Source organism: Amycolatopsis albidoflavus (assembly GCF_039525725.1).
In the GTDB taxonomy this organism is placed as follows: domain Bacteria; phylum Actinomycetota; class Actinomycetes; order Mycobacteriales; family Pseudonocardiaceae; genus Amycolatopsis; species Amycolatopsis albidoflava.
This window is the reverse complement of record NZ_BAAAHV010000031.1, coordinates 167,256-279,151: the sequence shown is the minus strand read 5'-3', so window position 1 is coordinate 279,151 and position 111,896 is coordinate 167,256. Positions and strand designations below refer to the sequence as shown.

Annotated in this window: 115 protein-coding genes, 3 tRNA genes and 1 pseudogene (2 of these 119 cut by a window edge); 51 read left to right on the top strand and 68 right to left on the bottom strand. The window is 69.1% G+C overall.

Annotation, left to right across the window (positions count from 1 at the left end):
• The 3 genes in view from ABD156_RS45855 to ABD156_RS45845 are tightly spaced (at most 58 nt apart) and all read right to left on the bottom strand, a layout consistent with a single transcriptional unit that may run on beyond the window.
• A protein-coding gene (locus ABD156_RS45855; RefSeq protein ID WP_344288191.1) for a molybdopterin-dependent oxidoreductase crosses the window boundary here: on the bottom strand, positions 1–692 show its beginning. 865 nt of this gene lie to the left of the window's left edge; the window shows 692 of its 1,557 coding nt (coding positions 1–692); it begins with the start codon at positions 690–692; its stop codon lies beyond the left edge, outside the window.
• Positions 693–750: 58 nt separating this feature from the next.
• On the bottom strand, positions 751–966 hold the full coding sequence (locus ABD156_RS45850; protein ID WP_344288312.1) for a glutaredoxin family protein: 216 nt from the start codon (positions 964–966) through the stop codon (positions 751–753).
• 31 nt (positions 967–997) lie between these two features.
• Positions 998–2,503, bottom strand: coding sequence for an AMP-binding protein (locus ABD156_RS45845; RefSeq protein ID WP_344288188.1), 1,506 nt, complete (start codon positions 2,501–2,503; stop codon positions 998–1,000).
• Positions 2,504–2,784: 281 nt separating this feature from the next.
• On the opposite strand from ABD156_RS45845, the gene ABD156_RS45840 reads away from it, so the two are divergent.
• From ABD156_RS45840 to ABD156_RS45830, 3 genes are all read left to right on the top strand, one after another.
• Entirely contained in the window at positions 2,785–3,495 is a 711-nt protein-coding gene (locus ABD156_RS45840) for a sigma-70 family RNA polymerase sigma factor (RefSeq protein ID WP_344288187.1), read from the top strand.
• A 97-nt stretch (positions 3,496–3,592) separates the two neighbouring features.
• A complete protein-coding gene (locus tag ABD156_RS45835; protein ID WP_344288185.1) occupies positions 3,593–4,681 on the top strand; it encodes a DUF5667 domain-containing protein in 1,089 nt (362 codons plus the stop codon).
• Positions 4,682–4,900: 219 nt separating this feature from the next.
• On the top strand, positions 4,901–5,809 hold the full coding sequence (locus ABD156_RS45830; protein ID WP_344288310.1) for an HAD family hydrolase: 909 nt from the start codon (positions 4,901–4,903) through the stop codon (positions 5,807–5,809).
• 7 nt (positions 5,810–5,816) lie between these two features.
• On the opposite strand, the gene ABD156_RS45825 is transcribed toward ABD156_RS45830, so the two are convergent.
• Positions 5,817–6,224, bottom strand: coding sequence for a RidA family protein (locus ABD156_RS45825; protein ID WP_344288183.1), 408 nt, complete (start codon positions 6,222–6,224; stop codon positions 5,817–5,819).
• Between the two features lie 70 nt (positions 6,225–6,294).
• Between ABD156_RS45825 and ABD156_RS45820 the strand changes: the two genes are divergently transcribed.
• A complete protein-coding gene (locus ABD156_RS45820) occupies positions 6,295–6,906 on the top strand; it encodes a TetR/AcrR family transcriptional regulator (RefSeq protein ID WP_344288181.1) in 612 nt (203 codons plus the stop codon).
• A gap of 3 nt (positions 6,907–6,909) precedes the next feature.
• Here the strand turns inward: ABD156_RS45820 and ABD156_RS45815 are convergent, their stop codons facing one another.
• From ABD156_RS45815 to ABD156_RS45760, 12 genes are all read right to left on the bottom strand, one after another.
• Positions 6,910–7,938, bottom strand: coding sequence for a lysophospholipid acyltransferase family protein (locus tag ABD156_RS45815; protein ID WP_344288179.1), 1,029 nt, complete (start codon positions 7,936–7,938; stop codon positions 6,910–6,912).
• Complete coding sequence (locus tag ABD156_RS45810) at positions 7,935–8,981, bottom strand: NAD-dependent epimerase/dehydratase family protein (protein WP_344288177.1); 1,047 nt, start codon at positions 8,979–8,981, stop codon at positions 7,935–7,937. Before ABD156_RS45810 ends, ABD156_RS45815 begins: the two co-directional genes overlap by 4 nt.
• Positions 8,982–9,242: 261 nt before the next feature.
• Positions 9,243–9,344 (bottom strand): 30S ribosomal protein bS22, encoded by a 102-nt coding sequence (locus tag ABD156_RS45805; protein ID WP_007030867.1) that lies wholly within the window; start codon positions 9,342–9,344, stop codon positions 9,243–9,245.
• 142 nt (positions 9,345–9,486) lie between these two features.
• A complete protein-coding gene (locus ABD156_RS45800) occupies positions 9,487–9,702 on the bottom strand; it encodes a helix-turn-helix domain-containing protein (protein ID WP_033291067.1) in 216 nt (71 codons plus the stop codon).
• 390 nt (positions 9,703–10,092) lie between these two features.
• A complete protein-coding gene (gene proC / locus ABD156_RS45795) occupies positions 10,093–10,905 on the bottom strand; it encodes a pyrroline-5-carboxylate reductase (RefSeq protein ID WP_344288171.1) in 813 nt (270 codons plus the stop codon).
• 23 nt (positions 10,906–10,928) lie between these two features.
• Entirely contained in the window at positions 10,929–11,759 is an 831-nt protein-coding gene (locus ABD156_RS45790) for a thioesterase family protein (RefSeq protein WP_344288169.1), read from the bottom strand.
• A gap of 212 nt (positions 11,760–11,971) precedes the next feature.
• Positions 11,972–12,775: a sugar phosphate isomerase/epimerase family protein gene (locus ABD156_RS45785; protein WP_344288166.1), complete on the bottom strand. Its 804-nt coding sequence runs from the start codon at positions 12,773–12,775 to the stop codon at positions 11,972–11,974.
• A gap of 34 nt (positions 12,776–12,809) precedes the next feature.
• Positions 12,810–14,543 (bottom strand): hypothetical protein, encoded by a 1,734-nt coding sequence (locus ABD156_RS45780; RefSeq protein ID WP_344288164.1) that lies wholly within the window; start codon positions 14,541–14,543, stop codon positions 12,810–12,812.
• A gap of 148 nt (positions 14,544–14,691) precedes the next feature.
• Positions 14,692–15,675: a Ppx/GppA family phosphatase gene (locus ABD156_RS45775; RefSeq protein ID WP_344288162.1), complete on the bottom strand. Its 984-nt coding sequence runs from the start codon at positions 15,673–15,675 to the stop codon at positions 14,692–14,694.
• A 187-nt stretch (positions 15,676–15,862) separates the two neighbouring features.
• A complete protein-coding gene (locus ABD156_RS45770) occupies positions 15,863–16,552 on the bottom strand; it encodes a response regulator (protein ID WP_344288160.1) in 690 nt (229 codons plus the stop codon).
• Complete coding sequence (locus ABD156_RS45765; RefSeq protein WP_344288158.1) at positions 16,549–17,787, bottom strand: sensor histidine kinase; 1,239 nt, start codon at positions 17,785–17,787, stop codon at positions 16,549–16,551. Before ABD156_RS45765 ends, ABD156_RS45770 begins: the two co-directional genes overlap by 4 nt.
• A gap of 151 nt (positions 17,788–17,938) precedes the next feature.
• Complete coding sequence (locus tag ABD156_RS45760; protein ID WP_344288156.1) at positions 17,939–18,817, bottom strand: oxidoreductase; 879 nt, start codon at positions 18,815–18,817, stop codon at positions 17,939–17,941.
• A 74-nt stretch (positions 18,818–18,891) separates the two neighbouring features.
• Between ABD156_RS45760 and ABD156_RS45755 the strand changes: the two genes are divergently transcribed.
• Together ABD156_RS45755 and ABD156_RS45750 are read left to right on the top strand one after the other, a co-directional pair.
• On the top strand, positions 18,892–19,518 hold the full coding sequence (locus ABD156_RS45755) for a DNA-binding response regulator (RefSeq protein ID WP_344288154.1): 627 nt from the start codon (positions 18,892–18,894) through the stop codon (positions 19,516–19,518).
• Positions 19,515–20,429 (top strand): hypothetical protein, encoded by a 915-nt coding sequence (locus tag ABD156_RS45750; RefSeq protein ID WP_344288152.1) that lies wholly within the window; start codon positions 19,515–19,517, stop codon positions 20,427–20,429. Before ABD156_RS45755 ends, ABD156_RS45750 begins: the two co-directional genes overlap by 4 nt.
• A 145-nt stretch (positions 20,430–20,574) precedes the next feature.
• Here ABD156_RS45750 and ABD156_RS45745 read toward each other — a convergent pair whose 3' ends face one another.
• From ABD156_RS45745 to ABD156_RS45715, 7 genes are all read right to left on the bottom strand, one after another.
• Positions 20,575–21,324, bottom strand: a complete 750-nt coding sequence (locus ABD156_RS45745) for a phosphoglyceromutase (RefSeq protein ID WP_344288150.1) — start codon at positions 21,322–21,324, stop codon at positions 20,575–20,577.
• A gap of 420 nt (positions 21,325–21,744) precedes the next feature.
• Positions 21,745–22,569 (bottom strand): DUF4349 domain-containing protein, encoded by an 825-nt coding sequence (locus ABD156_RS45740; RefSeq protein WP_344288148.1) that lies wholly within the window; start codon positions 22,567–22,569, stop codon positions 21,745–21,747.
• Positions 22,570–22,634: 65 nt separating this feature from the next.
• A complete protein-coding gene (locus ABD156_RS45735) occupies positions 22,635–23,147 on the bottom strand; it encodes a type III secretion system chaperone family protein (RefSeq protein ID WP_344288147.1) in 513 nt (170 codons plus the stop codon).
• Positions 23,144–24,442, bottom strand: coding sequence for a D-inositol-3-phosphate glycosyltransferase (gene mshA / locus ABD156_RS45730; protein WP_344288145.1), 1,299 nt, complete (start codon positions 24,440–24,442; stop codon positions 23,144–23,146). The genes ABD156_RS45735 and mshA overlap by 4 nt, the downstream gene beginning before the upstream one ends.
• 13 nt (positions 24,443–24,455) lie before the next feature.
• A complete protein-coding gene (locus ABD156_RS45725) occupies positions 24,456–25,277 on the bottom strand; it encodes an alpha/beta fold hydrolase (RefSeq protein WP_344288143.1) in 822 nt (273 codons plus the stop codon).
• Positions 25,278–25,305: 28 nt separating this feature from the next.
• Positions 25,306–26,493, bottom strand: coding sequence for a L,D-transpeptidase (locus ABD156_RS45720; protein WP_344288141.1), 1,188 nt, complete (start codon positions 26,491–26,493; stop codon positions 25,306–25,308).
• A 175-nt stretch (positions 26,494–26,668) separates the two neighbouring features.
• The gene (locus ABD156_RS45715; protein WP_344288139.1) at positions 26,669–27,724 is read right to left on the bottom strand and encodes a UDP-N-acetylmuramate dehydrogenase; all 1,056 of its coding nucleotides are present in this window, start codon (positions 27,722–27,724) and stop codon (positions 26,669–26,671) included.
• A gap of 341 nt (positions 27,725–28,065) precedes the next feature.
• Here ABD156_RS45715 and ABD156_RS45710 point away from each other — a divergent pair, with 341 nt between their 5' ends.
• The 5 genes and pseudogenes from ABD156_RS45710 to purU all read left to right on the top strand — a co-directional run bounded on the left by ABD156_RS45710 (position 28,066) and on the right by purU (position 31,629).
• Positions 28,066–28,578, top strand: coding sequence for a DUF2505 domain-containing protein (locus ABD156_RS45710; protein ID WP_344288137.1), 513 nt, complete (start codon positions 28,066–28,068; stop codon positions 28,576–28,578).
• Positions 28,557–29,357: a class I SAM-dependent methyltransferase gene (locus ABD156_RS45705; RefSeq protein ID WP_344288135.1), complete on the top strand. Its 801-nt coding sequence runs from the start codon at positions 28,557–28,559 to the stop codon at positions 29,355–29,357. Before ABD156_RS45710 ends, ABD156_RS45705 begins: the two co-directional genes overlap by 22 nt.
• Before the next feature lie 69 nt (positions 29,358–29,426).
• Complete coding sequence (locus ABD156_RS45700; RefSeq protein WP_344288133.1) at positions 29,427–30,224, top strand: DedA family protein; 798 nt, start codon at positions 29,427–29,429, stop codon at positions 30,222–30,224.
• Positions 30,121–30,732: pseudogene (locus tag ABD156_RS45695) on the top strand (maleylpyruvate isomerase family mycothiol-dependent enzyme); the annotation flags it as partial. The gene ABD156_RS45700 and the pseudogene ABD156_RS45695, both read left to right, overlap by 104 nt.
• A 45-nt stretch (positions 30,733–30,777) precedes the next feature.
• Positions 30,778–31,629, top strand: a complete 852-nt coding sequence (purU, locus tag ABD156_RS45690) for a formyltetrahydrofolate deformylase (RefSeq protein WP_344288308.1) — start codon at positions 30,778–30,780, stop codon at positions 31,627–31,629.
• A 106-nt stretch (positions 31,630–31,735) separates the two neighbouring features.
• Here purU and ABD156_RS45685 read toward each other — a convergent pair whose 3' ends face one another.
• Positions 31,736–32,782 carry an NAD(P)-dependent alcohol dehydrogenase gene (locus tag ABD156_RS45685; protein WP_344288131.1) on the bottom strand — a complete coding sequence of 349 codons (1,047 nt, stop codon included), beginning with the start codon at positions 32,780–32,782 and terminating at the stop codon, positions 31,736–31,738.
• A 120-nt stretch (positions 32,783–32,902) separates the two neighbouring features.
• Here ABD156_RS45685 and ABD156_RS45680 point away from each other — a divergent pair, with 120 nt between their 5' ends.
• Entirely contained in the window at positions 32,903–33,520 is a 618-nt protein-coding gene (locus ABD156_RS45680) for a TetR/AcrR family transcriptional regulator (RefSeq protein WP_344288130.1), read from the top strand.
• On the opposite strand, the gene ABD156_RS45675 is transcribed toward ABD156_RS45680, so the two are convergent.
• Positions 33,501–34,445: a helix-turn-helix transcriptional regulator gene (locus ABD156_RS45675; protein ID WP_344288128.1), complete on the bottom strand. Its 945-nt coding sequence runs from the start codon at positions 34,443–34,445 to the stop codon at positions 33,501–33,503. The two genes, ABD156_RS45680 and ABD156_RS45675, sit on opposite strands and share 20 nt — an antisense overlap.
• A 61-nt stretch (positions 34,446–34,506) precedes the next feature.
• Between ABD156_RS45675 and ABD156_RS45670 the strand changes: the two genes are divergently transcribed.
• Genes ABD156_RS45670 through ABD156_RS45660 form a run of 3 tightly spaced genes read left to right on the top strand, consistent with a single transcriptional unit; the run spans position 34,507 to position 36,014 of the window.
• Complete coding sequence (locus ABD156_RS45670; protein ID WP_344288126.1) at positions 34,507–34,899, top strand: RidA family protein; 393 nt, start codon at positions 34,507–34,509, stop codon at positions 34,897–34,899.
• On the top strand, positions 34,896–35,300 hold the full coding sequence (locus ABD156_RS45665) for an SRPBCC domain-containing protein (RefSeq protein WP_344288124.1): 405 nt from the start codon (positions 34,896–34,898) through the stop codon (positions 35,298–35,300). The genes ABD156_RS45670 and ABD156_RS45665 overlap by 4 nt, the downstream gene beginning before the upstream one ends.
• A gap of 54 nt (positions 35,301–35,354) precedes the next feature.
• The gene (locus tag ABD156_RS45660) at positions 35,355–36,014 is read left to right on the top strand and encodes a haloacid dehalogenase type II (RefSeq protein ID WP_344288122.1); all 660 of its coding nucleotides are present in this window, start codon (positions 35,355–35,357) and stop codon (positions 36,012–36,014) included.
• On the opposite strand, the gene ABD156_RS45655 is transcribed toward ABD156_RS45660, so the two are convergent.
• From ABD156_RS45655 to ABD156_RS45645, 3 genes are all read right to left on the bottom strand, one after another.
• The gene (locus ABD156_RS45655) at positions 36,004–37,017 is read right to left on the bottom strand and encodes an NADP-dependent oxidoreductase (protein ID WP_344288120.1); all 1,014 of its coding nucleotides are present in this window, start codon (positions 37,015–37,017) and stop codon (positions 36,004–36,006) included. The genes ABD156_RS45660 and ABD156_RS45655 overlap by 11 nt on opposite strands.
• Positions 37,018–37,130: 113 nt before the next feature.
• Positions 37,131–37,565, bottom strand: coding sequence for an SRPBCC family protein (locus tag ABD156_RS45650; protein WP_344288118.1), 435 nt, complete (start codon positions 37,563–37,565; stop codon positions 37,131–37,133).
• Positions 37,566–37,664: 99 nt separating this feature from the next.
• Complete coding sequence (locus ABD156_RS45645; protein ID WP_344288116.1) at positions 37,665–38,582, bottom strand: ABC transporter substrate-binding protein; 918 nt, start codon at positions 38,580–38,582, stop codon at positions 37,665–37,667.
• 140 nt (positions 38,583–38,722) lie between these two features.
• Between ABD156_RS45645 and ABD156_RS45640 the strand changes: the two genes are divergently transcribed.
• Both ABD156_RS45640 and ABD156_RS45635 read left to right on the top strand, forming a co-directional pair.
• Positions 38,723–39,415: an ABC transporter permease gene (locus tag ABD156_RS45640; protein WP_344288114.1), complete on the top strand. Its 693-nt coding sequence runs from the start codon at positions 38,723–38,725 to the stop codon at positions 39,413–39,415.
• On the top strand, positions 39,412–40,125 hold the full coding sequence (locus ABD156_RS45635; protein WP_344288112.1) for an ABC transporter permease: 714 nt from the start codon (positions 39,412–39,414) through the stop codon (positions 40,123–40,125). Before ABD156_RS45640 ends, ABD156_RS45635 begins: the two co-directional genes overlap by 4 nt.
• A 4-nt stretch (positions 40,126–40,129) precedes the next feature.
• On the opposite strand, the gene ABD156_RS45630 is transcribed toward ABD156_RS45635, so the two are convergent.
• From ABD156_RS45630 to ABD156_RS45610, 5 genes are all read right to left on the bottom strand, one after another.
• Complete coding sequence (locus ABD156_RS45630) at positions 40,130–41,509, bottom strand: aromatic amino acid lyase (protein ID WP_344288109.1); 1,380 nt, start codon at positions 41,507–41,509, stop codon at positions 40,130–40,132.
• A 10-nt stretch (positions 41,510–41,519) separates the two neighbouring features.
• A complete protein-coding gene (locus ABD156_RS45625) occupies positions 41,520–42,065 on the bottom strand; it encodes a YbaK/EbsC family protein (protein WP_344288107.1) in 546 nt (181 codons plus the stop codon).
• A gap of 31 nt (positions 42,066–42,096) precedes the next feature.
• Positions 42,097–42,390, bottom strand: coding sequence for a DUF2516 family protein (locus tag ABD156_RS45620; protein WP_344288105.1), 294 nt, complete (start codon positions 42,388–42,390; stop codon positions 42,097–42,099).
• A 672-nt stretch (positions 42,391–43,062) separates the two neighbouring features.
• Complete coding sequence (locus ABD156_RS45615) at positions 43,063–43,746, bottom strand: hypothetical protein (RefSeq protein ID WP_344288102.1); 684 nt, start codon at positions 43,744–43,746, stop codon at positions 43,063–43,065.
• Positions 43,743–44,156: a helix-turn-helix domain-containing protein gene (locus ABD156_RS45610; protein WP_344288306.1), complete on the bottom strand. Its 414-nt coding sequence runs from the start codon at positions 44,154–44,156 to the stop codon at positions 43,743–43,745. The genes ABD156_RS45615 and ABD156_RS45610 overlap by 4 nt, the downstream gene beginning before the upstream one ends.
• Positions 44,157–44,296: 140 nt before the next feature.
• On the opposite strand from ABD156_RS45610, the gene ABD156_RS45605 reads away from it, so the two are divergent.
• Positions 44,297–45,466 carry a methyltransferase domain-containing protein gene (locus tag ABD156_RS45605; RefSeq protein ID WP_344288100.1) on the top strand — a complete coding sequence of 390 codons (1,170 nt, stop codon included), beginning with the start codon at positions 44,297–44,299 and terminating at the stop codon, positions 45,464–45,466.
• A gap of 181 nt (positions 45,467–45,647) precedes the next feature.
• Entirely contained in the window at positions 45,648–46,229 is a 582-nt protein-coding gene (locus ABD156_RS45600; protein WP_344288098.1) for a hypothetical protein, read from the top strand.
• A 177-nt stretch (positions 46,230–46,406) separates the two neighbouring features.
• Here ABD156_RS45600 and ABD156_RS45595 read toward each other — a convergent pair whose 3' ends face one another.
• Positions 46,407–47,240, bottom strand: coding sequence for an enoyl-CoA hydratase/isomerase family protein (locus ABD156_RS45595; RefSeq protein ID WP_344288096.1), 834 nt, complete (start codon positions 47,238–47,240; stop codon positions 46,407–46,409).
• Between the two features lie 122 nt (positions 47,241–47,362).
• Between ABD156_RS45595 and ABD156_RS45590 the strand changes: the two genes are divergently transcribed.
• Entirely contained in the window at positions 47,363–47,743 is a 381-nt protein-coding gene (locus ABD156_RS45590; protein ID WP_344288094.1) for a winged helix-turn-helix transcriptional regulator, read from the top strand.
• Between the two features lie 33 nt (positions 47,744–47,776).
• On the opposite strand, the gene ABD156_RS45585 is transcribed toward ABD156_RS45590, so the two are convergent.
• From ABD156_RS45585 to ABD156_RS45575, 3 genes are read right to left on the bottom strand one after another with little or no spacing between them, the layout of a single operon-like run.
• On the bottom strand, positions 47,777–48,418 hold the full coding sequence (locus tag ABD156_RS45585) for an AAA family ATPase (protein WP_344288092.1): 642 nt from the start codon (positions 48,416–48,418) through the stop codon (positions 47,777–47,779).
• A 1-nt stretch (position 48,419) separates the two neighbouring features.
• Positions 48,420–48,785: a TFIIB-type zinc ribbon-containing protein gene (locus tag ABD156_RS45580; RefSeq protein WP_344288090.1), complete on the bottom strand. Its 366-nt coding sequence runs from the start codon at positions 48,783–48,785 to the stop codon at positions 48,420–48,422.
• Between the two features lie 33 nt (positions 48,786–48,818).
• Positions 48,819–49,187, bottom strand: coding sequence for a VOC family protein (locus ABD156_RS45575; RefSeq protein WP_344288088.1), 369 nt, complete (start codon positions 49,185–49,187; stop codon positions 48,819–48,821).
• A 94-nt stretch (positions 49,188–49,281) separates the two neighbouring features.
• Here ABD156_RS45575 and ABD156_RS45570 point away from each other — a divergent pair, with 94 nt between their 5' ends.
• Positions 49,282–49,749, top strand: coding sequence for a CGNR zinc finger domain-containing protein (locus ABD156_RS45570; RefSeq protein WP_344288086.1), 468 nt, complete (start codon positions 49,282–49,284; stop codon positions 49,747–49,749).
• A gap of 722 nt (positions 49,750–50,471) precedes the next feature.
• Here the strand turns inward: ABD156_RS45570 and ABD156_RS45565 are convergent.
• Entirely contained in the window at positions 50,472–51,770 is a 1,299-nt protein-coding gene (locus tag ABD156_RS45565; RefSeq protein ID WP_344288084.1) for a DUF445 domain-containing protein, read from the bottom strand.
• A gap of 29 nt (positions 51,771–51,799) precedes the next feature.
• On the opposite strand from ABD156_RS45565, the gene ABD156_RS45560 reads away from it, so the two are divergent.
• A complete protein-coding gene (locus ABD156_RS45560) occupies positions 51,800–52,966 on the top strand; it encodes a pyridoxal phosphate-dependent aminotransferase (RefSeq protein ID WP_344288081.1) in 1,167 nt (388 codons plus the stop codon).
• A gap of 356 nt (positions 52,967–53,322) precedes the next feature.
• Entirely contained in the window at positions 53,323–54,963 is a 1,641-nt protein-coding gene (locus ABD156_RS45555; protein WP_377928331.1) for a hypothetical protein, read from the top strand.
• 436 nt (positions 54,964–55,399) lie between these two features.
• Here ABD156_RS45555 and yczR read toward each other — a convergent pair whose 3' ends face one another.
• Positions 55,400–56,839 carry a MocR-like transcription factor YczR gene (gene yczR / locus ABD156_RS45550; RefSeq protein ID WP_344288079.1) on the bottom strand — a complete coding sequence of 480 codons (1,440 nt, stop codon included), beginning with the start codon at positions 56,837–56,839 and terminating at the stop codon, positions 55,400–55,402.
• A 61-nt stretch (positions 56,840–56,900) separates the two neighbouring features.
• Between yczR and yczE the strand changes: the two genes are divergently transcribed.
• A complete protein-coding gene (gene yczE / locus ABD156_RS45545; protein ID WP_344288077.1) occupies positions 56,901–57,542 on the top strand; it encodes a membrane protein YczE in 642 nt (213 codons plus the stop codon).
• Here yczE and ABD156_RS45540 read toward each other — a convergent pair.
• Positions 57,539–58,072, bottom strand: a complete 534-nt coding sequence (locus tag ABD156_RS45540; RefSeq protein WP_344288076.1) for a Clp protease N-terminal domain-containing protein — start codon at positions 58,070–58,072, stop codon at positions 57,539–57,541. The two genes, yczE and ABD156_RS45540, sit on opposite strands and share 4 nt — an antisense overlap.
• The gene (locus ABD156_RS45535) at positions 58,072–58,281 is read right to left on the bottom strand and encodes an RNA polymerase sigma factor sigma-70 region 4 domain-containing protein (protein WP_020662999.1); all 210 of its coding nucleotides are present in this window, start codon (positions 58,279–58,281) and stop codon (positions 58,072–58,074) included. The genes ABD156_RS45540 and ABD156_RS45535 overlap by 1 nt, the downstream gene beginning before the upstream one ends.
• Before the next feature lie 515 nt (positions 58,282–58,796).
• Here ABD156_RS45535 and ABD156_RS45530 point away from each other — a divergent pair.
• The gene (locus ABD156_RS45530) at positions 58,797–59,561 is read left to right on the top strand and encodes a hypothetical protein (protein ID WP_344288073.1); all 765 of its coding nucleotides are present in this window, start codon (positions 58,797–58,799) and stop codon (positions 59,559–59,561) included.
• Positions 59,562–59,620: 59 nt separating this feature from the next.
• Positions 59,621–60,304, top strand: coding sequence for a DUF998 domain-containing protein (locus ABD156_RS45525; RefSeq protein WP_344288071.1), 684 nt, complete (start codon positions 59,621–59,623; stop codon positions 60,302–60,304).
• Here the strand turns inward: ABD156_RS45525 and ABD156_RS45520 are convergent.
• Together ABD156_RS45520 and ABD156_RS45515 are read right to left on the bottom strand one after the other, a co-directional pair.
• On the bottom strand, positions 60,282–61,310 hold the full coding sequence (locus ABD156_RS45520) for a D-cysteine desulfhydrase family protein (RefSeq protein ID WP_344288069.1): 1,029 nt from the start codon (positions 61,308–61,310) through the stop codon (positions 60,282–60,284). The genes ABD156_RS45525 and ABD156_RS45520 overlap by 23 nt on opposite strands.
• Before the next feature lie 51 nt (positions 61,311–61,361).
• On the bottom strand, positions 61,362–61,952 hold the full coding sequence (locus tag ABD156_RS45515) for a DinB family protein (protein WP_344288068.1): 591 nt from the start codon (positions 61,950–61,952) through the stop codon (positions 61,362–61,364).
• A gap of 104 nt (positions 61,953–62,056) precedes the next feature.
• Here ABD156_RS45515 and ABD156_RS45510 point away from each other — a divergent pair, with 104 nt between their 5' ends.
• Genes ABD156_RS45510 through ABD156_RS45500 form a run of 3 tightly spaced genes read left to right on the top strand, consistent with a single transcriptional unit; the run spans position 62,057 to position 64,831 of the window.
• A complete protein-coding gene (locus ABD156_RS45510) occupies positions 62,057–63,433 on the top strand; it encodes an amidase (RefSeq protein ID WP_344288067.1) in 1,377 nt (458 codons plus the stop codon).
• Positions 63,400–63,978 carry a TetR/AcrR family transcriptional regulator gene (locus ABD156_RS45505; protein WP_344288066.1) on the top strand — a complete coding sequence of 193 codons (579 nt, stop codon included), beginning with the start codon at positions 63,400–63,402 and terminating at the stop codon, positions 63,976–63,978. Before ABD156_RS45510 ends, ABD156_RS45505 begins: the two co-directional genes overlap by 34 nt.
• A gap of 1 nt (position 63,979) precedes the next feature.
• Positions 63,980–64,831: an oxygenase MpaB family protein gene (locus ABD156_RS45500; RefSeq protein ID WP_344288064.1), complete on the top strand. Its 852-nt coding sequence runs from the start codon at positions 63,980–63,982 to the stop codon at positions 64,829–64,831.
• On the opposite strand, the gene ABD156_RS45495 is transcribed toward ABD156_RS45500, so the two are convergent.
• Positions 64,807–65,343 (bottom strand): CGNR zinc finger domain-containing protein, encoded by a 537-nt coding sequence (locus ABD156_RS45495; protein WP_344288303.1) that lies wholly within the window; start codon positions 65,341–65,343, stop codon positions 64,807–64,809. The genes ABD156_RS45500 and ABD156_RS45495 overlap by 25 nt on opposite strands.
• A gap of 54 nt (positions 65,344–65,397) precedes the next feature.
• On the opposite strand from ABD156_RS45495, the gene ABD156_RS45490 reads away from it, so the two are divergent.
• On the top strand, positions 65,398–66,255 hold the full coding sequence (locus ABD156_RS45490; protein ID WP_344288062.1) for an alpha/beta fold hydrolase: 858 nt from the start codon (positions 65,398–65,400) through the stop codon (positions 66,253–66,255).
• Here the strand turns inward: ABD156_RS45490 and ABD156_RS45485 are convergent.
• Positions 66,214–67,653, bottom strand: coding sequence for an amidase (locus ABD156_RS45485; RefSeq protein WP_344288060.1), 1,440 nt, complete (start codon positions 67,651–67,653; stop codon positions 66,214–66,216). The genes ABD156_RS45490 and ABD156_RS45485 overlap by 42 nt on opposite strands.
• 160 nt (positions 67,654–67,813) lie before the next feature.
• Positions 67,814–68,074 (bottom strand): DUF397 domain-containing protein, encoded by a 261-nt coding sequence (locus ABD156_RS45480; protein ID WP_037712143.1) that lies wholly within the window; start codon positions 68,072–68,074, stop codon positions 67,814–67,816.
• 484 nt (positions 68,075–68,558) lie between these two features.
• Here ABD156_RS45480 and ABD156_RS45475 point away from each other — a divergent pair, with 484 nt between their 5' ends.
• A complete protein-coding gene (locus ABD156_RS45475; RefSeq protein WP_344288058.1) occupies positions 68,559–68,795 on the top strand; it encodes a hypothetical protein in 237 nt (78 codons plus the stop codon).
• A gap of 137 nt (positions 68,796–68,932) precedes the next feature.
• Here ABD156_RS45475 and ABD156_RS45470 read toward each other — a convergent pair whose 3' ends face one another.
• Positions 68,933–69,523, bottom strand: a complete 591-nt coding sequence (locus ABD156_RS45470; RefSeq protein ID WP_344288056.1) for a TetR/AcrR family transcriptional regulator — start codon at positions 69,521–69,523, stop codon at positions 68,933–68,935.
• Between the two features lie 91 nt (positions 69,524–69,614).
• Between ABD156_RS45470 and ABD156_RS45465 the strand changes: the two genes are divergently transcribed.
• Complete coding sequence (locus ABD156_RS45465; protein WP_344288054.1) at positions 69,615–70,808, top strand: MFS transporter; 1,194 nt, start codon at positions 69,615–69,617, stop codon at positions 70,806–70,808.
• A 19-nt stretch (positions 70,809–70,827) separates the two neighbouring features.
• On the top strand, positions 70,828–71,211 hold the full coding sequence (locus ABD156_RS45460; protein WP_344288052.1) for a nuclear transport factor 2 family protein: 384 nt from the start codon (positions 70,828–70,830) through the stop codon (positions 71,209–71,211).
• Positions 71,212–71,244: 33 nt separating this feature from the next.
• On the opposite strand, the gene ABD156_RS45455 is transcribed toward ABD156_RS45460, so the two are convergent.
• Positions 71,245–72,093, bottom strand: coding sequence for an SAM-dependent methyltransferase (locus ABD156_RS45455; protein WP_344288050.1), 849 nt, complete (start codon positions 72,091–72,093; stop codon positions 71,245–71,247).
• Between the two features lie 120 nt (positions 72,094–72,213).
• On the opposite strand from ABD156_RS45455, the gene ABD156_RS45450 reads away from it, so the two are divergent.
• The gene (locus tag ABD156_RS45450; protein ID WP_344288048.1) at positions 72,214–73,368 is read left to right on the top strand and encodes a glycosyltransferase; all 1,155 of its coding nucleotides are present in this window, start codon (positions 72,214–72,216) and stop codon (positions 73,366–73,368) included.
• Here ABD156_RS45450 and ABD156_RS45445 read toward each other — a convergent pair.
• Entirely contained in the window at positions 73,328–74,182 is an 855-nt protein-coding gene (locus ABD156_RS45445; RefSeq protein ID WP_093571970.1) for a helix-turn-helix domain-containing protein, read from the bottom strand. The genes ABD156_RS45450 and ABD156_RS45445 overlap by 41 nt on opposite strands.
• A 282-nt stretch (positions 74,183–74,464) precedes the next feature.
• Here ABD156_RS45445 and ABD156_RS45440 point away from each other — a divergent pair, with 282 nt between their 5' ends.
• Positions 74,465–75,382, top strand: a complete 918-nt coding sequence (locus ABD156_RS45440; RefSeq protein WP_344288045.1) for an MBL fold metallo-hydrolase — start codon at positions 74,465–74,467, stop codon at positions 75,380–75,382.
• Between the two features lie 56 nt (positions 75,383–75,438).
• The gene (gndA, locus tag ABD156_RS45435; protein ID WP_344288043.1) at positions 75,439–76,875 is read left to right on the top strand and encodes an NADP-dependent phosphogluconate dehydrogenase; all 1,437 of its coding nucleotides are present in this window, start codon (positions 75,439–75,441) and stop codon (positions 76,873–76,875) included.
• Between the two features lie 94 nt (positions 76,876–76,969).
• On the opposite strand, the gene ABD156_RS45430 is transcribed toward gndA, so the two are convergent.
• From ABD156_RS45430 to ABD156_RS45415, 4 genes are all read right to left on the bottom strand, one after another.
• The gene (locus tag ABD156_RS45430) at positions 76,970–77,692 is read right to left on the bottom strand and encodes a Clp protease N-terminal domain-containing protein (protein ID WP_344288041.1); all 723 of its coding nucleotides are present in this window, start codon (positions 77,690–77,692) and stop codon (positions 76,970–76,972) included.
• Positions 77,693–77,753: 61 nt separating this feature from the next.
• Positions 77,754–78,926, bottom strand: a complete 1,173-nt coding sequence (locus ABD156_RS45425) for a 4-hydroxybenzoate 3-monooxygenase (RefSeq protein ID WP_344288039.1) — start codon at positions 78,924–78,926, stop codon at positions 77,754–77,756.
• 12 nt (positions 78,927–78,938) lie between these two features.
• Positions 78,939–80,162 (bottom strand): NAD(P)/FAD-dependent oxidoreductase, encoded by a 1,224-nt coding sequence (locus ABD156_RS45420; protein ID WP_344288037.1) that lies wholly within the window; start codon positions 80,160–80,162, stop codon positions 78,939–78,941.
• Positions 80,163–80,229: 67 nt separating this feature from the next.
• Complete coding sequence (locus ABD156_RS45415) at positions 80,230–81,309, bottom strand: erythromycin esterase family protein (protein WP_344288035.1); 1,080 nt, start codon at positions 81,307–81,309, stop codon at positions 80,230–80,232.
• Positions 81,310–81,397: 88 nt separating this feature from the next.
• On the opposite strand from ABD156_RS45415, the gene ABD156_RS45410 reads away from it, so the two are divergent.
• On the top strand, positions 81,398–82,069 hold the full coding sequence (locus tag ABD156_RS45410; RefSeq protein ID WP_344288033.1) for a MerR family transcriptional regulator: 672 nt from the start codon (positions 81,398–81,400) through the stop codon (positions 82,067–82,069).
• Here the strand turns inward: ABD156_RS45410 and ABD156_RS45405 are convergent, their stop codons facing one another.
• A complete protein-coding gene (locus ABD156_RS45405) occupies positions 82,070–82,393 on the bottom strand; it encodes an NIPSNAP family protein (RefSeq protein WP_344288031.1) in 324 nt (107 codons plus the stop codon).
• Positions 82,390–83,511 (bottom strand): 5-methyltetrahydropteroyltriglutamate--homocysteine S-methyltransferase, encoded by a 1,122-nt coding sequence (locus ABD156_RS45400; protein ID WP_344288029.1) that lies wholly within the window; start codon positions 83,509–83,511, stop codon positions 82,390–82,392. Before ABD156_RS45400 ends, ABD156_RS45405 begins: the two co-directional genes overlap by 4 nt.
• A 75-nt stretch (positions 83,512–83,586) precedes the next feature.
• On the opposite strand from ABD156_RS45400, the gene ABD156_RS45395 reads away from it, so the two are divergent.
• Positions 83,587–84,927: a nucleobase:cation symporter-2 family protein gene (locus ABD156_RS45395; protein WP_344288027.1), complete on the top strand. Its 1,341-nt coding sequence runs from the start codon at positions 83,587–83,589 to the stop codon at positions 84,925–84,927.
• Here ABD156_RS45395 and ABD156_RS45390 read toward each other — a convergent pair.
• Positions 84,884–85,453, bottom strand: coding sequence for a TetR-like C-terminal domain-containing protein (locus ABD156_RS45390; protein ID WP_344288025.1), 570 nt, complete (start codon positions 85,451–85,453; stop codon positions 84,884–84,886). The two genes, ABD156_RS45395 and ABD156_RS45390, sit on opposite strands and share 44 nt — an antisense overlap.
• An 88-nt stretch (positions 85,454–85,541) precedes the next feature.
• Here ABD156_RS45390 and ABD156_RS45385 point away from each other — a divergent pair, with 88 nt between their 5' ends.
• Entirely contained in the window at positions 85,542–85,982 is a 441-nt protein-coding gene (locus ABD156_RS45385; RefSeq protein ID WP_344288023.1) for a pyridoxamine 5'-phosphate oxidase family protein, read from the top strand.
• Between the two features lie 265 nt (positions 85,983–86,247).
• A complete protein-coding gene (locus tag ABD156_RS45380) occupies positions 86,248–87,666 on the top strand; it encodes a pyridoxal phosphate-dependent decarboxylase family protein (protein ID WP_344288021.1) in 1,419 nt (472 codons plus the stop codon).
• Between the two features lie 534 nt (positions 87,667–88,200).
• Here ABD156_RS45380 and ABD156_RS45375 read toward each other — a convergent pair.
• Positions 88,201–90,135 (bottom strand): APC family permease, encoded by a 1,935-nt coding sequence (locus ABD156_RS45375; RefSeq protein ID WP_344288019.1) that lies wholly within the window; start codon positions 90,133–90,135, stop codon positions 88,201–88,203.
• 66 nt (positions 90,136–90,201) lie between these two features.
• On the bottom strand, positions 90,202–90,732 hold the full coding sequence (locus ABD156_RS45370; RefSeq protein WP_344288017.1) for a hypothetical protein: 531 nt from the start codon (positions 90,730–90,732) through the stop codon (positions 90,202–90,204).
• A gap of 148 nt (positions 90,733–90,880) precedes the next feature.
• On the opposite strand from ABD156_RS45370, the gene ABD156_RS45365 reads away from it, so the two are divergent.
• The 4 genes from ABD156_RS45365 (at position 90,881) to ABD156_RS45345 (ending at position 96,098) form a co-directional block, all read left to right on the top strand.
• A complete protein-coding gene (locus ABD156_RS45365; protein WP_344288015.1) occupies positions 90,881–91,852 on the top strand; it encodes a rhomboid-like protein in 972 nt (323 codons plus the stop codon).
• 116 nt (positions 91,853–91,968) lie between these two features.
• Positions 91,969–94,674, top strand: a complete 2,706-nt coding sequence (locus ABD156_RS45360) for a sensor domain-containing protein (RefSeq protein ID WP_344288013.1) — start codon at positions 91,969–91,971, stop codon at positions 94,672–94,674.
• A 434-nt stretch (positions 94,675–95,108) separates the two neighbouring features.
• Positions 95,109–95,942 carry a serine protease gene (locus ABD156_RS45350; RefSeq protein WP_344288011.1) on the top strand — a complete coding sequence of 278 codons (834 nt, stop codon included), beginning with the start codon at positions 95,109–95,111 and terminating at the stop codon, positions 95,940–95,942.
• A gap of 33 nt (positions 95,943–95,975) precedes the next feature.
• The gene (locus ABD156_RS45345; RefSeq protein ID WP_344288009.1) at positions 95,976–96,098 is read left to right on the top strand and encodes a hypothetical protein; all 123 of its coding nucleotides are present in this window, start codon (positions 95,976–95,978) and stop codon (positions 96,096–96,098) included.
• Between the two features lie 326 nt (positions 96,099–96,424).
• Here ABD156_RS45345 and ABD156_RS45340 read toward each other — a convergent pair whose 3' ends face one another.
• From ABD156_RS45340 to ABD156_RS45320, 5 genes are all read right to left on the bottom strand, one after another.
• Entirely contained in the window at positions 96,425–98,236 is a 1,812-nt protein-coding gene (locus ABD156_RS45340) for a glycoside hydrolase family 9 protein (protein ID WP_344288007.1), read from the bottom strand.
• Positions 98,237–98,565: 329 nt separating this feature from the next.
• Positions 98,566–98,639: transfer RNA gene (locus ABD156_RS45335), tRNA-Phe, on the bottom strand.
• A gap of 31 nt (positions 98,640–98,670) precedes the next feature.
• Positions 98,671–98,744 (bottom strand) — tRNA-Asp (locus tag ABD156_RS45330).
• Between the two features lie 14 nt (positions 98,745–98,758).
• A tRNA-Glu gene (locus ABD156_RS45325) sits at positions 98,759–98,831 on the bottom strand.
• Between the two features lie 349 nt (positions 98,832–99,180).
• Entirely contained in the window at positions 99,181–99,432 is a 252-nt protein-coding gene (locus tag ABD156_RS45320; RefSeq protein WP_344288005.1) for a hypothetical protein, read from the bottom strand.
• Between the two features lie 451 nt (positions 99,433–99,883).
• On the opposite strand from ABD156_RS45320, the gene ABD156_RS45315 reads away from it, so the two are divergent.
• Complete coding sequence (locus ABD156_RS45315) at positions 99,884–100,303, top strand: hypothetical protein (RefSeq protein WP_344288003.1); 420 nt, start codon at positions 99,884–99,886, stop codon at positions 100,301–100,303.
• Positions 100,304–101,631: 1,328 nt separating this feature from the next.
• Here ABD156_RS45315 and ABD156_RS45310 read toward each other — a convergent pair.
• Positions 101,632–101,835: a cold-shock protein gene (locus ABD156_RS45310; protein WP_003097368.1), complete on the bottom strand. Its 204-nt coding sequence runs from the start codon at positions 101,833–101,835 to the stop codon at positions 101,632–101,634.
• A 224-nt stretch (positions 101,836–102,059) separates the two neighbouring features.
• Between ABD156_RS45310 and ABD156_RS45305 the strand changes: the two genes are divergently transcribed.
• From ABD156_RS45305 to ABD156_RS45285, 5 genes are all read left to right on the top strand, one after another.
• The gene (locus ABD156_RS45305; RefSeq protein ID WP_344287975.1) at positions 102,060–102,188 is read left to right on the top strand and encodes a hypothetical protein; all 129 of its coding nucleotides are present in this window, start codon (positions 102,060–102,062) and stop codon (positions 102,186–102,188) included.
• A gap of 106 nt (positions 102,189–102,294) precedes the next feature.
• The gene (locus ABD156_RS45300; RefSeq protein WP_344287973.1) at positions 102,295–103,503 is read left to right on the top strand and encodes a L,D-transpeptidase; all 1,209 of its coding nucleotides are present in this window, start codon (positions 102,295–102,297) and stop codon (positions 103,501–103,503) included.
• A gap of 165 nt (positions 103,504–103,668) precedes the next feature.
• The gene (locus ABD156_RS45295) at positions 103,669–103,983 is read left to right on the top strand and encodes a hypothetical protein (protein WP_344287971.1); all 315 of its coding nucleotides are present in this window, start codon (positions 103,669–103,671) and stop codon (positions 103,981–103,983) included.
• 7 nt (positions 103,984–103,990) lie between these two features.
• Entirely contained in the window at positions 103,991–104,536 is a 546-nt protein-coding gene (locus tag ABD156_RS45290; RefSeq protein WP_344287969.1) for a SigE family RNA polymerase sigma factor, read from the top strand.
• A gap of 5 nt (positions 104,537–104,541) precedes the next feature.
• Positions 104,542–105,042, top strand: coding sequence for a hypothetical protein (locus ABD156_RS45285; protein WP_344287967.1), 501 nt, complete (start codon positions 104,542–104,544; stop codon positions 105,040–105,042).
• A 352-nt stretch (positions 105,043–105,394) separates the two neighbouring features.
• On the opposite strand, the gene ABD156_RS45280 is transcribed toward ABD156_RS45285, so the two are convergent.
• Positions 105,395–106,753, bottom strand: coding sequence for an MFS transporter (locus ABD156_RS45280; RefSeq protein WP_344287965.1), 1,359 nt, complete (start codon positions 106,751–106,753; stop codon positions 105,395–105,397).
• Positions 106,754–106,957: 204 nt separating this feature from the next.
• Between ABD156_RS45280 and ABD156_RS45275 the strand changes: the two genes are divergently transcribed.
• Positions 106,958–107,536 carry a PaaI family thioesterase gene (locus tag ABD156_RS45275; protein WP_344287963.1) on the top strand — a complete coding sequence of 193 codons (579 nt, stop codon included), beginning with the start codon at positions 106,958–106,960 and terminating at the stop codon, positions 107,534–107,536.
• A 58-nt stretch (positions 107,537–107,594) separates the two neighbouring features.
• Here ABD156_RS45275 and ABD156_RS45270 read toward each other — a convergent pair whose 3' ends face one another.
• The 3 genes from ABD156_RS45270 to ABD156_RS45260 all read right to left on the bottom strand — a co-directional run.
• On the bottom strand, positions 107,595–110,054 hold the full coding sequence (locus ABD156_RS45270) for a tetratricopeptide repeat protein (protein WP_344288301.1): 2,460 nt from the start codon (positions 110,052–110,054) through the stop codon (positions 107,595–107,597).
• 739 nt (positions 110,055–110,793) lie between these two features.
• On the bottom strand, positions 110,794–111,726 hold the full coding sequence (locus ABD156_RS45265) for a glutamate ABC transporter substrate-binding protein (RefSeq protein WP_344288300.1): 933 nt from the start codon (positions 111,724–111,726) through the stop codon (positions 110,794–110,796).
• 29 nt (positions 111,727–111,755) lie between these two features.
• A protein-coding gene (locus ABD156_RS45260; protein ID WP_344287961.1) for a hypothetical protein crosses the window boundary here: on the bottom strand, positions 111,756–111,896 show its final stretch. Its footprint extends 1,248 nt past the window's final position; only the last 141 of its 1,389 coding nucleotides appear in the window; its start codon lies off the right edge, out of view; its stop codon occupies positions 111,756–111,758.

The following is a 111,896-nucleotide window of genomic DNA, read 5'->3' as shown; positions in this document are numbered from 1 at the left end:
GTGATGAACGGCGGCGACCCGAGCTTGTGGAAATCCGCATCCGGCGGCAGCGGCGGAGCTTTCCGGGCGGCGACCAGCGGCCCGATCGAAGCCCGCGAGCCAGCCGCGCTGCCGGTGGTCGACACGACCTCGCCGACGATCGCCGCCACGCCGGCGCCGGCCGCGATCCCCGCGCCGCGCCGCAACACCTGTCGACGGCTAAGTCCTTGTCGCAGTTCGGTTTCCGGCGGCAGCGCACGCTTGTGCAGCCAGCTGAACACCAGCAGCGAAGCACCCAGCGCCAGCACCGGAGCCAGCAACGCGAGCTGTCCGACGTCCGTGCGCTCGAACACCGCGAAGATCCCGAACGCACCGATCACGACCACCAACAGCTGGCCCGGCAGCGGACGGCTGCGCGAAAGCTGTCCGGCAAGCACCGCGAATCCCACCAGCACCACAGCCAGACCGATCTTGAGCACGGTCTTGTCGGCGGTCCCGATCGTCTGCTCAGCCCACACCACGACGGCGTGCGGGCTGTGCGCGATCACGAAGTCCGCGACCGCGACGAACGGCGACGCGTTGTACCCGACAAATCCGGCGACCAGGTGCCCCACGCCCAGCGCGACGGCCAGCGAGACCAGGCCGATGAACGTCGCGATGCCCAGCGACAGGCGCGGCCGGGCGGCCGGCGGAGCTTCTTTCAACGCACTCACCCCACCATCTTCGGCGGGTCCGGCCCCGTCAGGCCCGTTGAAAGCGCTTACAGGTTGCTTACCGCAGCGCCGTGCGAAGCCGTTCTTCCTCGACGCGCCAGTACCCGTGCTCGACCCCGTCGATCAGGATCACCGGCACCTGGTCGCCGTATTCGGCCTGCCATTCCGGGTCGCTGTCGACGTCCGCGGTCTCCCACGGCACGCCCAGCTCACCGCAGATCCGCGCGACGTCCGCCTCGGCCACGTCGCACAGGTGGCACCCTTCGCGGCTCATCACGGTCACTTTGTGCACAGAGCCAGCCTAATCAGCGCAGCTTCAGCCGGCGCAGCTTCCCGGTCGCCGAATGCGGCAGCGTCTCGGCGAATTCGACGGTGTGCGGCACCTTGTATCCGGCGAGATGCGCCGTGCACTGGTCCACCACCTGCTGCTCCGACAACGCCGCGCCTTCGGCAGGCACCACGACCGCCTTCACCGCTTCGCCGCTTCGCTCGTCGACCACGCCGACGACAGCGGCCTCGGCCACGCCAGGCAGCCGCGAGATCACTTCCTCGACCTCGTGCGGGAAGACGTTGAAGCCGTTGACGATGATCAAGTCGTTGGCCCGGTCGACCAGGTGCAGGTCGCCGTCGGAATCGAGATAACCGACGTCGCCGGTCCGGAACCAGCCCTCGGCGTCCGGGCCGTGCGCGCCGTCCGGCCAGTACCCGGAGAACAGGTTCGCCCCGCGCACCGACACCAGCCCGGTGCTGCCGCCTGCCTCGAAGACGTCGTCCGGCTCCTCCGGGTCGAGCGGCAAATCGTCCGCGGATCCGTCGGACTCCACCAGCCGCAGCTCGATCCCGGGCAGCGGCCGTCCGACCGAGCCAGGCTTCGGATAGCCGGTGACCAGCGTGGACGTCACCACCGGCGCGCATTCGGTGAGCCCGTAGCCCTCGTACACGTCGAGCCCGGTGGCCTCGCGGATCGCCGCGAGCACCTTCGGATGCAACGGCGCGGCCCCGGACGTCAGCCGCTTCACCGTCGCCAGCCCGCGGCTCAGTTCTTCAGTGTCGAGCGAGGCGAATTCGTTGTACATCGCGGGCACGCCGGTGATCGCCGTGACGCGATGTTCGGCGCAGTCTTGCAGCGTCCGCCGGGCTTCGAAGCGTTCGGACAGCACCAGCGTCGCCCCGACCGCCGTCGCCATGAGCAGCCCCGGGCCGAGGCCGTAGACGTGGAAGAGCGGGATCGACACCAGCACGCGGTCGTCGTGCTCGGTCACACCGTCCACTTGGGACAGTTGAGTGAGGTTCGCCAGCAACGCGCGGTGCGACAACAGCACTCCGCGCGGCGGACCGGTCGTGCCGGAGGTGTACGAAATGACCGCGATGTCCTCGCCGGAACGACCGAGGTCGACCGGGTCGCCCGCCTCGTCGCCGCGCGGCGGCAGGCCGGCAACGCCTTCGGGCAACTCGGCGTCGTCGCGCTGCACCACGCGTTTCGCGCCGCAGTGCTCCAGCAGCCGCTCCAACTCGGGTGCGGGGGCTTGCGGCGACAACGGCACGGCGATTCCGCCCGCGCGCAGCACCGCGAACAGGGCGACCGCGAAGTCAGCCGACGTCGGGAGCCGCAGCACCACCGGGTCGCCCGGCGCGACGCCGGAGGAGACCAGGCTGCGCGCCTGCGCGTGCGCGGCTTCGTCCAGCTGTCGCCAGGTCAGCGTGCTGCCCGTGCCCGTCTCGGTGATCGCCGTGCGCTCCGGCCAGCGGCTGGCCGCATCGGCGAGCAGGCCGGCGACACCGTGGGCGGTGCTGATCCGGTCCACCCCCACCCCTCTCGTTCCGTTGCGGATTCGTCATCTTGTCACCCGTAATGGGGATGCCGCGCGATCGTCGCACCTCTGCCTGACCGGGACACTACCTACTTCGCGGTAACAACACGTATGCTGCACTGCGTCGCCGGGTGGCGTTGATCACTACCGGGTGACCCGAGCAAGGGAGTCGTCGTGCCGAAGCTGCCGGTCCACGAGGAAGTGGGACATGCGCCGCGGCACGCCTTCGCGCCCTCGGGACCGCGCCCGGCAGCACCAGGGACAGCCGGAGGTGCCGCTCGATGACCCGTCCGATCACTCTGTCCGCCACCGCGCACCGCGGGCCGGTCGCGATGTTCGCCGACCGCGTGTTCGGCTCGGCCGCGGCCGCCGTGCCGCTGCCGAAGGCGGACGCCGAACCGGATCCCGCCGAGGTCGCCAAGGCCGAGGCGTGGGACCTGGTGCGGTCCGCGCAGGCGGGCGACTCCTCCGCGTTCGGCCAGCTGTACGACCGGTACGTCGACGTCGTCTACCGCTACGCGCTCTTCCGCCTCGGCGACCGCGACCTGGCCGAGGACGTCACCAGCGAGACCTTCCTGCGCGCGCTGCGCCGGATCACGTCGGTGAGCTACCAGGGCCGCGACGTCGGCGCGTGGTTCGTGACCATCGCCCGCAACCTGATCCTCGACCACGTGAAGTCCAGCCGGTTCCGGCTCGAGGTCGTCACCGACGAGGTCGCCGAACCGGGCGGCGTGCCCGGCGGCCCGGTCGGTCCGGTCGCGCAGGCCGGGCCCGAACAGCAGGCGATCGCGGGCGCGACCCGCGCCGAACTGCTGCGCTGTGTCGCGGAACTCGGCGACGACCAGCGCGAATGCATCGTGCTGCGGTTCCTGCAGGGGCTCTCGGTCGCCGAGACCGCCCAGATCATGGACCGCAACGAGGGCGCGGTGAAGGCGCTGCAGCACCGCGCGGTCCGGCGGCTCGCGCAGCTGCTGCCCACCGGCCTGCGTTGATCGTTCAACGATCGGCCGTAACTTTTTCGGCTTCTTAATCGTTTCTCACGCAGACCGGCGGTCAGGGCCGGGCGTTGGGTGGAGACGGAGCAGCACCGTGGGCGTGCCCGGGTGGTTTTCGCGTGGTCGGACCGAGAGCGAGCGGTTCGACGACGCGATCAATGCTTCCCCCGGGCAGCGGCCGGACGAGTTCGCCGAAGAGCTGGCCCTCGTCGGCACCCTGCGCGAACTGGGCCAAGCGGGCGATCCCGACCCAGCCACCCGAGCCCGGATCCGCGCCGAAATCGAAGGCCGCATCGGCGAGCCGCTTCCCCGCCGACGGTGGCGTCCGCGAATGGCCGACCTCGCCGCCGCGGGCATCGCACTGATCCTCGGTCTTGGCGGGCTCACGCTGCTGCTTTCGCGAGACGCCCTGCCCGGAGACGCGCTGTACAGCGTGAAGCGAGCGGGCGAAGTCACGTCGCTCGGCCTGACCTTCGGCGACGAAGCCAAGGCCGAGAAGCATCTGAAGTTCGCCGCGAACCGCGTCACCGAACTGGGCCGGATGGACGACGCCAGCCCAGCGGCGTACCAAACGGCCCTGCACGATTTCAGCAGCGACGTCCGCGCGGGCGTGGCCGAACTCACCGAACTGGCGACCACGAGCGGCAACCGCACGCGGCTGACGTCGCTGGAGTCCTGGGCGCAGAGCCAGTCGCGGCAATTGGAGTCGGAACAGGCCGACGTCCCGGCGTCCGCTCGCTCGGATTTCCAGCAAGCGCGTTTCCTGCTCGACCGGGTACAGCAACGGACGTCCGCGCTGGGCTCGCGGCTGAGCTGCTACCAGATCACCACCGGCACCACCGACGAACTAGGACTCCTCCCGGCGCGGGGCGCGTGCACCCAGCAACCGCTGTCTCCCGGCGGCTCGACGCCGAGCAGCCCGCCGCCCACTGCCGGATCGAGCGTCCCGCCGACGGACTCCCCGCTGCCGGTGCGCTCGGTGTCCTCGCCGACGCTGAGCAGCCCGAACCAGCCGACCCCGACGCCGACCTCGACGGAAGTCCCGCACACCGCGACCCCGCCGAGCGCCTCGCCGCCGATCACCGCGCCGACCCCGCCCCGGATCCCGACGCGGCCCGCGCCCCCGCCGGTGGTCTCGATCCCGCCGCTGCTGCCCGGACTCCCGCCGATCGTCATCGGCTGACGCCTCGGTCCGTGAAGGGCTCCTTGAAGGAATCTGGTTCCCTCAAGGAGCCCTTCACGGACCGTCAGCCGCGACGTAGGTCACTCTCGGGCGCGGTGATCGGGGCCGGTGGGCAACCCCTACCGGAGGCACGGGCCACATCTCCAACGGGTGAGTCGAGCGGTCGCTACCCTGTGCTGCAGGACCCGGTCGGCGTCGTCCGCCGGGACGTGCCCGAACCTGGAGGCGGTGTGCGTGTCAGCTTGGCGTGGCAAGGATAAGAGTCAGGAACTCGAGCGGCTCGCCACGCTCGCCGGCGAGGCGTCGGCCGAGGCGGCCTCGTCCTCGGCGCAGCTGGCGACGTCGGTTCCGCCCGCGCCGCCGGACCTCACCGCGGGCGCCTTCTTCGACGTGGACAACACGATGATGATGGGCGCGTCGATCTTCTACTTCGCCCGCGGCCTCGCCGCGCGCAAGTTCTTCACCTCCGCCGACCTCGCCGGTTTCGTGTGGGACCAGGTCAAGTTCCGCATCGGCGGCCGCGAGAACAAGGCCGACATCAAGACCCACCGCGAGCGCGCGCTGTCCTTTGTGGCCGGTCGCACGGTCGAGGAGCTCACCACGATGAGCGAGGAGATCTACGACGAGCTGATGGCGGACAAGATCTGGTCCGGCACCCGCGCGCTCGCGCAGATGCACCTCGACGCGGGCCAGCGCGTGTGGCTCGTCACGGCGACGCCGATCGAACTCGCCGCGATCATCTCCCGTCGCCTCGGCCTCACCGGCGCGCTCGGCACGGTCGCGGAAACCAAGGACGGCGTCTACACCGGACGGTTGGTCGGCGACATGCTGCACGGCCGCGCGAAAGCACACGCGGTCCGCGCGCTCGCGTCGCGCGAAGGCCTGAACCTCAAGCGCTGCACGGCTTATTCGGATTCGCAGAACGACGTGCCGATGCTGTCGGTCGTCGGGACCGCGGTCGCGGTGAACCCGGACAGCGGCCTGCGCGACGTCGCCCGTGCCCGCGGCTGGGAGATCCGCGACTTCCGCACCGGCCGCAAGGCCGCCCGCATCGGCGTCCCGTCGGTGATCGGGGCGGGTGCGGTCGCGGGGGCGGTCGCCGCGGGGATGGCGTACCGCCGCCGCTGAGGCCGGGTCAGTCCAGCACCGCAGTCGCCTCGACCTCGACCAGGAGATCCGGCTCCGCCAGGAACGCCACACCGATCCCCGTCAACGGGGCCTGGATGGCGACGCCCAGCTTCTTCTCCGCGCGCTGCACGCCCTCGACGAACTCGCCCATCTTCTCCGGCGACCACTCGACGAAGTACACCGTCAGCCGCGCCACATCGGCGAACGTCGCGCCCACCTCGGCCAGCGCCGCGGCCACGTTCAGGTAAGCCTGCTCGACCTGCGCGGCCAGATCTCCGTCCCCGACGTGCCCGCCGTCGGCGGTCCGCGCCACCTGCCCGGCGATGTACACGGTCCGCGAGCCGGTGGCGACGGACACCTGGCGGTAGAGGCCGACCTGCGGCAGCGCAGCTGGGTTGACCAGGGTGACGGCCATGTTTCCTCCTGAAGCCGGGAATGATCTTCGGTGCTTCAAACATAGCATTGCAATGCTATAGAATGCCGCCATGGCGAGGGCGAAGGATCCGGCAGTGCGCACCTTGCTGCTCGAACGGGCAGCGCAGATGCTCCGCACCCGCGAACCGATCACCCTGCGCTCGCTCGTGGCCGGGACCGGAGTGTCGACGATGGCCGTCTACACGCACTTCGACAACATGGACGGCCTCTGGAAAGCCTTGCGCCAGGAGGGTTTCACCCGGCTGGCGCACCGAATGGCCGAGGTCCGCCAGTCCGCCGATCCGGTGCGCGATCACGCCGCGCTGATCTCCGCGTACCTCGGCAACGCGCTGGACCACCCCGACCTGTACCGCGTGATGTTCGACGCCAACTTCGAGCTGGAAGACGCCCAAGCCGCCGACGACACCCTCGAATACCTGGTGCAAGCCGCCGCCCGAGGCCGCGACACCGGCCGGTACCGCGAAGGCCTCGACGCGCTCGAACTCGCCACGCAAAGCTGGGCCGTCGCGCACGGCCTGGTCTCGCTGGTCGCCAACGGACCCTTGCCGCGCCCCACTCTCGACCACGGCGCGCCTTTGCTGACCGCGCTGTTCGTCAGCGTCGGCGACGAACCTCGGCGCTGCGAACGCTCAGTGCGCCGCGGCTGGCGCCTGCCTGGCTGAAGCTCAGCCGCGGAAAACGCTGCGCCGCTGGGAAAGCCTGCGGTACAACGAATGCTGGATCGACTCCCGCACCTGGTCGGTGAGCGTGAACACCAGCATCGGATCGTCGACCGCGTCCGGGCCGTAGTCGTCGGTGCGGATCGGCTCGCCGAACTCGATGGTCCACTTCGTCGGCAGCGGCACCGCGCCGAGCGGGCCGAGCAGCGGGAAGAACGGCGTCACCGGGAAGTACGGCAGCCCGAACAGCCGCGCCAGCACCTTCAGCTCGCCGATCTTCGGATACGTCTCCTCGGCCCCGACCACCGACACCGGGATGATCGGCACGCCCGCGCGCATCGCCGCGGACACGAACCCGCCGCGGCCGAAGCGCTGCAGCTTGTACCGCGCGGAGAACGGCTTCCCGACACCCTTGAACCCTTCCGGCCACACGCCGACGAGCTCGCCGTTGGTCAGCAGGCGTTCGGCGTCGGCGTTGCAGGCGAGCGTCTGGCCGGACTTGCGCGCGAACGACCCCACCAGCGGCAGCTTGAACACCAGGTCCGCACCGAGGCCGCGCAGATGCCGTCCGCCGGTCTCGTCGTGCACCGCGACCGCGGTCATCAGCGCGTCGAGCGGCAAGGTGCCGGAGTGGTTGGACACCAGCAGCGCGCCGCCCGCGGTCGGCAGGTTCTCGACGCCGAACGTGTCGACGCGGAACCACTTCTCGTACAGCGCGCGCAGCGGCGGCAGCACGAGCGTCTCGGTGAGCTCGGCGTCGAATCCGAACTCGTCCACCGCGTAGTCGCCGGTGAGCCGGTGGCGCAGGAAGGTGAGCGCGCCGCGGACCGACTCCGACAGCGGATCGGCCGCGGGTTCGCGCACCGGCCCGGACGGCTGCGCCGGGAACTCGACGACCGGAGCGTCCACGCGCTCCTCGGCCTGCTCCGGCGCCTCGGCCGGTTTCTCCCGGCCGGGTCCATGCAGCGGGATGACCTGTGCCTCAGCACCATTCACGGGATTCGCCTCACTTCCGGCCCTCGTCGCGTGGCTCATCGGCGCGCCTGCCCGGTGGCGGCGGCCTCCAGCACTTTCCCGGCCAGCCCGGCCAGCGCGCCGCCGTCGAGCACCGGGCGCAGGCCGCGGCCTGCCACGTAATCGTCGAACGCCTCGCGAGTGGTCCAGCGGGGCGTGTACCCGAATTCCTTCTTGAGCTTCGTGATGTCGACCGCGCGGCCGAAGTTCAGCAGCCGCACCTGGTCGGTGGAGAAATCGACCAGCCGCGCGCCGCGCAGCAGCTTCCCGACCGAGGGCACCACGCCGCGCGGCATCGGCAGCCCGACCCGGCCCGCCCGGCGGATCGCCTGGGACAGCGTGAGTACCCCTTCCGAGGCGACGTTGAACACGCCCGGCCGGTCTTCCAGCGTCGCCATTTCCAGCACCGACAGCGCGTCTGAACCGTGCAGCAGCTGCAGCCGGGAGTCGTAGCCGAAGACGGTCGGCACGACCGGCAGCGAGAAGTACCGGGCCAGCACGGTGTCGACCTCGGGGCCGATGATGTTCGCGAACCGGGCGAGCGTGATGGTCAGGTCCGGGCGGCGGCGGGCGAGGCCGCGCACGTAGCCCTCCATCTCCACCGCGTCCTTCGCGTAGCCGCTGGACGACGGCGGGATCAGCTCCGAATCCTCAGTGAAGACCGCCTGCGAACGCGCGCCCGCGCCGTACACCGCGGCGCTGGACTTCACCACGAGCTTGCGCACCTTCGGCGCGCGCTGGCACGCGGCGAGCAGCCGCATGGTGCCGATGACGTTGACTTCCTTGACCGCCGCCCGCCGGCTCGGGCCGGCCGGATGCGCGGTGCACGAGGTGTGCACGACGGTGTCCACCTCGGCGCTGCTGATCACCTTCGCGATGAGCGGATTGCGGATGTCGGCGCGGACGAACTCGGCGCGGCCCATCCGCTGCTGGACGTCCTTGGCAGGCGGGGCGGTGTCGACGCCGATCACCCGCTCGAGATCCGGATGCGCGCCGAGCCGGGCGAGCAGCTTCCCGCCGAGGTCGCCGGCGACTCCGGTGACGAGCACGATGTTCGAGGCCATGGAACTCCCTGATCGGCAGCAGTGTGCAAGACGGAGTGATCACTCGGGGTGCGCGAACCTGCACTCGCTGGAAGCATCGCGCTGATGCGCCCGCCATGTTACCGGCCACAGGCGCCCTTCTGACCAGGCCTTACCTGGTATTTACGAGGGACGTCCGGATTGCGATACGCGCCTCACTCGATCGGGCGCACTCAGGCCCGAACATGAGTGTGGCCCGTCCAGAGACTGGACGGGCCACGAAACCTCAACCGCGCGGACGGCTTACTTGCCGGCCTTGCGCCGCTGCACGCGCGTACGGCGCAGCAGCTTGCGGTGCTTCTTCTTGGACATGCGCTTGCGGCGCTTCTTGATCACGGAACCCATGGGCGCTCCTCTTGTCGTCGGTCACGCTGCCCGGCGCAGCGTCCAACGGGTGGAGCGCACAGGCACGAGCGGTTTACCAGGCTACTAGCGTCCCGGCGCGGGCCGGTCGGCGGGCATGGTTTGACGCATGCCCGGCGACCGGTCAGCCCACGTCGAAGTAAGCGCCCTGCAGATACTCGTGCACCGCTTTTTCCGGCACCCGGAAGGACTTCCCGACTCTGACCGCGGGAAGTTCGCCCGAATGCACCAGGCGGTACACGGTCATCTTCGAGACCCGCATCAGCGTGGCCACTTCGGCGACTGTCAAAAACTGGACCTGCCCTACCGCGGGCAAATCCTCCCTCTTGTTCGGCGACATGTTTACCGCGTCCTTCGACACGTGTCGCGCCACGAGGCTTCCCCACCTGTGGTATCGACACGCACGTGCTCTTCCGAGGGTAGCGGGACAGGTGGGACTCGTGCGACGCCTGTCACCAGGATGGGCCCTCACCTGGGGCTTCGGATAGCCCGGACGGCGCAGCGATGCCCGAAATGCCCGGATGGCCCAACCGCTCCGATGGGGCATGGGTGCGCTGAACGGACTAGCGGACCGCCGCCACTCGCCGCAGAGGCGCCGCGACCGGGCCGGGCCAAGCAGCAGCCGGGCCGCATGACTCCGCTCCCGCCGACGTCCGTGAAGGGCTCATTGAGGGAATCTGATTCCGTCAATGAGCCCTTCACGGACCCACGCGGCGTTGGGGCGGGCGGATCAGTTTTCGTGGGCGCGGCCCAGCTCCTCCGAGCGGTCGCGGGCGGCCTCGATCGCGTCGAGCAGCGCCGCGCGCACGCCGTGCTTCTCCAGTTCGCGGATCGCGTTGATGGTGGTCCCGGCAGGGGACGTCACCGCCTCGCGCAGCAGCACCGGGTGGTCCTGGCCCTCGGCGAGCATCTTCGCCGCTCCGACCGCCGACTGGATGATCAGCTGCCCGGCGAGCGCGCGCGGCAGGCCGAGCAGGATGCCCGCGTCGATCATGGCCTCGACCAGGTAGAAGAAGTACGCCGGACCGGATCCGGACAGCGCGGTGACCGCGTCCTGCTGCCGCTCCGGCACCTCGACGACCTGGCCGACGTGCGAAAGCAGCTCCTTGACCGTCGCGAGGTGCGCCGGCGTCGCGTGCTTGCCGGGTGAGATCGCACTCATCGCCTCGCCGACCAGCATCGGGGTGTTCGGCATCACGCGGACCACCGGCACCCCCGAAGCGAGACGGCGTTCGTACAGCGCGGTCGGCAGCCCCGCGCACAGCGAGACGACCAGCGACGCCGTCCCGAGCAGCGGGGCCAGCTCGTCCAGCACCGGCTCGATGTCCTGCGGCTTCACCGCGACCACGAGGATGTCCGCCTGCCGGGCGGCGTCCGCGACAGTCGCCGCCTTCATGCCCGGGTAGCGCGCTTCCAGCTCGCGCGCCCGCTCCTCGTACCGCTCGGTGAAGAGCAGGTCGCCTGGCTCGTGGCCGCCGTTGAGCAGGCCCGACAGCAGGGCTTCGCCGATCTTTCCCGCACCCAGCACCGCGATCACACTCATGCGGCCAGCGTGCCAAACGCGGCTCAGCCGCCCGGTGCCGGGGCGAGCGCCAGCTGCCGCACCTGCGCGACGAGCCGGCCTTGGGCGTCCACGACAGTGGCGTCCGAGTCGAACCACGGCTCGTGCACCGACCGCGCTTCGACGAGGATCCGCAGCCAGCCCGGGGCCGGGCGGGTCCGCACCAGCGACGTCAGCTGGACGGTCGGGGCCCAGCCGTGCCTGCCGAGGTTCGCCACCACCGGCGGGTTGAGGTCGCCCGCCAGGAGCGCGAAGTACACGTCGGGCTGGCCGACGCGCGGACGGGCCCACATCCGCAGCCGCGGCGGGTCTCCGGTCCGTCCGGACACGAACCCCGCGGTCGCCGGATCGAGTCGCACGTCGCAGGCGGCGGACAGGTGGAACGGGCCTTCCGGAGTGTCCTTGCCGAGTTGCAACGCACTGGACGGCGGTTCGGCGGGCATCTGCGGCAGGTCCGTCCATTCGGAACGGCGCATCGGCAACCGGCCGACCGTGACCCGCGCCTCGACGCAAGCCCGGCCGCGCTGTTCGAGCGACACCGCGACCACCGAAACCCGGCGGCCGACCTTGCGCACATCGGTCCGCAGCAACACCGGACCGAGCGCGGGCGCGTGCAGGAATTCGGTGCTCACCGCGAGCGGATCGACAGTCGCGTCCCCGCGCTCCTGCAACGCGGCGGCGGCGGTTTTTGCCAGCAGTGCCACCAAAAACCCGCCGTGCGGATGGACCGCGATCGCCCATTCCGAACGCAACGTCGCGGTGAACGTGCCGTCCCCGAGCGACCGGACTGCGGTGGCCGCGTCGAAGGCGGTCGCGGTGTCGTCGGCCGCGCTCACGGACGACCGGCCACGGCGATACGGCGCGTGGAACCGGGTCCGGGGAAGACTGGAGACGGCGATGGCAGCGAGGTCACGCCCGCACTTTACGGTGCCCGGCCGCCTTTGCGAGCCGAGCCGGGCAGGGACCGCCCGGACAGCCGAGCAAGATCACCCGCGGACACGGCCCGAAATGCGGCTGGCCGCGCACGACCGCCCGCCGCATCCGCGGCTCACTGCCCCAAATGCAACCGGGCGAACAACAACGCCTCCGCCAGCGCCCGGGCCCGCGCGGCCGCCCCCGTCGCGTGCCGGGTGTTCACTTCCAGCACCACTTGACCGGAAAAGCCGTCACTCACCAGCTTTTCCAACAATTCCGCACAAGGTTGCCCGCCATGCCCCGGAATCAGGTGCTCATCCTTCGGAATCCCCGTCCCGTCCGCCAAATGGACGTGGCTCAACCCCGCCCCCATCCGGTCGGCCAGCGCCAGCGCGTCCATCCGCGCCGCGGCCGAATGCGACAGGTCCAGGGTGTAGTGCCGGAACCCCACGTCCGTGGGATCGATCGAAGGGCGGAACGCCGAAACCCGGGCGTCGCGCGAGCCGCCGGGCGGACGGACCTTGAACATGTTCTCCACCGCGACGTCCACGCCGCTGGCTTCCTCCAGCTCGTCCACGAGATCGCCGAACGCGTCGCCGTACCGGCGCTGCCAGCGAAACGGCGGGTGCACCACGACCGTGCGCGCGCCGAGTTCCAGCGCGGCGTCCACGGAGCGGCGCAGGCGCACCTCGGGATCCGGCGACCAGATCCGCTGCGTGATGAGCAGCGACGGCGAATGCACCGACAGCACCGGCATCCCGGTGCGCCGCGACCAGCGCCGGATCGCCGACACGTCCTGGCTGATCGGGTCGGCCCACACCATGACCTCGACGCCGTCGTAGCCGAGGTCCGCGGCCAGCTCGAACGCCGCGCCCGCGCGCAGCGGCCACACCGAGGCAGTGCTCAAGCCCACGGGGACGGGCGCGCTCTCACTCACGCGCCCATCCTGCCCCAGCGTCCCCGGCGGCGGGCTACTTGGCCACCAGCAACAGCGCCGCGGGCGACACCGTCACCACCAGCCCGACGAGAATCGCCAGCAGCGTCGTCTGCAGGTCCTCGGCGCGGCGGATCTTCCGCACGATCCACACCAGCGCGACGATCACCAGCAGCGCGCCGACGAGCGCGGCGGGGGCGAGGTTGACCCACAGCCAGTTGAAGCCCAGCCACACGGCGGCCCCGCCGACGACGCCCAGCGCGAGCTGTCCGGCCAGCGTCAGCCACTGCTTGCCCGCCGAAACCGCGGGTTCCGGCTCGGCCTCCGGCGCGTCCTCGGCGACGGCTTCCTCGGGATAGTCGTCGTACTCGTCGCCTTCGGCGTAGCCCTCGGCGTGTTCGTAGCCTTCGGCCTGCTCGTACCCGTAGCCGTCGTCGCCCTCGAAGTCCGGCTGGCCCTCGGGGTAGCCCGACGGCTCGGCGAACTCGCGCTCGTACTCGGACAGGTCGTCCTCGGCCGCGTCCTTGCCGCCCGGCGCGAACGGCATCGGGGCCGGGTAGCCCGCGGTCGGCGGGCCCGCGTCGTAATCCGCTGCGGCGGCCGGGTATTCGTCCTCGTAACCGTCGTCGACGTAGTCGTCCTCGGCGTATTCCGCGGCCGGTTCCGGCTCCGCACCCGCGGGCGGGACGGCCGGCATCATGCCGACCTCGGTGTCCTCCAACTGCTCCGCCTGCCGACGCTGCCGCCAGCCGGCGAGACCCGCTGGCGGCGCGTCTTCGGCGACGCCGTCGGCGGGCAGGCCGTCGACCGCGTCGAACTGCTCGGTGTGCGGCTCCTGCTTCGGCGCCGGACGGCGGGCTGGAGCACGCCGCGGCCGGTTGGGCGGAGCGGCCGGAGCGCCGGGAGCCGGGAACGCGCCGCTCGCCATCGGCGTCGCGGGCGGTTCCGGGGAGTCGCCGTCGAGGCCGTCGAGCCGAGCCGCGAGACCACCGTCCTGCGGGGGCGGCGGAGCCGGACGGCGGCGAACTGGCGGCACCGTGCCGCGCGTTTCCTCGGCGCCTGCCTGCGGACGCGGCGGACGGCCGCGCGGCGGCACCGGCATCTGCCCGGATTCCTGCGGCGGCGCGGGCGGACGCACGTAACCCGAGTCCTGCGGAGCCGCCGGACGCAGGTAGCCGGTGCCCTGCGGACCGGGACCGGCCGCGGGCGGCGCGGGACGGACGAACTGGCCCGACTCCTGCGGCGGCGCGGGCGGGCGCACGTAGGCCGAATCCTGCTGGCCGTTGCCCGGGCGCGGGTACTGCCCGGACTCCTGCGGCGGAGCCGGGGGACGCGCGTAGCCGGAGTCCTGCTGGCCGTTCACCGGGTACTGGCCCGACTCCTGCGGAGCCGGGTACTGCCCGGAGGGCTGCTGCCCGTTCATCGGGTGCTGCCCCGACGGCTGCTGCCCAGGACGCGGGTACTGACCCGATTCCTGAGGCGCGGGGGGCGCGGGCGGTGCCGGCGGTGCCTGCCGGGGAGCCGCGTCCGGACGGCGTCGGCCGCCCGGAGGACGCGAAGGAGGCGGCGGGGTGCCGCCCTCGGAGGCCACCCGGTCGATGATCGCCTGTGGTCCGGTGTCGGTGAGGCTCGAGCGCCGCGGGGCGGCCTCGTCCTCGTCATCGGCGGCCCTGCGCCTGCGTCGCCGTCCGCCGTCGACCTGCTGCCCGTGCTGGGCGAGCAGTTCGGCCACGGTCTTCTGGGGCTGGTCGCCGCCGGTCTGGTCCGTCATACCGTGCTGTCCAAAGCGCGCTCGGGGTTGGTTGTGGTCACTCGGGCACACCTGCCTCCGGAGCCGCGCGCAATCGACACCGTGCAGTGCATGTCCGTCACCTCTTCACCGTGCCTGGTCTTCGTCGGCCAAGTCCAGTCCGCTGCTGTCACCGGTCCTCCCCGCTCGCCGAAACGCCGGCGATGGCAGTACCAGTTTCGTCCGACCCATTGGCGTGGTCCAACCGCCGCAGGATGACACCCTCTCGCAGCGCCCAAGGGCAAATCTCCAACTCCGTGAGGGAGAGCGCCCGCATCGCGGCCTGCGCCACCAGAGCGCCCGCCACGAGCTGGTGCGACCGGCTCCCGCTGACGCCTTCCAGCTGAGCCAGATCCGCGGCGGTCATCCGCGAAATGAAGGCGATGAGCTGGCGAAGGGCAGTGTCAGTGAGCGTACGGCGCACTCGGGGGCCCGCCGCCGAGGGGGCCGCACCGGTCAGCCGCGCGAGCGAGCGGAACGTCTTGGAGGTCGCCACGACGCGGTCCGGCATGCCCTGTCCGGCGACCTTCTTCGCGAGCCCGGCGAGCTGGTCCTCGAGCCAGGCAGAGGTCGCGACGACCTCGGAACGGGTCGGCGGGTCGTTGCGGAAGCGGGTGCGCGTGGTGCGGCCCGCGCCGAGCGGGAGCGATTCGGCGAGTTCGGGTTCCTCGTCGCGGCCCATCGCGACCTCGAACGACCCGCCGCCGATGTCCAGCACCAGCAGCTTCCCGGCCGACCAGCCGTACCAGCGGCGCACCGCGAGGAAGGTGAGCCGCGCCTCGTCCGCTCCGGACAGAACCCGCAGGTTGACGCCGGTTTCGGCGGTCACCCTGGCCAGCACCTTCGCCGAGTTCTTCGCCTCGCGCACCGCGGACGTCGCGAACGCCAGCACGTCCTCGCAGCCGAGCCGCACGGCCGCGGCCTTGGCCGATTCGACCGCCCGGACCAGGCCGTCCTCGCCGGGACGGCTCAGTTCGCCGGAGCCGGTGAGCTGTTCGGCCAGCCGCAGCATCGTTTTCTCGGAGTGCATCGGGGTCGGGTGGGCGCCACGATGGGCGTCGACCACGAGCAAGTGGACGGTGTTGGAACCGACGTCGAGTACCCCTAGGCGCACGAGGATTCAGCGTACCGGTCCCAGTGCCAGGTCTCGAAACTGTAACCAACTCCACTCGGATCTACATCAACTCAGCGTGCGCGATCCGGCACGGTATGCGCTGAAACCCGGACAAAAGCCGTGAAGGACTCCTTGAGGGAATCAGATTCCCTCAAGGAGTCCTTCACGGACAGTGCGAAAATTCGGCTCAGGTCTCGAACTTGTAGCCGAGCCCGCGCACGGTCACCAGGTGCCGCGGCGAACCCGGGTCCGGCTCGATCTTCGAGCGGAGCCGCTTCACGTGGACGTCGAGGGTCTTGGTGTCGCCGACGTAGTCCGCGCCCCACACCCGGTCGATGAGCTGGCCGCGGGTCAGCACCCGGCCGACGTTGCGCAGCAGATACTCGAGCAGGTCGAACTCCTTGAGCGGCAACGAAACCTCGCCGCCGTCCACAGTCACCACGTGCCGTTCGACGTCCATTCGCACCGGTCCGGCCGACAGCACCAGCGGAGCGAGTTCGCCGTCCGTGCCCGGCTCGCCGCCGCGACGCAGCACCGCGCGCACCCGCGCGATCAGCTCGCGCGCCGAGTACGGCTTGGTCACGTAGTCGTCGGCGCCGAGTTCCAGCCCGACGACCTTGTCGATCTCGCTGTCGCGCGCGGTCACCATGATCACCGGCACCGCGGAGCGCTGCCGCAGCTGCTTGCAGACGTCGGTGCCGCTCATCCCGGGCAGCATCAGGTCGAGCAGCACGATGTCGGCACCGTTGCGGTCGAACTCCTCAAGCGCCTGCTGGCCGGTCACAGCCACCGCCGCGGTGAAGCCTTCCTTGCGCAGCAAGAAGGCGAGCGGGTCGGCGAAGGACTCTTCGTCCTCGACTATGAGAACCCTCGTCACAGGTTTCCTCCATGGTCTGGGCTGGAGACTTCCTGCCCGGTTGCCACGAGCCGGGGTGTCCGCTCGGGGGTCTTGTCCGGCCGCGCGGGCGCGGCCTTGCGTGCGGTGTCGGCGGGTTCGGTGCGCACGTGCGCGGGGATGCGCAACGTGAACGTCGACCCGGTGCCGGGACGGCTCCACAGGCCGACCGAGCCGCCGTGGTTGGCCGCGACGTGTTTCACGATCGCCAGCCCGAGCCCGGTGCCGCCGGTGGCGCGCGAACGCGCCTTGTCCGCGCGGTAGAAGCGCTCGAACACGCGCTGCTGCTCGTCCTCGGCGATGCCGATGCCGCGGTCGGTCACCGCGATCTCGACCATCCCGTCGGCGAGCCGGCGCGAGATCGACACCGGGCTGCCCGGCGACGAGTACGCGACGGCGTTCTCCAGCAGGTTCGACAGCGCGGTGACCAGCAGCGTCCGGTCGCCCTCGATGAGAAGGCTGCTGGCCGCGTCGGTGGTGATGGTGATTTCCGCGGATTCGGCGGACAGCGTGGTGCGCCCGAGCGCCTCGCGGACGACGGCGTCGACCTCGACCACGTTGAGGTCCGGCAGCCGTTCGGCGCCCTGGAGGCGCGACAGCGCGATCAGTTCGGTGACGAGCTGGCCCAGCCGGGTGGACTCGCGCAGGATCTTGCCGCCGAAGCGGCGGACCTCCTCGACGTCCTCGGCGGCGTCCAGCACGGCCTCGGTGAGCAGCGCGATCGCGCCGACCGGGGTCTTGAGCTCGTGGCTGACGTTGGCCACGAAGTCGCGGCGCACGGCTTCCAGGCGGATCGCCTCGGAGTGGTCGACGGCCTCGACGACGGTGAACCCGTCGCCGAGCGGCCGGACCTCGCCGAGCACCGCCTCGGGCTGGCGGCGGCCCCTGCTCTCCAGCGGCGAAAGGTCGACTTCCATCGGCTCGTCGGTCTCGACCACCTGCTCGGCGGCCTTGCGCGCCCGCGGGTCGGCCTGGTTCACCCGGACCAGGCCGAGCTCGTACGCCCGCGGGTTGTGCAGCACGAGGTCGCCGAACCGGTTGAGCACGATGACGCCGTTGTTGGAGGAGCGGATCAACCGTTCGAGCAGCTCCGCGACGGTCGGGCCGGTGGGCCGGGCCGCCTCGCGCCGGGCACGGGCCCGCGCCGCGAGGAAACCGGCGACCGCGCCGACGACAAGAGCGCCGATGGCCGTCAGCAGGACAACAGGCGTGGTCACGGGGGAATCGTAAGCATCCCGGTAGCCTTCCGGCCTAGTCCTGGAAGCCCTGTCGTGAGGCGAGTGACACCTGAGGGGTACATATTCGCCTCGGGGTCAGGCCCTGTTCACCCGATCGAGATGTTTCGGCAAAATCGACCCGCTTAGGCCTTCAGCGGGCGTCAAGGGTCTTGAGGTCCTCGTCGGTCAGCTTCAGCGCCGCCGCCGCGACGTTCTGCTCCAGGTGAGCGGGGTCACTCGTGCCCGGGATCGCCAGCACGTGCGGGCCCTGCGCGAGCGTCCACGCCAACCGCACCTGAGCGTCGGACACCTCGTGCCGCCGCGCAACCTCGGCGACCCGCTCGTCGACGTCGGACTGTCCACTCGCGACCGCGAAGAACGGCACGAACGCCACGCCCTGCTCGCCGCACAGCCGCAGCAGCTCGTCGTCCTCGCGCCGGGCGGACAGGCCGTACTGGTTCTGCACGCACACCACCGGCGCGATCGCCTGCGCCTCGGCGAGGTGCTCCGTGCCGACGTTGGAAATCCCCAGCTCGCCGATCAACCCTTCGGTGCGCAGTTCGGCCAGCGCGCCGAAGTGCTCGGCCAGAGACCCGGTGCCGCGGTCGAGGCCGGTGCCGATGCGCAGGTTGACGACGTCGATGCGGTCGCGGCCGAGTTCGCGCAGGTTCTGTTCGACCTGGCCGCGCAGCTCGTCGGGGCGGGCGAAGGGCCGGAACTCGCCGGATTCGCCGCGCGACGGGCCGACCTTGGTGGTCAGCACGAGATCGTCGCCATACGGAGCGAGCGCGGCCTTGATCAGCGCGTTGGCCGACCAGGTGGCGCCGAAGTAGAACGCGGCGGTGTCGATGTGGTTCACGCCCAGCTCGACGGCTCGGCGCAGCACGGAAATCGCGCGGTCGGCGTCGACCGGCGCGTTCGGGTCGAGCGAGCCGCCGAGCCGCATCGACCCGAAGCCGAGGCGGTTGACGGTGCGGGAGCCGAGCTGCCAGGTGCCCGCGGCAGCGGCGGGAAGTGTCGTTTCGGTCATGTCTCCAGCCTGCTTCGCGGTCAATCCCAGCGGTGTGTTTGGCAGCAAGCTGCCAACGCAGGACACTGGACGGCGTGCCCCGAGCCGAGGAAATCGCGAACCTGCGCGACGAGCGTGAACTGGTCGAACGCGCCGGGCACCTGCTCGCCGGCGCGGACGAGTTCGCCTGCGCCGCGAACGACCTGCACACCTGGTCCGCGATGCAGAAATTCGCCCAGGAGCTGCCGAAACAGCGGAAGCTGCGGATCCGGAAGGTCTACCTCTCGCGGGTGCTGCTCGATCCGGCCGGAGCCGAGCACCTGCGGACGCTGCACCGGCTCGGCGCGGAAGTCCGGATCAGCGACCACGAGATCAACGAGACGATCCTGCTCGACGGCCGCATCGCCATCCTCGCCGCCGGGCCTGGCTACAGCGTCGTGCGCAAACCGGACCTGGTGCGTGGCATCTCGTCGCTGTTCGAGGCCGCCTGGCGCTCGTCGACCGCTTTCGAGGCGTACGAGACGCGGTTCGCCGAGCTGCGCCAGTACACGCCGCAGCTGCTCGACCTGCTGTCTTCCGGTTCCACGGACGAAAAGGCGGCCCGGGAGATGGGCGTCGGGCTGCGGACGTACCGTCGGCGGGTGGCCGAATTGATGGATGTACTGGGTGCGACGTCGCGGTTCCAAGCAGGTGCTCTCGCACGGGAGGCGGGCCTGCTGTGAGGCGCGCTGTCCTCGCCGCGGCCCTGCTCACCGCCGGTTGCGGCGGAGCCGTGTCCGGCCAAACCGCACCGCCCGCGGCTCCCCCCGCGCCTGCTCCGGCGAATGTGGCCTATGTGGACGCCAAGGCGACCAGCGACGCGGTGTCCGGCATCAAAAAGGCCGTGGAGTCCGCGTTCACCTACGACTCCGCCAAACCGGACGAGGTCGCGAAAACCGAGCAGGAGTACCTGACCGGCGCGGCCCGCGCGCAGTTCGACAAGACCTTCGCCGAGGTCCGCACCGAGCCGGTGAGCACGCAGACGCAGGTCGTGGAAACCGGGCTGGCCGAGCTGACGCCGGACCGCGCGCGGATGCTGGTGGCGGCCACGCAGCACAGCAAGCGTCCCGACGGAGCCGCGAACCAGGCGGGCGCGCTGATGCTGGTCACCGCGGTCCGGACGAACGGGCACTGGCTGTTGCAGGACTTGAACTTCGACCCGCGCGGCCCGATCGCTTCGGCCGCGGCTGGAGCGAAAGGCCTTGCGGCGGCTAGGGATTCCGCGGTCGAGGCGGCTCGCCGGGACGGCGGGATCCTGATGACCGTCGACCCGCAGAACATCGACGCGAACTACACGGCCTGGGAGAACGTCGCCGCCGAACCACTGCTGACTGAGTTCAAGAAGAGCCGGCAGGAGACCGTGGACCGGATCAAGCAGACCGGGAAGAAAGCGAGCTACGGCCCGGATTCAACGGCCGCGCTGACCGAACTCAGCCCCGACGGCACGCACGCGTCGGCGGTGCTGGCCGCGCTGCTGACGACGAGCGGCGGCCAAAACCCCGGCGACAACCGGCTGCCGGTGCACCTCGACCTCGTGCGGCAGGGCGACGAGTGGAAAGTGTCCGGGATGAAGGCGATCACCGGCGGCTCGTGAGCGGCAATGCCGGTTCTCACCGGCGCCGCCACTCACGACACCACACGGGCCCGGGCCGCCGTCGGAGGCCAAGCCGCCGCCCGCTCGTGAGTGCTGATGCCGGTGAGAACCGGCGCCGCCACTCACGAGCCGAGCGTGCGAGGGCTCAGCGGCCCTGGTTCGCGACCGCGGCGGCGGCGTCCTTCGCCGCCTCCGGGTCCAGGTACTCGCCGCCCGCCTTGACCGGCTTGAGGTCCGGCGTCAGGTCGTAGCGCAGCGGGATCCCGGTCGGAATGTTCAGCGCGGCGATGGCGTCGTCGGAGATCCCGTCGAGGTGCTTCACCAGCGCGCGCAGCGAGTTGCCGTGCGCGGCCACCAGGACCGTGCGGCCGGCCCGCAGGTCGGGAACGATCGCCGACTCCCAGTACGGCAGCAGCCGGGCCACGACGTCCTTCAGGCATTCCGTCAGCGGGGCCTGGTCGCCGAGGTCGGCGTAGCGCGCGTCGCCGGCCTGGCTGAACTCGTCCTTCGGGTCGATGGCGGGGGGCGGCGTGTCGTACGAGCGGCGCCAGAGCATGAACTGCTCCTCGCCGAACTCGTCCAGCGTCTGCTTCTTGTTCTTGCCCTGCAGCGCGCCGTAGTGCCGCTCGTTGAGCCGCCAGTCGCGCTTGACCGGGATCCAGTGCCGGTCGGCGGCGTCGAGGGCGATGTTCGCCGTGCTGATCGCCCGGCGCAGCAGCGACGTGTGCACCACGTCCGGCAGCAGCCCCGACTCGGCGAGCAGTTGCCCGCCCTGGCGGGCCTCCCGCTCGCCGGTCTCCGACAGGGGCACGTCCACCCAGCCGGTGAACAGGTTTTCCGCGTTCCACGTGCTCTGTCCGTGCCGCAGCAGCACCAGGGTCCCAAGTTCGGCCATGGCCACCAGCCTGCCAGAGCGCGCGAGCGCTGCCAGTAGTGCGTCCACCCCTCTACCCAGAGTGCGTTACCCGGGAGTAACACCTTCACCCGACGCGCAGCCGGGTTGCCGACAAGCGGGTCAAAGAGTGCAAGGCGCTGCACACTGTTATCCCCGTGAGTGAATTTCACTCGAACGGAGTAACCAGTAGTCTTGTGATTACTGGTCGACATCTGACAGGTTGGGCATGTCCCGCTCAGCCGGATTCCACGCACTCCCGGCTGATCACGGGCAGTGACCGCGGCTCGTCTCCCCCCTGCCGAGCCGCGGCCCGCCGGCCCCGTTGGCATCCCCCTCGTCACCGGGTCCAGCAAGGCGGGACCTGCAGCGGGACGGCTCGAGATCGCGACTCCCCCCTCCCTCGAGCCGTTCCGCCAGCCCTCATTCCGCGGGCCTGGCCCCACGGCGGCGCCGGAACCACCAGAACACCGCGCCCGCCGGAATCCCGAACGCGATCGCGAACGGCAGCAGCACGCCCAGCACCCGCACCAGTCCGTTGCAGAACGCGACGAACGCGTCCCATCCCCCGGACAGCCCGGAGAGGAAGCCGCCCGCCGGTGCCGCAGGCGCCTCCTGCTTCGTCACCGACAGCGACACAGTTGCCATCGCGACCTGCCCGGCCAGCGAAGCCTGTTGCCGCTCCAGCGACTCCAGCGTGGCCTGCCTACTGGTCAGCTCGCTCTCGACGGACGCGATCTCGGACACCGATTGCGCCTTCGCCAGCAGCGCGCGCATCCGGTCGACGCTCGCCCGCTGGGTCGCCAGCCGCGCGTCCACGTCGACTACCTGCGCGGTGACGTCCTGCGCGCTGATCTCCCGCCGCTTCACCTGGCCGAGCCCGCCGAGCTGGTCGAGCACGCCGTCGAGCTTCTCCGCGGGCACCGACAAGGTCAGCGACGCGGAATCGTCCGTCGCGCTCTCCTGCCCGGGATAGCCGCCCGCGCCGGTCGCGATCGCTTTGGCGCGCGACACGACGTCGTCGGTCTTCGGCGTGGTCAGGTCCAGCCGCGCGCTGCGCGCCAGCTTGCGATCGGTCGCGCCGGGCGCGGGCACCGACGCCTGCGCGTTGCCTTGCTTAGGCGCCGCGCCCTGCTGCTGCGCGGGCGCCATCGCCGACCTCGCCGAATCCGCGCTGTTGCTGCTGCTGCATCCGGCCAGCAGAAACACCGCGGCGCCGGCGAGCGCGTATCTCCATCGAGTCCGCATCCCCGTCTCCCTCCAGTCGTCGGCGGTGAGACGAGACGACCGGAGAAGGCGTTGCACGGAATCGGTTACGAGTCGGTCAACCCCGGTTCGTGGCCGTCGGCGGGTTCCGCGAGGTGTTTGAACGCCTGCAGGTTCGCCAGCGATTCGCCGCGCGAGACGCGCCAGTCCCACTCGCGCTTGATCGACGTGGCGAATCCGATTTCCAGCAGCGGGTTGAAATCGCCGTCGGCGGCTTCGAGCACCTGGCCGAGGATCTTGTCCAGTTCGGACTCGGTCACCGTCTCCTTGCCGAAGCGGCCGACCAGGTAGATGTCGCCGAGACTGTCCACTGTGTAGTGCACGCCGTAGAGCCGGGCGTTGCGCTGCAACAGGAACCGGTACACGTCCTCGTGCCGTTCGTCGGGACGGCGGCAGACGAACGCCTCCACCGAGAACGCGTGGTCGCCGTCCACGAGCCAGCAGTTGGTCTGCAGCTTCTTGGTTCCCGGCAACGTCACGAAATAACGGCCTTCGCCGCGACGGTCGTACTTGAGCCCACTTGAGTCCAAAGTGGACTTGATAGTCGCGTCAAGGCTCACACTGCCACCTCCGCCCGCAGTTCCAGCGCCTGCCGGAACGCTCTGGTCGCCTGAGCATAGATGTCGAGCAAGGAATCCGTGGTGCGCCGCCAGGAAAACCGCTGCGCGTGCCGCACCGCGTTGGCCGCGAGTTCGGCTCGGCGATCCGGCCGCAGCGCGACGGCGGCGAGCGCGTCGGCCCATTCCTCCGCGCCGTGCGACGGAACCAGCAGCCCGGACACCCCGTGCGGCACCGCGACCGGCAGCCCGCCGACCTCGGCCGCCACCACCGGCGTGCCGCACGCCTGCGCTTCGAGCGCCACCAAACCGAAGGATTCGTTGTAGCTCGGCACCGCGACGACGTCGGCCGCGCGGAACACCGTGCGCAGCTTCAGCCCGCTCTGCGGCGGCAGGAAGCGCACCTGCTCGGCGATGCCCAGCGACACCGCCAGCTCGCGCAACGCCTGCGGCTGCTCCAGCCCGGTCCCGGACGGTCCGCCGACCACCAGAACCACCAGCCGCGACGCCAATTCCGGCCGCCGCCGCAGCATTTCCGCCGCCGCGTGCAGCAGGACGTCCGGGGCCTTGAGCGGCTGGATCCGTCCGGCGAAGGCGAGCACCACCGCGTCCGGCGACAGGTTCAGCTCGCGGCGCGCGTCCTGCTGCGAGCCGGGCGTGAACCGTTCGAGATCGACCCCCGGCGGCACGGCGTGCACCGCGGGCGCGGCGGCCCCGTAGAGATCGACCAGCTGCCGAGCTTCGACCTGCGTGTTCGCGACGAGGCAATCCGCCTCGGCGACCACCTGCTCCTCGCCCATCACCCGCGTGCGCGGCTCGGGCTTGTCGCCCTCGGCGAGCAGTGAGTTCTTGACCTTGGCCAGCGTGTGCGCGGTGTGCACGAGCGGCACGCCCCAGCGGTCCCGAGCGAGCCAGCCGACCTGGCCCGACAGCCAGTAGTGCGAATGGATCAGGTCGTAGTAGCCCGGCTCGTGGAACGCCTCCGCACGCAGCACGCCCGAGGTGAAGGCGCACAGCTGCGCGGGCAGCTCGTCGCGCGCCAGCGGCTCGAACGGCCCGGCCGGCACGTGCCGCACCGTCACGCCGGGCGCCAGCTCGGCCAGCGGCGGCTGGTCCGACGACGTCGCCCGGGTGAAGACCTCGACCTCGATGCCGCGCCGCGCCATCTCCTGCGCGGTCTGGCTGACGTACACGTTCATCCCGCCGGCGTCGCCGGTGCCCGGCTGCTCGAGCGGGGAGGTGTGCACGGACAAGACCGCGATCCGGCGCGGCTGCGCGATGAATCCCTTGAGGGTCACCTAGTCACTCCTGCTACTCGGCTGCGTCCCCGGCGAACCGCCGCAGCACGGAGTTGAAGTCCTCCGGCTCCTCGACGAACGGCAGATGCCCGGCCTCAACGAACCAACGCAGGACCGCCCCCGGAATCTTCCCGGCCGAATACTCTGCCGCCGAAGGATCCACCACACCGTCGGCCGAGCCGTGCACCACGAGCGTCGGCTTGTCGACCGCGGCAAGCACGTCACCACTGCCGATGTCCCGCCGGAACAGCGCGCCGCGCACCGCGGGCGGCACCGAAAGCGAACTGCCGAGCATCGCCTGTGCGTACCCACCGGGCACCTTCGCACTGGCCTGGGCGCGGGTGAACTCGACCAGCGCGGGGATCGCCACCTCGGCGTCGTCCGAAAGCGCGGCGGGCAGCGCGGCCCGCATGATCGGCCCGGTCGCGCCGCCTTCGCGCTTGCGGCCGATCTCGGTGATCGCGCCCACCAGCACGATGCCGCCGAGCCGTGCGGTGCCGTGCTCGCGCAGGTAGTCCGTGATCACCAGCCCGCCGTAGGACCAGCCGACGACGATCGCGTCCGGACCGGCGAAATCGAGCACCGCGGCGAGGTCGCCCGCCCACTGCGCCGGGTCGTCGTAGCCGTCCTTCGGGACGTCGGACGCGCCGTGCCCGCGCAGGTCCATCGCGACGAGCCGGAACTGCCCGCGCAGCGCCGGGTCGGCCAGCTGAGCGGACCAGGCCGCGGCGGACTGGGCCCAGCCGTGCACGAAGACGATCGGACGCGCGTTCTCCGGGCCTTCGACGCGCAGTGCGATCCGCACGCCGCCGGCCCCGGTTACCTCAGTGTTCACTTCTACTTGTTAGCAGACGGCCAGTGGATCACTTCGCGGCCGAGAGCGACTTCCAGGTCGACCAGTCGTAGAACCAGTCCTTGACGTCGGAGTTCGTCGGGCTGCCCAGCTTCGAGCCGGTGACCTCGACCGGGTCGCCGATCATCGCCGTGTCGAAGTAGGCCTTGGCGTCCGCCTCGAGCAGGTTGACGCAGCCGTGCGAGTTGTTGGTCTTGCCGATCGCGGCCGCGTTGTCCTGGTTCTCGTGGATGAACTCGCCGTGGTTGGAGAACCGGCAGGCCCACTTCTTGTTGACGTTGGTGTAGCCGTAGCGGGCGTTGTCGAACACCGCGTGCGGCTCCTTCGACATGATGATGAAGGTGCCGTTCGGGGTGTTGCGGTCGACGACCGAGTCGAGCCCGTTGGAGCACGGGTAGCTCGCGCTCTCCGCACCGCCGCGGTAGACCTTCATCACATGGTCCGGCGTGTTGATCTTGACCACCTGGTTGCGGCCGATCTTGAACTTGGTGCTGACGTCCGACTTCACGAAGACGCCCCCGCCGAGGTCCACGCCGTACAGGTTCGCCTCGACCTCGACGCTCGTGTTGGCCGGCCAGTACTCCTTGGGCCGCCAGTCGACCTGGTTCGCCGACATCCAGGCCCACGAGCCCTCGACGTCCTTGCTGGTCTTGACCTTGAGCGCCTTTTCGACCGCGGCCCGGTCCTTCGGAGCGGCCCCGTTGAACTTCACGCTGATCGGCATCGCGACGCCGACCTCGGCGTTGTCGCCCGGGTTCAGCGTGGCGCGCACCGTCTTGGCCGGGCTGATCGTCGCGAACGAGCCCTTGAGCTCGGCGGGCCGCTGGTCGGTGCCGGTGGCCTTGGCCGCGTAGTTGTAGGTCTTGCCGTAGCCGAGCGGTTCGGAACTGGTCCAGGACAGGCCGTCCTTGGCGATCTCGCCCTTGATCTCGTCGCCGCCCTCGTTGGTCAGCTTGACCTCGGTGAGCTTGCCTTCGGCGACCTTCACCACCACCGGCTCGCGCACGCTCGCGTCCTTGGCCCCGACGGCCGGGGTCGCGGTGAGCTTCGCCACCGGGGCGACCGGCTTGCCGCCGTTGTCGCCGCTCCCGCCCTGCGGCGAGGCGGTGCCGTCGTTGCTGCCGCCCGAGCACGCGGCGGCCAGCGCCGCCGCGCCGGTCGCGAGAACGGCCTTGAACACCGTACGGCGCTCGATCACGGTCTTACCTCCACTTGTCCCCCGCACCGGCATCTCCCACGCACATCAGCGCCGGTGAGCGCTTCGACGTTACCTGCGAACCGGAAATTCCTCTCCATCCCGCAAGACGTTTCACCCGGCGCCCGGTTGCTGCCGATTTACTGTCACCTGGCTCACCCGGGTTACCCCGATGGCGTCAGAGCGAACAGTTGATCAGCAGCGGTTCCGGCCGCAGCCGCACGCCGAACCGCTCTTCGACCCCGTCCCGGACCTCGCGAGCCAGCCGCAGCAGGTCTTCCGTACTGGCCCCGCCGCGGTTCGTGAGCGCGAGAGTGTGCTTGGTGGACAGCGAAACCCGCCCGCCAGGCCCGGGGTACCCCTTGCCGAACCCGGCCCGCTCGATCAGCCACGCGGCGGACAACTTCACCCCGCCGCTCGCCGGGTACTGCGGGATCTTGCCCTCGGTCGACTCCGCGATCCTCTCGAGGATCTTCGGCGCGTCCTCTTCGGGAACGATCGGGTTGGTGAAGAACGACCCCGCACTCCAGGTGTCGTGATCAGCGGCGTCGAGCACCATGCCCTTGCCACGCCGCAACCCCAGCACTGCCTCCCGAGCCTGCGCGGCGGGGACTTTCGCATCGATCTCGACACCCAGCGTGCGCGCCAACTCGGCGTACCGGATAGGCGCGGACTGCCCGCTCGGATCGATCCGGAACCGCACACTCAGCACGACGCCGCGATCGGTGCCCTTGAGCACGCTGGTGCGATAGGCGAAGCCAAGCTCGTCAGCCTTGACCGTGCGCACTTCCTTCGCCGCCCGGTCGTACAGCTCGACGGAAACGATCGACTCGGCCACCTCGCCGCCGTACGCCCCCACGTTCTGAATCGGCGTCGCCCCGACCGACCCCGGGATCCCGGAGAGACACTCGAGCCCGCCAAGACCGTTGTCGACCAGCGCGGCAACGAACGCGTCCCACTCCTGCCCGGCGGCCACCTCGACGATGTCACCGTCTCGGGTCCAGCCGGTGTTGGCGATCCGCACGAGGGTCCCGTCGAAGCCTTCGTCGCCGACCACGAGGTTCGACCCACCACCGAGCAGCAACACAGGCTCGCCCGCGTCGTCGGCGTCGCGCACAGCGGAGACGAGCTCCGCGGCGGTGGCCGCGATGACGAACCGGCGCACCGGCCCGCCGAGGCGCAGCGTCGTGTACTCGGCGAGGTGAGCCGGACCAGGCGTTTCAGCGATGTCCACGAAGCTTGACGGTACTGCCCCGCTCCGCCCCCGCCCCCCGAGGACCGTCCGTGAGGGGAACCCTCACGGACTCTGAGTCCCTCAGGGTTCCCCTCACGACCCACCGCCCCACCACCCGCGAACCGCAGCCGCTGCACCCAACGATCGAGGCACCCAGCCCCTCCCCCAACCCCGATACGAAGCCCCCCTGCGGTTCGGGGGTGCTTGTCAAGGCATCTTTCCCGCCCTGACAAGCACCCCCGAACCGTCAGCACAATCAACCTTCGGGGTGCCCCACGCAACCAACGGAGGGCCAATGTCGCCGCCAGGCGACGAGCCCCCCACCCGGTAGTGTCCGTTTCATGGGATCCCGGATCGAACACCGCGGCGAGTTCGACGGCTCACTAGCGGACGTCTTCGCCGCAGTAGCCGGAGAAGAAGCCCTCCGCGCCCGCCTGGCCGAACAAGGCGGAGACGACGCCAAACTCCTCACCTACACCGCCGAAGCCGAAGCTGACTCCGTGCGCTACGAACTCCAACACGGCATCAAGGCGGCAAAACTCCCCCAAGCCGTCCGAGCCCTCCACAAAGGCGACATCATCGTCAACCGCACCCAAACCTGGAAGCGGTCCGGCGACGAGTACACCGGCCGGTCCGACGTCAGCGTCGGCGGCGTGCCAGGCGAAATCAGCGCCTCCACCTACCTCACCCGAGGCGCGAAAGACGGCAAGGTCCTCCTCCGCACCTCAGGCGAGGTAGTCGTCCGGATCCCCCTCTTCGGCGGCCGGATCGAGGAGTTCGTCTCCGAGCAGGTGGTCAACCTGCTGCGGAACGAGGACGAGTTCACCGCGCAGTGGCTGGCCGAGCACGCCTGACCCCGGTGGGCGCCCCGACCAGGGGCACCACCAATCCCAACCGGTTGCGCCGGGTCGACCGCTGGCTCGCGAGCGATCCGGCCGTCACCCGGCTGCTGCGGCGGGGCGAAAGTCCCCTTGTCGTCGATCTCGGTTACGGAGCGTCGCCGGTCACCACGGTCGAACTGGCTCGCTGGCTGGCGCGCGTACGGCCGGACGTCCGGGTGCTCGGGCTCGAACTCGACCCGGAACGCGTCGCCGCCGCCCAGCCCGCCGCCGATCCGCCTCGGCTCGACTTCCGGCGCGGCGGCTTCGAGCTGGCCGGGACGCGGCCGGTCCTGGTGCGCGCGTTCAACGTGCTCCGGCAGTACGCCGAGGACGAGGTCCCCGGCGCGTGGCAGCTGATGCTCGACGCGATGCCGCCGGACGGTCTGCTCGTCGAGGGCACCTGCGACGAGATCGGCAGGCTGGTCACGTGGGTCGTGGTCGGCGCCGGCGGGCCGCGCACGCTCACCCTGTCGCTCCGCCTCGCCGAACTCGACCGTCCGTCCACAGTGGCCGAACGACTGCCGAAGATCCTCATCCACCGCAACGTTCCCGGCGAACGCGTGCACGCCCTCATGTCCACTTTGGACGAATGCTGGGCAGCCGCCGCACCGCACCGTTCCTTCGGCGTGCGCGCCCGCTGGACCACCACCGTCGCCATGCTCGCCGACCGCGGCTGGCCCGTTTTCGGCAATCCGGACCGGCGCAGGCTCGGCGAACTGACCGTGGCCTGGGAAAGCGTCGCGCCGCGCTGAACCCACCTGTTCACCACCCGCACCCCGCTGGGTCATCCCTTGGTGACCTTCAGTGCTGACGATGAGCGGGTGGAACTGCTGGAACACGTCACCGAGCTGATCCGGGGCACCCTCGGCTCGCCCTGGCTGTGGGTGCTCGTGTTCGCGATCGCCGGACTGGACGCGCTGCTCCCGTTCATGCCGAGCGAAACGACCGTGGTGACCGTGGCCGTCCTGATCGGACCGGACGTCGGCAGGCTGGCGCTGCTGGTCGTCGTCTCCGCCGCGGGCGCGTGGGCGGGCGACTGTCTCGGCTACGCCGTGGGCCGCGCCGCCGGACCGCGCGCCGTCGCCTGGCTGCAGCGCGGACCGTCCGGACGGCAACGCTACGAATGGGCCCGCGACCAAGTCCGCAGGCAAGCACCGCTGCTGATCATCGCCGCCCGCTACCTGCCCGGCGGCCGCGTCGCGAGCGCGCTGGCCAACGGCAGCCTCGGCTACCCGCTGCGCCGGTTCGTGCCGCTCGACGCCGTCGGCGCGGCGCTCTGGTCGGTGTACAGCGCGCTGATCGGGCTCGCCGGCGGCACCGCGTTCGCCGACCGTCCGGTGTACGGCCTGCTGCTCTCGTTCCTGCTCGGCCTGCTGCTGGTCGCGCTCATCGAATTCGGCCGTCGGGTGCGCGTGCGCAGGCTACGGTCAGTGCATGGACGCGCCACGTCTGCTGGAAGCGATCGACATTCACGCCGACCGGATCAAGGCCGCGACGCTCGCCGCGGGCCCGGCCGCGCCGGTCCGGAACTGTCCGAAATGGACAGTGCAGGACCTGGTGACGCACCTGACGACGGTGCTCTCGTACACGGTCGCTGCGATCACCGACCGGAAAGCTGAGCCACCGACAGCGGCCACCTGGGAAGACGCTCTCGGCTGTTTGGACGGCGAACGCATGGCCGTCCGCGAAGCCCTGCGCCGCCCGGCGGACACCCCGCTGCGGTCGCCGTTCCCGCGCGGCGGCCCGGTCACCGTCGGAGACTGGACGCGCCGGCTAGCGCATGAGTTCGCCATCCACCGGCTCGACGCGGAAAGCGCCCTGCCCACCCCGCCGGCCACCCAGTACCGCACGGAATTCGCCGAGGACGGCATCGACGAGTTCCTCGCCTTCCTGACCCCGCGCCGGGCCGCGCCGAGCCGCCGCGACGGGATCGTCCAGGTCAGCACCGACACGCGGACGTGGACCGTTCTGCTGCACGCCGACGAGCCGCCGGCGCTGGGCGAAGGCGTCCCGGACCTCACGCTCACCGGCCCCGCCGACGACGTCTACCGTGCGTTGTGGGGCCGCCCGAACCACGCGGAGAAAGTCGGCGACGCCACCCTTCTGGAGCCCCTCGCAGCGCCCTGACCAGCGGCCGGTGAGAATGGGCGCGTGTCAGAACCCCAGCGTTACGTGCTCACCTTCGGCTGCCCCGACCGCACCGGCATCATCGCCCGCATCTCGGGCTTCCTCGCCGACCACGGCGGAATGATCGCCGAGGCGGCGTATCACACCGACCCCGACTCGGGCTGGTTCTTCACCCGCCAGGTCGTGCGCGCCGATTCGCTGCCGTTCGACGCCGCGGGATTGCGCGAGCGGTTCGGCGAGGTGGCGAACGAGCTGTCCGCCGAATCGAGCTGGCAAGTGCGCGACACCGGCGAGCGCCCGCGCGCGGTGGTGCTGGTGTCGAAGGCCGGGCATTGCCTGTACGACCTACTCGGCCGCGTCGCCTCCGGCGAACTGGACGTCGACATCGCCGCGGTGATCGGCAACCACGATTCGCTCGCCGACATCACCCGCGCGCACGGGATCCCGTTCCACCACGTGCCGTTCCCGGCGGGCGACCCCGAGGGCAAAGCGGCCGCGTTCGCCAAGGTCCGCGAACTGGTCGACGCCCACGACCCGCACGCGATCGTGCTGGCGCGGTTCATGCAGGTACTCCCCGCGGATCTGTGCACGGAGTGGGCCGGGCGCGCGCTGAACATCCACCACAGCTTCTTGCCGTCGTTCATCGGCGCGAAGCCGTACCACCAGGCACACACGCGCGGCGTGAAGCTCGTCGGCGCGACCTGCCACTACGTCACCGCGGACCTGGATGCCGGGCCGATCATCGAACAGGACGTGATCCGCGTCGACCACGGCGATTCGGTGCAGGACATGGTGCGCAAGGGCCGGGACATCGAGAAGGTGACGCTCGCGCGCGGACTGCGATGGCACCTTGAAGGGCGCGTCCTGGTGCACGGCAACCGAACCATGGTGCTCTGACGCGCTGGCGCCGAGGTACGTGAGGGGAACCCTGAGGGACTCAGAGTCCCTGAGGGTTCCCCTCACGGACGTTCGCAGGAACGCAAGCGACGCACGAGCGCGGGCGTCAGCCGATCGTCGAGGTGTCGATCACGAAGCGGTAGCGCACGTCGCTGTTCTCGACCCGCGCGTACGCCTCGTTCACCTGGTCCGCGCTGATCGTCTCGATCTCCGCGCCCACGCCGTGCTCGGCGCAGAAGTCCAGCATCTCCTGGGTTTCCGCGATGCCGCCGATCATCGAACCGGCGAGCACGCGGTTGCCGCCGAGCAAGGAGAAGACGTTGTACTCCAACGGTTCCCCCGGCGCGCCGACGTTCACCATCGCGCCGCCGACGCGCAGCAGGCTGAGGTAGGCGTCGACCGGCAGCTTCGCCGAGACGGTGTTGAGGATGACGTCGAACTGGCCGGCGAGCGTCTCGAAGGTCGACTCGTCGCTGGTCGCGTAGTAGTCCTTCGCGCCGAGGCGAAGTCCGTCTTCCTGCTTCTTGAGGCTCTGGCTGAGCACGGTGACGTCCGCGCCCATCGCGACGGCCAGCTTGACCGCCATGTGACCGAGCCCGCCGAGCCCGACGACGGCGACCTTCTTGCCCGGCCCCGCGCCCCACCGGCGCAGCGGCGAGTACGTGGTGATGCCCGCGCACAGCAGCGGCGCGGCGACGTCGAGGGAAATGCCTTCCGGAATCCGGCAGACGAACGCGTCCTTCACGACGATCTGCTGGCTGTAGCCGCCGTAGGTGTTCTCGCCGTCGAAGCCGACCCCGTTGTACGTCTGCACGTTGCCCTTGACGCAGAACTGCTCGGATCCGGCCCGGCAGTACTCGCATTCGCCGCAGGAATCGACCATGCAGCCGACGCCGACCCGGTCGCCGACCTGGTACTTCGTGACGTTCGCGCCGACCGCGGCGACCACCCCGGCGATCTCGTGGCCCGGGACCATCGGGAAGATCGCGGTCCCCCAGTCCTGGTGGACCTGGTGCAGGTCGCTGTGGCAGATGCCGGCGTAGGCGATGTCGATCAGCACGTCGTCCGGCCGCAGGTCGCGGCGCTCGATCGTCGTCGGGGCCAGCGGTCCGCCCGGCGCCGCGGCGGCGATGGCGGAGGTGGTCGTGGTCATGAAGCCCTCCTGGGTGTCCCGATTTTCGGGAACGAAGTCAATGTAAGAACCCTCTTACATAGACTAGCGTGGGCCTCGGCTTATTCCTCGGCACGACCACGATCGGGTGTGACACACGGCATGGCGGCGCAGTACCACCACCGCAACCTGCGCGCCGAGCTCGTGCGCGTCTCGCTCGACCTGATCGCCGAAAACGGGGTCGCCGGCTTCTCGGTCGCGGAAGCCGCGCGGCGGGCGAAGGTCTCGGCCGCGGCGCCTTACCGGCATTTCCCGGACCGCGCGGCGTTGCTAGCTGCAGTCGGCACGGTCGCGGCGCGCCAGCTTCGCGAACTCGCCGAGGAAGCAGCCGCCGCCGAAACGGACGACGGGGCCGCGCTGGCCGCCGTGGCTGCCGCGCACACCCAGTTCCTGATCGACACCCGGATCGGGCTGCACGTGTTCTTCGCCGCGGATCTGGCCGACGCGCAGCACATCGAACTGCACGAGGCTCGCCGTGAGCTGATCGACGCGTCGCTGCTGCGCTGCCTCACGATCGCGCCGGACCCGGCTATCGCGCTGGAACTGATGGAGCAGCTGCACACCCAGGCCTACGGGTACGGCGATTTCTACCTCAACGGCGTCTACCAATGGCTCGGTTATCCGACGGAGCAGGTGGTCGCCAAGTCCCGGCGGGCGGCGCGGATCGTGGTCGAGGCTTATCGCGCCGGGAATCCGGAAATCAGTCCGGCGGAGTGGTGACGTAGCGGGCGGCCAGCCATTCACCTAAGGCGCGCAAGCGATCGGTGAGCGCGGACGGTTCCAGGACATCGAAATCCACATCGAGGTAAGCCAGCCAGCGCGCGGCCCAGTCGAGATCGTCGGTGCCGAAGCGGAGTTCGCATTCGTCGCCGTCCTCGACCACGGCGGCCACGCTCGGGTCGACGAGTTCCCGGACCAGGTCGGCGGAGGTGTGCACCCGCACCCGGACGCGATGCCGCCAGCCCGCGTCCGTGACCAGATCGGCCACAGTGGACGGTGGCTCCGGCGCGGTCAGCTTGATCCCGAGCGACTGGACCGCCTCGATCCGATCTACCGCAAAGGTTTTCCATTCGCTTGCCCCGCGCGGGCAAGCGACGAGATACCACTGCCGCCGGACGGTGATGAGCCGATGTGGTTGCACATCAACCGGTTTCACCGACGGAGCGTCCAAGACTCGATGCCGGATCCGGACCGCTTCACCGGCCCGGCAAGCCAACGCGAGCGGCACCAGGGTGTCCCGCGCTGCTCGCCGGAAAGGCTTGCCCGGCAACGATTCCACGTCCCCGAGCGCGGCGAGCCGGGTCTGCCATCGGGTCGGGACCACCTGGGTCAGCTTGGCCAGCGCGGTCACCGTGGCGGTTTCCAGCCCGGCGACCGCGACTGCCGTCTGCAGGCCGAGCGAAACGGCGGCGACCTCGTCCGCGTCGAGCAACAGCGGCGGCATCGCGGTGCCGTGCGCGAGCCGGTAGCCGCCGGCCCGGCCCGGTTCGCCGTCGATGCGGTAGCCGAGTTCGCGCAGCTGAGCGATGTCGCGCCGTGTGGTGCGCTCGGTGACGCCGAGCCGGGCCGCGAGATCGGTGGCGGAGATGCCGGGGCGCGCCTGCAGCAGGGCCAGCGTCTCCAGGCGGCGGCTCGTGGTGGTCATAGTTCGATTCTCGCGCAAAACTAGGACAGTATCCGACCGGGTATCTGCTCATACTCGTCTCATGACTCAGCTGCTCCGCCCCGAAGGGCTCGTGCAATCCCCCGCCTTTACGCAGGTCGCCGCGGTTCCGCCCGGCGCGACCACGATCTACGTCGGCGGCCAGAACGCTGTCGACGCGAGCGGCAAGCTCGTCGGCGGATCCGACGTCGCCGCGCAGGTCGAGCGGGTGCTGGCCAACCTGAAGACGGCACTGGCCGCCGGGGGCGCGACCGTTCAGGATGTGGTGATGCTGAACATCCTGCTGGTCGCGGAGGTCGATCTCGCCCAGGCTTATCCGGCCGCCGCCGCGGCGCTGGCGGACGCGACGCCGCCGGTGACCGTCCAGCGAGTGGCCGGGCTGGCCGTGCCGGGCGCGCTCGTCGAGGTCAGCGCGATCGCGGCGGTGACCCGATGAGCGTCGGGCAGACCAAGGACGCGGGCTGGCAGATCGGCGTCTCGAAAACGATCGGCCGCTCCGCCGAAGAGGTGTGGGACTTCATCACCTCGCCGGAAGGCGTGGCGATCTGGCTCGGCGAGGGCGTGACTGTCCAACCCGAACCCGGCGTCGAATACGAGACCGCCGACGGAATCCGCGGCGAGACGCGCAGCTTCCGCGAAATGGACCGGATCCGGCTCACCTGGCAGCCGACCGGCTGGTCGCACGAAACGACCCTGCAGCTGGCGGTGCGCGCCAGCGGTCCCGGCAAAGCGATGCTGCGCATTCACCAGGAGCGGCTGGCCAATGCCGCCGAACGGGAGCAGCAGCGCCGCCATTGGCAGGGAGTTCTCACCGAACTGATCACCGCGCTTGCCTAGCCCGCGACTGACGGAGGACCCTGGTGCGCAAGCGGTTCACCGGCAGGAGGCGCGATGCTCTGCGTGTTCGACGTCAACGAGACGCTGCTCGACCTGACCGCGCTAGACCCGCTGTTCACCCAGCTCACCCGAGCCCCGGAAGCACGGCAGGAATGGTTCACCCTCGCGATCCACACTGTGCTCACGGTGACCGCGGCGGGCCAGTACCGCGATTTCGCGCAGATCGCCGGGGAAGCCGCCGTCGCCGTCTGCGCACGGCACGGCCACGAACTGACCGACGCCGAGCTGGCGAAAGTCGGCGACGGCCTGCGTTCTCTCCCCGCCCACGCCGACGTCGTACCCGGCCTTGACCGCCTGCACCAGGCCGGACATCAGGTCGTCGCCCTCACGAATTCGCCGCTCGCCACCGCCGAAGCACAGCTGCAGAACGCTGGCCTGGCAACGAAATTCGACCGGATCTTCTCCGCACAGCAAGTCAGCCGGCTCAAGCCCGCGCCGGAGCCCTACCACCAGGTGCTGCGCGCCTTCGCCGTCGAACCTGGCCAGGCGGTGATGGTCGCCGCGCACGGCTGGGACATCGCCGGGGCACAAGCCGCCGGACTCCGGACCGCGCTGCTCGCGCGTCCCGGAGTCCATCCGCTGCCCGGCCTGCCCGCCGCCACCTACACGGCGGCGACGATGCCCAAGCTGGCTGACGCGATCGTCAGGAACTGAGGCGCACCAGCATTTTGCCGGTGTTTGCCCCGCTGAGCAGACCGAGGAAGGCTTCCGGCGCGTTGCGGATACCGTCCACAAAGGTCTCCGAGTACTTGATCTCGCCGGACGCGACGAGCGGCGCGACCTCGGCCACGAACTCCTGCATCAGGTGCCAGTGGTCCAGCACGAGCAGGCCGCGCATGGTGATCCGCTTCGCGATGAGCTGCACCAGATTGCGCGGCGCCGGCGTCGGCTCGGTGGCGTTGTACTGCGAGATCATGCCGCAGATGGCGATCCGGCCGTGCAGGTTCATCGACGCGATCGCGGCTTCCAGGTGCTCGCCGCCGACGTTGTCGAAGTAGACGTCGATGCCCTCGGGCGCGGCCGCGGCGAGCTGCTCGGCGACCGGCCCGTCCTTGTAGTTGAAGGCGGCGTCGAAGCCGAGCTCCTCGGTGAGGTAGCGGACCTTCTCCGCCGAACCCGCGCTGCCGATCACGCGCTTGGCGCCCTTGAGCCGCGCCAGCTGTCCGACGAGCGAGCCGACCGCACCGGCCGCGCCGGACACGAAAACCGTGTCGCCGGGCTTGAATTCCGCGCTCACCAGCAGTCCGGCGTACGCGGTGAGGCCCGGCATCCCGAGCACGCCGAGGTAGGTCGAGAGCGGCGCGACGGAATCGTCCACTTTGACCGCTCGCTTGGCGTCGAGCACCGCGTGCGTGCGCCAGCCGGCCTGGTGCAGCACGTGATCGCCGGGCGCGAAGTCGTCCACAGTGGACTCGACAACCTCGCCGACCGCGCCGCCCTGCATGGCCTCGCCGACGACGAACGGCGGCGAGTAGGACTTCACGTCGTTCATCCGGCCGCGCATCGCCGGGTCGACGCTCATCACCAGGTTGCGCACCAGGATCTGCCCGGGACCCGGCTTCGGCACCTCGGTCTCGACGATGTCGAAAGTGTCCATGGTCGGGACGCCGTGCGGACGGGCCGCGAGCCGGATCTCGGTCGCTGTGGGTGCGTTCACCGTCGAACTCCGTTTCGTTCAAGCTGGACTGAAGCGGGGCGCGCGCCCCGTCTATCCGGCCAACGAAGCAACCGGGGCGCGCATTCCGATTGTCCCCGGAGCTGTGGCAAGCGCTACACGATCTCCGCGAGCTTGCCGAGCACGCCGTCGTAGATCTTCTTCAACCCGCCGGGCGCGAAGGTCTTCTCGAAGAAGCCGCCGACCCCGCCCGCGCCGTCCCAGCTGGTCTCGATGCGGACCAGCGAACGCTCGCCGGAGGCGGTGACGGTCCAGGTGGTGACCATGCTGGAGTTCGCGTCGGTCTCGACGAGGGTGCCCGGCGCCGGCTCGGTCACCGTGGCCGCGACGTCGCGCACGCGCTTGGACGTGGCCTGCAGCTTCCAGCTGGCCTTCGTGCCGGCGCCGACGCCGCCTTCGCTGACCTCGTAGTCGCGGTAGTGCTCGGTGAGCAGCTTCGGCCGGGTCTCGGCGTAGTCCGCGACCAGCTCACGCACGCGTTCCACCGGCGCGTCGATCGTGCGCTCCGCGGTGGCCGTGACCTTGCCCATGTCGTTTCCCCTGCTCTCCTCGGTTTCCGCCGCAGTCACCTTCGCACACGCGCGGAAACCCCGGGAGTGGCGGTACGCACCCGCCACTCCCGGAGAGCGTCAGGACAGGCCCTGCTGCTTCAGCCAGTCCTTGGCCACGTCGGCGGCGGGCTCGCCGTCCGCGTCGACCCGCTTGTTCAGCTCGCGCATGCCGTCCGTGGTGAGCTTCGCGCTGACCGCATTGACGACCGTCGCGAAATCGGTGCCGCGCTCGTCGAGCACCTTCTTGTTCACCGCGGGCACCACGTTCTCGGTGGGCACGATGGTGAGATCGTCCTTGAGCGCGACGTACTGCGAGTCGCCGACCAGCGGGCTGACCGAGTCGACCGGGATCACCGTGACCGCGCCGGAGTTGAGCTGCTGCACGCGCGGCCCGGCCTCCTGCACCGTCTGGAAGGTGGCGTTGGTCAGCTTGTAGATGTCCTTGAAGCCCTTGAAGCACGGCAGCCGCTTCTCGCACTCCGGCGGACCGGCCATGACGACCTTGTCGAGCTTCTTCAGATCGCTGATCGACGCGATGCCCTTCGACTTCGCGACGTCGGCCTTCACGATGTAGGTGTTCTTGTCCTCCGCGGCCGCGTAGTTCAGCAGGCCGACGCCCTCCGGCGCGAACAGCTTCGACAGCTGGTCGTGCTCGGCCTTGGCGTCCTTAGTGGCCTCCTTGCCGAAGCCGGTCGTGATCGCCGCGCCCTGGTACTCCGGCAGGAACTGCAGCTCGCCGGATTTGAGCGACGGGTAGACCAGCTCCCGCGAGCCGAGATTCAGCTTCCGGGTGACCGGATAGCCCTTGGCCTCCAGCGCGCCCGCGTAGATCTCGGCCAGGATCTGGCTGTCGGTGAAGTTGAACGAGGCGACGACGATCGGTGCGCCGCCCTTGCTCGGCGCGGCCGGCTGGTCGCTTCCCCCACCGCACGCGGTCAAGCCGAGCGCGGCCGTCGCCAGCAGCGCGGCCACTCGGATGTTCCGGGTCCAGCGCACGTGTCCCCACACTCCTCAGTTCACTCGTTAGTGGGAATGGACCCTAACCGCGACCCCCGACAGAAACCACTGGTTAGGAATCCTCGCCACGGAATCTCAACGGCCGGAATATTGTCGCTCGATCGGGGTAAGGTCGCGCCGTGCACGCGTCCGTGACCCCGCTGCTGGCCGACAGCAGCCGTCCCCTCTTCGAATGGCGGTGGGTCGAACGCAACGCTGACGCGATTCTTCAGCGGCTCGGCGAGCACATCGCCCTCACCGCGACCGCGCTCGGCGTCGGTCTCGTGCTGTCGCTCGCGCTGGCCACGCTGTGCCTGCGCTACCGCTGGTTCTATCCGTTCGTCGTGGGCGCCGCGGGCGCGCTCTACGTGATCCCGAGCCTCGGCGCGTTCGCGCTGCTGGTTCCGTTGCTCGGGTTCACCTTCGCCACCTCGGTGATCCCGCTGGCCACGTACACGCTGCTGATCCTGATCCGCAACATCGTGACCGGCGTGCAGCAGGTGCCGACCGAGGTGCGCGAAGCCGCGGTCGGGATGGGCTTCACGCGGCGGCGGCTGTTGTGGCAGGTGGAACTGCCGCTCGCGCTGCCGGTGGTGATCGCCGGGCTGCGGGTGGCCGCGGTGACGACGATCGGCCTGGTCACCGTCACGTCGCTGCTCGGCAACGGCGGGCTCGGCTACTTCATCCGCGCCGGCATCCAGACGCCGATCCCCAACCCGAGCCCGATCATCGTCGGCATCGTGCTGTCGATCGCGCTGGCCGTGCTTGTCGATTTGCTGCTGTGGCTGAGCGAACGCGCGCTGGCCCCGTGGGCGCGGAGGGCGGTCCGATGAGCTTTTTCGCGCAGCTGAGCCAATGGCTTGCCGATCCGAACCGCTGGAGCTGGACCGATCCGGCCGGGATTCCGTTCCGGACGGTGCAGCATCTGTGGTTTTCCGCGCTGGCGCTGGTGATCTCGATCGTCCTGACGGTCCCGTTCGCGCTGTGGCTCGCGCACTACCGGCGCGGTCAGTTCCTGGCGAGCAGCGCGGTGAACATCGGCCGCGCGATCCCGAGCTTCGGGCTGATCATCCTGTTCTGGTTCCTGGCCAGCCGCTGGGGTGCGAACACGGACTTCTGGCCGCTGCTGCTCGCGCTCGTCGCGCTGGCGCTGCCGCCGCTGTTCACCAACACCTACGCCGGGGTGGTGCAGGTGGAACAGGAGGTCGTCGACGCGGCGCGCGGCACCGGGTATCGCGAATGGCAGATCATGCTGCGCGTGGAACTGCCGCTGGCGTCGCCGGTGATCGTGGCCGCCGCGCGAGTGGCGTTCCTGCAACTGATCGCGACGGTCGCCATCGGCGCGATCGTCAACGACGGCGGCGGTCTCGGCCGCTACATCGTGGACGGCTTCGCCCTCGGCGAGCAGGGCCACGGCGAGATCTTCGGCGGCGGCGTGGCGGTGGTGATCCTGGCGTTGGTGTGCGAGGGGTTGTTCGCGCTGCTGACCAAACTGGCTACGCCTCGCGGTCTCGCGCTGAAGCAGGCACGGCGGGACTCGTGAGTGTTTATGCCGGTTCTAACCGTGACGAACACTCACGACACACCGCGGCCAGCCGCTCGATCTCCGCGCCCAGCGACCGGTCGACCACCACCGGCTCGATCCTCTCGGCCAGCCAGGCGTAGGCGTCGGCCAGCCTCGGTGCTCCTGGGGTCTTGAGCAGATACCGCGCCTGCCGCCCGGCGATCAGCTCGCACGCGGTGATGGCGAAGAAGCGGTCGATGACTGTCTCCAGCTCGGCACCAGCCTTGCTGGCAAACGCTTGCACGTCCTCCTGACCAGCGGAAGTGTCGATCGACCCGAGCGTCGCCGGTGCGGCCAGCCGCCGCATCGCGTGCAGCTCGCCGGCCGCGCGTTTGTGCAGTGGTGTGAGCCCAGCCTGTGGACCTGGATCCACCGCAAGCTGGGGCGGGAGACCGCTGAACTGTGGGTCGAGGAGGCGGTGGAGGCGCTGCACCGAGACCTCGGCCGCGTGGATGAGCGCTGCCTTGACGGCGTCCATCCGGAGGCCCAGCGCGGCCGCGTGATAGCCGGTCGTCGGGATGAACTCTCCGTCGAGGAAGGCCGGGGAGTCCGCCGGAGTTTCCCAGGACTCGTGCAGGGTTTCCCGCAGTTCCTCGACGGTGTGGCTGACGTATTCGAGCACCTTCGGGCCGACTCGCACCGAGATCGGCGCCTGCACGACTCCCTTTTTTGCGACGGCTCCTTCGATGAGTTTCTCGATCCGCGTACTGCGGTAAATCGCTTGCGGTGCACCAAGAACGTCCACGGTGATCGCCGCGCAGACCGTCTGCCAATCGACCAGCCGACGCGCTCTTTCGCCGCAAACCCACGCGTACGCCTCGGCCAGCGGCGAGCCTTGAATCAGACTCGCCCCTTCCTTCGGTCCGAGCGCGAACGGCTTCACCCCGCGTTGGTGCAGCGCCTCCGCCGCCGGGACTTCGACGCCGTCCTCGATGACGGTGCCGAGCCCGACGAAGGTCTGGAACGCGTGCGCCAGCGGGATGATCTCGCCCGCGCTGCCGAGGCTGTCGCGCGGGACCGCGGGAAGGAACCCGTCGTTGATCCGGTCGGCGAGGAAGCCGACCAGCTCAGGGCTGACCGCCGCGTCGCCGCGGAGAAACCCGCGCAACCGCATGCGCAGCAACGCCCGGGTCAACTCCGGCGACAACCACGGCGGTCCGCCCACCGCCCGGCCGACGAGGAGATTGCGCTGGTGGTCGGCCTGCTGCTGGATGGTGAGCCGGGTCCCGGCGAGCCGCCCCATCCCGGTGTTGACGCCGTAGATCGGGCTGTCGTTGTCGAGCGCGGCCAGCATCGCCTCGCGCTGCCGCTTGAGCGCTTCTCGCGCAGCCGGGCTGACCTCGACCGGCCCCAATTCGTCCATTATGGACAGTTCAGCGCGCGAGCCCGTCGATGACCTCGGCGTTCGGCAGCCCCGCGAGGGCCGAACCGGAGATCAGGAGCTTGCTGCCGCGGATTCCGCTGCCGATCACCAGCTCCGGCGCGTCCGCGACGGCCTGGTCGATGAGGATCGGCCAGGCCGCGGGCAGGCCGACCGGCGTGATGCCGCCGTACTCCATGCCGGTGAGGGAAACGGCCTCGTCCATCGGCGCGAACGACGCCTTGCGCACGTCGAGCCGGCGTTTGATGACCCCGTTGACGTCGGCGCGGGTAGTCGCGAGCACGAGCGCCGCCGCGAAGCGAACCTCGCCGGCGCGCTTGCCGGCGACGACAACACAGTTCGCGGACGCGGTCAACGGCGACCCGTAGGCCTCGCAAAACGCGGCGGTATCGGCAAGTTCCGGATCGATCTCGGTGACGCCGAGCGCGTCCGGCGCGGGCATCGCGGCCAGCGCCTTGGCGACAGGCTCGGCAAGCAGGTCAGTACGGGTCGGCGCGGGAACGACGGTGAGGCTTCCGGCGATAGTCCAGGTGGTCACCGACCCGAATGTAATCGGCTCGGCGCTCCGGTCACCAGTTGCGGTGGCCCCGCTGGACCTCGATGAGCTTCGGCCGCACGTCGACGATGTAGACGAGCGCCGCCGCCATCGCGGGCACCCAGAAGATGAACCCGGGCCCCTGGATCTGGAACAACACGAGCGCGAGCGTGGCCCCGCCGGTGATCAACATCCAGATCGGCTTGGTCTTGCGATCGGCCGCCGAGTACGCGTCAGCTCGTTGGAGCAGCGCGTGAACGAAGGCGAAGAGCCCGACCAAGGCGCTGCCCCAGTGGATGACCCAGAGGATCCATTCGGCAACCAGCACGACGCCAGCTTACGGCAAACCGCCCACGCCGCCCGCTCCCCCAAACCCCGATGCCGCCGGGTGACTGCTGGTCAGGGTCGGGTCGAGCGGGTTAGCCATGGTCGACCGCCGCGGCGAGGCTCGAGGTGACAACGGTCACTTCCGACGGCCGCCTCGCCCCAACTGAGTCCCTGCTCGAACGCGGCTCTTTGCTCGGGTTAGGTCGGACCTACCCGCTTCGCGGCGAGCTTAGGCCGGACCCAACGACGGTCTTCCTAGCTAGGCCCGACCCAACGAGACTCGCGCCAACCTAGGCCGGACCTAATCACGCTCGCCCAAGCTAGGTCCGACCCAACGAAGCTGTCCCAAACTAGGCCCGACCCAACGAGACTCGGGGAAACCTAGGCCGAACCCAGCCACACCCCACCAGCCAGGCCGCACCCAACGAATCTCCCCAAGTCAGGCCCGCCCCAAAACCGGTCACCGCCCCATGCCCCCGACACACCGACGCCGCCGAAAACTCCCCCAGCACAGCACACGGCGACCGGACCACACCTCGGCCCGGCCGCCGTGCGACCCCTCGATCTTCAATTCTCGCCCTCGGCGACCCCGGCGCAAACCGAGTCACCCCAACGATTCCGGCGCCGAAGCGCCCGAACCGCCGTCAGTGCGGGTGCGGCGCAGGTGCGACCGTCACTTCTCCGTCTTCGGCGCGGCCGGCTTCTTGGCGTTCGCCGTGGTGCTGGTGGTGGTGCGACGGGCAGGCGCGGCAGTCTTCGGCGCGGTGCGGTTCGCGGCCTTGCGGGCCACCGACCGGGTCTCGTGCGCGACGTTCTCGCCGATCTCCTCAACCGCGTCCGCGGTCTCGCCGGCCACCTCGGTCACCTTGCGGGCGGCCTTCTCACCAGCGGAACGGGTGCGCTTGGTGACCTTCGACAGCACGCCGTCGACGCGCTCGCGGGTCTCCTCGGTCAGGCCGTCGACGCGCTCCTGCGCGGCGGTCAGCGCGTCGTCCAGCTGCTCGAGGGCCTTCTTGACCTGCGGCTGCGCGGCGATCTTGTCCCAGGCCTGCTCGCCCGACTCGGCCAGCTTGTTGTACAGCTTCAGCGCGGCCTCGGTGTACTCGTCGATGGCCTTGCGCAGTTCGGCCGGGTCGAGCTTCTCGCGGAGGCTCTCGACGTCGGTCGGCAGCTCCTCGAAGCCCTTGCGCGCGGCCTCGGTGTTCTTGGTGACGTTGGCGCGGGCCTTGGAAACCGCGTCGGTCACGGCCTGGCTGGCCAGGTTGCCTGCGCCGAGCGCGGCGAGCAGCGGGGTGCGGACCTGGTCGAGCGCGGTGTTGACGGCCTTGCGGACGTCCTCGGTCTTGGGCGTGGTCATGCCGACTCCTCAGTGGTCTCTTGGGTGGTCTTCGGTGCGGTGGTGCTCGGTGCGGTGGTGCTCGCGGCGGCGTTTTCGCGCCGGAAGGACTCGTAGACGTCGAGCAGGACCTGCTTCTGCCGTTCGGTCAACTCGGCGTCGGCGCGGATCGCGTCGCCGACCGGGCCGCCGGTCGGCAGGTCGAGAATCCCGGCCTGCACGTACAACGCTTCGGCCGAGATCCGCAGCCCTTTGGCGATCTGCTGGAGGATCTCCGCGCTGGGTTTGCGGACCCCGCGCTCGATCTGGCTCAGGTACGGATTGGACACTCCGGCAAGTTTCGACAGCTGGCGCAGCGAAATCTTCGCGGAACTGCGCTGCTGGCGGATGTACTCGCCGATGTCGGAGGCGATGTCCGCGACCTTGTCCATGGGGCGCTGTGCTCCGCCGGGTTCTGTCATCCGGTCACCTCCTCGCGACCTACTCGACAGTACGCTCGCGTGCTAGCTATTGCAAGCACCCTGCTTGCAACCATCGGGTGTGGTTCCGCTCACCCCGTTACCCTGGGCTTATGCGGGCACAACGGTTGCGTCGACGCCTGGTCCGGCAGCTCGTCGAAGAGGACGTGCTGCACGACGAAGCCTGGGCCGAGGCCTTCGCCACCGTCCCGCGGCACGCGTTCCTGCCGCGCTTTTTCGTGCCCGCCGGCGACGGCTGGGCGGCGATCGACCGCGCCGACCCGGACTGGCTGGACCGCGTCTATTCGCGCGACGTCCTGGTCACCCAGCTCGACGACGACCCGGCGCTCTGGGATCGCGCCCGTGCCCGCGGTCCGGTCCCCGGCGTGCCGACCAGTTCCTCCAGCATGCCCGCGATCATGGCGATCATGCTGGAAGAACTCCTGGTCCGCGACGGCGATCGCGTGCTGGAGATCGGCACCGGAACGGGCTACAACGCGGGTTTGCTGTGCCACCGCTGCGGTTCCGGCCAAGTGTCCACAGTAGACATCGACCCGGTCATCGCGGCCGCCGCGCAGGAACGCCTCGCTTCCTGCGGCTACGCACCCGCGTGCGCCACCGGCGACGGCGCGCTCGGCTTCCCGGCCGGAGTTCTCTTCGACCGGGTCCTGTGCACTGCGTCGGTATCGCGGATTCCCCTTGCCTGGCTTGCCCAAACACTCCCCGGCGGGCACGTCGTCACCACGCTCAACCGCCCGCTCGGCGGCGGCCTCGTCCGCCTCACCGCAGGCGAAGGCACGACCGCCGAAGGCCAAGTCCTGGCCCGCGACGGCCGATTCATGCCCCTGCGCGCGCATCGCCTGCCACCACTCGCGGAATTGCCTCCCGCAGAGGACACACAATGGCGCGCTACGGAGCTGTCGATGTCAGATGTCCTTAAACCACAACGGCATTTCGAATTCTTCGCCTCGCTTGAACTCCTTGACGTACGCCCGGTGCACGTCGATCCGAATGGAGCCTTCGCACTGTCCCATCCGGACGGTTCTTGGGCCCGCACCCGCCGCACCGACTCCGGTTTCGAGGTAGCACAAGGAGGTCCGCGCTCGCTGTGGGATCTCGCCGAGGACGCGCACCGCCGCTGGGAATCACTGGGCCGCCCCAGCCGATCCCGCTTCGGGCTCACGGTGAACAGCGACGAACAAACCTTCTGGCTGGACGATCCACAGTCGGACAACCGCTGGCCGTTGCAGGAACTCAAATCTGACGGCGGATCTTCCCGGTAATCGAGACAGCCGCCGGGCCTTGGGCCGTTTGGCTGTGCGCACTGCATCGTCCGCAGTACCACCGGTATCGGGCTGGACGACATCCCTTGAAAGAGAGAAGACTAATCCCAGCCCCGATCAGCGATGGTCGCGGCCGCCCGCATCAGCAACGCTGTCGGACAACGGACGAGAGGCGGCCGCCATGACCGGAGCGCCCAGATTGTTCTCCGTCGACGACTCCCTGTCCAAGGCCAGGGCCCGCACCGGGATCTTCACCAGCTACGTCCTGCCGGGCGCGATGCTGCTCGCGATAGGGGTGTACTTCGCAAGCAGCGAGATGCACATGAGCTGGAGCGGCGTGACCACTTTGGCGACCGTGGATCGCGTTGATCACCGCGGAAAGCAGAGTATCGCCTCGATCACCTTCGATGACTCCAGAGGTCACCGCCTCCCCCAGCAATCCGTCGACGTGGACCGCACCGTCTATCCCGGCGGCCGCCTCGCGGTCGTCTACCTGCCCGACGACCCCTCGAGCGTGGAGCCTGTCGCCGCCCGCGAACTCACGGTGCCGGTCGCGGCGGGAGTAGCCGTCATGGGCGCCGTATTGCTGTTCTGGGGGATCCAGGTGCGGCGGCTCCCACCCGCCAAGCGGATACCGGCTGGGCGGCCGGCGGCTGAGCCCCGGCGCCCCCAGGGTCGCGCGTCGCTGACGTCGAAGAGCGCCTTCGGCCCTGTTCGCCGCCCAATGGGCAAACGCGAGCGCAGACGGACCACCAACCGGTAGCGGCCAGCCGAACACGCGCTCACCGAGGACGGCCAGGCAAAGGCGAGTAGTGGTTGGAAGAAATGCCATCGAACTGAGGCCGACTTTGAGTGGCGCTGCCGTGCGAAGCCCCATCTCACTCAAGAGCGACCTGCCGCACTGGTGAACCCTCCAGCCGTGCGGCTGATATGCCTCTGATCAGCCCGCCAGCCCGCGCAGCAGCCCTTCCAGATCGCGCTCGCCGACCCGCGTTTGCGCGCCGCGCGCCAGTCCTCCGCGAATCAACGCTTCCGCCGCGGGGCGAGTGAATTGCCCTGCCCAAGCATCGTGTTCCCGCTGAAATCCGTTGGACAGATCATCCGGTGTCATAGCCTGTTTCGCCGCGGCGATCACGCCTTCCGGCAATGCGGCGATGTTGCGCGCCAACTGATCGACAAATTCGTCCAATTCGCCGTCCGGCACCGCCCGATTGACCCAGCCGTAGCGTTCAGCCGTCCGCGCGTCGTACAACTCGGCGCCAAGCACCGCTTCCAACGCACGATTGCGACCGATCCGGTTCGCCAGGTACTGCGTCCCTCCGCCGCCCGGCACAATCCCCATCAGCGCTTCGATCTGGCCGATGCCCGCAGCGCCGATCGCCGCGAAGACCATGTCCGCGGCGGCGACGAACTCCGCCCCACCACCGCGTGCCAGACCGGCCAGTTTGACGATCGTCACCTGCGGCTGATGCCGTAGCAACTCGCCCAGTGCCTGGAAAACGTTGAGCCCTGACGGCACGTCGGGGGCGAACTGATCGAACGCGTCCGGCGCGTCGACCAGCGACATGTCGACGTGGGCGATGAAGAAGTCCGGGTCGGCGCTGTCGAAAACGACCACCCGCGCCGATGCGTCGTCCCGCAGCGTCGTCAGGAGGCGCCGGAGGTCCGCCATGAGAGCGACGTCGAGGACGTTGACGGGCGGGTTGTCGATCGTGACGCGGACGAGGCCGGCCTCGCGGCTCACTCGCAGGGTCGCGTAGGCGTCGTGGGGCATGCGGGTCTCCGATACGTATCCGGCAGGCAGCTAGGTTCCTGATGCATACCTAGACTCGGACCCGGACCGACCAGCGTCAATAACGCACTTTGGGCATCGCAAGGATCATGGAGGATACCGAGATGGCCGCCCCTGACACCGGAACCGTCTACCGGGCCGACTGCCCCAGCCGCCCGATCCTCGACCAGATCGCGGACAAATGGTCGATGATGGCGATGGCCGTGCTGGCGGAGCCGCGCCGGTTCAACGACATCAAACGCCGCCTGGAAGGCGTGACGCAGCGGGTGCTGACCCAGACCCTGCGCCGCCTGGAGCGCAACGGCATGATCGTCCGGCGCGTACTGCCGACGTCCCCGGTCGGAGTCGAGTATTCCCTTACCCCGCTTGGCGAATCCCTCCGCGAGCCATTCGGCAGGCTGTACGACTGGACCGTCGCGCACACCGGGGAGATCCACGAATCCCAGCAGCGGTACGACAAACGGCTCCGCGCGGAAGAATCGTGAAGGGCCGCTAGGTCCGACCCAGCCAAATCCCGCTCACGCACCAATTCCTAGGTCCGACCCAATTCTGGCCCGAACCCACTTCTCCACCTCGGTCACGACGTCGTCGAGCCGGGCGTCCGTCGTGTCGATGGACTCGACCTGCCCGCGTATCCACAGGTTGAACTCGAGCATCTCCTCGATGCGCGGCTCGTCCCACTCCCGCCACGCCGGCCGGGCGCGCAGCCGTCGCCGGAGGGTCTCGTTGTCCGCGACCAGCGCCAGATAGTGCACGTCCGAGAAGAAAACGCGCTCTGGCAACGGTTCCAACTCCTGCGGCGCGACCGTCCCGCACAGCACGACCGGCCGTCCGTTCTGGTGCAGCATCGCCGCCATCCGCAACCAGGCCCCGCGAAATGCCGGATTCCCCGGTTCGTCGTCGCGCAACGCGCCAGTCCACAGCACGTCCTGCTCCAGGACGACAGCCTCGCCCGCCAACCGCTGCGCCAGCTTCGGCCCGACTGTCGATTTGCCGCCCGCGCTCGGACCGGTCAACGCGAACAACGGCAGCCGCCGAAACGGCCACCGCTGCCCGCACTCCGCGCACCGCAAGAGATCCCCGTCAGCCTGTGGACAACTCGCGCGATCGCCGCAGGCCGGACAGATCCGCAGGTCAAGCGCTACCGGATCGGTGGACAACTCAGTCGAAGAGGTTCTCGAGGAAACTGCGCTTGCGGCGCCGGTCGTACGGCCGCGGCGAATCCCCGTAGCCGCCGCGGTACGGCCGTGGCGAGTCCGCGTGCCCGGCCCGATACGGGCGCGGCGAATCCGAATGCCCGCCCCGGTACGGACGGGGCGAATCCGAGTACCCGCCCTGGTAAGGACGGGGCGAGTCGGCACGGGCGTACTGCGGCGGCTGCTGCCGGTAGAACGCGCTTTCCGCACCGGCGATCTGCTCCAGCTCGCCGCGGTCGAGAAAGATCCCGCGGCAGCCGTCGCACTGCTCGATGTGGACGCCGTTCTTGTCGACCGTGCGCATCATGTTCTGACACTTCGGACAAATCACGCATCCGACCCTACGCGGATTCGCGGCACTGCGTCAGCAGGCGCAGAGGCAGAACGGGTGACCGACCGGATCGGCGTACACGCGGAAAGTCTTCGGAGAATCGTCGAGCAGCTTCGCGCCCAACCCGAGAATGCGCTGGTGAGCGGCCTCGAGATCGGGGACGTCCAGGTCGAGATGCGCCTGCTGCGGCGTGTCCTGCGACGGCCATTCGGGGGCGCGGTAACCGGCCACCCGCTGAAACTCCAGCCGGACGCCGCCGCGCGGGTCGACGAGCGTGGCCCAGTGGTTGTCCTCGGCGATCTCCGGTTCGGCCCACTCAAGGACGGAGCGATAGAAGTCGGCGAGCGCCGCCGGGTCCGGACAGTCGAACGCAACGCCGCCGAACGTCGGAATCGCACCCATGGTTCGTCCACCCTCTCCTCGGTTCGTAACCAGTAAAGCGAGTATGTCGGTTAGGTCACCAGGTCGCAACCGATATCGCCCGTACACTGGGCAGGTGCACACCGACGCTTCCCTGGTGGTCGCCTTTCTCAACACCGTCGACATCGAACGGGGCGACGACCTGCTGGACGATCCGGGACTCTGGCGGCAGTGGGCCGCGGACCACGACGTGACACCGAACGATCCCGCCGAAGTCCGCGCGGTGCGAGACAGCCTGCGCGCCGCAGTCGGCGATCCGCGGCTGCCCGCGACCACGCTCGACGTCCCGCTCCGCTTCACCCTCACCGACACCGGCCCGACGCTGCTCGCCCCCGACGCCGTCACCGCGACCCTCGCCGCCGCCACCCGAATGGCCATCCGCGGCGACTGGGTCCGCCTGAAGATCTGCCCCGCCGACGACTGCCTGTGGGCCTTCTTCGACGAATCCCGCAACCGCTCCCGCACCTGGTGCTCGATGCGAGTCTGCGGAAACCGCGAAAAAGCCCGCTCGTGGCGCGCCCGCACGGCATCTGTGCACAACTGAGCCCCTGTGGACAACTTGTCCACACACACCACATATGCACGTGCAGATGCCCCGGATCCCCACAAGTTGTGGACAGCGATTAGGCCATCACCGTGAATTCCTGTGGATAACCCCGGGGATAACTCAGCTTCCTGTGGACAACTGGTTTGAGCGCCTCGCGGCTGTGGTATAGGACGCCGCGCATACGATCGGCCACCCGCCGCACCCGGCCGAGGCTCCGGAACAGTCTCCGCTCACTCCCGAGGTACGCGCGCTCGAACCGAGATCCGCTGAGGTCGCGAGCGATCGCACCGGGAGCTTCTCCGCCGACGAATTCCGCTCAACCACAACGAAATCCACCTCAACCAGCAGCCAGACCCCGCCGCGCCGCCCGCGCCACAACCGGCAGCCACGGCCCCGCCGCAACCAGCAGCCCGCCCCACGCGGGGCAATCACCGGAACCGCCAGCTAGCCCTCAGCTCGCCCACCGCACAGCCTTCACCACGGCCGCTGCCCAGCCGTCGGCCAGCCACGCGCGCCACGACTCACGCCGCAACCGCCCAACCCCCACCGCACTACCGCCAACCCGCGTCAGACAGCCCACCACGCAGCCATCAGAACGGCCGCCGCCCCAGCCACGCGCCACGGCCCCCACCGGCAACCGCCCAGCCCTCACCACACTGCCGCCGAACCAGCCCCAATTCCGACCCCGCAGCGACACCCCACACCGCAAACCCCCACCCTCAGAACAACAACTGCGCGACCGCGTAAATCACCAGCCCGGCCAGCGCCCCCACCACGGTCCCGTTGATCCGGATGAACTGCAGATCCCTCCCGACCTGCAGTTCGATCTTCCGCGAAGTCTCCTCGGCATCCCACCGCTCCACCGTGTCCGTGATGATCGTCGTGATCTCTCGCGAATAGTGGGTCACCAGGTAAACCGCCGCGCTCTCGACCCAGCCGTTCACCTTCGAGGTCATCGACGGGTCGTCCACCAGGCGTTTGCCCAGCGATTCCAAACCGCCCCGGACCCGCTGGCGCAGTTCGCTCGACGGGTCCTCCGCGGCGTTCAGCAGCATTTCCTTGGCCGTCGCCCACGCGTTGCCGATCAGTTTCTGCACTTCGCCGTGGCTCACGATCTGGCCCTTGACCTGCTCGGCCCGCTCCATCGTCTTCGGGTCGGTCTGCAGGTCCTGCGCGAACTCGCCGAGGAACTTGTCCAGCGCCAAGCGCATCGGGTGGTTGACATCCGTTTTCACCGCCCAGGCGAACGTCAGGACCTCGCCGTACACCTTGTCCGCCAGCATTTCGTCCACGAACTTCGGCGACCAGCTCGGCGCGCGGTCCGAGACCACCCGCAGCATCGTCTGGTGGTTGTCCCGGACCCACTCATAGGCCCGGTCGCACATCAGGTCCACGAGCTTGTGGTGCGCGCCGTCCTCGAAGACGCCCGCCAGGATCTTGCCGAGCGGCGGGCCCCACGGTTTGTCGATCACGCGTTTGACCACGGCCTGCTCCATGATCGCCTGCACGTCTTCGTCGCGGAGCACGGTCACCGCGCCGCGCACGACTGTCGCCAGTTCCGACGTCACGCGTTCCGCGTTGTCGCGTTGCGAGAGCCAGCCGCCGAGCCTGCTGGCGACCTCCACGCGACGGAGCTTGTCGCGGATGACATCCGGGGACAGGAAGTTCGAACCGACGAACTCGCCGAGGCTGTTGCCGAGCGCGTCCTTCTTGTTCGGGATGATCGCGGTGTGCGGGATCCGCAGCCCGAGCGGATGCCGGAACAGCGCGGTCACCGCGAACCAGTCCGCGAGCGCGCCGACCATGCCCGCCTCGGCCGCGGCGCGCACGTAGCCGACCCAGCCTCCCCAGCCCGCCGACTCCGCCCAGCTGGTCAGCAGGAACACGATCGTCGCGCCGAGCAGGAAGGACAGCGCGACCAGCTTCATCTTGCGCAGGCCGCGCCGTTTCGCCTCTTCGCCGGCGGCGCCGCCGGGCGGATCCGCGGGCGTGACCTTGGCAGGGGTGAGTTGCTCCACACCGCCATTGTCCGTGAGGATGCGTTCTCGTGCGTGAACCAGCTCTCGTCCCCCGCCTTCGCCCGTTCACCTCGACGGTCTTCGCGGAGATGACCGCGCTCGCCGTCCGGCACGACGCGGTCAACCTCGGCCAGGGGTTTCCGGACACCGACGGGCCCGCCGGCATGCTCGAAACGGCGAAGAACTCGCTGTTCGGCGGCGACAACCAGTACCCGCCCGGGCCGGGCCGTCCGGAGCTGCGCGCCGCGATCAGCAGGCACCGCCAGCGCTACGGCGCCAGCTACGACCCGGACACCGAGATCCTGGTCACCGCGGGTGCGACCGAGGCCATCGCGGCGACGCTGATCGCGCTGACCGAGTCCGGCGACGAGGTGATCGTGGTCGAGCCGTACTACGACTCGTACGCCGCCGCGGTCGCGATGGCCGGCGCGCAGCGGCGCGTGATCGGGCTCGTCGAAACCGAGGGCGGACAGCTCGAACTCGACCTCGACGCCCTCCGCGACGCGATCACGCCGAACACTCGCGCGGTGCTGCTGAATTCGCCGCACAACCCCACCGGCACGGTGTTTTCGCGCGCGCAGCTGGAGGAAGTCGCGCGGCTGTGCGTCGAGCACGATCTCATCGCGGTCACCGACGAGGTCTACGAGCACCTCGTCTTCGACGGTGCCGAGCACCTTCCGCTCGCGTCGTTCCCCGGGATGCGCGAGCGGACCGTCGCGATCTCGAGCGCGGGAAAGACGTTCAACTGCACCGGCTGGAAGATCGGCTGGATCTGCTCGACGCCAGAGCTGGTCGCCGCGGTGAAGGCGGCGAAGCAGTTCATCACCTTCGTCTCCGGCGGACCACTGCAGCCAGCCGTCGCGTACGCGCTCGACAACGAGCTTGAGTGGGTCGAAAACCTGCGTGTGAGCCTGCAAGAGAAACGCGATCGGCTGTCAGTTGGCCTCGCTGATGCGGGATTCGCGGTACGGCCGAGCGCGGGGACGTACTTCGTGACGGCTGACGTGCGACCGCTCGGTTTCGACGACGCCGCCGAACTCGCTTGGACGCTGCCAGAACGCGCCGGAGTCGCCGCGGTACCCGTCAAGGTGTTCACGGATCACCCGGACGAGTGGAAACACTTGTTGAGGTTCGCGTTCTGCAAGCGCAACGAGGTGATCGACGAAGCCGTCGAACGCCTGCGGAAACTCGTCTGACGACTGCGGTCCGGCCGCGGTTTGTCCCTGCGGGAACGGCGATACCGAGAGTGTCGCGGTGGCCGAAACATCGGGTCAACACCCGAATTCGCGTCTCCGGAGGGCCGCCCGGATGGCCGCATCCGCCCCGGTTGAGGCGACGCAGGGTGATCGACTAGGGCGGATCGGACACCAGAGCCGGTGCGGACGTTCCGCCTTACGGGGTGGATCGAGCGCGGGAGAGATGAAACACTCGCGTCCGGTGCTAGAAAGAGGGCAGCCCCGGGGGACCTGCGACCTGGCCGGAAGAGAGCCCCAGCAAGATCAGTCTCGTGCGGTGGGCCGCACGAGCCTCAGGCGCGGACGGTGGTGGTGGCGTGACCGGCATGGCGACCCCGCGCGGCCTCGCCCAGCCCGTGCCGTCCGGCGCGAGCGCAACGGGTTCCGCGCTGCTGGGAATGGTCGACCGCGCTGAGCGGAGTGCCTCTTTCGCGCGCGCGGGCGCGGGCCGGCGGCCACGCGCCTGGGCGGCGCCGATCGCCCGGCCTGCCGCACGAATCGCCGTCGCCGGCGGACTCACCCTGGCCGGATGGCTGCTCGGCGCGGCGTTGTCGCAGGCGAACGCGGCGAGCACCGACCACTCCGACTACGCCGACCGTCCGATCGCGTCGACGCACGACACCGACCCGGAGCACCGCTACGCCGGAACGGCCACGTCCGGCACGCTCACCTGGGCCATGCCCGGCGCGGCGACCGGTGCCAAGCGCGCCAGCCTGCACCGGTTCCAGGTCTCCGCCGACGACTACCGGCCGGACGTGAGCTTCCGGCCGGTCACTTCGGTCGGAAGCGACCCGCAGAACTCGGGCCGCCACGTGTCCCGGCCTGAGCCGGCGGCCAAGGTGACCAAGCCAGCCAAGCTCGCCAAGCCGAAGAGCCAGGTCAAGCCAAAGCACCACGCGCCGGCGAGCAACCCCGCGCCCGAAGCCGCCACCCGGCCCGGCCTTCTCAGCGGTGCCAGCAGCGAGCCGCAGCCCAGCACCAGCGGCGAACCTGAGCAAGGCACCCTCAGCGGCACCAGCGGCGAACCTGAGCAAGGCACCCTCAGCGGCACCAGCAACGCCTCCCAGCCCAGCACCGTCAGCGGCGCCAGCAACGCCTCCCAGCCCAGCACCGTCAGCGGTGCCAGCAATGCGCCCCAGCCCGGCATCCTCAGCAGCACCGGCAACGCGCCCCAGCCCAGCATCCTCACCAGCACCAGCACCAGCACCGCATCCCGGCCCGGCCTCCTCAGCAGCATCACCAGCGCACTCCAGTCCCAGCCTGGCGGCACCGCCGGCCACGAACCTCAGCAAGGACTCCTCGGCGGCCTTCTCGGCGGCTCCGACCGCGAGTCCGGCCCAGGCCTGCTGAGCGGCCTCCTCGGCAGCCCCGAACACGGCCAGCCAGGGCTCCTCGACGGCATCCTCGGAACCGTCGACGACACCGTCGACACGACCCTGCACACCACAGTCACCTCGGTCGACACGGTGATCGACACCGCGCCGATCCGGGTCGTCGAACAGCCGGTCCGCCCCGTCGAACCCGCGCCGTCGGCCAGCGGCTCGGTCACCGCCTCCGTCCCCGTGACGAAGCTGGCGAAAGAACCCGAAGCGCCGGTCGTCGTGAAGGCCAGCAAGCAGCCCGTCGCCGTCGCGCACCCCGCGCCCGCCCGCGCCGTCGCCGCACCGCCTGCCGCCAAGCAGGAGACCCAGCCCGCGCCTCCGGTCAAGGAGCGCAGCCGGGCCGGCGGCGGCAGCAGCGGTGGCGGCGAAGGACTCCCCTCGGCTCCGGCCGCGCCCGCCGCACCCGCGTCGACTGCCTCGCCGGGACACGACGGTTCCGGCGGCCTGCGCCAGCTGTTCGCGCTCGCCGGCGACGGCGACACCGTCACTCAGCTCAAGCTCATCGGCGTCAGCCGCGACCACGAGGTCGACGGCGCCGGCAGGGACGCCGCCCTGCCGACCACCTCCCCGGACTGACCGCTCGACCGGTTATCCGGGGAGAGCTACGTCCACGTCAAGATCAACTTCTTGATCGCGCGCGCCCGTTCGCTGCGCCGGGCTCACCCCTTCGCACCACCGTCACTTCGAACCAGGGGCTGAACCATGACCGTACTTCCCGACCGGCCGACCGCGCCCGGCCGGATCGGGTCCCGGTCCCGGCGCCGCGCTGCCCCCGCGGCGCCGGGACCCACCACGGGCGTGCTCCGGAGGTTTTCGCTCACCGCGCCGAGCGAAAGCCTGCGCCAACCGAAGCTCGCCTGAACCGAGGGCGCTTCCCGGCACTTCGAGGGGCTGTGCCGGGAAGCGCCTCGGACGATCGGCCGGTGCGCCGGACAGGAGACCGCCACCCTCCCTGGAGTGGCTGGATCCCATCCGGTGCACCGGCTGTTCACTTTTCCGGGAGAAAACCGCGCTACGTCACCGGAATCCGTTCCGCGGGCACGTCCGCGCAGCCGCGCACCGAGGCCGCCGCCGCGCTGACCCGCCGCACCGCCTCCGGCAACTGCTCGCGCGGCAGCCCGAACGGCAGCCGCAGCCAGCGTTCCAATCCGCCGTGCACGCCGAATCGCGATCCGGGCGCGAGCTGCACCCCGCGATTCGCCGCCGACACCGCCAGCCGCGTGCTCATCGGCTCCGGCAACCGGCACCACACCGACAATCCGCCGGACGGCACCTGGAATGTCCACTCTGGACAGTACTTGCGCAACGCCGCGACCGTGATGTCCCGCTGCTCCCGGAATTCCGTTCGCCGCCGGGCGAGCACCTCGTAACCCTCCGGTTCCAGCAACGCCGCCAGCACCAGCTGATCGAACACCGGCGCGCCGAGATCGACCGCGAACCGCGAGGACTGCAATCGGTCCAGCAGATCCGTCGACGCCCGGATCCAGCCCAGCCGCAACCCGCCCCACTGCGATTTCGCCGCGGATCCGACGCTCAGCACCAGATCCCCGCCGAACGCGGCCAGCGGCGGCGGACCGTCCACCGGATCGCCCTCGTAATCCAGCTCTACCAACGATTCGTCGGCCACGACCGGTGTCCGCGACCGGGCGAGCAGCCCGCCGAGCCGTTCGCGCCCGGCCGCGTCGAGGCGCAGTCCGGTCGGATTCTGGAAGTCCACCACGAGGTAGCCGAACCGGGGCGCGGCCTGGCGCAGCGCGGCCTCGATCCCGGGCAGATCCCAGCCGTGCACCGGATCGAGCGCGACTGGCACCGGCAACGCGTGCGTCGCGCGGACGGCGTCGATGGCGTTGGGATACGTCGGTTGTTCAAGCAGGACACGGTCGCCCGGCCCGGTCAGCATCCGGAGGCAGAGCACGAACGCGGAGTACGCCCCGGACGTCACCAGCACCTGGTCCGGCGTGGTCGGCAGCCCGCGCGCGGTGTAGCGCTCGGCGATCCGCTCGCGCAGCCGCGGGAGCCCGCCGGTGAGGTAACCGTTGCCGCTGGCGTACTCGACGAGGTCACGCCGCGCGGTGTCGAACGCGGCCATCAGCCCAGGCACGGCGGGCGGCGCGGCCCGCGCGAGGTCGAGGAGGTCGTCGCGAACCGCCTCGGCCTCGTCGCGGTTTCCCACCCCGGCCACCCACGACCCAGCCCCGCGACGGCTGGCGACGAGACCGTCCGCGCGGAGCCGGTCGAGCGCCGCCCCGATGAGGGTGCGGCTGACCCCGAGCGCGTCGGCGAGTTCGCGCTCGGCGGGCAGCCGGGTGCCGATCGGCAACTGCCCGTCGAGCACGTGCAACTCGACCGCCGCCGCGAGGTCGGACGCACCCTGCCGGGAGCCACGCTGCCGCCATTCCCCCAGCAATGTGGCCAATCGCCGTCCCGAGATGCGTCCGCCTAGAGGTTCCATAAGGCCAATTATTGCGCATTGGCCATGGCATATCAGGCCAGTTGTCGCCAATAGTGGAGAAGTGGCAGCTATCGACCTCAGTCCGCTCAGCATCCGCCGATCCCCCGCGCGCCGCGGCGCCCAGTTGTTCGCCGGCCTCGCGCTCTACGGCGCGAGCATGGCGATGCTCACCCGAGCCCGCCTCGGCCTCGACCCGTGGGACGTGCTGAACGACGGCCTGACCAAGCTCACCGGCCTGACGTTCGGCACGATCAGCGCCGTCGTGGCGGTGTTCGTGCTGCTGCTGTGGATCCCGCTACGGCAGCGCCCCGGCATCGGCACCGTCGCGAACATCGCGGTGATCGCCGTGGCCGTCGACGCGGTGCGCGCCGTGCTGCCGGACCAGCACGTGCTCGTCTGGCAGATCCTGATGCTGATCGGCGGCGTAGTCCTGAACGCCGTCGCGACCGCGGTGTACGTCGGCACCCGCCTTGGCCCCGGCCCGCGAGACGGCCTGATGACCGGCCTGCACGCCCGAACCGGCTGGTCAGTGCGCCTGGTCCGGACCGGCATCGAGGTCCTCGTCCTGGCCGCCGGCTGGCTGCTGGGCGGCTCGGTCGGCGTCGGAACCGTGCTGTACGCCCTCAGCATCGGCCCGCTGACCCAGGCTCTGCTCCCTCTGGTCACTTGGCGCACCGGGCCGGACGAGCGAGAACAGCATTAGCGACCGCCGACGGCCTGGCGGACCGCCGGGTAGTCAATCCCGCGCGCCGCAAGGAAATCAGCGACCGGACCGCGCTGTTTGACCAGCGCGAGCAGCAGATGCTCCTGCCCGAGATGCTTGTCGCCGAGATCGTGCGCCTCCCGCACGCTCATCTGCAGCGCGTTCTTGGCCTCCGAGGTGAACGGCAAGTGATTGCGCCGGCTGCGCCGCCCAGCCTCAGCGAGCGCACCCGGCCCATGCGTCTGCTCGATCCGGTCCACAATCTGATCGACGTCGATGCCGAACTCGGTAAGCGCCTCGGCATCGGCGTCACTGATCCCGCCACGCCGGCGCACCCGGGCAAGCTCCGCGAAGACGTCGTCGCGAGACACCCCGAGCACCCGCAACAGCCGCACCGCCTCGCCGTTCTCAACCCGCGCCAACCCAGCGAAAACGGCCTGCGCGGAAATCTCGTGCGCCCCCGCCTCATGCGCCGCCGCCTGCGCCTCGACCACCGCTCTCCGGGCGTCATGGGTGAACTTCTCGAACATCAATGCCTCCCGTACTTCTTGTGTACGGCCTGCCGGCTGACCCCCAACTCGGCCGCAATGTCCTGCCAAGACCAGCCGTGCAAGCGCGCGCTGCGCACCTGCACCGCCTCCAACTGCTCCAGCAACCGCCTCAGCGCCGCCACCGCCCGAAGCCCCACCCGGGGATCCCGGTCACCGGCGCGAGCGGCCAGATCCGTCGCTTCCGTCATGATGTCAATCTAGGTTGACACTCGCACTCCTGTCAACCTCCGTTGACACCCCAGGTCCGTGAGGGCCACCTTCACGGACTCTGAGTCCCTCAGGGTTCCCCTCACAACCCGCCGAAGTCCGTGAGGGGAACCTTCACGGACCCAGATTCCCTCAAGGACCCCTTCACAGCCCGCCCCATCTCCGCGACGCACCCAACGCGGCATTCGGTGCATCCCATGCACCCAATGTGGCATTGGTTGCGTCCCGCGCACCCAATGCGGCATTCGGTGCGTCACATGCACCCAACGCCACATTGGGGCGCAAGCCCCACCCACCAACAAACCGCACCGGTACACCTCGACAAACCGCACCGGTGCACCCAACTATCGAGGCACCCAGCCCCTCCCCCGCACCCCGATACGAAGCCGAACCGTCAGCACAATCAAACTTCGGGGTGCCCCACGCAACCCCCGAGGCAAGGTCGCCGCCAGGCGACGAGCCGCCCCCACCCCCACCGAGAGCTACAGTCAACGACGTGCCCGAGATCTCGACCGCCGAGCGAGCCGGAGTCGGTTCCGACGGCCACCCCCGCCCCACCGAGGACCACATCGCCCTCCTCCCCCACGCCATCCTGGTCCTGGACGGCGCCACCTCCCCCAGCCCGGACCTCCCCCCAGGCGGCTGGTACGCCCACCTCCTCCGCGACCAGCTAGCCCACGAACTAACCACCCACCCCCACCAACCCCTGACCACCGCACTGGCAACCGCAATCACCGAAGTAGCCACGACGAACGACCTAACCCCAGGAAACTCCCCCTCCAGCACAGTCTCGATCCTCCGCTGGACCGACCACGAAATCGAAGCCCTGGTCCTGGCCGACAGCCCGATAGTCGCGTTTGGACACTCCGGCACCGACGTAGTAGCCGACGACCGCCTGATCTCCCTGCGCAACAACGGCCTCCTCCAAACCAGCAAAGACGTCCGCCGCAGACGCAACGCCGAAGACGGCTTCTGGGTAGCCGAAGCCGACCCCTCCGCAGCCCACAAAGCCGTCCAACGCAGCTGGCCCCGCGAAGACATCGACGCAGTCCTGATAGCCACCGACGGCGTAGCAATCGGAGTCGACGAATACGGCCTCTTCAAGTGGCCAGAAGTCCTGCAACTAGCCAAAAACAAAGGCCCGGAAGCAGTACTGGACGCGGTACGAGCCGCCGAGAACGACGACCCGCACGCCGTCCGCTGGCCCCGGGCCAAACGCCACGACGACCAAGTCCTCGTCCTCGCCGACTTCGCCGGGTAGGGGCTGAATCAGGGGTTTTCCCTGATCACGAAACGCCGCCGAGACGCCAATCTGGCTACATGGGGTACTCACGAGGCGTCCGCGGATGGCGCCTGACCGCGCTGGCCGCGATCGCCTGGGGGCTGTTCACGATCACGGTGCTGCACATCATCAGCTCGCACGATCCGATCTACGACACGCTTTCGAGCTACACGATCACCGACCGAGGGGAAGGCATGCTCGGGGCGAGCGTGCTGTCGGTGGCCGTCGGATCGCTCGCGGTGCTCGGGGCGCTGATCGCCGGCGGCGTGCCGATGACGTTCAGCACCAAGGCTTTGCTCATGCTGTGGGCGCTCGGGCTGGCGGTCGCCGCGGTTTTTCCGGCCAGTTACCCGCCGAGCCCGAATCCGCTTAGCGGCGACATCCACTTGTACTCGTGCCTGGTCGCGTTCGCGAGCCTGCCCGGCGCGGCGATCACCATGCTGGAACCGTTGCGCGGCACGGCGGAGCGCGTGTTCGTGGTGCGCTGGCTGAAGTTCGGGCTCGCCGCGGTCGGGCTGTTCGCGCTGAGCTTCCTGTTTGTCCGCTTGGACGAAGCCGGGGTGCGGCCGTTCCACGTGCTGACTGAGGTGCTGCCGGTGGGCGCGACCCAGCGGCTCACGCTGATCGCGAACGTCGCCCTGCTGCTGGTCCTGCTCCGCATCGCCGTGCGGACCGAAACCGCTCGCGCCGCGGTGCTCGTCACTTCCGCGCCTCGGCCATGAATTCGGGCGCGTAACCGAACAATCCGGGAAGACCTCCGGTGTGGACGAACACCACGGTCTCCTCCGGCGAATACCGTCCCGCCGCCGCCCATTCCACCAGCGCGGCGGCGGCTTTTCCGGTGTAGACCGGGTCGAGCACCACACCCTCGGTGCGGCCGAACAACCGGATCGCTTCCCAGGTCCCCGACGCCGGAATGCCGTACCCCTCGCCGATCGTCGTGTCGTTCATCCACACGTGCTCGAGCTTCGGTGGGTCGAACCCAAGCAACTGCGCGGCCCCGGCCGTGAGGTGGGCCAAGTTGTCCACAGCCTCGTCGAGCGGGTGGCTGACGCACGCGACGTCCAGGTCCAGCGAACCGAGCAGTTCCGTGCCGAGCGCGAGCCCGGCCGCGGTGGCGCCGCTGGCGTGCGGACCGACGATCCGGGCGTGGTCCAGGCCCAGCTCCGTCAGCTGGGCCGCCAGCTCCCGGGTTGCGTCCACATAGCCGAGAACGCCGAGTGGGTCGGACCCACCGACTGGGACCGACCTCACTTTCCGGCCCTCGTCCGCTGCTTCGGCGAGCAGCCGTTCGTACGTCGCCGCAGATTCCGCGTCCGACCCGCCGATGTGCACCCGCGCACCGAAGAGGTGGTCGAGCGGGACGTTGCCGGACCGCTCGTACGCGTCGCCGGAGCGCGGCACCTCGGCGGTCAGCACCAGCTCGCAGCGCAACCCGAGCTTCGCGCAGGCTGCGGCGGTCTGGCGGCCGTGGTTGGTCTGCAGCGCGCCGAAGGTGATCACGGTGTCGGCCCCGTCGGCGAGCGCCGCGCCGAGGTGGAAGTCGAGTTTGCGCAGCTTGTTGCCGCCGACGCCGAGCGGGTGGACGTCGTCGCGCTTGAGCAGCAGCCGTGGGATCCCGAGCGCTTCGCCAAGCCGCGGTGCCGGGACCAGCGGGGTGGGCCCGTGGTGCAGACCGGCGCGGGGAAAGCCGTCGAAGTCGGGGAACCGGGCGAAGTCGAACGTCATCGATCCTCCGTGCGCTGGCCGGGCTGATGGCTTGGAGTTTAGGTGCCTTTTTCAGCCGGCGGCCGGGTCCGCGGCCTTGGCTGCCCGCTCGATTTCGGCCCACCGGCTTTGCCAGAAGGCCTCGTCCCGGCCGCTCCGCGCCATGGCAGCCAGGTCCATCTCGACCGCGCCGTCCAACTGCTCGCGCAGGATGTCGGCGTGCCCGGCGTGCCGGCTGGTCTCGGTCAGCATGTGGACAAGGACGTTGAACAGCAGCACCTCCGGGCGAGGCCACCAAGGCACGTAGCCGGGCGAGTCGATCGCGAGAGCGGCGATCGTCGCGTCGGCGTGCTCGCAGACGCGCTGGTAGCGGCTGGTGATTTCCTCGCGGGTCTCGCGTTCGGTCGCCCAGAAGTCGGCACCGCGCTGACCGAGGTCGTCCCATCGCGGGACCGGCTCGGGGAAGGGCCGGTCGAAAACCTCGCCGAAGTACCGGGCCTCGGCCAGCGCAAGGTGTTTGACCAGGCCGAGAAGGTTGGTTCCGGTCGAGGTCAGCGGACGGCGAATGGCGTATTCGGGCAGTCCGCCAAGCTTCCGGAGCATCGTCTGCCGGACCTCTTTCAGGTCGTCGTGCAGGTACTTCTTCGCGAAGTCATCGATCACCGGTCCGAGCTTGCCTGAATTTCGGCCACCGTGGTCAGGGGTGCTCTCCCGGCATCCGCCGTGATACGTTCGTTCGAGCGAACGAGAGAAACGGGGAGCCGCTGATGCCTTCCGCGACGACAGAGTTCACGACCCTTGCCGACCAGGTCGCCGCCCTCGAGGCCGGCGACGTCACGGCCGTGCGGCTCACCGAACTCGCGCTCAAGCGGGCCCACGCGAGCCAGCCGGTGCTCAACGCGTTCCGCGTCCTCCGTGACGAAGCCGCGCTCGCCGAGGCCGCCGAAGCCGATCAGCGCCGGGCCGACGGTGATCGCGCGCCCTTGCTCGGCGTACCGGTGGCGATCAAGGACGACGTCGATCTCGCCGGCCTGCCCACCGCGTTCGGATGCCCGGGCGACTTCCCAGTGGCCACCGCGGACGCGCCGGCGGTAGCGAAGCTCAAGCACGCAGGCGCGGTCATCATCGGCAAGACCAACACGCCTGAGCTGGGCCAATGGCCGTTCACCGAAGGGCAGGCCTTCGGCGCGACGCGCAATCCGTGGCAGCCTGAGCACACGCCGGGCGGGTCGTCCGGCGGATCGGCCGCGGCGGTCGCGGCCGGCATCGTGGCCGCCGCGCTCGGATCGGACGGGGCGGGTTCGGTGCGCATCCCGGCGGCGTGGACCGGGCTCGTCGGGATCAAAACCCAGCGCGGCCGGATTCCGACCGACGGCGAACTGTTCCACGGCCTCACCGTCCTCGGCCCGCTCGCCCGGACTGTCGCCGACGCGGCCACGCTGCTCGACGTCACCGCGGGCACCGGGACGTCGTTCCAGACCGCCGCGCGCCGCGAACCCGGACGGCTGAGAATCGGCCTCTCCACCCGGATTCCCTTCACCGCCACCAAAACCAGGCTCGACCCGGTGGTCGAAGGGGCGGTGCGGCAGACCGCCGAAACGCTCGCCGGGCTGGGGCACGAGATCGTGCCGGTCGAACCCGGATACGGCCTGATCGGCCTCACCTTCCTGCCGCGGTCGCTCACCGGCGTGCGCGATTGGGCCCGCCGCGTGCCGGAGCCGTCCGCGCTCGACCCGCGCACTCGCAGCAACGCCCAGCAAGGCGGGCTGCTCGCCGGGCCCGCGCTGAAACTCGCCCGAGCGCTCGAACCCGTGCTGCGCCGCCGGATCGGCGGGATGTTCGGCGACATCGACGTCCTGCTCACCCCGACCACCGCCACCCCGCCGCCCGCGATCGGCTCCTTCGACGGGCTTTCCGGCTGGCAGACCGACCAGACGATGATCGCCGCGTGCCCGTACGCTTGGCCGTGGAACGTGCTGGGCTGGCCCGGGGTGAACGTGCCTGCCGGACTGACCGCGGACGGGCTGCCGCTCGGCGCCCAGCTGCTCGGCCCGTCGCATTCCGAGGAGCGGCTGATTTCCGTTGCCGCGCAACTGGAAGAGGTGCTGCGATGGCCGGACCGACGTCCCGGGCCGGGGTGGTGAGCACCCGCGACGCGATCCTCCGCGCCACCCTGAAAGTGGTCGGCGAGCAGGGCGTCGGCGGGCTCACCAACCGGCGCATCGTCGCCGCGGCCGGGGTTTCGCTCGGCACGCTGACGTATCACTTCCCGAGCCAGACCGAGCTGTTGCGCGAGGCGATGCTGCTGTTCGCCGAGGAGGAAACGGCGAAGCTGGCGGGGATTGTCGAGGTATACCGGGAACAAGGGCTGAGCCTCGAACAAGCGGCGACCGTCGTGGAGCACGTGATCAAGCAGCTGCCGTTCGGCACGGACGAACTCGCGCCGCACGAGCTGTACCTGCAATCCGCGCGAGACCCCGGGCTGCACGAAGCCTCGGCGAAATGCTTTGCCGCGTATGACGAATTGGCCGTCACGATTCTCACCGCACTCGGCCTGCCGGATCCGGAACGAGTGGCCGGGCCGGTGGTCGCGCTGATCGCTGGTCTGCAGTTGCGGCGGCTCGCGACTGGCACGGACGTTCCGGCCGCGGAGCCGTTGATGATGCTGTTGCACGGAGCCCGGAGCTGACGTGGCCCCGCCGGTCGTCCGCGGTACAGCGGCTTGGCGTTATTTCGGCGACTTCCGCGACGCTTTGCTCGCGGGGCAGGTGCTGGTGCTGCAGGTCGCACATCCGGTTGTGGCGGCTGGGGTGCGGGATCATTCGGACTACCGCGAGGATCCGTGGACCCGGCTGATGCGCACCGTCGCTTCATTGTCGATTTATGTGTACGGCGGAACAAAAGGCGCACAGGTCGAGGCCTCGCGGCTGCGAAGACTGCACCGGACTTTCACCGGAACCGCCGACGGCCGCCGCTACAGCGCGCTCGACCCCGGCGCGTACGCGTGGGTGCACGCGACACTGGTGATGGCTCCCGTTGAAGCGCAACGGTTTTTCGGCCGTCCGATGTCCACTTCAGAGCTTGCGGAGTACTACGCGCAGATGTGCGGCATCGGCCGGATCCTCGGCATCCGCGAGCGGTACCTGCCGCAGACCTGGCCGGAATTCGAGCAGTACTACCGGGAGATGATCGCCGGATTCGGACCCAACGAGACGATCAGCACGCTGTTCGAAACCATCGACACCGTGGGAAAACCGTTCGCCCGCATGTCGGACCGCCGGTGGTCGAAGCTCCAAAAAGGATATTCGGCCGGGCAGATGTTCCTTATCCGCGCGACGCTCCCGCCCGAGCTGCGTGACCGTCTTGGTCTGCAATGGACTGACGAAGACGCGCGCAAGTTCGCCCGGTTTTGCCGCGCGGCAAGGATGCTCGGCACCGTGATGCCGCCGTCGCTGCGCACTCTCCCGATGCGAGTGGTCGGCAAGCTGAACGTGTGGCTGCGCGAGCGCCCGTGGGCTTACCGGTTTTTCGTGCGCTCGTAGTGCGCCCGGGCCTTCGCCCGGTTTCCGCAGCGGGACATCGAGCACCACTGCCGGGTGCGGCGCGGTGACGTGTCGACAAATCGCAGGCCGCAGTCGCTCGCTGAGCAGATCCGGATGTCCTCCACGCCGGTGGCGAGATCGACCGCGTCCGCGGCCAGCATCGCGAAGGCCGTGGCCACCGGATCCGCCGGAGTCGGCACTTCTCGCTGCAGCACGCCGTCTTTCACCAGGAGCCGGTCCGGTTTCGGTGCGGCGGCGAGAGCGTCGTTGACTAGCCGGACATCGGCGGCCAGCGGCTTGGCGGTCAGCAACCGGTTCACCGCCTCGCGCAGTTCCTTCGCCGACGTCAGCTGGGCGGCGGTCACGCGCAGGCGGCCGAACCCGGCCAGTTCAAGCCATTCCGCGAGCGCGTCCGGGTCGGTGAGCAGCTCGATGCCCTCCGGGAGATGCCGGGAGCGCAGCGTGTTCACCAGGTGCAGACACGGCCGCCCGGCGTCGAACACCCAATCCATGCCGCTCATTCTAACCATTGAAACCGGTGAGAACCCGCGCTACCGTCTAACCCTATGAGCCGGTTAGAAGCAGCCATGGCCCAAGTGGACGATCTGCGCATGCACTACCTCCGCGGCGGCGACGGCCCGCCGCTCTTCCTCCTGCACGGCTGGCCGCAGACGTCGCATTGCTGGCACCGCGTCGCCGGGCCACTGACCGAAACGCACACCGTGATCACCCCTGACCTGCGCGGATACGGACGCACCGACAAACCCCGCACCGGCTACGACAAGCGCACGATGGCCGCCGACGTCGCGAAGCTGGCCGAGCAGCTCGGGTTCGACCGCGTCGCGGTGGCGGGCCACGATCGCGGCGGACGAGTCGCGCACCGCTGGGCACTCGACCGTCCGGACCAGGTCGAACGACTGGCCGTACTGGACATCGCACCGACGAGGGAGATGTGGCGGCGACTCGACCGCGACCTCGGGAAGGCGTACTGGCACTGGCTTTTCCACCTGCAGCCAGACCTGCCCGAGCTGCTGGCCGGACAGAACATCGCCGCCTACCTCGGGTACTTCTTCGAACGCTGGACCTTCCAACGCCACGGACTGCCCGCCGAGGACGTCGCCGAGTACGTCCGCGCCTTTGAAGCACCCGGCGCGCTCCGAGCCGGTTTCGACGACTACCGCGCCTCTTTCCCGGACGACGCCGAACTGGACGACGCCGACTACGCCGCCGGGAAACGCCTCACCCAGCCGGTACTGGCGATGTGGGGCAAGGCCGGCCTGCTCGGCAGCCTGCCCACACTGGACATCTGGCGCGACTACGCGGACCACGTGACCAGCATCGGCCTCGAAGACTGCGGACACTTCCTCCCCGAGGAACAACCCTCACAGGTCGTGGCGCATCTGCGGGAATTCCTGGCCAACTAACGGAATCCGCGCGAAACCCGCGCCCACGGCCTGCTCGATCGCCGCGCCGACCCGGAACGCCACACTGTCGGCGTACTTGCCCGCGACAACCTGAACTCCGGTCGGCACACCGTTGCCAGCCCAACCAGACGGCACGGCAAGCACCGGATGGTCACTGCAGACGTTGAATGCCGGAGTGAGCGAAGCGTCCGAAAAGTGTTCCAGCGCAACACCATTGACCACCACCTGCGCAGAAAGGTAATCCTCGCCAGCGGCGAACTCGGTGGCACCGAGGGTCGGCACGACAAGCGCGTCGAACTGGCCCAACACGGCGTCGAGGCGTTCACGGATCGCCGCTTCGACCGCGTGGCCGGTTTCCGCGTCCACAATGTTCTCGACGCCTTTCCGCGCGAAAGCCTGGCAGTACGGCGTGATCACACCAGGGTTCCGCCGGTCCAGTTCCAGGACCTCGGCGGCCAGCCCGGTCCCGAAGTGCGCCCACAAGGCCTGCTTGACCATGTCGAGCGTCCAGTCGATCTCGATCTCGGTCACCACCGCACCAGCGGACGCCAGCGCCTGCCCGACCGCGCGCGTGTTGGCGACGACCTCCACGTCCACCGGGAAGTCGCCAGGCACCGGACAGCACGCGACGCGGAGCCCGCCCACGTCACCCAGCGCCAGAGAAACCGCCGGGAGCCGCGAGTGCGGATCACGCGGGTCCTCGCCCGCCATGACGTTCTGCAGGAGAGCGCAATCGGCGACAGTCCGGGCCATCGGGCCGTGGTGGTAGTAGGTATCCAACCCAGCGGGCGGCAGGACCGGATTGCGGCCGTGCGGCGGCTTGAACCCCACAACGCCGGTGAAAGACGCGGGCGCGCGGAGCGAACCGCCGATGTCCGACCCCGTCGCGAGGAAGGCCGTACCAGCCGCCAGTGCCGCGCCCGAACCGCCGGACGAGCCGCCCGCCGCGGTCTGGAGGTTCCACGGATTGCACGTCGTCCCCCAGCGCCGCGTGTGCGACAGCGGCATGCAGCAGAACTCGGACGTCGTCGTGCGAGCGTGCAGAATCCCGCCGGCCGCCTGGATCCGGCCGAGTCCGATCGCGGTCTCCCGCGCCAGCCGCGGCGGACGCAGGAGGGTGCCGCCGGTGACTGAGTGCCCGGCCAGCGGCTGTTCTTCCTTGGCCGCGATCGGCAGTCCCTCGAGCGGCCTCGGCTCGCCACCAGGCGCGTACCGCTTCTCCGCGACAGCCGCCGCCCGCAGCGCCTGCTCGAACATCTCCTCGGCGAACGCGTTGACGTCCGGCTCGACCCGCCCGGCCCGTTCCACGACCGCACGCATCAGCTCCACCGGCGACAGCTCCCGGGCCCGGAAGAGCCGCAGCGCTTCACCGGCGGAGAGGTAGTGGAGTGGGGTCATGGCGCGCTCCGTGGGGTCGGGCCGCTCAACCTACTCAGCAGGCGACCCTCACCAAGCCGACATTCAGCCCACAACCCACGGTGACCAGAGCCGATCCACACTCCACCCGATCGAGTGACTGTTGGCGAATCGTTCTCCGTTGAGACCTCGCCGTGGTGGACTACTCGCTCGGCGGCAGGTCGAACTGACCAGCCTTGACCGCGACGAGGAAGGCGTCCCACTCGCCGCGGTCGAAGACCAGCACCGGGCTCGCCGCGAGCTTCGTGTCGCGCACGCCGATCAGGCCGGGACGGGAGAGGTTGACCTCGACACAGTTTCCGCCGTTGGGCTCGCTCGCGAACGACTTCGCCCAGGCCGCGGCCGCGAACAGCGACTCCGCCGTGTCCGGGTCGTAATCCTGGGGCGACGGATAATCCGCCATGGGTCGTCCACCTCCGAGCCTTGTGCAGGGCGTGCGGTCTGGTGCACGTCCCCGGCTTCTTTGCGTCACTACGGAGCAAACCGCAGGGCCAAGCGGGTGATCAACTCGACCCGATCTCGACATGAAGATTATTCCAGGAGTAGGATTAATCGCAGCGATCGGGGCGTCAGTGGTGGGTGAATGGCTTGCGACATTCAGCCCAACACCGGCAGCACCGGCCCGGGCACCCGGCCCGGGCAGCGGAACAGCTGCGAGATATCGGGAGGAGTGCGGATGCGAGCCGACCCGTTCGGCCCGGCCAGGAGCCGATCCGCCCGCCTTTCCGGGATCCGCACTGGTCCAGGTGCTGCGACGACCCTGCGGAGACGCCGCAACGGAGCGGTTTCCCTGGTGCCCGGCGTTGACCCGTCGAGCACGTACCACCCCGATCCGGCCGGCGCCGACCCGCGCCGGTTCCCGTTATCCGAACTGGGGGTGTGATCCCATGGCCGTCCGGCTTACCACGCTTTTCCGCCGTGAGGACGAACACACTCGCGGCCGGCGTGGGATCAATCACGAATTGCGCAACCGGTTCGGGTTCAGCCTGATCCAGGCCCCGCTGCGCAGCCCGATGGTTGTGGACACCGAAATCGAAGTACCCGCTCCGCGCCAAGCGGACACCGTCCACGCCACCCGCCACCGTCGCGAGACACGAGTGCCGATTCTCCACGGACTCGGCTGAACCGCCGCCGTCCGCATCGTCCACGCTCCCCGGCACGCCTTGCCCGGGGAGCGTTTTCGTGTCCGGGGAAGCGCGTCAACTGGTCGAGACCACTGCTCACGGTCTAGACCACCACAGAGGTCTGGACCAAACGCCGGTCAGTCCGCGGACGCGGGCCGGTCGCGGGGCTCCCCGGCCATCGCCCGAACCGCCGCCGAGACCCGCGCCCCGAGCTGGTCCAGCGAGTAATCCTCCCCCAGCACCATGCGGCGCAGCTGTGGCATCGACAGACTCCAGCCCACCAGCCCCATCGTGAAGAACAGCAACGCCTTCGGATCCTCGCCGCCGCCCGCGAGCGCGGTTTCCGCGGCTGCGACCTTGTCCAGGTAATGCCGGGTCCGGGCCGCTTCCTCGGGCACCGGCTCGTCGCCCATCTCCAGCGCTTCCCACAGCAGCAATCGCAGCGCTTCGGGGTGGGCGCGGTGGTACTCGAACAACGCGCCCGCATACGCGCCGAGGTCCGCGTCGCTCGCGGGCGGGACGGCTTCGGCCAGCTCGGTCATCAGCCGCTCCAGCACGGCCGCGAACAACGCCTTCTTGTCGCCGAAGTAGTCGTAGATCGCCCGCTTGTTGGCTTCGGCGGCGGCCGCGATGCGGTCGACCCGGGCGCCGGCCACCCCGTACGCGGCGAATTCGGCCGACGCGGCGGCGAGGATGCGGTCCTTGGTCGCGGCTGAGTCGTAGGCCATGCGTCCAGGGTAACGAACCAGTTCGTTTGACAGTTGCGAGCGCCGCCTCCTAACATCCGAACTAACTAGTTCGATCGAATTGGAGGCCCTGATGACCACGACGGAAAGCCCGCCGCTGGCCCGGCCGCTGCTGTTCGGAGCGATGGCGGTGTGCAGCGGCGCGACCGTCGCGAACGTGTACCTGGCGCAGCCGCTGCTCACGGTGTTCGCGAGCGAGTTCGGCGGCTCGGCGTCCTCGGCCGGGCTAGTGGTGACGTGCGCGCAATTCGGCTACGCGGCGGGGATCCTGTTCCTGGTGCCGCTCGGCGATGTCCGTCGCCGTCGTCCGCTGCTGACCGTGCTGCTCGCCGCGACGGTCGCCGCGCTGCTGCTCGCGGCGGTCGCGCCGAGTCTGTCGATGGTGGCGGCCGCTGCGGCGCTCGTCGGCGGGTTCACCGTGATCCCGCAGGTATTGGTGCCGCTGGCCGCGGAATTGGCACCGCCGGAGAAGCGGGCTTCGGTGGTCGCCGGGGTCCAGATCGGGTTGATGACCGGGATCATCGGCTCCCGGGTGATCGGCGGCGCGGTCGGCGAAGCGGCCGGCTGGCGTGCGGTGTATCTGCTCGCGGCCGTGCTGACCGCGGCCTCCGGACTGGCGACCATCGCACTGGTGCCCCGTGAGCCCGCCCGGGCGAACACCATCGGATACGGGCAATTGCTGGCGTCGCTGCCTCGCTTGCTGCGCGGCGAACCCGTGCTGCGCCAGTCCTGTCTGCTGCACGCGAGTTTGTTCGGTGCCTACAACGCCACCTGGACCTCGCTGGTCCTGGTGCTCACGCACGATCCGTACCGCTTCAGCACCGCGACCGCCGGATTGTTCGGCCTGCTGGGATTGGCGGGCGCGTTCGCCGCGCCGTGGGCGGGCCGGTACATCGACCGGCGCGGCGCGTTGCCGATCGTCACCGCGGCGCTGCTGCTGACGCTGGGCTCAGCGGGTGCCTACGCGCTCGGCCAGGTCTGGCTGGCGTTCCTCGTCGCGGCGATCATCGCGGTCAATATCGCCGTGCAATGGAGCCAGATCGCCAATCAAGCCCGTATTTTCGCCCGGCTCCCCGACGCGCGCAGCCGCGCCAACACCGTCTACATGGTCGCGGTTTTCCTCAGCGGCGCGCTGTGCGCGGCGCTGGCCGCGGCCTGCTACAGCACGTTCGGCTGGCTTGGAGTCTGTGTCCTGCAAGGAATCCTCGCCGTGGCCGGCCTCGCGGTGCTGCCCGCCGCACGCCGTTACGACCGAAATTTCGCCTGAATACCAAGGAGAATGCCAAATGCTCGCCATGCCCCCTGCCGTCACGCAGTTCTTCACCGCGTCCCAATCCGGCGACGCGGACGCCTGGGCCGGCGCGTTCGCCGCCGACGGCGTCTTCCACGATCCGGTCGGCGAGCCGCCGATCGTCGGCCGCGCCGCGATTCGCGAGTTCATCGCGTCGGTGCTGCCGAACTTCAGCCCGTTCCTCGGCCTCACCCCGCGCGAGGCGCACGCCGTCGGCGGATCGGTCGCCGTTTCCTGGAGCGGCGCGGCCGTCACCGGCAGCGGCGTCCCGGTCAACTGGTCCGGCATCAACGTCTACGACCTCGACGAGGACGGCCTGATCAGCGAGGCCCGCGCCTACTTCAACCGGGCGATCTTCCAAGCCCAGCTCACCGGATGACGCCCGGGGCCGGAGCCGGGCGGCTCCGGCCCGTCAGGGCTTGCGGCCCAGAGCGCAAATCCCGCCGCTGAACGAAGGATCGTCCGCCATCCGCGCGCTCGCCGTCGTTTCGCCCGCCTCCGGATGCCAGTCCGACACCCACGCGATGCCCGGCTCCACCAGTTCCAGCCCGGAGAAGAACTCCCCGAACTCGGCCCGCGAGCGGTAGTGGAACGGCGTGCTCGACTTCTGGTACTGCTTGTGGATCGCGTCGCGGCGTTCGCCGTCGTTCGTCGGGACGCCGTCGTCGGTCAGGTGCGAGGACAGGAAGTACGAGCCGGACGGCAGCAGCGACAGGTACTTCTGCACGATCTCCAGCGCCGGCTCGTCGCGGCCGACGAAGTACAGCACTCCGACCATGATCAGGCCGATCGGCCGCTTCGGGTCGAGTACGCCGGTGTCGAGCGCGCGCGGCCAGACGTCGGCCGGGTTGCGCAGGTCGCCCTGCAGCACCGCGTGCCGGTCGGCGACGCCGTCTCGTTCCAGCAGGATCTGCGAATGCGCGACGGCCACCGGCTCGTTGTCGACGTAGACGCAGCGCGCGTTCGGGTTCACCGACGTCGCGATCTCGTGCACGTTGCCGACCGTGGGCACGCCGGAGCCGATGTCGAGGAACTGGTCGATGCCCTGCTCGGCCATGTACCGCACGCCGCGGCCGAGGAACTCGCGGCCGGCCTTGGCGATGGTCTTGATCATCGGAAAGGTCTGGACCGCTTTTTCGCCGAACTCGCGGTCGATGGCCCAGTTGGCGGTGCCGCCGAGGAACCAGTCGTAGATCCGCGCCGCGTTCGGCCGATCGAGGTCGACGCCCTCCGGGGCTTCCGGATCCGGTGCCTGAGTCATCAGCTTCCCCTTCCGTGCGGGTACCAGTGTGCCCACTCGCCGCGGCCGCCCGCCGCCGCCCCCGGCAACCGCCCGAAAATGCCACGCCTGAAGTACATCCGGGCCACTAGGTTGCGAGGGATGCGCATCCTCTTCTCGTTCGTCGGCGGTCGCGGCCATTGGGATCCGATGGCACCGGTCGCGCGAGCGCTCCTCGCACGCGGCCATACCGTAGCTGTCGCGGGCGGCGGTTCGCACGTGCCCGCGCTGGCCAAAGCCGGATTCACGACCTTCGCGGTCAACGAACCACGCGAGGTGGAGGTGACGCGACAGCCGATGCCGCCGGTCGATCCGGCGCGCGACGACTGGGAAATCCGGGAACTGTTCGCCCGCCGTGCGACTCAGGAACACGTGCCGGTGCTGCTGGAGATCGCCCGCGAATGGCGGCCGGACCTGATCGTCCGGGACGAAGTGGACTTCTCCGGCGCGATCGCAGCCGAAGTACTCGGCCTGCCGTGCGCCACCGTCCTGGTGCTCGCCGCCGGAACGTTGCTGCGCAAGGAACTCCTCGCCGAACCGCTCGCCGAGGCCCGCGCCGCGCACGGTCTGCCGGACGACCCGGAGCTCGAAATGCTGACCCGCGGCCAGGTGCTCTCGCCGATCCCGCCGTCCTTTCGCGACCCCAGTTCGCCACTGCCGCCGGGCACTTTCTCGTTCCGCCAGGGAGATCCGGTCTCGCCCCGCCAGCCCGCCGAGAAGCCGCACGTGTACTTCACGCTCGGCACCAACTTCAACCTCGAGTCCGGCGACCTCATCGAGCGCACCCTCGCCGGGTTAGGCCACTTGGACGCCGACGTGACCGCCACTGTCGGCACCCAGATCGACCCCGCCGAGTTCGGACCGCAACCACCGCACGTCCACGTGGAACGGTTCGTCCCGCAGGCCGAACTGTTGCCTCGCCTCGATTTGATGATCTCGCACGCCGGGTCCGGCAGCGTGATCGGCGCGCTTTCGCACGGCCTGCCCTCGCTGCTTTTCCCGATGGGCGCCGACCAGCCCGGCAATGCCCGCCGCTGCACCGCGCTGAACGTCGGGCTCGCGCTCGACCCGGAAACGTCCACACCGGACGAAATCCGCCAAGCCGCCGCGAAAGTACTCGCCGACCCCAGCTATCGCGAGGCCGCGCAACGCATGCAGGCGGAGATCAACGCCCTGCCCGCCGCCGAGGAGACCGTGCCCGTGCTCGAAGCGCTGGTCACATCATCTGCGAACGGTAGCTTTCCGCCAGCTCCTTGAGGAACTGCCGCGTCTCGCCCCGTTCCAAGGCGGCGCCGCGCAGCCGGTCCCACGAGTCCACGAAGATGTTGAAGTCCTTCACGTCGTCGAGGTACAGCCCGCCCGCGGAGTGTTCGATGTAGACGAAGTCGCGCGTGCGGTCCGGGAACCGCATGATCGTGAAGTCGTTGGGCACCGCGGCGAGCTTCGCGCCGAACGGCAGCACGTGCACGTACACCCGAGGGTGCCGATCAAGCGCCAGCAGGTGCTCCACCTGGTCCAGCATCACCGCGGGCGCGAACCCGCCGGGCGCGCGGCGCAGCGCGCCCTCGCTGATGATGAACCGGTAGTACGGCGGCTGCTGCTGGTCGAACACCGCCTTGCGGTCGAGCCGGTTGCGCACGAGCGACGTGACGTCGGTGGCTCCCGCCTCGGTGAACTGCTTGAGCATGTAGTGCTCGGACTGCAGCGGCCCCGGCACGCGCTCGCCGTGCCAGGTGAGGATTTCCGCGGCGGCGGGCTCGAGGTCGGTGAAGGTGCGGAACCAGTGCGGCACCACCGACCGGTAGCCCGACCAATGGCCGCGCTGCCCGGCCGCGGCCCGGGCCAGGTTCATCAGAGTGTCGGCTTCTTCGCCGTTGATCCCGAACGCGTTCAGCATGGTCCGCACATCTCCGAGCTTGACCCCCACCGCACCGGACTCGATCTTGTTGACCTTGCCCTGGGTGCAGCCGAGTACCTCGGCGACTTGCTGCTGCGTCATCTTCGCGGCGTTTCGAGCATGCCGGAGCTCGTTGCCGAGCTGCTTGCGGCGCGAGGTGACGGTGCTCGCCATCTCCCCTTGCTCTCCTGAACACTACTGCCGACGGGCTTTCCGCCGGACCGCGAACTACGAACCACCCAGGCCACTGCGACCCAACGGAGTTCGATGATGACACCCGGCAGCGTTTCAGGAAATGCACGGGAACGCCAGTCACCCGGCATGTCACCCTGCCGGAGCAGTGGATTCCGGGCGCCGCGGACATCTCGGCTACTCCATTCGGACTAAGAGGAGACTTCCGGGCACAGCTGCACAGCTGAGGCCCCACGTCGGCGGCATGGGCGGCATAGTGTCGGCGTGATCGATCGATCCCCTGGCGCGGCTAGCGTCAAACAGCTGGCAGAGGGCGCGTTCGGCTATGTCCAGCCCGACGGTTCCTGGTTCATCAACAACTGCGGCTTCGTCGCCGCCGACGGGCACGCTGTGCTTATCGACACATGCGCGACCGAACGGCGTACGCGCGCACTCCTTTCGGCCGTCGGCGACACCGTCGGCCCGGTCACGACGCTCGTCAACACGCATCACCACGGTGACCACACCAACGGCAACTACCTCGTCGGCGGAGCCACCGTCGTCGGCCACCGCAAGACCCGCGAGGCGCTGCTGGCCGACGGGATCCAGCGGTACGAAGGAGTCTTCACCGACAGCGATTGGGGCAACCTCGAACTGCGCGTGCCCGACCTGGTCTTCGACGACACCGTCACTCTCTACGCCGGACAGACCCGGATCGACCTCATCCACCCCGGCCACGCCGCGCACACCACCAACGACGTCCTGGTCTGGCTGCCCGAGCAGCGCTTGCTCTACTCGGGCGACCTGGTGTTCAACGGCGGCAGCCCGTTCGCGCTGATGGGGTCGGTCGCCGGCTGGCGGGCCGCGCTGAACGTGATCCGCGAACTCGACCCGGCGGTCATCCTGCCCGGCCACGGCCCGGTGTGCGGACTCGAAACGGTGGACTTGGTCGACGACTACCTGGAGTTCGTCCAGCGCACGGCGGAAACCGGCAAGGCGGCCGGGCGCTCGCCGCTGGAGCAGGCGAAGGCGACCGACCTCGGCCGGTTCGCCGAGCTGACCGAACAGGAGCGCCTCGCCGGGAACCTGCACCGGGCGTACGCCGAACTCGACGGCGAAGGGTGGGGTGTGCCACTCGATCCGGTGGCTCCGCTGAAGGACATGCTGGCCTGGAACGGGGGCCCGATCCGCTGCTTCTCGTGAGCACCGGTTTTGTGGCTAGGCTCGGAATCCGGCAGAGGTTTTCGGAAAGGTTTCGGATGAGCAAGAAGGCGAGCATCGGGGTCACCGGCCTCGCGGTCATGGGCCGCAACCTGGCGCGGAACCTGGCCCGGCACGGGCACACGGTCGCCCTGCACAACCGCTCCGAGGAGCGCACCCGCTCGCTCGTCGAGCAGTTCGGCGACGAGGGCGACTTCATCCCGGCGTACTCCGCGCAGGAGTTCGTCGACGCGCTGGAGCGGCCGCGGCAGATCGTGATCATGGTGAAGGCGGGCGGCCCGACCGACGCCGTCATCGAGGAGTTCGCGCCGCTGCTCGAGCCGGGCGACGTGATCGTGGACGCGGGCAACGCGCACTTCGCGGACACCCGCCGCCGCGAGCAGGCGCTGCGCGAACGCGGCCTGCACTTCGTCGGCACTGGTGTGTCCGGCGGCGAGGAAGGCGCGCTGCACGGGCCGAGCATCATGCCCGGCGGGTCGAAGGAGTCCTACGAGTCGCTCGGCCCGCTGTTCGAGGACATCTCGGCGAAGGTCGACGGCGAACCGTGCTGCACGCACGTCGGCGCGGACGGGGCCGGGCATTTCGTCAAAATGGTGCACAACGGCATCGAGTACGCCGACATGCAGCTGATCGCGGAGTCGTTCGACCTGCTCCGCGGCGCGGCGGGCTACTCGCCGGCGGAGATCGCCGACGTCTTCGGCACCTGGAACACCGGGCGGCTCGACTCGTACTTGATCGAGATCACCGCGCAGGTGCTCAAGCACGTCGACGGCGCGTCCGGCAAGCCGTTCGTCGACGTGGTCGAGGACGCGGCGGAGCAGAAGGGCACCGGCCGCTGGACCGTGCAGATCGGGCTCGACCTGGGCGTGCCCATCAGCGGCATCGCGGAAGCGGTCTTCGCACGGTCGCTGTCCGGGTCCACGGGGCTGCGTTCGGCCGCGCGCGGCTTGGGCGGCCCGACGCGCACGCCGCTGACCGGGTCTGCGCTGGAGACCTTCGCGGACGACGTCGAGCAGGCGCTGTACGCGTCGAAGGTGGTCGCGTACGCACAGGGCTTCAATCAGATCCAGGCCGGTGCGGCGGAGTACGGCTGGGACATCGACCTGGGCCGGGTCGCGTCGATCTGGCGCGGCGGGTGCATCATCCGGGCGAAGTTCCTGAACGACATCACGTCCGCTTACGCCGCAGAGCCGGGTCTCCCGACTCTGCTGACCTCCGGCGGTTTCCGGGCAGCGGTCGAAAACGCGCAGGACTCGTGGCGTTCGGTGATCTCGACGGCGGTCCGCCTTGGCATCCCGACGCCCGGCTTCTCGACCGCCCTGGCGTACTACGACGGCCTCCGCGCGGACCGGCTGCCGGCCGCACTGGTGCAGGGACAGCGCGATTTCTTCGGCGCGCACACCTACCGGCGGGTCGACCGTCCGGGCTCGTTCCACACCCTGTGGGCCGGGGACCAGTCTGAGGTCGAAGCCTGATTTTTGGCGCCGCAGAAGGGCTCTCCCCTCTTTGAGGGGAGAGCCCTTCGCTATATCAGGGTCAAGATGAACAGCACCGCGAGCGCGACGGCGATCATTTTTGCAACGTGCTGAGAATTTCCGCGAGGAATTCCTTGATCTTCGTTTCGGCCTGTTCCTTGTCGACCCCCAGTGCGGCAAGGACTTCGTAGCCCGCGCCCTCGCCCTGTTCCAGCAGGGCGAGGAGGATGTGCTCGGTGCCGATGTAGTTGTGCCCGAGCCGCAGCCCCTCGCGCAGGGTGAGTTCGAGCGTCTTCTTGCCCGCCGGAGCGAACGGCACCTTCTCCGGCACCTGGTCGACCGGCTCCGGCAGCTTCGCCACGGCGGCTTCCCTGACCGCGTCGAGAGTGATCCCCTGCGCGACGATCGCGCCGGCGGCCAGCGCGTCGGGCTCGGAAAGCAGGCCGAGCAGCAGGTGAACGGTGTCGATCTCGGGGCTCTTGCCGTCGATGGCCGCCTGCTGAGCCGCGACGACGACGTGCCGCGCCCGGTCGGTGTAGCGGCCGAACATCCGTTGTATTCCGCCGGATGAATCGTCGCTCTTCGGCACGAATCTCTTCTGGGCGGCTTGTTTGGTTACGCCCATACTGGCCCCGATGTCGGTCCAGGAAGCCCCGCTGCGCCGCGCCTGGTCGACGAAGTGGCCGATCAGGTGGTCCGCGACGTCGCCGAGATGCTGGCCGACGTACACGGCGTCGGTGAGCTGGGCGAGAGCGTCTTTGTCGTTGTTCGCCTTGATGGCGCTGATGAGGTCGTCGAGTTTCACTGAGTCGGTCATGGCGTCAACTGTAGGTTGACGATTGAGGTGCGTCAACCCTTGGTTGACCAGGTAGGTGCACTCAGGCGAACGGCAACCCCACGTAGTTCTCCGCCAAACTCGTCGCCGCCGCCCTCGACGAAGCCGTGTATCGCAGTTGCGACAGCTGCAGCCGCTGAGCGAAAGCGTCCGCCCCCGGGTCGACATGCAGCATCGTCGTCATGAACCACGAAAAGTGCTCCGCCCGCCACACCCGCCGCAGGCAAGTGTCCGAATAGGACTCCGCCAGCGACGAATCCCCTTGCAGCAAAGCGACCAAAGCCCGCGACAACGCCACGACATCCGCGACAGCCAGGTTCATCCCCTTGGCCCCAGTCGGCGGCACGATGTGCGCCGCATCGCCAGCCAGGAACAAGCGGCCGTGGCGCATGGGTTCCGTGACGAAGCTGCGCATCGGCGTGATGCCCTTGTCCAGGATCGGCCCCTCCTGCAGAGTGAACTCCCCGTCAACAGCCAGGCGCGTCGACAGTTCCGCCCAGATCCGGTCATCCGACCAGTCCGCCAGGTTCTCCGCCGGGTCAACCTGCAGGTACAGCCGCGTGACGTCCGGGGAACGCATGCTGTGCAAGGCAAAACCCCGCGGATGATGGGTGTAGATCAGCTCCTCGTGCGACGGCGGCGTCTGCGCCAGCACCCCCAGCCAAGCGAAGGGGTACTCCCGCTCGAAAGTAGTCAGCACACCGTCCGGAATGGACGGACGCGAGACACCGTGGAAACCGTCGCAGCCCGCCACGGCGTCGCATTCCAGAGTTTGCCAGGCACCAGAGGAATCCCGGTAGCGCACAACAGGGCGCGAGGTATCCAAAGAGGACAGTGAAACTTCCGAAACCTCGAAGTGCAGCGGAAGATCCGCGGCCTCGTGCGCGTCCACGAGGTCCTTCACGATCTCCTGCTGGCCGTACACCGTGATCGCCTTGCCGGTCAGCTCGGTGAGCGCAATACGATGGTCGGCACCGTCGAATCGGAGCGAGAAACCCTCGTGCGGCAAGCCTTCCGCTGCCAACCGGCCACCAAGACCGATCTCCGTGAGCAGGTCGACTGTCGGTTGCTCGCACACCCCGGCGCGCACGCGTTGCCGCACGTACTCGCGGTCGCGGGCTTCGAGCACGACAGCCTCGACCCCGGCCTGGTGCAGCAAATACGACAGCAGCAGCCCGGCCGGGCCGGCACCGATCACGGCGACCTGCGTGCGCAACGGAACCTCCGATCAAGCCGCGGTGCGCGACTTCAGGTGTGCTTTCAGATCGAACGAGCTGGCTTCCAAATCCGCGTACGCCGGATGCGGGTCGGCGGCGAACAACCGGCGCGCGGCGATGTGGTCCGGCGCGCGGTTGACCGATTCGACGGCGATCAGCACGTCGTCGCGGAAGGACAGCACGGAGAACTTCCCGGCGTCCCGATCACCGGTGACCACGGTCCGGTCGGCGGCTCCGAGAATGCCCGCGATCTGCAGTTTCGCGCCGGTCTGGTCGGTCCAGAACCACGGCAGGCTGTCGTAGCGGGCCGGTTCCCCGGCGATCGCCGCGGCCACCGATCGTGCCTGGTCAACGGCGTTCTGCACGGATTCCAGCCGAGTCGCGGCACCGGCCTGCACGCACGGGAAGCACGCGCAGTCGCCGATCGCGAAGATCTTCGGATCCTCGGTACGCAGGTGTTCGTCGACCACAACGCCATTGCGCACCTCAAGCCCAGCCGCCTCGGCGAGCGCCGTCTCCGGCAGCACGCCGACCGCGACGACCACGAGGTCCGCGGGCAGCCGTCGCCCGTCGGAGAGTTCAACCGACTCCACGCGACCAGACCCGTGCAGCGCGGTTACGCCGACACCCAGCAACAGCGTGTGCCCGGCCGCCCGGTGATGTTCGGCGAAAAATTCCGAGATCTCCGGCGACGCGACCCGCGCGAGCAGCCGGTCCTGCGCCTCCACCACGGTTACCGGACGGCCGGCGTGCGCGGCGAACTCCAGCCCGATGAACCCGCCGCCGATCACCACGACGTCGCCAGCCGCGTCCAGCGAAGCCCGCAGCCGGTCGGCGTCCGCGCGCGTGCGCAGCGTCAGGACGCCTTCGAGGTCGGCGCCCGGCACCGGCAGCGCACGATTGCGCGCTCCGGTGGCCAGCACCAAATGGTCGTAACTGAGCTCCGTACCGTCTTCGAGCCGGACCTCCGCCGCGTCGCGGTCGATCGCGGCGACCCGGCCGCGGACCAGCTCGATCTCCTTCTCGGCGAAGTAATCCTCGGGCCGCAACACCAGCTGCTCGACGCCCGCGCTGCCCGCCAGATACGCCTTCGACAGCGGCGGCCGCTGATACGGCACCCCCGGCTCGTCGCCGACGAGAACCACGCGGCCGGCGAACCCCTTGTCGCGCAAGGACGCCGCGGCCTGGAACCCGCTTTGCCCACCGCCGACGACGAGAACGGTCTCAGTGCTCATCTCGCTCCTCCCGACATCTCGGGCTCCATCTGAGCACACCTCAGCCAAGATCGTCGAGGAGCAGCGGTCACACCCGCTGCAGGAACGCGATCGCGTCCGCCGCCTCGACCGCGTCGAACGGGAGATACCCGCGTCCGTCGCCGGTCCGCGCGGGCAGCTCCGGGTCGATTCCGGCGGTTTCGACCAGTTCACGGTCCTGAACTGTCGCGGCCAGATACGCCTGCAGCGTCCCGGGCGCGGGCTCCCCTACCGCATCGGAAGAGCCGAAATCGGTGGCAATGAACACATACCGGTCACCAAGCCGGTCAGTGACCTGCGCGCCCGCGCTCCACCACCGCCCACCCATCATCGAAGCCGCGCGTCGCTGCAGGTGCTGGTTGTGCGCGGAGACGAACGTGTCCGGCAGCGCGAGCAGGTTGTCCGCCATCATCGCGTCGCGCTGCGCCCCGAGCCTGCCCATCCGTTCCGGCGAGGTGTCGGCCATCAGCGAGTGGTAGCGGCAGAGCCCGACCGCGGTCCGGGCGAGCAGATCGCCGCCGTCGGGCAACGCCGGTCGTGCGCGTTTGAAGTGGCCGGCGAGATCGTCGGCGACCAGCCGAAGCTCCCGTGCGTAAGGACTGTCCCCTTTGGACTTCGCCCCGTCCCACATCGCCGCTTCGTCCGCCCACGCCGCGTCCTCGCCGGCCAACCGCTCGATGGTGGCGACGTCGTGGGGCACGTCGTCAAGATGCTTGGCCAGAAAGCCATGCAGTTCGGTGAGTACCGCGCGCGGGCTGGGCGCGCTCGCCATCTCGAGCGGAGCGTCGAAACCGTGGAAATGGACCTGGTCTTCGGTCGGCCGGCCAGCGTTGTAGTCGCGCAGCCACTCGACCAGCGCGCGGTTCGACGGGAACGCCCCGAAACCGTGGCTGAACCCGGTGGCCAGCACCTTGTCGAGATCGCCTTCGCCAGTGGTCACGTAGTGGTCGACCAGGCGTCCGGCCAGGCAGTCGCTCTCCAGCGCGATCGAACGGTAGCCGTGTTCGAGGACGAGGTGCTGGAAGATTTCGTTGCGGAACAAGGGGAACGCTTCGGTCCAATGCGTGGGCTCGCCGAGACCCAGCAGAGTCGGCGAACGGTGCGCGAGGAAGTCGTCAAAGGTCTGCATTGCTTTGACCGTATCGTTGAACTCTCAGTTGGCACTTCTGCTCAACTCACCTGGTTGAATGGGGAGGAACCCTCAAACCGGAGGTGACATGCGGCCGAAGGACCTCGCCCGGGAGCACGGCTTGTCGACCCAAGCCGTCCGCAACTACGAGGAGGACGGCATCCTCCCGCCCGCCGAACGCGGACCGCAGGGCTACCGGACATACACCGAACACCACGCGCAAGCGCTGCGCGCCTTCCTCGCCCTGCGCCCCGGCTTCGGCCACGCTCGCGCGGCAGCGATTCTGCGGGCGGTCAACGAGCGTTCGGAAGACACCGCATTCCAGCTGATCGACGAGGCCCACGCCGAGCTGTTGCGCGACCGCGGCACGCTCACCGAAGTCGAGCACGCGCTGCGAAACCTGACGCAGGAACCGGACGCACGCCAGACTGTGCCCTCCATCGGCGCGCTCGCGCACCAGCTGTCCGTGCACCCCGCCACGCTGCGCAAATGGGAAGCCGCCGGGATCCTCCAACCGGAGCGAGACCGAGCCGGAAACCGCCGCTACCCACCGGCCGCAGTGCGCGACGCCCGCCTAGCCCACCAGCTACGCCGCGGCGGCTACCCCCTGGCCCGAATCGCGGCAGTGCTGGAGCAGGTCCGACACGCGGGCGGGGTCGCGCCGCTGGAAGAAGCCTTGCGTACCTGGCGTTCCCGGCTCACCGCCCGAGCACACGCGATGCTGGACGGGGCTGCTCAGTTGTCGCGTTACCTCACGTGATCACTCCGGCAGCTGATCGTCCGGCAAAAGAGGCCGCATGAACGTCCGCCGGTACCGGATCACGCACCCGCTCTCGTCCCGGATCCGATCCGCCGCCACGAACTCCGGGTCCACTCCGAACAGTGTCCGGTACCGCTCGTACGCGGCCAGGCTTTCGAAGCTGAACAGCGCCCGGGCCTCGTCGCTGGCCCCTTCCGCGGGCAGGAAATACCCGTGGTGCACCCCGCCCTCGCGCCGGACCAGGCGCATCCACTCGGCGGCGAACCGTTCGAAGTCCGCGATCTTCTCCGGGTCGATCACGTAGTCGACCACGCAGGTGATCACGAACGACCCCAGACCCGCTCCGCCGTCGAAACGATCAGCTCCAGCTTCCGCAGCTGCTCGCTGGCGGTCAGATCGTTTCCCTCCTCAGTGGACGAAAACCCGCACTGCGGCGACAAGCACAGCTGGTCGACGTCCACATACCGCGACGCTTCCTCGATCCGCCGCACCAGCGCGTCCGGGTCTTCCAGCTCCGGCCGCTTGCTGGTCACGAGCCCGAGCACGACCCGCTTTCCCTTCGGCACGAAGCGCAACGGCTCGAACCCGCCGGAGCGTTCGTCGTCGTATTCCAGGAAGAAGCCGTCCACCGCCAGCTCGCCGAACAGCGCCTCGGCGACGAACTCGTAGCTCCCGGACGCCACCCACGACGAGCGGAAATTGCCTCGGCACAGGTGCGTCGTCACGGTCAGGTCGTCCGGTTTCCCAGCCAGCGCGGCGTTGATCGTCGAGATATTGCGCAGGTGCATGGTGTCCGGGTCGCTGCCCATGCGCGCGACGAGTTCGCGCTGCTTCGGGTCGTTGAGATACGCGAGGCTGGTGTCGTCCAGCTGCAGATACGTGCAGCCCAGCGCGTTCATCGCACGCAACTGCTCCGCGTACGCCGCGCTGAGGTCGGCGAAGAACTCGTCCAGCTCCGGGTACACGGTCTCGCTGACCGCCGCCCGGCCGCCGCGGTAATAGACCATGCTCGGCGACGGGATGGTCAGCTTCGGCGTGATGCCCGGGTCGGTGTGCGCCTTCAGGAACTCGAAGTGGTCGGCGAAGATCGGCTCGGCGAGGCGCACCTTGCCGTCGACCTGCAGGCCCGGCGGGCTGAACTCCAGGTCGCCCGCGAGATTGTGGAATTTCACGTGCAGCCGCTCGTCGCTGCGCGAGACGCCGCCGAGCGCGTAGATGAAGTCCATGTGCCAGGAGGAGCGACGGAACTCGCCGTCGGTCGCCGATTCGAGGCCGGCCGCCTTCTGCATCTTCACGACGTCGCGGATCGCGTCGTCCTCGACGGCTCGCAGCTGTTCGGCGGAGATCTCCCCCGCCGCCTGGTCGCGCCGCGCTTCGCGCAGCACCGCCGGCCGCAGCAGGCTCCCTACATGATCGGCACGGAACGGAGGTCGTGCAGTCATGTCTGGCATGGTCACACACAAACCGGCGGTATGTGCAGCGCATAATCCGGCAGGACCAACCAGAAGGAGCCGCTCATGACCAAAGCCGCGCACCCGGTCGACCGGGGCCTTCCCGCCGGACGGCTGCTTCTGCTCGGACTGCAGCACATGGCGATCATGTACACCGGCTGCATCGCCGTTCCGCTGGTCATCGGCAGCGCGCTGCACCTGGACAACGCGTCGATCGCACTGCTGGTGAACGCGGACCTGTTCGTCGCCGGACTGGCCACTTTGGTCCAGTCGGTCGGCATCGGGCGGCTGTTCGGCGTCCGGCTGCCGGTGGTCGCCGGCGCGACGTTCACCGTGGTCAACCCGATGATCCTGATCGCCGCGCAGTACGGCATCACCGCGGTGTACGGCGCGATGATCGCCTCCGGCGTCTTCGGCCTGCTGATCGCCCGGCCGTTCGCCGCGCTGATCCGGTTCTTCCCGCCGCTGGTGTCCGGGACGTTGCTGCTGGTCATCGGCATCTCGCTGCTCGGCCCCGGCACGGCGATGATCGGCGGCCACGACACCGGGGACCCGTCCTACGGCGATCCGGCGAACCTCGGGCTTGCGTTCGGCGTGATCGCGCTGGTGGTGCTGTTCACCCGGGTGCTGCGCGGGTTCCTCGGCCAGATCGGTCCGCTGGTCGCGCTGATCGCCGGCGTGCTGATCGCGATCCCGCTCGGCCGCACGCACTTCTCCGGCGTCGGCGACGCGAGCTGGTTCGGGCTGGCCTCGCCGTTCCACTTCGGAGCGCCGACGTTCCCGGTCGCCGCCGTGGTGTCGATGTGCGTGGTGATGCTGGTGTCCTTCACCGAAACCACCGCCGACCTGATCGCCGTCGGCGAGATCACCGGCCGCCCGGTCACGCCGTCCGATCTCTCCCGCGGCCTCGCGACCGACGGACTGTCCGCGATCTTCGGCGGCTTCATGAACTCCTTCCCGGACACCGCGTTCGCGCAGAACGTCGGCTTGGTGCAGATGACCGGCGTGCGCAGCCGCTGGGTGGTCGCCACGACCGGCGGCATGCTCGTGGTGATGGGCCTGGTGCCGAAGATCGGCGCGTTCATCGCCGCGATCCCGGAACCGGTGGTCGGCGGCGTCGCGGTGGTGATGTTCGCGATGGTCGGGGTGGTCGGCGTGCAGACCCTCAAGAAGGTCGACTTTTCCGGCAATCACAACGCTTTCGTGGTTTCCGTAGCACTCGGCGTCGGCCTGCTGCCCGCTTTTGGCCTCGACCGCTTCGGCAACTCGGTGTTCTTCCAGCACTTTCCCGCCTGGCTGCGCACGATCTGCGGCAGCCCGATCACCGTCGCCGCGGTACTGGCCTTCGTACTGAACCTGCTGTTCAACCACCTTGGCCGGAAGCGGGAGGAAGACCTGCTGCCGTAAGCAACCGGTCGGCGAGCTGCACGCCGATCCCCGGTTCGATCGGCCTGCTCAGCAACACCCGCAGATACAGCGGAGCGAGCACGTAGTCCAGCAGCTCCTGCAGGTCCAGCGCGGGCTCGCCACGAGCCGCGGCCGCAGTCAGCATCTGCTCCAGGTCCTCGCCACGCGACAGCAGATGCTCGATCGGATCAGCGTTGGTCCCGATGAAGGTGATCAACGCCCGAACCAGCACCGCGCCATCCGGATCCGCGAGCGCGCGCTCGACCGCCGTCGCCCACTGCTCGACGTCGCCCCGCAGCGACCCGGTGTCCGGCACCGGCGACGTCAGGCTCAACCGAGCGACCGCGGCGTCGAGCAGCACGCTCGCGCAACTGCCCCAGCGCCGGTAAACGCTGGTCGGATTCACCCCTGCCCGCTCCGCGATCTGCGGTACCCCCGCAGTCGTCTCCCCCTCCGCGAGCAGCTCAATCACCGCACGGTGCACCGCTTCGCGCACCCGCGCGCTGCGTCCGCCCGGCCGAGTCATCCCGCCATCCTAAAGCAAAGGGGGTGGCCTTAATGCCGGAAGTGTGCGTAACCTAAAGGCAAATCCATTGGCCTTAAGGAGCTCCGAGATGGTCAGCAAGATCCAGCCCGCCGAACGCGAGGCCCTGCTCGCCGAACCGATCATCAGCGTCCTGAGCGTGACCGCGGAGCCCGGCCGCGCACCGCTCACCACCCCGATCTGGCACCAGTACACCCCCGGCGGCGAGGTCACCGTGCTCACCTCGCCCGGTGCCCGGAAGACGAAACTGATCGAAGCCGCCGGCCGCTTCGCCCTGTGCGTGCAAGACCCGAAGACCATCCGCTACGCGACCGCCGAAGGCCCCGTCACCGGCGTCCGCGCAGTCACCGAAGAGGAGCGTCTAGAGATGGCGCGCCGATACCTGCCCGAGGACGCGGCGCTCGCCTACGTCAAAGCCACTCCCGAACAGAGCCACAATGTCGTGATCTCCATGCGCCCCGAACGCTGGAACACCGCGGATTTCAGCGACCTGACCGACGAACTCTCCTGACCCCCTCCAAGGGTCGGCTCCGTCCCCTCTCCGCCGGAGCCGACCCTGGAACCCCTTGTCCCCCAACCCTTCCCCGGTACCGCCGTTCGGCCGCACACCCCGATCATGCCCGGTTTCCCTAGTTGCCCCGGCCGTTCGGGCACTCCTTTCCTCGTCCTATTCGGCCCAGCAGCCAAAAGCCCCACCCCCTGCTTTCCGCCATTGCACCACTGTTCTGGACCATGCCACCTTGTGCCGGAAAAGACCTTCGAGCAGAAGAGGGCGCATGGACGGCACTTCCCTCATTCTCAATGCCGCCGAACGGACCAGAGCCGCCGAACTTTTGGCCAGGTTCACCGACAGCTACGAAAATTCACTCACTAGTCGCCCGATCGCCCCTGACGCAGACCGGGAAACCCTGGCCAAACTGCTGGCCGAACCTTTCCCGGAAGAAGGCCTTGGCGTAGAAGCTTTCTTCGCTGACGTCGTAGACCGGATCGTGCCCTACACCACCACGATCGCCCACCCACGCTTCCTCGCCTACGTACAGGGCCCGCCCACCGGCATCGGCCCCTACGCCGAAGCGATCGCCGCAATCCTGAACCAGAACTGCAACCTGTGGCAGATTTCCCCCGCCGCCAACGTGATCGAACGCTCCGTCATGGACTGGCTCACCACCCTCTTCGCCCTGGGCCCGTCCTCCGGAGGCATCCTCACCAACGGCGGTTCCGGAGCCACTAAGGACGCGATCACCGCCGCCATCGCCGACCGCAGACCAGACTTCCGCGAACACGGCCTGCAAGATAACCGCGCCCCTCTTGTGCTTTACACCTCCGACGAAGCACACCGCAGCGTCGTCAAAGCCGCCACCCTCTTGGGAATCGGCCTAGCCAACGTCCGCACAATCCCGACCGACGACCATTTCCAACTCCGCGTCGACCTGCTAACCCAAGCAATCACCGACGATCGGGCGGCCGGAAAAGAACCGTTCTGCATCGTAGCCACCGCAGGCACGGTAACCACGGGCTCGATAGACCCCATCGGCCCCATCGCGGACCTCTGCGCACAAGAAAATCTCTGGCTACACGTAGACGGCGCATACGGAGCCCTATTCGTCCTAGCCGATTCAACCCGCGACGCGCTACTTCCGTTGTCCCGCGCGGATTCCATCACCCTGGACCCGCACAAGCTGCTCTTCGCCCCGCTCGAAGCAGGAGCCCTGCTAGTCAAGGACATGGCGAAACTACGCGCAGCCTTCGCCTTCTCCTCGTCGTCGTCCTACCTCACCGCAATCGACGACGCCCACCTGCTCGACTACATGGACCACGGACCACAACTTTCCCGCAGCTTCAAGGCTTTGAAGGTCTGGGCCGCACTGCGCACCTTCGGCGTAGGAGCCTTCCGAACAGTCACCGAACGCTGCCTAACCCTGGCCACCCGCCTAGGCTCACACATCGCCGCCGCCCCCGGCTTAACCTTGATGAACCCGGTGACGCTCACCGCAGTCTGCATCCGAATGCCCGGCCGCAATGCCGAAGCACACGCAGAACTCCTCACGAGACTGCACGAAGAAGGCACCGCGATGCTAGGCCCCGCAAGAATTCGCGGCCAAGCCTGCGTCCGCGCCTGCATCACAAACCACCGCACCACCGAAGCCGACATCGACCTACTAGCCAGCCGCCTAACCGCCCTGGCCACCCCCTGACCAGTTCCGTGAGGGCCACCTTGAGGGACTCTGAGTCCCTCAGGGTTCCCCTCACGACCCGCCGAAGTCCGTGAGGGGAACCTTCACAGACCCAGATTCCCTCAAGGAGCCCTTCACAGCCCGCCCCATCTCCGCGACACACCCAACGCGGCATTCGGTGCATCCCGCGCACCCAACCGTGGCGTCGCGGTGCATCCCACGCACCCACCGCGACGCTCGGTGCATCCCACGCACCCAACGCGGCATTGGTTGCGTCCCACGCACCCAATGCGGCATTCGGTGCGTCACATGCACCCAACGCCACATTGGGGCGCAAGCCCCACCTTCACCCGCCAACCGCCGCCGGTGCACCCAACTATCGAGGCACCCAGCCCCTCCCCCGCACCCCGATACGAAGCCTCCCTGCGGTTCGGGGGTGCTTGTCAAGGCATCTTTCCCGCCTTGACAAGCACCCCCGAACCGTCAGCACAATCAACCTTCGGGGTGCCCCACGCAACCAAGGGGCAAGGTCGCCGCCAGGCGACGAGCCGAAACTCACCCCACATGCACCAACGGCCTCCGCTGCGGATCCGGCTCCGCCCGACGCAGCACCTCCCGCGTAACCGGAGGCACATCCCCATCCCCAAAAAACAAATACCGCCCCAAGAACTTAAACGGATTCCCCTCCGTCCAAGCAAAGTAAATATGCGGCCGCTCCCCAGTCTCATCCCGCAGATGCAGCAAAACCGCCGCAATAGCATTAGCAATAGACGGACTCTTCATCCGCAAAATCCGATACCCAGCCCGCTTCTCCCCATGCACCCGCAACGTAGTCTCAAAATCCGAAGCATCCGAAATAGTAACCTCAAGAAAGAACAACGCACTGTCCCGAGGAATATGATTGTCCTCCCGCGCCTCCCGCTCCTTCTCCCGATACTCCTCCTCATCCCGAGCATCCGGCTCATTAGCAATAATCCGAACCGCCCCAGACCGCACGGCCTTGTCCACGATCCGCTGCGCCGCCGCGTCGAACTCAACCTTCTCGACCCGCAACTCCAACGACCGAGTAGCCCGAGAGATCAACGAGGTCAACACAATCGCCCCAATAAAGAACCCAGCGATCTTCACCCCCTCCGGCCGCTCCACCACATTAGCGATCGTCGTGTACAAAAACACCACAGTGATCGCCAGATAACCCCAAAACGCCCGCTGCTTAAGCCGCCGAGCAGACAGCGTAACCGCCACCGAAGCAGACGAGATCAACACCAAAACCCCAGTAGCATACGCCCCACCCTGAGCCTCGACATCAGCATCAAAGATCAACGTAATAACAAACGCAATAACCGAAACCACGATCACCAACGGCCGAGTAGCCCGAGCCCAGTCCGGAGCCATCCCATACCGCGGCAAATACCGAGGCACGATATTCAGCAATCCAGCCATCGCCGAAGCCCCAGCAAACCACAAAATCGCAATGGTACTAGCGTCATAAACAGTACCAAAACCATCCCCAAGATAACTATGCGCCAGATAAGCCAACGCCCGCCCGTTAGCCTTCCCGCCAGCCTGAAACTCCCGCTGCGGAATCAACACCGCAGTAGCAAAACTGGACGTAATCAGAAACGCGCTCATGATCAACGCCGCGGTAACGAGCAACCGCCGAGTATTCCGAATCCGCCCAACCGGATCAGCCTCAGTATCCCCACGAGACCCCCGGACCAGCGGCATCACCGAAACCCCGGTCTCAAACCCCGACAACCCGAGCGCAAGCTTGGGAAACACCACCAGCGCAACCCCAACCATCATCCAAGGATTGGGATGCTCGCTGACCAGCAAGTTCTGCCAGTCCACAATCAACTGCGGCGCCCCGAACACATGCGCCAACGCGACAACCACCACCACGACGTTCAACGCGAGATAAACCCCGACGAGAACGACCGCGACCCCGATAGCCTCAGCGAACCCCTTGAGAAAAACCGCCCCCAGCAACGCGATGAGCACCAACGTGATCCAGACCTGCCCGCCATGCAGCGCAGCCGGAACAAACGGATTCTCAATAACATGCGCAGTCGCATCCGCCGCCGACAACGTCACCGTGATGACGAAGTCCGTAGCCGCAAACCCAAGCAGCGCAAGCACTAACAGCTTCCCGCCCCACCGGGACAGCAGCTTCTCCAGCATCGCGATCGACCCCTGGCCATGCGGACTCTCCCGCGCGACCCGCCGATAGATCGGCAGCGCCCCAGCAAGAGTCAGCACCACCAGCACCACAGTGGCCAACGGCGACAACACTCCCGCGGCGAGTACGGCAATCCCCGGCTGATATCCGAGCGTGGAGAAGTAGTCGACGCCGGTGAGGCACATGACCTTCCACCACGGCTGTTCGGCCTTTTTGGTCTCCCGCTTGCCACCGGTCATCTGCTGGGCGCGCTTGTGCTCGCCCTCGAGGAGCCAGGCACGCAGCTTTGTATTCGGCACGCGGCCGATCATGCCGGGTTCTACCGCCCGGCGCGGACCACGCTCAGCGGACGCTCAGGGTTTCACCCGGTACACAACTCAGAGACAAATAATGTTCAGGACGCACGGCGGCTCATGGCTGCTCGGCGAAGACGGCTGACTCGAACTCGACGGACCCGAAGGGCTCGACGACGGCTGCGTCGGCGAGGCCGGACCGGTGGTCTCCGGCCGTTCGCTCGACGCCGGATGAGACGGAGCGGAATCAGCCGAGTGAGCAGGCGTGCTGTGCTCGCCGAGCGGGTTGACGTTCACCTTGCTCGAAGGAGCATCCCCGACGCCGACCGTGCCGCCTTCGGTTTCCTCGCCGGTGGGCGTCGGCGGGTTGGTCTCGTCGACGCCGCCAGCGCCACCGGTGCGATCCGGCATCTCGACCACGCGCATCTCGGTGATCCGGGAGGCCCCGTCGCTCGCCGTGGTCCCGTATGAGACGAGCATGGCCGCGGCCCCGCAGCCGACGATCACCGCGAGCATCACCGAAACCATGCGCCACCGGGACCGGGACGGCGGCGGGATCCGTCGTTCGTGTCCTTCGCGCACCAACAGCTCGGCGACCGAAACCTCGTCGTTCACCAGCGAGACCTTTCACCAGGAGTGGCCTATTCCTACCGGATGAGCCCACCGAACGGGTGACAACAGGCGAAACCTTCTACCCTGAGTGCTCACTCTAGCGGGTGTGAATCACAGCGCATTCACAGCTGCTCTTGGCCAAAATCCCAGCATGCCCAGCCACTCTGGACGCATGTCGCTGCGCGAGCCGGATCCGGCACCCCGCCCGGCGCGCAGTGCTGCCACCACGGGAACTCCCCGGAAGTGGCGCTCCTTGACGTGGCTGCGCGGGCAGGCTCCCACCTCCGTCCCGCCCGCCGGAACCACCGACGTCCTCGAACCGGCCGGGGCCGCGGCCCCGACCCGGGCAGGCGGAACCCATTTGGCCGACCTCATCCGATCCCCGCGGCCGACGGCGACGGCGGTGCTGCCGGACAGCGATCCGCTCGACCTCGTCCAGCCCGCGCCCAGAGTTCCGTTCCTGGCCATCCCCGCGACCTGGCGGCCGAAACGAGCCTGGCTCGCCCTCGTCCCCAGCCCGCGGTCCACGCCGTTTACCTTCGGCTACCTCGTTCTCCTCCTCGGCACCTCGCTGCTCATCCGTTTCGCCAGCCCCAAGCTCACCGACAAACTCCTCGCCGTCTCCAGCACCGACGCGCACAACATGGCGCGCCACCCCCTCACCGCGCTTCTGACCAGCGCGTTCTGGATCGCCGACGGCGGCTGGCTGCCGTACGCGGTGATCTTCGCGATCGCGGTCGCCCCGTTCGAGCGCCGCTTCGGCGGGCTCCGGACGGCGCTGGTCTTCTTCAGCGGGCACGTGCTCGCCACGATCGCCACCGAACTGCCGGTCATGGCCCTGATCCACACCGACGTCCTGCCGCATTCCGCGGGCCGCTGGCTCGACATCGGGGTCAGCTACGGCTTCCTCACCACCGCCGGCGTGCTCGTCGCGCTGCTGCGCGGGCGGGCCAGGATCGCCGGGATCGTGGCCCTTGAGCTATTCGTTATCAGCGTTTATGTGACCGACGATCCGGCCAGTCTCGCCTCCGTCGTGACGGTCCTCGGACATGCCTGTGCGGCCCACTTCGGCCTGCTCGTGTGGGGTCCGCGACTGCGCAGCGTGCCCCGCATCGCCCGATAGCACCGCCGTCGGCGTCCAGACGAGTGATGCAAGCGGCTCCCCGTGTGGATATACACAGGCTTCACTCGGTGGTGTAATCGACGGGCCATACGCCGACAAGGGGGATCGGAAGCACCATGGAGGCTGACGCCCTGGCCGGTGAACCGGGTGGAATCACCCGGCGCGCCCAGCTCGCGGGCCTGCGGCCGGACGCCGGCGCGGGGGTCCTGTTCTCCCTGCATGCCTCCGAACCGGCGACCCTCACGTGGCTGCCCGGCCTCGACGCCGTCCTCGGCCTCCCCGGCGCGACCGGCAAGGAGCTGTGCGACCGGCTCACCGAGCTGCTGCGCCCGCTCACCGCGAACCTCCGCCGCACCCCGCCCGGCCGCGATTTCGAACTCGAACAGCCACAGGACGGCGCCGACGGGACCCCTCGCCGCATCCGGCTGCGCGCGCGGACTGTCGGCGAACAGGACCACACGACCGGCCTGCTCGGCGTCGCCTCGGCGGTCGCGGAAACCGAGCCGGACAAGTCTGATCTCGCGGAGCTGTCCGACCGCTACCAGCTGCTGATGGAACAGAGTCCGGACGCGATCTGCGTGCATTCCGGCGGCGTCGTCACCTATGCCAATCAGGCCGCGCTCGACCTGTTCGCGGCACGGGCGGCGCACGAGGTCGTCAGCCAAGAGTTCAGGGACTTCGTGGCCGCCGAATCCACGCAGCTGCTTGAGGATCCCAGTGCGGAACCGCGCGAAGCGGTGCTGAAACGGTTGGACGGGAGCAAATTCGTGGCGGAAACCGTTTCGGTGCGCACCAGCGACTCGAATCCGCCGTCGTTCCAAGTGGTGATCCGCGACAGCACCGTCAAACACGCCGCCGCCGCTGCCGTCCGCGCGCAAGAAGCGCTGGTCACGCATGTCAGCGACGCCATCGTCACGATCACCGCCGAAGGCATCGTCACCGGTTGGAACCCGGCCGCCGAGACCGTGTACGGCTGGCCCGCCCCGGAGGCGCTCGGCCGCCGGGTGCACGAGGTGCTCGGCATCGACCCGAACCCGGCCGCGATCCGCGACAGCGTCGCCGCACAAACCCACCGCGGCCGGGACGGCTCGCCGCGGCAGGTCCGGGTGTCCGCGACCGAGACCGTCGACGGCTTCCTCCTGGTCTGCACTGACGAAACCGCACGTCGCCGCGTCGAGCAGCACTACGCGACGGTCGTCGCCGCGCTCGACGAGGGCGTCCTGGTGATCGGCCCGACCGGCCTGATCCAGTCAGCGAACCCGTCCGCCTGCCGCATCCTCGGCGTCCCCGAGACGAAGCTGCTCGGTGTCCCGTGCACGACGCTCGTGCTGTTCGACGAGGACGGCAACCGGATCCCGGACGACGAGCTGCCGTCCATGCGCACGCGCCGCACCGGAAGCACGCACAACGGCCTGGTCGTGCGCCTGCGCCGGCCCGACGGCCGCGACGTGTGGGTGTCCCTGACCTCGCGGTTGCTCGACTCGGACGACCCGAACGGCGTCTCGGTGGTCACGTCCTTCACCGACATCACCGAACGGCGCGCGATCAGCGCCCGCCTGGCCCACGAGGCGACCCACGACCCGCTGACCAGGCTCGCCAACCGCACCCTGGTGCTGGACCGGCTCGACCGCCGCGACGGCGCCGAGGCGGCCGCCGTGCTGTTCCTCGACCTGGACAAGTTCAAGCTGATCAACGATTCCCTCGGCCACCCGGTCGGCGACCAGGTGCTGCGCATCGCCGGCGAACGCCTGCGCCGGGCCACCGGGCCCGACGACGTCGTCGGCAGGCTGGGCGGCGACGAGTTCGTGGTCGTCACGTCCGCGACGACCGGCCAGGCGCAGGTCGGGGTCTTCGCCGCACACCTGCGTTCGGTGCTGGCCGAGCCGGTTTCGGTGCACGGCAGGCAACTGCACCTCGACGCGAGCATGGGCATCGTCCTCGTCGAACCGGGCGACCGCCGCAGCGCGGAGGATTTGCTGCGCGACGCGGATGTCGCGATGTACCAAGCGAAATCGCGCGGCCGCGGCCGGTTCGAATTCTTCGACGTCGCACTGCGCGAGCGCATGCAGCGCCGGCTGCGGATGGAACAGGATCTCCGCGACGCTGTCCACAGTGGACAACTGTGGCCCGCCTATCAGCCGGTGGTCGACCTGCGCACCGGCGAAATGGTCGGCGTCGAAGCATTGCTGCGCTGGACGCACCCGAAACACGGCGCGATCTCGCCAGCGGAATTCATTCCGCTGGCCGAGGAAAGCGAACTGATCAACGTGCTGGGCAAGTACGTCCTGCGCGACACGACGCGCGAACTGGCCGCCCTGCGCAATGGCCGGGGCCTCGATCTCAGCCTGAAAGTGAACCTCTCCGTCCGGCAACTGGACGACCCGCATCTGGTCCCGGCGGTCCGCGACGCACTGGCCACCACCGGCCTGCCGCCCGGCTCGTTGACGTTGGAGGTCACCGAAAGCGCCCTCATGCGCGATACGTCAGCGGCCGCGGAAGTGTTGTCCGCCTTGCGTTCTCTCGGTGTTCTGCTGGCCATCGACGACTTCGGCACTGGTTATTCGTCGCTGGCCCAGCTGCGTCGCCTGACGCTGGACACTCTCAAGATCGACCGCTCGTTCATCACCGGAATCGCCGACTCCCGCGACGCGGCCGCGATCGTCACGAGCATCATCGCGATGGCGCACGCGGTGGATCTGACGGTGGTCGCGGAAGGCGTCGAGACCGCGGAAGAGCTGGCGCTGCTGCGGGAACTCGGCTGCGACCAGGCCCAGGGCTACCACCTCGGCCGGCCGCTGGCCGCCGCGGAGCTGTTTCAGTAAGTCTCGAGCAGTGCCGCCAGCTCGTCGTCGGTGAGGAAGACGTCCAGATCCTCCAACGTCTTGCCGAGATCGACCGGTTCGATCGTGCGGTTCTCGACCCGTGCGCTGCACCTCGTACCCGAGCTGCTCGGCGACGGCCGCGAACAACCCGGCCTGCTCGTAGCAATACCCGCCCCCGGCGGCGTCCGATGTTCTCGAACGGGATCGCCCGAACGCGCGCCTGCGCTAGCCGCCCCAGCGCCGCTACGGACAGCTTCTCCCGCCGCTGCCCCACGCGCGCGAGGTAGGCGTCGACGTCGGCTGCTTCGGTCAACAATCACCCAGGGTCACGACGGTTGTGACTGGCACCACTCTCTGGTGTGATGTACCCCGCGATGCCTACCAGTCAGTAGCACACGTCCGAGTGAGTGCTGGCCTTTCTCGAAGGGAGCCCGATGAAGACCCCTCGACCACTGGCCCGGGCCAGTGCGGTGACGGCACTGGCGACCGCCGCCGCATTGCTGCCCGCGACCGCGTGGGCAGCGGCCCCGACCTGGGCCCCGGCGGACACCGCCGCCGTGCACCCCGGGGTGCAGACGCACACCAACGGGGCGCAATGCACCTCGAACTTCGTGTACAGCAACGGAACGGACGTTTTCCTCGGGCAAGCCGCGCACTGCTCCGGCACCGGCGGCTCGACCGAAACGAACGGCTGCTCCGCCGGTTCGCTCCCGATCGGCACTCCCGTCTCGATCACCGGAGCGAGCAAGCCCGGGACGCTTGTGTACAACTCGTGGCTGACCATGCAGTCCCGCCACGAAGCGGACGCGAACACCTGCCAGTACAACGATCTCGCGCTCGTGAAGGTCGACCCGGCGGATGTGTCCAAGGTGAACCCGAGCCTGCCCTTCTGGGGCGGCCCGACCGGCGTCAACACCGCCGGCACGAAGCAACTGGGCACGGTGCTCAGCTACGGCAACTCCGAACTGCGCGGCGGCATCACCCAGCTGTCCCCCAAACAGGGCACCAGCCTGGGCGACACCGGCGGCGGCTGGAGCCACACGGTACTGACGGTGACCCCCGGCATCCCCGGCGACTCGGGAAGCGGCTTCCTCGACCGGGACGGCAACGCGCTCGGGGTGCTGAGCACGCTGAACCTGGCCCCGCAGCCCGGGACGAACGGTGTCGGCGACCTTTCGCGTGAGCTGGCGTACGCGAGTGCTCATGGCGGGCTTGGGACCGTGGAACTGGTGCCGGGGACGGCTAAGTTCCGCGGGCCGTTGATCTAGCGTTCGCTCTAGCTGCGAGCTAACGTACCTGGCGTGCCCGGCACGGTTGAGATCGTGCCGGGCACGGCCAAGTTCTCCGGCCACGGTCAGGGTGCGTCCACCCCCTGCAGCAGTCCCGACGCGGTGCAGCCCGTACCGGGCACGGCCACGTTCTGACGCCAGTACCAAGGTGCAGCCACCCCACGGCGACCCGACGCCGCGCATCACACTCGGCACGACCAAGCTCCGCGATGGACCTCGTCCCGGGCACGACAACGCTCTGCGAAGCCACCGAACCAGGGCGTTGGCAAGGGGATCCCGCGGAACTTCCCGCGAGCTTCCCTTCACTGTCCTCGCCAGAGCAGGTGCCCTTCCCGCAGCGCCACCGGAACCTGCCGATCGCCCACCGCCTCGGGACCTATCTCAGTCCCCCACCACGACCGCATACAGGTACCACGACGAGTGCCGCAGCCACCGTTCATCCCGCCGCCCCGGGATCCACCTCAATCCCCCACCACAACCGCGTACAAGTACCACGTCGAATGCGGCAACCACTGTTCATCCCACCGCCAATCGTCGTCCTTTCCGGTGACCACGTAACCGCGGTCCCACGCGATTCCGCTGCCGTCCTCGTTCAAGCCGGTGATGCCGTTGACAATCCCGCCCGCCGTCGGCAGGAACTGCCACGACCCGAGCCAGCTGTACTGCGGGTTGTCGCGGCCGCTGCCGTCGAGCATGCACACGCCGTACGGGTTGCTGCCGCAGATCCAGTTCAGCTGGTCCGCCGCGTACGACCGCAGCCGACCCGCGAACTCGCCCGAAAACCGTTGCGCGGCAAGCCGAGCGGCGGTCGCCAGCGACGCGATCCGCGCGTTCTCACCCTGCCACCACTGGTCTTTCACTCGCGGCGTGACGTTGTGCGGGAAGAAAAATGAGCTGTACCTCTTACCCTCTCCATCTTGCACAAGATTCCGCGCATACCCAAACGGGTTAGGCACCTCGGCAGTCACCGCCAGCTCGAACTCCAGCGACCGCCGCACCACCTTCAGCACCTCGGAAACCGTTGCCGCGTCAGCGATCTCGGCATAGGAGAGCAGGCTGATCACCGGCAGCCCAGCGTCAGAGGGATGGAAGTACGGCCGATCGCCGTCGTCCGCGCGCCAGTAGTCTCGGTAGGACTTCCAGGAAACCAAGCGCTGCAACAGGTTGTGCGCTCGACGATCCGCCGCCTCGCGGTATACTGGCTTCTTGGTCACCTGAAATAACTCGACCGCCGCCAGCAACGCGCCGTAGTCGTCCTGGATGTTTTCCTTGCCGTCATTGGTCATTTCGACGTTGTGGTGCTCCAGGAAGTCGAACGCCGCTTCCGCCGTCGCCAGGTACTCCTCGTGGGAGTAGTCGCCCGACGCGTCCAGCGTGGTCGCCGCAGCCAGCGCCGCGATCGCGACCCCGCCGCCTTCGCGGTAATTCACCTGGACGGGCTCGCCGTCGCTGTTCGCCAGGACGTACCGCAGCTTCGGATCTTTCGGCGGCCCAGGCTGGATGACCGAGGTGACGAACGTGCCGTCCGCAAGCTTCACCCGACGCAGGTAATCGGCGCCGAACAGTGCTTCGTCGGCCAGCCAGGTTCGCAATTGGGTGAAGTTGGTGTCGCCGCGCGCCGTGAGCCGCTGGTACGCCTTGGCCAGCACCCAGGCGGTGAGCGGAATCTGCAAAGTGTTGAAGTAGCTGCGGTCCGAGAGCTGTGTGAAGTGCTTGCCGAAGTCGCCGGTCGCGTCGTACCAGCCGCCGTGTGCGTCCATGACCTGCGTGCCCTTGGGGCCGATCGGCGCTGCGCGGTCCTGGCGATCGAAGCGGTCCGAGCTGCGGGTGCCCTTGAAGTAGTGCACGACGTGAGAGAGCGTGTAGCGCTCAAGCACCAGCTGATCGACGCGGAACGGCTGCGACCGCCCGTCCGCGGCGAGCAGGACGTACTCGCCTTCGGCCTTCAGCGCGGAGAAGTCCGCGGTCCAGTAATGCCGGTCGTCCCAACCCGGAACCTGAGCGGCCGGCCGCGGACTCCCAGTGAAGACGACCTTCCCAGTGGCGACGTCGACGACGGTAAACCTTGGAATCGCCCGCGGCGACCCGGTCGCGAGCACCGCCCGCTTGGGCGCACCGGGCGCGTAACCGACGTGGTTCGCGTAGACCGCCACCCCGGCCTGCGCCTCGACGGCCGCCGCTTCAGCTCCCAACGGTGTCGTCGCCCCCACTGCCCCGACCCCCACCGCCGCCGACCCGGCGAGAAAACTGCGACGCCCCACATCTCCCGGCATTCTCGACCTCCAAGTGGTCCAGACCTCTGAGATGTTATTGAGGCTAAGTAGCGATCCGGAGGTTTGGCAAGACTGCTTCCGAATGGCGGACCCAAGGTCGACGCAGTTGGCCGGAGAGGCCTGCGCGGACACGCGGGAGCCGCGGTCCACTGCCTCAATCACGACCACGGCACCACGACCGTCGAGCCAAGCCTCGTGGCCGCCCAACGGCAGCAGGGGTACGTCGCGCGGCAACTCGATCGTCCCTGCGCGGGGCCGCAACGGAGACGGCCGAAAAACGAAACAGCCCCCATCCGAGTGGATGAGGGCTCTTTTCGCAGGTAACGGTGTGGCCAGGGCCGGGGTCGAACCGGCGACCTTCCGCTTTTCAGGCGGACGCTCGTACCAACTGAGCTACCTGGCCGGGAACGCCGGCTAGGAGCCGAACGATCTTGCGACCCTGACGGGACTCGAACCCGCGACCTTCGCCGTGACAGGGCGACGCGCTAACCAACTGCGCCACAGGGCCTTACTGGTACTGCGTACTCCCAACGGGATTCGAACCCGCGTTGCCGCCTTGAAAGGGCGGAGTCCTAGGCCACTGAACGATGGGAGCCCGGCCGGTTTCGGTGTACCGACCGACCGCGCTCTCAGGTGTTCCCCTGGGAGCGATTACAAGCATAGGGCACGTTCCAAGGGGTTTGCACCGGGGGTTCCTTAAGCGGTCAGCGAGCCTCCGACCTGCGACAACGTCCGCGTCGACAACCTGACCGCACCACGCGACGCCGATCGGCCCGCCCGAAGCCGCTCCGGACGATCGGTGTGCGCCACGCCACTCTACGCCGGAGGCGACCCCGCACGCCGGGAATCCGGGCCCGCTCAAGCCGCGCTTCCCGTCTATCGAGACACGAGTTCACGCCAAGACCGGTGGCCACGACGACTCGCCCGCGCCCGAGCCGGCCGGGTCAGCGCTGCACGGGCGCCTCGCCGTCGTCACCCGGACTGAGCCCGAGCATCTCCAGCAATTGCACGCAGTCCTCCACGTCGAGCGCGCCGGCCGCGACGGCCAGCCGGGCTCGGCGGACCTGGTCGTCGGAGACCCGTTGCCCTTCCGACGACCTGCGCTGCGCCGGCACGCCGCCGGACAGTGACGTGCTTCCCCCGTCGGCACCTTCGTACCGAAGGAGGAACTGACGAACTTCGACCGATCCGCTCATGGCCCCTCCGTGCGGTTCGCAACAACTGGCCGCGAGGCTAACCAGCGGCGAGCGACACCGGCAGCCCCCCGGAGAGTGAACCTGTGAACACTCTCCGAAGCTTCCCTGGTAACGCATTCCAAGATCGCGCAGAACGATTTCTCCCGGCTTCCCCTCGCCGATCCCCGGAACACGTGCAACAATCGGTGTTGCTGACACACCCCCGGTCAGCGCCTGTGGAGATCCCCTCCGACCCCCGCGTTCCTCCCCCTGGCGCGGGGGTCTCTCCATTTCTGCACACCAGTGCTGACCTGCGGATCTACTCTCTGTACTCCTGATCAACAGACAGTCGCGAAATGCGTTTACCGACTGGGCTGAACAGGTGATCAAATAGGGCTGGCCGAGCACGGAAATGCGTGTGTCGTGGCTCACAGTGGTTTCTTTGCCGAGACCCAACCGTTATCGTGACCGCGTGCCTCTTCCCTCCCTCGGCCGCCTCAGCAGCCGCACGAATCTCAAAGCCGTCTCGAGCGGGCGGCATCGCAATGCCGCCAAGGCCGCCGGCGACGAAGTCGTCGAGGACAAGGAGCTCACCAGCTACCTCGCCGCGCTCGCCCCGGACTCCGACCCGGAGAGCACCGGAACCGGCAGCCGCTTCGGCGACGCGCAGGTCTATCAGCTGCGCATGAACCTCATCGCCAGCCAGCAGCTCAAGGACATCGCCGTCGCCCGGAACCTGACCCCGCAGGCCCTGGCGCAGGAATGGATCCTGGAGCGCCTCTCGTGGGAGGGCCAGGCGTCCTCCGCCCAGGAGCGCCGCCACTCCGACGCGATGACCGACGAGTTCCACTTCCCGGCGGAGACCTTCGAGCAGCCCCTCGTCGGGCGCTGATCCCCGCCCCCCTGAACGAAAACCCCCGGCTTCCCCCGACGGCCGGGGGTTTTCCCTTTTCCGGGCCGCTGGACAGCCGGCTTCCCGGTGGGTGGGACGCTCGCGGATTCTCCTTGCCGACGACTTGGCCTTGGCGCGAAACGGACGGGCCGGCTGATAGTTCACCGCCGGCGGCGCACGGCTCGCGAGCAGGCGCGGGCCCGCGGTGAGGGGACGCAGGGCTGCGGCTCGACCCGACAGTGCGGCGCAACCGCAGCCCGGCCCGGCTCAACCCCAGTCCGACAGCGCAGCGCAACCGCAGTCCGACAGCGCAGCGCCGCCCCAGCCCGGCAGCGCGGCGCGGCGCAGACGCGACGTGCGCGAAGTGCCGCGGCGGCGACACAGCGCGGCTGGGCATCACGGCAGCGCGTTGAGCAAGGCGCGCAGCCAGCCCGCGCAACTGGACTCCGGCAGCCAACTCCAGCCGCGACTCGCGCAACCGACTCCAGTCGCCGACTCGGGCAGCCGACTCCAGCCGCCAACTCAGGCAGCCGACTCCAGCCGCCGACTAGGGCGACCGACCAGGGCAGCCGATTCGGGCAGCCGGCTCCGGCCGCCAGCTAGGGCGACCGGCTCACGGAGCCGACTCCGGTCCGGGCGACTGACCTCGGCCCTCAGCCCAGCCGCCAAACCCGGCAATCAGCCCAAGCCTCCCGCCTGTCACCGCCCCTCGGCCACCCGATCGAGTCAACTCGGCCGCACCCACTCACAGTCGAAGCAACCAACCGATCCGGCGTCGCCCATCCGTGCCCAGACCCGTCGACATCCGCCCGCACCGAACCCGCCGAACCAGGCTTCAGCCACGCTCTCCGAGCCCCAGTTGAACCAACCCCAGCCGCGCACCCCGAACCCCAACCGAACCAACCCCAGCCGCGCACCCCGAGCCGCAGCCGAACCAACCCCAGCCACGCTCGCCGAACCCAAGCCGAACCCAGGCAGCCCGCTGCCCGCCCGACCCGAGCAAGCCGTGGCGCACCCCGGACCGGCGCTCACCCCAAGACCCCAACCGGCGACCACCGAACCGTCGCCCAGCAACAACACCGGGCCAACGCGACCCCGAGCAAGCCAGTGGCCCATCCCACCCCGGGCCAGACTCAAGCCGCCAAGCCCCGGCCGACCGAACCGCAGCCCACGATCGGCCGACGATCGGCCCGCGATCAGCCCACGATCAACCGCGGTAACCGTCGCCTCAAACATTCCCCACAACGGAACCCGCAATGAAAAAAGGCCCCGACGGGAAATCCCGTCGGGGCCCTTCTTTCAGGCCTGAGAAAACGCGCGGGCCTGACTCAGATCGCGCGGACCTTCTGGGCCTGCGGGCCCTTCTGCCCCTGGCCGACCTCGAACTCCACTCGCTGGTTCTCCTCGAGGGTGCGGAAGCCGCGTCCCTCGATCTCCGAGTAGTGCACGAAAACGTCGCCTTCGCCGCCGTCCTGCGCGATGAAGCCGAAGCCCTTCTCCGCGTTGAACCACTTCACAGTGCCTTGCGCCACCGCTGTACTCCTCGTAACAGATCCGCTTCGAATGCCACCGAAGCGGCACCCAGGCCGTCCCGGGCGGTTCCAACGAGACGAGCGAAGAGCTTTTACGGCCCCACGGCTCGCGTCAGAAGTTCCGCGAGTGTGAAGCCACGAACACGCAAAACGACGGCCTGGTCAGCAGCCTACCGGGATCTCACCAAATCTGAACCCCGTTGATCGCAAGGATCGGTTCCATCGTGCGCGCATCACCGGAACGTCGTATCGCCGCCTACGCACCGCTGTCGGACCTCGCGGCTACTCTGATCCAGTACACCCAGCGCAGTTCGGTGATGCACAGTGCGCGGTCGATCGAGCCGCCTCCGTAATGGTCACTCGGTGCAGTGTGATGCTGGTCACCCCTTTTCCGGTGAACGTGAAGGCATCTCGGGACGTCTGGGTGTTCGGGGTACCAAGGGGAGATTGGGGATCGGTGTGACAATCCGACACTTCGCACGCCGCCGGGCCGGCGTCGCGGTGCTGGGCTTGGTCGCCGCGCTCACGCTCGGGGCGTGCAGCGGCGGCGGGTCGAGCGTGAACGCGGGCGGGACCGCGGGCGGCGGGCCTACCGAGGCGCCCGCCACGCCCGCGAAAGCGGCGGCCGTGGCGATCACGCCGGCTTCCGGGGCGGGCGACGTGGCGCCTGGCCAACCGGCGAAGGTGACCGTCGCCAACGGCACCATCGGGGCCGTCACGCTCACCAACGCCGACGGCAAACAGGTGCAGGGACAGCCCTCGCCGGACAAGAAGAGCTGGAGCAGCACCGAAGACCTCGGCTACGGCAAGACTTACACCTGGTCCGGCCAGGCCACCGGCGAGGACGGCAAGCAGGTCCAGATCAACGGCTCGTTCACCACGGTCAAGCCGCGCCGCCAGATGCAGGGCAGCCTGAACGTCGGCGACGGGCAGACCTACGGCATCGCGATGCCGATCGCGCTCACGTTCCCGAGCGCGGTCAAGGACAAGGCCTCCGTCGAGCGCGCGCTGTCGGTGGAAACCACGCCGAAGACCGAGGGCGCCTGGGCGTGGCTCAACGGCGACACCTCGGTGCACTGGCGGCCGAAGGAGTACTTCAAGCCGAACACGAAGGTCGTCGTCTCGGCCAACATCTACGGCGTTTCGATGGGCGACGGCGTCTACGGCAAGCAGGACGTCTCCGCGAGCTTCACCATCGGCCGCTCGCAGATCGTCAAGGGCAACACCCAGGAACACACCATGCAGGTCGTCCGCGACGGCCAGCAGGTCATGGACTTCCCGGTGAGCTACGGCCTCGACTCCGACCCGGGCCGCGTCACGCACAGCGGCACGCACGTGGTGATGTCGAAGCACGCGACGTACTCGATGAGCAACCCGCGCTACAACTACACCGACGTGAACGTGCCGTGGGCGGTCCGGATCTCCAACAACGGCGAGTTCATCCACGGTCTCGCGGGGTCGATCTGGGCGCAGGGCAAGAAGAACATCTCGCACGGCTGCCTCAACCTGTCGCCGGCGAACGCGAAGATCTACTACGACAGCGTCCTGCCCGGCGACCCGGTGGAGATCTCCGGCAGCACCCAGCAGCTGGGCGCGAAGGACGGCGACTACAACGACTGGACCTACGACTGGGCGTCGTGGACCAAGCTGTCGGCGCTGTCCGCGTAACCGAGAACCGAACAAGCACCACCGGACGGCCGGGAGCTCTCGAACGCTCCCGGCCGTTCGCGTGTCCGGCGAGAAAAGAAAACCCGATGCAACCCCGGCGAGCGCCGGCCGCATGACTAGAGCAGACAAGCGCCACCCGGCGCTCGTGGAACCAGGAGGAAACTCGTGCGTGTTCGCTTCGCTCTCGCCATCGGTTCGCTGCTGCTCGCCGGAGGCGCGCTGACCGGCGGCGCGGTCGCTTTCGCCGCGGACGCCCCGCCGTCGGCGCAGCCGGCCCCGACGAAGACCGCCCCGGCCGAGCGGCCCACCGCCGCGCCCGCCCCGGCGCCCACGGACCGTCAGACCACCGCCGCCCCGGCCCCGGGTGCCCCGCGGGTCGCCACCCCGGGCCAGCCGCCGAAGGCCGCCGGCAAGCGCGTCCCGACCGCCGTGCCCGCGGGCCCGACCGGCGACCTGCACCTGCCCTCGGTCTGGGGCTGATCACCCGGTGCCCTCCCGCTCCAGTCCGGCGTCCGGGCCGAGCTCGCCGTGGGACGGCGAGTTCGCCCGGTACTTCGGCGAGCGCGCGCACAGCCTGCGGTCCACGGCTTACCTGCTTTGCGGGGATTGGCACCGGGCCGAGGATCTCGCACAGGCGGCGCTGCTCAAGCTGTACCTCGCCTGGCCGCGGCTGGCCCGGCACGACGCGCTCGACGCTTACGCGCGCAAAATCGTGCTGCGCACTTTCCTCGCGGAAAACCGCCGCAGCCGCTGGAAACGGGAGCGGCTCACCGACGCACCACCCGACGTCCCGGCCCCTGCCGCCGAGACTGAGCACGACCAGCTGATCCAGCAGGCACTCGCCGCGTTGGCCCCGCGCCAGCGCGCGGTGCTGGTGCTGCGGTACTTCGAAGACCTGTCCGTCGAGGAGACCGCCGCGGCGCTCGGCTGCCGGACTGGCACTGTGAAAAGCCAGGCCGCGCGCGGTCTGGCCACCTTGCGGACCCGGCTGGGCCCGCATTTCGAGGCACTGCCTGTCCCGGGAAGGAGGTGAACGAGATGGATTCCGACGACACCGAAGCTGTGCGCGCCTTGTTCGCGCAGGCGCCGGACGGCCCGCCGATGCAGGTCGACGCCGCCGACGTGATCGTGCGAGGTGCCGCTATCCGCCGGAAGCGCAAGCGCTGGGCGGTCGCGGGCAGTTCCGCCGCGACGGTCGCGGTGATCGTGGTGGCCGGTCTCGCGGTGGGCAGCCGCGGGACCGAGCAGCCGCCGGTGATGCCCGCCGGGCCGGGACTCGCCACCGTCTCGCCAGCGCCGTCCAGTCCGGCCGGGCCGATGAAGACCTCGACGGACCCGCTGCAGGCGCCCGCGCCCGGTCCGGAGGTGAGCCCGGGCTCGCCGGACAAGCCGCCGCCGACGGAACCGACCGGTCAGCGGGCGGGAACGTCTCGGCCGGCGCAACCGCCGCGGGCGCATCCGACCACGAGCGAACGGGCTCCCGCATCCCTGCGTTCACCTGCGGGAACCGCGTCGTTACCCAGCCCGACCTCCGGCTGAAACGCAATCGCGGCAAGAGTGGCGGACGTCACCAGATCAAGTGGGTTTTCGACGAAATATCCCGGGCTTTCGGGGCGATGTTCTCAGTGGCGGCCGGAGCGGCCGTCGAACCAGTCGCTCAGCCGGCACAGGATTGGCCGGCCCGAGAACCTGAGGAGGAAGCACCATGGTGCTCGTTGCACTGATGATCGAAACCGTTGTTGCCGTCGTGGTCGCCGGTGGCCTGGCAGCTTGGGCCCGTAAGCGCTTCGCTCCGCAGGCGGTCGAGGCGACGCAGAACAGCTGACTTTAAACAGAAAACCGCCCTCTGTCCTCAATGGACGGAGGGCGGTTTTCGTATGGGCTCAGCAGCTCACTTGCTGGCGCCGGCGAGCTTGCCGCCGGTGTCCGCGGTGTCGATCTCCTCGATCGGCACCCGCGCCGTCTCCGGGATCTTGATGATCGGGACCAGCGCGATGAGGGCCGCGATGATCAAGTAGTACGCCGGCCAGTCCGCGTTGCCGGTGCTGCCGATCAACGCCGTGACGACCACGCCGCAGGTGCCGCCGAACAGCGACGTCGAGATGTTGTAGCCGATGGCGAACGAGCCGTAGCGCACCCGCGTCGGGAACATCGCCGGGAACGTCGAGCCGATGACCGCCAGCATCAGCGCCAGCAGGATCGCCACGACCAGGAAGCCGACGATCAGCCACAGGAGGCTGCCGCTCTGCATCAGCTTGATGCTGGGCCAGCTCAGCACGATGAACCCGATGGCCGCGGTGAGCAGCAAGGGTTTCCGGCCGATCCGGTCGGACAGCGAACCGAGCGGGATCAGCAGCGCGAACTGCACGATCTCCACGCCGATGATGATCAGGCTGGACTCGGTGTCGCCGATGTGCAGAGTGTCGGTGAAATACGTCGGCATCGTCGTGAGGAGCATGTAGTCGGCGATGTTCAGCAGCAGCACGATGCCGATCAGGTTCAGGATCATCCGCCAGTTGCGCTGGATGGTCTCCTTGAGCGGAGCCTTCTCCGCCTTTTCGCCCGCCGCCTCGAGCCTGCGGAACTCCGGCGTGTCCTCGAGCTTCGACCGCAGGTAGAGCCCGATCGCACCGATCGGAAGCGCGATGAAGAACGGGATCCGCCAGCCCCACGAGTCGAACTGCTCGGTCGACAGCGACAGGTAAGTGATCAGCACGACCGAGTTGCCGAGCACGTAGCCGGCCAGGGTGCCCATCTCCAGGAAGGAACCGAAGAAACCACGCCGTTTCGTCGGCGCGTATTCCGCGATGAACGTCGCCGCGCCGCCGTACTCGCCGCCGGTCGAGAAGCCCTGGATGAGCCGCAGCAACAAGATCGCGATCGGCGCCGCGATGCCCATGCTGTACCCGCCTGAATACGTCGGCAGCACGCCGACCAGGAAGGTGCAGCCGGACATCAGCAAAATGGTGAGGGCGAGAACTTTCTGCCTGCCGAGCTTGTCCCCCAACGGGCCGAAGAACGCTCCGCCGAACGGCCGTACGATGAAGCCGACGGCCAGCAGGGCAAGCGATTTCAGCACCGCGTTGCCCTCGCCGGGGAAGAACAGTGTTCCGATACTCGTCGCGATCGCGCCGGAGGTGAATACGCCGTAGTCGTACCACTCGGTCGCATTACCCATCGCGGACGCGATCACCGCGCGTTTGACTGTTCTCTGATCGACCTCGGGTTTCCCCGTCTTTGGCTCACTCATCCCGGCGGTGACCTCCTCCTGCACACGTCCCGGTCCATCCGTTGGAGCACATTTCCCCAGTCTTGACCCGTTGAACCAAGCTGGCAGGGTGAGTCGCGAAATTTCTACCGTGCGGAATTTTCCGACTACCCTGCGCTGAGGAAATGGGCCCGCGCCGGTCAGGGCGGGTGCCGACGGGTCCTTCCGCCGGGTTAACGTCGTCCCATGAGTCCTGTTTCCGGCCCGTGGCCGCCCGTGCCGGTGGAGCCGCCGGAGATCCACCCGAAGGCCCCCGCGCCCGGCACTGAGCTAGGCGCCCACTTCGCCGAATGCTTCGGCTGCGGCGACGAGGTAGACGGCGGCCTGCACCTGAAATCAGCCATCGCCGAGGGTTACACGGTGCACTCGAAGTTCACCGTGACGTCCGCGCATCAGGGCGCGCCTGGGCTCGCGCACGGCGGCCTGCTGGCGTGCGCCTTCGACGAGGCACTCGGCTCGACGGTCGGAAACCTGCTGCACCGGCCCGCGGTGACGGGAAAGCTCGAGACGGACTTCCGTCGCCCGGTGCCGGTCGGGTCCACGTTGTACATCGAGGCGCGGCTGGACGGGGTCGCCGGCCGGAAGATCTACGTGAGCGCGGACGGGCACCTGGACGCCGCCGACGGACCGGTCGCGGTGAATGCCCGGGCAGTGTTCATCGCGGTGGGGTTCGAGCACTTCAGCACCCACGGCGACCCACAGGCGTTGGAGAAGCTCGCCGAGCAGCACCGCCGCAACAAGCGCGAGTGGGACATCAACCCCTGAGGTCCGTGAAGGGCTCCTTGAGGGACTTAGATTCCCTCAAGGAGCCCTTCACGGACGGTCAGGTGAGGGTGCGAGGACGGATGGCGTTCGCGCGGTCCACCAGCGCGATCCGGTCGGTCGTGTTGTCGGTGAGCCGAGCCAGCGACCGGTAGCAGCGCTCCAGTCCGAATCGGACGTCGCGCTCCTCCAGTTCGCAGCCGAGCACCTTCGCCGTCGTGACCGGCTTCGTCTGGTTCGGCACCTTGAGCCAGTCATACGCCGCTTCAAGGACCTCCGCGCTGAGCCGCGTGTGCCGTTCGGCGTCAAGGTTCAGCCGCTGCAACCGACCCGACGCGTCGACCAGGTCGCCCTCGGTGACAGTCGGGTGTTCGCCGGTGCCGGTGCCCTGCGCCCGAGTCTTGATCTTGATCGCCGCGACCTGCGCATCCACGTAATGCGTAGAAGTAGCCGGAACCCCTTCCAGCACCTCGACCGCACTCTCCCGTGCCCCCTGCGCCAGGTACACCCGAGCAAGCCCGAACGCAGCACTCACATACGTCCGGTCAGTCCGCCACACCAGCTCGTAGAACCGCGCGGCACCGAAGTAATCCCCAACGCCCTCAGCACTAACCGCCAACGCCAGCTTCGGCGCGATCTCGCCGGGCAGATCGTCGTAAACCGCGTCGAACGCCACGTGCGCGACGCGCGGCCGACCACCGGCCAGCTCGATCAACCCGCGATACCAGTCAATCCGCCAGTCATGCGGAAACCCGTGCCGGATCGCCAAATACTGCGCGGCCTGCAGTTGCCGCTGCGCCTCCACGAACTCGCCCAGCTCGATCCGAGCCCGCACGATCCGCAGCCGCACCTCAATCGACTCACGCGGCGCGGTCGCAAGAGCCTCAATCGCCTCGTGCGGATCCAGCGCAGTCGTCGTAGCAAGCACACCGGCGGCCGGGTCGTCCGTGTCCACCTGCGGAATCGGCAGCCCGGCAACAACCTCGGCGGCATCCGGCAACGGCACCCGCTCGCCCTGCTCAGGCACCACCAGATGAACGCCGAAAGTCCGGCTCTCCGGCCCGAACACCGTCGACGCGGCCGGCCGAGGCTGCCCAGTCCCCAGCGCCATGATCTCGCGCAACACACCGGTCAACTGATCAGCCATGTCATCAGCGGCGATGAACCGCCGATCCGGATCAGCATGCGTAGCGCGCTTCAGGAACCGGTAGTACGACCCGAAAAGCGCGAACAACGGCACCGCGTCAGGCCCGGGCAGCGTGTTCTTGAACTCCCGCGTGTAGCCAGCGAACTCGAAGCTCAGCACAGCCAGCGTCCGGCCGACCGTGTACAGGTCCGAGGACACCGAAGCACCGTGCGACGCCAGCTCGGGCGCGCTGTAGCCGGTGGTGAAAAACAGCGGGCTCTCGTAGTCGTCGAGCCGCCGCACCGCGCCGAGGTCGATCAGCTTGAGCTGCTCGCGGGTCTGGATGACGTTGTCCGGCTTGAGATCGCAGTACAGCAGGCCCTGGCCGTGCAGGTAGCCGAGCGCGGGCAGGATTTCCAGGCCGTACGCGATGACCTGGCCGATCGGCAGCGGCTCCGGCCGGTTGCTCTCGCGGTGGTGCTGCAGCGCGAGCTCGCGCAGCGACTGGCCGCCGACGTACTCCATGACGATGTAGCCGACGGAGTTGCCGGTCTGCGCGTCCGGATGCTGCACGAAGTTGTGGATCTTGACGATGTTCGGGTGCTCGACCTCGGCGAGGAACCGCTGCTCGTTCGCCGCGGCGGCCATCGCGGTGGAGTCGCCGGTGTCGATGAGGCCCTTCAGCACGACCCAGCGATCGGACACGTTGTGGTCCTTGGCCAGGTAAATCCAGCCGAGACCGCCGTAGGCGAGCGCGCCGAGCACCTCGTACTGGCCGCCGACGACCTCGTGCGCCTTCAGCTTCGCGATGAACGAGAACGACGTGCCGCACTTCTCGCAGGTGCCCTCGGGCTCGCCCGGCTGGCCGTCCTTGCCTCGGCCGACCTTCGCGCTGCAGTTGCCGCAGAACCGCTTGTCCTCGGCCACCACCGGGTTCGCCAGTACCGCGGTCGACGGATCGCGGTACGGCACCGGCGGCACGTCGATGAGACCCGCGCCGAGTCGTCCACGCCGGGACCGGCGGGTGCCGCGCGAGCCGGTGCGCCGCGAGGTGCCGGGGAACGAGCCGGTTCCGGTTCCGGTGCCTTGCGAGCCCTGCGAACCGTGGGTGCCGGTGCCGTGGCCTTCGCTGCCGCCGGAGGGCAGGACGCTGTCCGTGCCGTGATCGGGCAGCGGGCCGCCGTCGGCGGGGGCCACCCGCGGCGCCGGCGGCATGATGCTCTGGGTGTGCGGCGTCGGGCTGGCCAGCACGCTGGTCGGCATCGGCGCGGCCGGGTCGACCGGGGCGACCGGCTGGTTGGACTGCGGCAGGATCACCGGCGCGAGGTCGCCCGGCGGACGCGTGGGGGCTTCCCCGCCCTCGACCGGACGCTGCGCCTGAGCCGCGGCGCCCATCGGGATCGGGCCGGAGTTCGGGCCGGCGGCGCGGTTCTCCGGCGAACGGGGCGGACGCCCGCCCTGGGGCGGCTGAGCCTGCTGCGGCCGGTTCGGCGGGACCGGTCGCTGTCCGGTGCGCGACTGCGGCGGATACGGCTGGCCCTGGGACGGCGGAGCGGGCTGCCCGGACGCGGCGGCCGGGTACGGCTGGCCTTGCGTCGGCGGGCGGCCCTGCGGCGGCATCGGCTGGCCGCCGCGTGGAGCCGGACGGCCCTGCGTCCACGGCGGCTGACCTGCCTGGCCCGGCTGCGGGGCCTGAGCCGACTGCCCTGGCTGCGCGGGCTGTCCTGCCTGACCCTGTTGACCGGGCTGTCCTTGCTGCTGTGCCTGCCCCTGCTGAGCCCCGGGACCGGACGGCCCCCGCTGCTGCTGACCGGGCTGCCCGCCCTGCGGCCGCTGCACCGGAGCGTTGATCAACGTCTCGGCGTCGGGATCCGGCTGCGGGTTGAGCCGCCCGGACACCGACGGTTCCGGGGTGTCCCAGCGCACCGGCGGCGGCGGAGTCCACGAAGCGTCGGCCGCCTCGCCTCGCCCGGACGGCTGGTCCGCGGCTTTCGCCTGGTCGCCGTCCCCCTCCGGTGCTGCGTGCCGAGGACGGCGCGCCTCCTCCGACACAACTACCTCCCGAGCTCCCCGCGGCAAACCTGCCGCTCAAAAAGTACAACTTGCGCGGCGCCCGCGCCGCAAGACCGGCCGGTCAGCCGTATTGCGGGGACGGCGGGTTCGCCAGCCCCAGCCGCGCGCCGACCCAGTTCTGGTAACTGCTGGCCCAGGTGCCGTCGCCGCGGATCTTGTCCAGCACCGCGTTCACGAAGCGGACCAGATCCTCCTCGTCCTTCGGGATCCCGACGCCGTAATTCTCCTGCGTCATCGGGTCGCCCGCGACCTTCACCGTCGGGTCCTGCGCGGCCATGCCGGCCAGGATCGTGTCGTCCGTGGAGACCGCGTCGACCTGGCCCTGCTGCAGCATCACCAGGCAGTCCGACCAGTTCGGCACCGACACCGCGACCGGTTTGGCCGGGTCGGTGGCGATCTTCGCGAGCGAGGTCGACTTCGCCGCCGCGCACACGCGTTTCCCGGCGAGGTCGGACAGCGACTGCGCGTTCGACGACTTCGGCACCAGGATCTTCTGCCCGGCCACGTAGTACACCGACGAGAACTGCACCTGCTTGCGGCGGGCGCAGGTGATGCTGTAGGTCCGGACCACCACGTCGACCTGGTGTTCCTTGAGCACCGTCTCGCGCTGCGAGGACGTGATCGCCCGGTACTGCACGTGCCCGTCGGAGCCGAAAATCGCTTTGGCGATCTCGTTGACCAGGTCGATGTCGAAGCCTTCGAGCTTGCCGGTCTTCGGATTCCGGAAACCGAAGAGGTACGTCGTCTGGTCGACGCCCGCGATGAGCTTCCCGCGCTCCTTGATCTTCTGCAGGCTCGGCCCGGAGGTGTCCAGACCATTCGGCGCGAGGCTGGCCAGCGGGTTGCAGCTGGTGTCGGAGTCGCCGCCGGCCGCGGCGTCGGGGCCGCCGACGCCCGCCGGGGTCGGCCAGGCCGCGTCGGTGACCGGCGCGGCCTCCATCGGCTGGTCCGCCGTCCCGCAGGCGGCGGCGAGAACCGCGACCACCGCGAGCACGGCAGTCCGGACGAAGTGCCGCGACCGGATCACCTGTACTCCCTCAATCTCTCTCGCACGCCGACTGTCACGCCGCCCGCCGCGAGCACCGACAGCACGCCTACGCCCGCCGCGAGCGCGGTGAGCGCGTTGTCGCCGGATCTGGTGCTGTCGAGGAATTCCTGACGGCA

Excerpts from the sequence above, each read along its gene's own strand:
- ABD156_RS45850 (WP_344288312.1), bottom strand. The coding sequence starts at position 966 with ATGAGCCGCGAAGGGTGCCACCTGTGCGACGTGGCCGAGGCGGACGTC.
- ABD156_RS45840 (WP_344288187.1), top strand. The coding sequence starts at position 2,785 with ATGACCCGTCCGATCACTCTGTCCGCCACCGCGCACCGCGGGCCGGTC.
- ABD156_RS45825 (WP_344288183.1), bottom strand. The coding sequence starts at position 6,224 with ATGGCCGTCACCCTGGTCAACCCAGCTGCGCTGCCGCAGGTCGGCCTC.
- ABD156_RS45820 (WP_344288181.1), top strand. The coding sequence starts at position 6,295 with ATGGCGAGGGCGAAGGATCCGGCAGTGCGCACCTTGCTGCTCGAACGG.
- ABD156_RS45815 (WP_344288179.1), bottom strand. The coding sequence starts at position 7,938 with ATGAGCCACGCGACGAGGGCCGGAAGTGAGGCGAATCCCGTGAATGGT.
- ABD156_RS45810 (WP_344288177.1), bottom strand. The coding sequence starts at position 8,981 with ATGGCCTCGAACATCGTGCTCGTCACCGGAGTCGCCGGCGACCTCGGC.
- ABD156_RS45805 (WP_007030867.1), bottom strand. The coding sequence starts at position 9,344 with ATGGGTTCCGTGATCAAGAAGCGCCGCAAGCGCATGTCCAAGAAGAAG.
- ABD156_RS45800 (WP_033291067.1), bottom strand. The coding sequence starts at position 9,702 with ATGTCGCCGAACAAGAGGGAGGATTTGCCCGCGGTAGGGCAGGTCCAG.
- proC (WP_344288171.1), bottom strand. The coding sequence starts at position 10,905 with ATGAGTGTGATCGCGGTGCTGGGTGCGGGAAAGATCGGCGAAGCCCTG.
- ABD156_RS45780 (WP_344288164.1), bottom strand. The coding sequence starts at position 14,543 with ATGACGGACCAGACCGGCGGCGACCAGCCCCAGAAGACCGTGGCCGAA.
- ABD156_RS45760 (WP_344288156.1), bottom strand. The coding sequence starts at position 18,817 with ATGACCGAAACGACACTTCCCGCCGCTGCCGCGGGCACCTGGCAGCTC.
- ABD156_RS45745 (WP_344288150.1), bottom strand. The coding sequence starts at position 21,324 with ATGGCCGAACTTGGGACCCTGGTGCTGCTGCGGCACGGACAGAGCACG.
- ABD156_RS45740 (WP_344288148.1), bottom strand. The coding sequence starts at position 22,569 with ATGCGGACTCGATGGAGATACGCGCTCGCCGGCGCCGCGGTGTTTCTG.
- ABD156_RS45710 (WP_344288137.1), top strand. The coding sequence starts at position 28,066 with ATGGGATCCCGGATCGAACACCGCGGCGAGTTCGACGGCTCACTAGCG.
- ABD156_RS45685 (WP_344288131.1), bottom strand. The coding sequence starts at position 32,782 with ATGACCACGACCACCTCCGCCATCGCCGCCGCGGCGCCGGGCGGACCG.
- ABD156_RS45680 (WP_344288130.1), top strand. The coding sequence starts at position 32,903 with ATGGCGGCGCAGTACCACCACCGCAACCTGCGCGCCGAGCTCGTGCGC.
- ABD156_RS45675 (WP_344288128.1), bottom strand. The coding sequence starts at position 34,445 with ATGACCACCACGAGCCGCCGCCTGGAGACGCTGGCCCTGCTGCAGGCG.
- ABD156_RS45670 (WP_344288126.1), top strand. The coding sequence starts at position 34,507 with ATGACTCAGCTGCTCCGCCCCGAAGGGCTCGTGCAATCCCCCGCCTTT.
- ABD156_RS45665 (WP_344288124.1), top strand. The coding sequence starts at position 34,896 with ATGAGCGTCGGGCAGACCAAGGACGCGGGCTGGCAGATCGGCGTCTCG.
- ABD156_RS45660 (WP_344288122.1), top strand. The coding sequence starts at position 35,355 with ATGCTCTGCGTGTTCGACGTCAACGAGACGCTGCTCGACCTGACCGCG.
- ABD156_RS45650 (WP_344288118.1), bottom strand. The coding sequence starts at position 37,565 with ATGGGCAAGGTCACGGCCACCGCGGAGCGCACGATCGACGCGCCGGTG.
- ABD156_RS45635 (WP_344288112.1), top strand. The coding sequence starts at position 39,412 with ATGAGCTTTTTCGCGCAGCTGAGCCAATGGCTTGCCGATCCGAACCGC.
- ABD156_RS45630 (WP_344288109.1), bottom strand. The coding sequence starts at position 41,509 with ATGGACGAATTGGGGCCGGTCGAGGTCAGCCCGGCTGCGCGAGAAGCG.
- ABD156_RS45615 (WP_344288102.1), bottom strand. The coding sequence starts at position 43,746 with ATGACCACGCCCAAGACCGAGGACGTCCGCAAGGCCGTCAACACCGCG.
- ABD156_RS45610 (WP_344288306.1), bottom strand. The coding sequence starts at position 44,156 with ATGGACAAGGTCGCGGACATCGCCTCCGACATCGGCGAGTACATCCGC.
- ABD156_RS45605 (WP_344288100.1), top strand. The coding sequence starts at position 44,297 with ATGCGGGCACAACGGTTGCGTCGACGCCTGGTCCGGCAGCTCGTCGAA.
- ABD156_RS45600 (WP_344288098.1), top strand. The coding sequence starts at position 45,648 with ATGACCGGAGCGCCCAGATTGTTCTCCGTCGACGACTCCCTGTCCAAG.
- ABD156_RS45595 (WP_344288096.1), bottom strand. The coding sequence starts at position 47,240 with ATGCCCCACGACGCCTACGCGACCCTGCGAGTGAGCCGCGAGGCCGGC.
- ABD156_RS45590 (WP_344288094.1), top strand. The coding sequence starts at position 47,363 with ATGGCCGCCCCTGACACCGGAACCGTCTACCGGGCCGACTGCCCCAGC.
- ABD156_RS45575 (WP_344288088.1), bottom strand. The coding sequence starts at position 49,187 with ATGGGTGCGATTCCGACGTTCGGCGGCGTTGCGTTCGACTGTCCGGAC.
- yczR (WP_344288079.1), bottom strand. The coding sequence starts at position 56,839 with ATGGAACCTCTAGGCGGACGCATCTCGGGACGGCGATTGGCCACATTG.
- ABD156_RS45540 (WP_344288076.1), bottom strand. The coding sequence starts at position 58,072 with ATGTTCGAGAAGTTCACCCATGACGCCCGGAGAGCGGTGGTCGAGGCG.
- ABD156_RS45535 (WP_020662999.1), bottom strand. The coding sequence starts at position 58,281 with ATGACGGAAGCGACGGATCTGGCCGCTCGCGCCGGTGACCGGGATCCC.
- ABD156_RS45525 (WP_344288071.1), top strand. The coding sequence starts at position 59,621 with ATGGGGTACTCACGAGGCGTCCGCGGATGGCGCCTGACCGCGCTGGCC.
- ABD156_RS45520 (WP_344288069.1), bottom strand. The coding sequence starts at position 61,310 with ATGACGTTCGACTTCGCCCGGTTCCCCGACTTCGACGGCTTTCCCCGC.
- ABD156_RS45510 (WP_344288067.1), top strand. The coding sequence starts at position 62,057 with ATGCCTTCCGCGACGACAGAGTTCACGACCCTTGCCGACCAGGTCGCC.
- ABD156_RS45505 (WP_344288066.1), top strand. The coding sequence starts at position 63,400 with ATGGCCGGACCGACGTCCCGGGCCGGGGTGGTGAGCACCCGCGACGCG.
- ABD156_RS45495 (WP_344288303.1), bottom strand. The coding sequence starts at position 65,343 with ATGGATTGGGTGTTCGACGCCGGGCGGCCGTGTCTGCACCTGGTGAAC.
- ABD156_RS45490 (WP_344288062.1), top strand. The coding sequence starts at position 65,398 with ATGAGCCGGTTAGAAGCAGCCATGGCCCAAGTGGACGATCTGCGCATG.
- ABD156_RS45485 (WP_344288060.1), bottom strand. The coding sequence starts at position 67,653 with ATGACCCCACTCCACTACCTCTCCGCCGGTGAAGCGCTGCGGCTCTTC.
- ABD156_RS45480 (WP_037712143.1), bottom strand. The coding sequence starts at position 68,074 with ATGGCGGATTATCCGTCGCCCCAGGATTACGACCCGGACACGGCGGAG.
- ABD156_RS45475 (WP_344288058.1), top strand. The coding sequence starts at position 68,559 with ATGGCCGTCCGGCTTACCACGCTTTTCCGCCGTGAGGACGAACACACT.
- ABD156_RS45470 (WP_344288056.1), bottom strand. The coding sequence starts at position 69,523 with ATGGCCTACGACTCAGCCGCGACCAAGGACCGCATCCTCGCCGCCGCG.
- ABD156_RS45465 (WP_344288054.1), top strand. The coding sequence starts at position 69,615 with ATGACCACGACGGAAAGCCCGCCGCTGGCCCGGCCGCTGCTGTTCGGA.
- ABD156_RS45460 (WP_344288052.1), top strand. The coding sequence starts at position 70,828 with ATGCTCGCCATGCCCCCTGCCGTCACGCAGTTCTTCACCGCGTCCCAA.
- ABD156_RS45455 (WP_344288050.1), bottom strand. The coding sequence starts at position 72,093 with ATGACTCAGGCACCGGATCCGGAAGCCCCGGAGGGCGTCGACCTCGAT.
- ABD156_RS45450 (WP_344288048.1), top strand. The coding sequence starts at position 72,214 with ATGCGCATCCTCTTCTCGTTCGTCGGCGGTCGCGGCCATTGGGATCCG.
- ABD156_RS45445 (WP_093571970.1), bottom strand. The coding sequence starts at position 74,182 with ATGGCGAGCACCGTCACCTCGCGCCGCAAGCAGCTCGGCAACGAGCTC.
- gndA (WP_344288043.1), top strand. The coding sequence starts at position 75,439 with ATGAGCAAGAAGGCGAGCATCGGGGTCACCGGCCTCGCGGTCATGGGC.
- ABD156_RS45430 (WP_344288041.1), bottom strand. The coding sequence starts at position 77,692 with ATGACCGACTCAGTGAAACTCGACGACCTCATCAGCGCCATCAAGGCG.
- ABD156_RS45420 (WP_344288037.1), bottom strand. The coding sequence starts at position 80,162 with ATGAGCACTGAGACCGTTCTCGTCGTCGGCGGTGGGCAAAGCGGGTTC.
- ABD156_RS45415 (WP_344288035.1), bottom strand. The coding sequence starts at position 81,309 with ATGCAGACCTTTGACGACTTCCTCGCGCACCGTTCGCCGACTCTGCTG.
- ABD156_RS45410 (WP_344288033.1), top strand. The coding sequence starts at position 81,398 with ATGCGGCCGAAGGACCTCGCCCGGGAGCACGGCTTGTCGACCCAAGCC.
- ABD156_RS45400 (WP_344288029.1), bottom strand. The coding sequence starts at position 83,511 with ATGACTGCACGACCTCCGTTCCGTGCCGATCATGTAGGGAGCCTGCTG.
- ABD156_RS45395 (WP_344288027.1), top strand. The coding sequence starts at position 83,587 with ATGACCAAAGCCGCGCACCCGGTCGACCGGGGCCTTCCCGCCGGACGG.
- ABD156_RS45390 (WP_344288025.1), bottom strand. The coding sequence starts at position 85,453 with ATGACTCGGCCGGGCGGACGCAGCGCGCGGGTGCGCGAAGCGGTGCAC.
- ABD156_RS45385 (WP_344288023.1), top strand. The coding sequence starts at position 85,542 with ATGGTCAGCAAGATCCAGCCCGCCGAACGCGAGGCCCTGCTCGCCGAA.
- ABD156_RS45380 (WP_344288021.1), top strand. The coding sequence starts at position 86,248 with ATGGACGGCACTTCCCTCATTCTCAATGCCGCCGAACGGACCAGAGCC.
- ABD156_RS45375 (WP_344288019.1), bottom strand. The coding sequence starts at position 90,135 with ATGATCGGCCGCGTGCCGAATACAAAGCTGCGTGCCTGGCTCCTCGAG.
- ABD156_RS45365 (WP_344288015.1), top strand. The coding sequence starts at position 90,881 with ATGCCCAGCCACTCTGGACGCATGTCGCTGCGCGAGCCGGATCCGGCA.
- ABD156_RS45360 (WP_344288013.1), top strand. The coding sequence starts at position 91,969 with ATGGAGGCTGACGCCCTGGCCGGTGAACCGGGTGGAATCACCCGGCGC.
- ABD156_RS45350 (WP_344288011.1), top strand. The coding sequence starts at position 95,109 with ATGAAGACCCCTCGACCACTGGCCCGGGCCAGTGCGGTGACGGCACTG.
- ABD156_RS45340 (WP_344288007.1), bottom strand. The coding sequence starts at position 98,236 with ATGCCGGGAGATGTGGGGCGTCGCAGTTTTCTCGCCGGGTCGGCGGCG.
- ABD156_RS45320 (WP_344288005.1), bottom strand. The coding sequence starts at position 99,432 with ATGAGCGGATCGGTCGAAGTTCGTCAGTTCCTCCTTCGGTACGAAGGT.
- ABD156_RS45285 (WP_344287967.1), top strand. The coding sequence starts at position 104,542 with ATGGATTCCGACGACACCGAAGCTGTGCGCGCCTTGTTCGCGCAGGCG.
- ABD156_RS45280 (WP_344287965.1), bottom strand. The coding sequence starts at position 106,753 with ATGAGTGAGCCAAAGACGGGGAAACCCGAGGTCGATCAGAGAACAGTC.
- ABD156_RS45275 (WP_344287963.1), top strand. The coding sequence starts at position 106,958 with ATGAGTCCTGTTTCCGGCCCGTGGCCGCCCGTGCCGGTGGAGCCGCCG.
- ABD156_RS45270 (WP_344288301.1), bottom strand. The coding sequence starts at position 110,054 with ATGGGCGCCGCGGCTCAGGCGCAGCGTCCGGTCGAGGGCGGGGAAGCC.